This is a genomic window from Paraburkholderia sp. RL18-085-BIA-A, from assembly GCF_046027075.1.
Lineage (GTDB): Bacteria > Pseudomonadota > Gammaproteobacteria > Burkholderiales > Burkholderiaceae > Paraburkholderia.
On the sequence record NZ_JARESU010000033.1, the window covers coordinates 1 to 87,188 of the forward strand.

Consider the following 87,188-nt stretch of genomic DNA (forward strand, 5'->3'; position numbering starts at 1 on the left):
GAGCGCGACCATCGCGCCGACCATCAACACATCGCCGTGAGCGAAGTTGATGATGCCCAGAATGCCGTAAACCATCGTATAGCCCAGTGCGATGATGGCGTAAACGCTGCCAAGCACCAGTCCGTTTAGGATCTGCTGGATGAAGATATCCATTTAATGCTCCTTAGCCCGTGCGACTGGATTCGCGTTCTTCATCAGCCGGTGGGCGGTGATGCGCTACGGAATCTCAACGGCACTGCGGGTACTGATGTAAAAGACCGGTAAGGGTTATCCGCCGCCGGTTCGCCCTGACGACCGGGATGCGGTCGCGGGCTTGCCTTTGGACGGATCCAAAAACGGCACCGTTGGGTGGTTCGGTGCCGTCAGGCTGAACGTCCCGTCATCACATCTTCACGACGTCGAGAACGGCTTTCTTGCCGTCCTTGAAGTCGTAAAGCGTAATGGCGCCCTCTTTCAAATCACCCTTGTCGTCGAACGCGATGTGACCGATTACTCCGATGTAATCGGTCGACGGCATCGCAGCCAGCACCTTGGGCGCCTCGATCGAATTAGCGCGCTTCATTGCATCGACGATCACGTACACAGCGTCATACGTGAACGGCGCGTAAATCTGCACCGGCGTGTGGAAGCGGTCCTCGTACTTCTTTTCGAAGTCCGCTCCGCGGTCCATTTTCGAAAGCGCGAGTCCTGCCTCCGAACAGACCAGGTTTTGCACGGCGGTTCCCGCCAGCTCACCCACCTTGTCGGTACACACACCGTCGCCGCCAAGGATTTTTGCCCTGATACCGAGCGCCGCCGCCTGCTTCGTAAACGGCCCGCCCGTCGCGTCCATGCCGCCGAACATGATCACGTCCGGCTGAACACTCTTGATCTTTGTGAGAATGGCCCGGAAATCCGTGGCCCGGTCGTTCGTCGCCTCCCGCGCGACGACTTTCGCTCCGCTCGCCTCGACGGTCTTCGCGAATTCGTCCGCGAGCCCCTTACCGTAGGCGGTTGCATCGTCCACTATGGCGATGCGCTTGGCGCCCAACGCCTTCGTGGCGTAATTGGCGAGCGCCGGCCCTTGTTGCGCGTCGGTGGCGACGACCCGGTAGGTCGTCTTGAAACCCTGCTGCGTGTATGCCGGATTGGTCGACGACGGCGAGATCTGCACGATGCTCGCATCGCTATAGATCTTCGAAGCCGGAATCGACACCCCCGAATTCAGATGCCCGACCACCGCGACCACGTGATCGTCGACCAGCTTCTGCGCGACCGCGGTACCCGTTTTCGGGTCCGCCGCATCGTCTTGCGCGTCGAGCTGCAACTGGATCTTGTGACCGTCGATCGTCAAACCTTGCGCATTGATTTCCTCGACCGCCAGACGTGCGCCGTTTTCGTTGTCCTTTCCGAGATGCGCAATGCCGCCCGTCAAAGGGGCCGCATGACCGATCTTTACGATAGTCGCTTCACTCGCGGGGGCCGCCGCAACCGCAACCGCAGCCGCCGACGCACCCGCTTCCGCCTCGCCTTCCTGTTTCTTGCCGCACGCGGTCAACATCGCAACCGCTGTCGCGATGGACACGGCGTAAGCAAATTTGACTCGCATTAAGTAGGTCTCCTGCGCCTTGCAAAATCCATTGTTCGGGACCTTAAGGCCTTGAGAACGCGCGCATTGTAACTCCAATTTTGGGGCTAACAATATTGTTGAACCGGCAGGGTTTTCCTGCATTGCAACCTTATTTTGGACGCAAGATCCATTAAAAGGCGCAACCTGGTTGCGCCTTTTTTTCGCGCATCAGTTGCACCATGGCCGGAGCCAATGGCATCAAGTGTTGTGGCGCATCGCCGCGATTGCTTGTTACACCGCGCTTCGCGTTAAGTATTACCTTTCGCGCGATATCGAGGATGACGCACTATTTTAGTGCGTCAAAATTCAGCACAACGGATTGACGGTCCAAAAACGGGGACGTATCATCGAAAAAACAATAAAAGGCCGAATCACAATTCAAAAGAAATTGTGCGCAAGGCCACTTAAAGCCGCTTGATCTAGTGATCTGGCACTTTATTGAAGGGAAACTGAGGAGAGGCTACGGACGTAAAAAAAGCGCGCCCTTGAGCGCGCTTTCCTTTCGACACGGCCGGCTAATTGTCAGGCCGGCAGACCCAGTCCTCGCGGCAGCGGAAACGCGATGTTTTCCTCGATGCCGTCAAGCGCGCGCACGTTGCGCACGCCGAGATCGCGCAACCGGGCGATCACCGCTTGGGCCAGCACCTCCGGCGCCGACGCGCCGGCCGTCACGCCGATGCGGCGCTTGCCCTCGACCCAGACCGGATCGATCTGATCGGGAGAATCCACCATATAGGCAGGCACACCGAGCTTTTCGGCCAGCTCGCGCAGCCGGTTGGAGTTTGAACTATTCGGACTTCCGACCACGATCACGACGTCGCATTGTGGCGCCATGAACTTCACCGCGTCCTGGCGGTTCTGCGTGGCGTAGCAGATGTCCTGCTTCTTCGGCTCACGGATAGACGGATACTTCGCCTTCAGCGCGCCGATGATTTCGGCCGCGTCGTCGACCGACAGCGTGGTTTGCGTGACGAACGCGATCCGCTCCGGATCGGCCAGCTGCAAGGCCTGCACGTCTTCGATGTCCTCGACGAGATGCATGCCCTCGCCCGCCTGCCCCATCGTTCCTTCCACTTCCGGGTGGCCCTTGTGGCCGATCATCACGATGTCGAAGCCGTCCTGGCGCATCTTCGCGACTTCGATATGCACCTTGGTCACGAGCGGACAGGTGGCGTCGTACACCCGCAGGCCGCGCGACTCGGCTTCCGAGCGCACGGCTTTTGACACGCCATGCGCGCTGAAGATGACCGTGTTGCCGGCCGGCACCTCTTCCAGCCGTTCGATAAAGATCGCACCCTTCTTGCGCAGATCTTCGACCACATAGGCGTTATGGACGATTTCGTGGCGCACGTAGATCGGCGAACCATGCAGCTTGATGGCCCGCTCGACGATCTCGATCGCCCGATCGACGCCGGCGCAAAATCCGCGCGGCTGCGCCAGCAGAATCTCGGTTTCGGCAAGAGTCGTATCCGTGATGCTCATGTTTACAGAATCCCGATGATTTTCACTTCAAACGCCAGCGCCTGGCCGGCAAGCGGATGGTTGAAATCGAACAGGGCCGACGTCTCGCCGACTTCCTTAAGCACACCGGCGTAGCGACCGCCGCCCGGCGCGTTGAATTCGATCAGATCACCCGGCGAAAAATCCTCGCCGATCATGCTGTTTTCGCGCAGTGTGGCCAGCGACACGCGCTGGATCAGCTCCGGATTGCGGGGACCGAACGCCTGACCCGACGCTAGCTGAAAGGTCGAATGGTGGCCCACCTTCAAACCCAGCAAAATGTCTTCCAGCGGCGGCGCCAGTTGACCCGCGCCGAGCAGCAGCGTGGCCGGCTTGTCGTTGAAAGTGTTGATGACTTCGGCGCCATCGGCAAGGGAAAGCCGGTAATGAAGCGTCACGTGTGAACCGGGCTTCACTTCGGAAATGTCGATGATGCTCATGCAATGCTCGCTCAGTCGAAGCGCGCTCCACGCATGCGCCGCAGACGCAGTTGACGCCGCAGTTCACGCGTGCGGCAGTCCATCGGGGTGCCGTGCGCAAAGCGTCTATTGTAAGCCACATAGCGGGCGGCGGCTTGGGTCAGTCGCGCGCATGGCGGCATGGCCGCGGCGCCGTCCCGCGCCACCAACCCGAAGCGGAGGATTCTATCTATATGACCGATTATGTCTGCACAATTGACGATGCGCCCACGCAGGCGCCGCCGCCTGGTCCGCGGGTGCGCGTCGTCGACCCAGCCGGCGAAAGTGCGCAGCGCGGGCCTTCAGCGCTCGTGCGCGGCAAATGGCACAAAAACGACATGCCACGTGAGCGCTTGATCGAACGCGGGCCCAGCGTGCTTTCGGACACCGAGATGATCGTGCTGGTGCTGGGCTCGGGCCTGCCCGGTCACGACGTGTTCAGCGTCGCGCGGGCATTGCTCGACCGTTTCGGCTCGCTGCGCGCGATGCTCGACGCGACTTACGCGGACTTCGACGGCATCCGCGGCCTCGGGCCGGCGAAAAAGGCGCAACTGCTTGCGATCATGGAAATGGCGCGCCGCTCGCTGGACGATAAAATGCGCAAGCGCTCGCTGATGAACTCGCCCGAAGCCGTGGAAAGCTACCTGCGCCTGCTGATCGGCGGCCGTCCACAGGAAGTTTTCGTGTCGCTCTTTCTCGACGCCCGGCATCGGCTGATCCGCTGCGAGGAAAGCGCGCAAGGTTCGCTCACGCGCATGGCGGTGTATCCGCGCGAAATCGTGCGGCGCGCGCTGAGCGTGAACGCCGCGAGCCTGATCGTCGCGCACAATCACCCCTCGGGCGCCGTCCAGCCGAGCGCGAGCGACTGCCGTCTGACGCACACGCTGCGGGAGGCGCTGGCTTTGATCGACGTGCAACTGATCGACCATCTGGTGATCGGCGCCGACAGCGTCTACTCGTTCGCGCGCGCCGGCTGGCCATGATTGCGCACGAACCAGGGCCGTACGCGCGATATGCCGTGTCCGGCATCGCAAATAAGGTTTGATTTTGCGGCTTTTTTTCCGCTATAATTCCGGTTTGCCTATTTCCAACCCCCTGTTCCGAAGCCATCAAGGCGTTCCGGGAAGGACCAAGCGACTCTAGTTCCAGGAACTTAAGCGCGGCTCTTTTCGGGAAACTTTCACGGCGTTCGAACTCAGAATTAGCGTATTAGGAGTGCTCTCATGGCACGCGTATGCCAAGTAACTGGGAAAGCGCCGATGAGCGGCAACAACGTTTCCCACGCGAACAACAAAACCAAGCGCCGGTTCCTGCCGAACCTGCAAAACCGCCGCATTTGGGTGGAAAGCGAAAACCGTTGGGTGCGTCTGCGCGTCTCGAACGCCGGCCTGCGCCTGATCGACAAGAACGGTATCGACGCTGTGCTCGCAGATCTGCGCGCACGCGGTGAAGCCTAAGGAGTAAATCATGGCGAAAGGCGCACGCGACAAGATCAAGCTGGAATCGACCGCAGGCACGGGTCACTTCTACACGACGACGAAGAACAAACGCAACATGCCGGAAAAGATGCTGATCAAGAAATTTGATCCGGTCGTCCGTAAGCACGTTGACTACAAAGAAACGAAGATCAAGTAAATCTTGGTTTCTGCCTGACGAAGGCAAAAGACATGCAAAAAAGCCTCGCACCCGCGCGAGGCTTTTTTGTTTTTGCGAGTCCTTACTGCGTCGGCATGCGTCGTTTATCGGGTCTCCTCCCTCTCGATCAGTCTTATCTTGTTCGGCCAGCTTTCCCTCGTCCGCTGCCACGCGTATCCTTTCTCGTTTTAGCGGCGGGCAAATGCGCGCCGTCACGGCAAAACGAAAGACGGAGATGTAGGCAATGGAATTCGATGTGGCGATTGTCGGTAGCGGTCTGGCTGGTTTGAGCGTCGCGCTCAATCTTGCGGAGACCCGGCGGGTTGCGGTGATCGCCAAGCGATCGATGACCGAAGGCGCAAGCGACTGGGCGCAAGGCGGCATCGCCGCGGTGCTGGATTCGGCGGACAGCATCGAAAATCACGTGAGCGACACGCTGGTTGCCGGCGGCGGCCTATGCGACGAGGCGGCCACTCGCTTCATCGTCGAGCATGGGCGGGCCGCGATCGAATGGCTGATCGGGCAAGGCGTTCCGTTCACCAAAGATGACGCCGCCGAACTTGGCTTTCATCTGACGCGCGAAGGTGGCCATAGCCATCGCCGGATCATTCATGCTGCGGATGCGACTGGCCACGCCGTAGTTGCCACCCTCAGCGAACGCGTGCGCCGCCACCCTAACATCACGCTGCTCGAAGATCATTACGCGATCGATCTGATTACGTCCGACCGCCTCGGTCTGCCCGGCCGCCGTTGTCATGGGCTGTACGCGCTCGATCTGCAAAGCGGCCGGACTGTAACGATCGAAGCGCCGCATACGGTGCTCGCCACCGGCGGCGCCGGCAAGGTTTATCTCTACACCACCAACCCCGACACGGCGACGGGCGACGGCATCGCGATGGCATGGCGGGCCGGCTGCCGCGTGTCGAACATGGAATTCATTCAATTCCACCCGACCTGCCTGTTCCACCCGTACGCCAAGTCGTTTCTCATCTCGGAAGCGGTGCGCGGTGAAGGCGGTGTGCTGAAGCTGCCGGACGGCACGCGTTTCATGCCGCATCACGACGAGCGCGCCGAACTCGCGCCGCGCGACATCGTCGCGCGTGCGATCGATTTCGAAATCAAGAAGCGCGGCATCGACTGCGTGTACCTCGACATTAGCCACCAGCCGCCTGAATTTCTGCGCGAGCACTTCCCAACGATTCTGGCTCGCTGCCAGGAGTTCGGCATCGACATCACGAAGCAGCCGATCCCGGTCGTGCCGGCCGCGCACTACACGTGCGGCGGCGTCGTCACCGATCTGGCGGGCCGCACCGACCTAGCCGGACTGTATGCCGTCGGTGAGACGTCCTGCACCGGCCTGCACGGCGCGAACCGGCTGGCCAGCAACTCGCTGCTCGAATGTCTCGTGATCGGCCGCTCCGCTGCGCAAGCGATCGAGGAAGAAGGCTTCAGCGCGGCCGTCCATGCGCCGTTGCCGGACTGGGATGAAAGCCGCGTCTCCGATCCCGACGAGGAAGTCGTGGTCGCGCACAATTGGGACGAACTGCGCCGGCTGATGTGGAATTACGTCGGCATCGTGCGTACCGACAAGCGGCTCGCGCGCGCGAAGCATCGGCTCACGCTACTGCGCGACGAGATCCATGAGTATTACGCGAACTTTAAGGTCAGCCGCGATCTGCTCGAACTGCGCAATCTGGTCGACGTCGCGTCGCTGATTGTCGAGGGCGCGCGCGCACGGCGTGAGAGCCGCGGCCTGCATTTCAGCCGCGACTGGCCGGCCACCTTACCCAAAGCACTGCCGACGGTTCTATCGCCGGAATACGTGCGCAATCGCACCGTGTGATGACTCTGAGTTGAAACAAAAAAGCCATCGCCGGATGAATCCGGCGATGGCTTTTCTCCAAGGTCTGCTTGCGCTAACGCGCAAGCGTCACACGATCCGCATCGAGTAATCCGTTGCGCGCACGTCTTTCGTCAGCGCCCCGATCGACACACGATCGACGCCCGTTTCCGCGATCGTCCGCACGGTCTCGAAGTTCACGCCACCGGACACCTCCAGCACCGCCCGCCCCGCCGTGATGCGGACCGCATCGCGCATCGCGTCGAACGAGAAGTTGTCCAGCAGAATGGATTGCGCGCGATGCGCCAGCGCGGTCTCCAATTGCTCGAGCGTCTCGACTTCAATCTGGATCGAGACTCCCGCATTCAACGCGAGCGCCGCGTCCATCGCCGCACCCACACCGCCTGCGGCGGCAATGTGGTTCTCCTTGATCAGAATGCCGTCGTACAACGCGAGCCGCTGATTCGCCCCGCCGCCCACGCGCACCGCGTACTTCTGCGCGAGCCGCAAGCCAGGCAAGGTCTTGCGCGTGTCGAGAATGCGCGTGTGCGTGTGAGCGATCGCGTCGACATAGCGGCGCGTCGCGCTCGCCACGCCCGATAGCAGTTGCAGGAAGTTCAGCGCATTGCGCTCCGCGGTCAGCAACGCGCGAGCGGGGCCGAGCAGTTCGCATACCGGCGTATCCGCGGCCATCCGGTCACCTTCGCGGTAGAGCCACTGCACCTCGATACGCGAATCGACCTCGCGCATCACCGCGTTGAACCACGGCACACCGCACAGCACCGCGTCCTCACGAACGATGATGCGTGCATTGCGCATGTCGTCGGCGGGAACAAGGCGGCCGGTCTGATCGCCCGCGCCGATATCTTCGGCCAGCGCGTCAGCGACATTACGCGTCAGCGCGGCATCGAACGCCGCGCCGTACTGCGCGTGAATCTCAGCGAACAGCGGCGACACCGCGTCGGTCCGATTGCGCCCAAGCGCTTCCTGAACGGCCCCCATTACGCTGCCCCCACGTTCGAATACAGTTGTGCGTCGCGCGCAAGATCGCCGCTTGCCTGTACGCGCTTCTTGTGACGCGCGGCAAAATCCAGCATCCGGTCGATCGGCAAACGCGCCCGCTCGCCGATCGCCCGATCGACGAAAATTTCGTTGTGGCCGCGCTCGAGCACGTCGGCCAGATTCGCGAGGCCGTTCATCGCCATCCACGGGCAATGCGCGCAACTCTTGCAGGTGGCGCTATTGCCGGCCGTCGGCGCGGCGATCAGCGTCTTGCCCGGCGCGGCGAGTTGCATCTTGTGCAGAATGCCGAGGTCGGTCGCGACGATGAAATGCGTCGCGTCGAGTTTTTGCGCGGCGTCGATGAGCTGAGTGGTCGAACCGACCACATCCGCTTGCGCGACCACGTTAGCCGGCGATTCCGGATGTACGAGCACTTTGGCGCCCGGATATTCGGCGCGCAGCAGATCGAGTTCGATACCTTTGAATTCGTCGTGCACGAGGCAAGAGCCCTGCCACAGCAGCATGTCCGCGCCGGTCTTGTTCTGGATGTAGCTGCCGAGATGCCGGTCCGGCGCCCAGATGATCTTTTCGCCGCGTGCGTGCAGATCAGCGATGATCTCCAACCCGATCGACGACGTCACCATCCAGTCCGCGCGCGCCTTGACCGCCGCGTTGGTGTTCGCATACACGACCACCGTGCGATCCGGATGCGCGTCACAGAACGCGGAAAATTCGTCCACCGGGCAGCCAAGGTCGAGCGAACAGGTCGCGTCCAGGTCCGGCATCAGAATGCGCTTGTCCGGACTGAGGATTTTCGCCGTCTCGCCCATGAAGCGCACGCCTGCCACCACGAGCGTTTGCGCCGCGTGATCGCGTCCGAAACGCGCCATCTCGAGCGAGTCGGCTACGCAGCCGCCGGTCTCGTCGGCAAGCTCCTGCAACTCCGCGTCGACATAATAGTGTGCGACAAGCACAGCCTTTTCGCGCTCAAGCAATGCACGGATGCGCGCCTTCAGCGCCACCTTCTCTGCCGCCGACGGCATGTCGGGCACCTTCGCCCACGCCTGCCCGATCCCGCAGGTTGTGCCCTGCGCTTGCGGCCGGTCATATTCGACCGTCCTGATCGCCTGTTGATCCATGATTTCCTCTGCCTTCGCTCTGCCGCCGCCGACCGTCAATCTCGTGTCGTTGCAATTTCCGCGGCCCAAAAAGCAAAACCCCGCCAACGCGGGGTTTTGTGACGTAACGAAATTTTAATGGATTTCGCGATCAAGCATAACGACGCAGTCGCATCGCGAAGTCTTGTAGCGCTTTGATACCGCTCTGCTCAGCGCGATGACACCAGTCCTGCAACTGGATCAGCAATTGGTCGCGCGACGTGTTGGAGCGCTCCCACATTGCCGCGAGTTCATTGCGCATGTCGATGTAGGTCTTGAGCTTCTGGCTGTTCGCGAAGATCTGCGGCAACAGACGCTTCTGCGGCTCGTCGAGCCCCGCTTCTTCCTTATGGAACCAGCTGCGGGCGCCACGCATGACCTGATACTTCTCGCGTGCGCCGACTTCCTTCAGATGCGCCAGCTCTTGACGATACGCGCGCTTGAGCGCCTTACCGTAGCGGGCCATCACTTCATAGCGGTTTGCCAGCACGGCCTGCAGCGTGTCCTGATCGAGCACCAGCTTGCCGGTGGTCAGACGCGGCGTAGGCGCGACCTTCTTCACCTTGGCCAGGCGCAACGCCGACATGATGCGGATGTACATCCAGCCGATGTCGAACTCGTACCACTTGTTCGACAGCTTGGCCGACGTTGCATACGTGTGGTGATTGTTATGCAGCTCTTCACCACCGATGATGATGCCCCACGGGAAAATGTTGGTGCTCGCATCCGACGAATTGAAGTTGCGATAGCCCCAGAAGTGCGCGAGGCCGTTGACCACACCGGCGGCCCAGAACGGAATCCACACCATCTGCACGGCCCAGATCGTCAGTCCGACGACGCCGAACAGCGCGACGTTCAGCACCATCATCAGGCTCACGCCAAGAATCGGGTACTTGGTGTACACGTTGCGCTCCATCCAGTCGTTCGGCGTGCCGTGACTGAATTTGCGCATCGTTTCTTCGTTCTTCGCTTCGGTGCGATACAGTTCCGCGCCTTCGAGCAGCACCTTCCAGATGCCGCGCGTTTGCGGGCTGTGCGGATCTTCTTCGGTTTCGCACTTGGCGTGGTGCTTACGGTGAATCGCGGCCCACTGGCCGGTCAGCATGCCGGTGGTCATCCACAGCCAGAAGCGGAAAAAATGACTGGCGATCGGGTGTAGCTCCAGTGCGCGGTGCGCCTGGCAGCGGTGCAGATAGACCGTCACCCCGATAATGGTAATGTGCGTCGCGACCAGCGTGTACACGACGAGTTGCCACCACGAGAAGTGCAGCAGGCCGTGGGCAAGGAAATCAAGCAAGGAATTCAACAAGGCAATTTACCTGTGGAACAAGAGATACGAGGCACACGCAAAAGGCGCGTGTCAAGAAAGTGAAAGCATACAGCGGGATTGGACGATATTCTACTTGAAGCGTTCCAAGTGTTTGTAACAAATAGGGATTTTTTGTGCGGTATCAAGTGCACCCAAGCCCGCCGACGCTAAATATAGCCTTGCCGGCAGGTTCGTTATGCCCCGTCAGCGGGCGCTCTCCGCCTGACTGGCCGCGGGAGCGGTCATTGTTACCGGCACCAGGCTCGCGTCGGCAGCGTTGCCGACGATTCGCACTTCGCGTTGCGCGAACGGAATCGAGATGCCGTGTTCTAAGAACAGTCGCCAGATGTTACGGTTCACGGTCGAGCGCACACCCGAGGTCCCGGTTGCCGCGTCCTCGATCCAGAAGTCCAATTCGAGATTGATGCCGTCCTGGCCGAAGCTCGCCAGATACGGCGTCGGCGCCGGCTCCCGCAGCACGCGCGGCACGCCCTCGGCGGCGCGGGCGAGCAAGCCCATCGCGTGCTCGACGTCGGACGCGTACGCGACCTGCACGGCCACCTTCGCATAGCCGCGCGTCAAATACGATGACTGGTTCTGCACCACGTCCGTAATCAGCTTTTCGTTCGGAATCAGGGTCTCGATGCCGTCCAGCCCGCGCACCACCGTATAGCGGGTGCGGATCTGCGTGACCATGCCTTGCAGGCCGCTCACGTTGATCGTGTCGCCGATGCGCAGCGACCGGCGCCGAGACGACCTTCTCGACGAGGAACAGCCACGGATGGATCTCGCCGTCCCGGCTAAAGACCGTCGCGCGAAGAAAAACACGATGTAGATCAAGCCGATGCCGAACAGCGGCACGAGCGCCAGATCGAGCAGCGAGGTGTGCATGAACTGGCCGGTGATCGCACGGGCGAGCCACACCAGCGCTGCGCCGATCAGCGGGAAGGCCGCGCGATTCAAGCTTTCCGCGCCAAACTGCAAGGTCTGGTAGCGCGACTGCCGGCGCAGTTCGAGCGTGCGGCGCAATAGACGCGCGAGCAGCCACGCGATGGCGAGCGTCGCGAGCAGGATGCCGGCCTGCCACAGCATCACGGGCTGGCCGAAGTCGCGCGCGAGGTCGCCGAACATGTGAGAGAAAATGCGGTTTTCCATGATGTCGACGGAATCGTCTGCACGCGCGGGTTGAGCTGCGAACCCGCGCGCGCCGGCCAAAGCCCGTTGCGCTTAGCTCTGGCGTTCCAGCACGGCGGCGAAGAAGCCGTCGGTCGCGTGACGGTGTGGCCACAGCGACAGGTAGTCGCCCATTTCCAGCTCGATGCGCTGCTCGGCCAGCACGTCGCGCGCGGGCACCAGTGCGAAGTCCGGATGATTGGCGAGGAACTGCTGCACCACCGCTTCGTTTTCAGCTTCGAGAATCGAACAGGTGGCGTAAACGAGCCGGCCGCCCTTCTTCACCAGACGTGCCGCGCTCGCCAGAATCGACGCCTGCTTCGGCGCCAGCTCGGCGACCGAATCCGGCGACTGGCGCCACTTCAGGTCCGGATTACGGCGCAGCGTGCCCAGCCCGCTGCACGGCGCGTCGACCAGCACGCGGTCGATCTTGCCGGCCAGGCGCTTGATCTTCGCGTCGTGCTCGCTGTCGATCAGCACCGGATTCACGTTCGACAGCCCGCTGCGGGCGAGGCGCGGCTTGAGCTTGGCCAGACGCCGCTCGGAGATGTCGAACGCGTACAGACGACCGGTGGAGCGCATCGCCGCGCCCAGCGCCAGCGTCTTGCCGCCCGCGCCCGCGCAGAAGTCGACGATCATCTCGCCGCGCTTGGGCGCGACCAGCGAGCACAGCAACTGGCTGCCCTCGTCCTGCACTTCGAGCCAGCCGTGCTGGAACGCGTCGAGCTTGGTGAGCGGCGGCTTGCCGACCACGCGCACGCCGAACGGCGCGAACGGCGTCGCGCCGGCCTCGATGCCGGCCTTCGACAGCGCGTTCAGCACGTCGTCGCGGCTCGCCTTGATCGGGTTCGCGCGCAGATCCAGCGGCGCTGGGTAGTTCAGCGCGGCGGCCAGTTGCGCCAGTTCCGCGGCTTCGAAACGCTTGCTCAGCGCCTGATAGATCCAGTCGGGCAGATTCAGGCGAATCCGCAGCGGCAGGCTTTCCGGGTCGATCATCGCGACGTGCTCGAGCCACTTCGACTCCGCGTCCGACACGAACGGCTTGAGCGCCGAGCGCCCCGCCGTCTGCATCAGGCCCAGCAGGGCCATGCGGCGCGCCGGGCTGCCCGCGCCGCTTTCCGCGAGGTGGGCGAATTCCATCCGGCGGCGCAGCACCGCGAACACCGCCTCGGCGATCACGCCGCGCTCGCCGTGGCCGAGTTTCGGATGCGCGCGGAAGAACCTGCTGGTAGTGGCGTCGGCGGGGCCGTTGAGCCTCAGGACTTCAGCCAGCAAAGTCTCGGTTTGTCCAATCAGAAAACCATGCAATCTCATGCGCCCTCTCCGGCGGTGTGACCGGCAAAGAGCCATTGCGGCTCCGGCGGCGTAAGCGTGACACGCAGACCGTCGAGCGCAAGACGCCCCTCGACGAACCAGCGCACCGCGCGTGGATAAATGATGTGTTCGGTTGCCAGCACGCGTTGGGCGAGCGTGGCAGGGGTGTCGCCGGTTTCGACGGGGACGGCCACCTGCGCGACGATCGGCCCGTGATCCAGCCGCGACGTGACAAAATGCACCGACGCGCCGTGCAGCCGCACGCCCGCGTCGAGCGCCTGCTGATGGGTTTTGAGGCCCGGAAAGCTCGGCAACAGCGACGGATGCACGTTCAGCATGCGCCCGGTGTAACGGTCGACGAAGCCGTCCGTGAGCACTCGCATGAAGCCGGCGAGCACCACCAGGTCCGGCGCAAAGCCGTCGATTTCTTTTGCGAGCGCGGCGTCGAAGCTGTCGCGATCGGGAAACTGGCGGTGGTCGACCACCGCCGTGGCAATGCCGTGCGACGCCGCGAACGTAAGGCCCGCGGCGTCAGGACGGTTGGCAATCACGGCAGCGACTTGCGCCGGCCAGCCTTCGTCCGAACAGGCCCGGACAATGGCTTCCATGTTGCTTCCCCGCCCCGAAATCAGGATGACGAGTTTTTTCATGGGCGGATTTTATCATTCGGCAACATCCAAACCGCGACGCGAGAGCCGTCCATTGCGCCGAGCGTTTATAATCGTTTGTTTTGCGGCATCCCGGCCACCCTACTGCCATCCGTTATCGTGAGAGTCTTCCGCGGTCTTCCCAATGCCGAAAGCCGTGCGCCCTGCGCATTGACCATCGGCAACTTCGACGGTGTCCACCGCGGCCATCAGGCTTTGCTCGCCCATGTGCGCGCGGCCGCCGATGCGCGCGGCCTGCCCGTCTGCGTGATGACCTTCGAGCCGCACCCGCGCGAATTCTTCAATCCGGCCGGCGCGCCGCCGCGCATCGCGATGCTGCGCGACAAGCTGGAGGCGCTGCGCACCAACGGCGTCGACCGGGTGGTGGTGGAGCACTTCAATCACACGTTCGCGAGCCAGTCGCCGGACGCCTTCGTCGAGCGGATCATCGTGAACGGCTTGCATGCGCGCTGGGTGATGATCGGCGACGACTTCCGCTACGGCGCGAAACGCGCGGGCGACTTCGCGTCGCTGAAGGCTGAAGGCCAGCAGTACGGCTTCGAAGTCGAGCAGATGGCCACGGTCGCCGATCCGTCAGGTGCGCGCATCTCCAGCTCGGGCGTGCGCACGGCGCTGGTGGCAGGCGACCTCGACGCTGCCCGTGCCGCGCTGGGCCGCGCCTATGTGATCAGCGGCCACGTCGTGCACGGCATGAAGCTCGGCCGCGATCTCGGTTTCCCCACGCTCAATCTGCCGATCGCCCACAAGCGTCCGGCGCTCGCCGGCATCTTCGTCGTGCAGGTGCACGGCGTGGCAGAGGAACCGCTGCCGGGGGTCGCGAGCCTCGGCCTGCGCCCCACCGTCGACGACTCCGGCCGCGTGCTGCTCGAAGTTCACCTGCTCGACTGGCACGGCGACGCGTATGGCAAGCTCGTGCGCGTCGAATTTTTGAAGAAGCTGCGCGACGAGGAGAAGTACGTCGACCTCGAAACGCTGACCGCCGCCATCGCGCGCGACGTCGCCAATGCGCGCGCGTGGTTCGCGGCCATCGGCGCCGGCACGCCGGGCAGCCGTTCCGCCAGTTTCGCCACCTCGGCCACCGACCGAATTAGATAGCCGCCGCGGTACGGGCGGGCGCCTGGCGCCACGCGTACCGTCGCTGCGCGCATCGAAAGGCGGCCGTGGATCACGACATGCCTGCCGGGCGCGCCCAACAATGCCCTCGCGCATCGCGCGCAACCCGCGCCCCGCTGCGCATAGAACGAATTCACCGCGACCACATCATGAGCAACAAGAAAGCCGATTCGAAACCGCAGTCACGCTACCCGGTGAACCTGCTCGACACGCCGTTCCCGATGCGCGGCGACCTGCCCAAGCGCGAGCCGCAATGGGTCAAGGAATGGCAGGAACGCAAGGTCTACGAGACGATCCGCGCCGCCAGCCGTGGCCGCAAGAAGTTCATCCTGCACGACGGGCCGCCGTATGCGAACGGCGACATCCACCTCGGCCACGCGGTCAACAAGATTCTTAAGGACATGATCGTCAAGGCGCGCAATCTGGCGGGCTTCGACGCGGTCTACGTGCCGGGCTGGGACTGCCACGGCATGCCGATCGAAATCCAGATCGAAAAGCAGTTCGGCAAGTCGCTGCCGGCGGCCGAAGTGATGCAGAAGGCGCGTGCCTACGCGACCGAACAGATCGAGAAGCAGAAGGTCGGCTTCCGGCGCCTGGGTGTGCTCGGCGACTGGGACAACCCGTACAAGACGATGAACTTCACGAACGAAGCCGGCGAAATCCGCGCCCTCGCGAAAATCATGGAAAAGGGCTACGTGTTCCGCGGCCTGAAGCCGGTCAACTGGTGTTTCGACTGTGGCTCGGCGCTCGCTGAAGCGGAAGTCGAGTATAAGGACAAGACTGACCCGACCATCGACGTGCTGTTCGGCTTCGCAGAGCCGGAAAAGACCGCCCAAGCGTTCGGGCTGAATGCACTGCCGCGCGACGAAGGCGGCATCGTGATCTGGACCACCACGCCGTGGACCATTCCCGCCAACCAGGCGCTGAACCTGCATTCGGAAATCGTCTACGCGCTGGTCGACACGCCGCGCGGCCTGCTGATCCTCGCGCAGGAGCGCGTCGAAGCGTGCCTGAAGCAATACGGACTGGAAGGCACGATCGTCGCCACCACGCCGGGCGCGAAGCTCGTCAACCTGCGCTTCAATCACCCGCTCGCATCCGCGCACCCGGCTTACAAGCGCACCGCGCCGGTCTATCTCGGCGACTACGTGACGACCGAAACCGGTACGGGCGTCGTGCACTCGTCACCGGCGTACGGCGTGGAAGACTTCGTGTCGTGCAAGGCGCACGGCATGGCCGACTCGGACATCATCAATCCGGTGATGGGCGACGGCCGCTACATCGAATCGCTCGCGCTGTTCGGCGGACTGTCCATCTGGGCGGCCAATCCGCAGATCGTCGAAGCGCTGCAGGGCGCCGGTTCGCTGCTGCGCACCGAGAAGTACACGCACAGCTACATGCACTGCTGGCGCCACAAGACGCCGATCATCTACCGCGCGACGTCGCAATGGTTCGCCGGCATGGACGTGAAGCCGAACGACACCGACAAGACCTTGCGCGAGACCGCGCTCGAAGGCATCGAAAACACCGCGTTCTATCCGGCGTGGGGCAAGCAGCGTCTCTTTAGCATGATCGCCAACCGCCCGGACTGGACGCTATCGCGCCAGCGCCAATGGGGCGTGCCGATGGCGTTCTTCGTGCACAAGGAAACCGGCGAACTGCATCCGCGCACGCTTGAATTGCTCGAACAGGTCGCGCAACGCGTCGAGCAGGCCGGCATCGAAGCGTGGCAAACGCTCGACCCGCGCGAACTGCTCGGCGACGACGCCAACATGTACGAGAAGAACCGCGACACGCTCGACGTGTGGTTCGATTCGGGCACCACGCACTGGCACGTGCTGCGCGGCTCGCATAAGAATGAACTGCAATTCCCGGCCGACCTGTATCTGGAAGGCTCGGACCAGCACCGCGGCTGGTTCCATTCGTCGCTGCTGACCGCGTCGATGCTGGACGGCCGCCCGCCGTACAACGCGCTGCTCACGCACGGCTTCACTGTCGACGGCGAAGGCCGCAAGATGAGCAAGTCGCTCGGCAACGGCATCGATCCGCACGAAGTGGCGAACCGCCTCGGCGCGGAAATCATCCGCCTGTGGATCGCGTCGACCGATTACTCGGGCGAACTGGCGATCTCCGAGGAAATCCTGAAGCGCGTCACCGAAGGCTATCGCCGCATTCGCAACACACTGCGCTTCCTGCTCGCAAACCTGTCGGACTTCGACTTCGCGCAACACGCGCGTCCGGTGGAAGACTGGCTGGAGATCGACCGCTACGCGGTGGCGCTGTCGGCGAATCTGCAAAACGACATCCTGTCGCACTACGAGAAGTACGAGTTCCACCCGGTGGTCGCCAAGCTGCAGACGTTCTGCTCCGAAGACCTCGGCGGCTTCTATCTGGACGTGCTGAAAGACCGCCTGTACACCACCGCGGCGGACTCCGTCGCGCGCCGTTCGGCGCAGACCGCGCTGTACCACATCGCGCACGGCCTGCTGCGCGTGATGGCGCCGTTCCTGTCGTTCACCGCGGAAGAAGCGTGGAAGGTGTTCCAGCCGAACAGCGAGACCATCTTCACCGAGACGTATCACGCGTTCCCGGCCGTGCCGGAGGCCGGCGCGCTGCTCGACAAATGGACGCTGCTGCGCGCCGTGCGCGGCGACGTGACGAAGGCGCTGGAAGAAGCGCGCGTCGCGAATCTGATCGGCTCGTCGTTGCAGGCGGAAGTCGAAATCCGCGCGAGCGGCGCGCGTTATGACGCGCTTGCGAGCCTCGGCGACGACCTGAAGTTCGTGCTGATCACGTCGGCCGCGAACGTCGTGAAGGTCGGCGGCGAAGCGGACGAAGGCGTCGAAGTCATCGCCTCGAAGTACCTGAAGTGCGAACGCTGCTGGCACTATCGCGCGGACGTCGGCGCGAACGCGGAGCACCCCACGCTGTGCGGCCGCTGCTTCAGCAATCTGTTCGGCAACGGTGAAGCGAGGAGCGCGGCATAATGGCGAGAACCATGTCGAAAACCTCGTTGAAAACGTCCACCGGCGGCAGTTCGCTGGCACCTTGGCTGGGCATCGCGCTGATCGTGATCCTGTTCGACCAGTTGACGAAAATTGCGGTGCAGAAGGTGTTCGCCTACGGCGTCGCGCATGAGGTCACGCCGTTTTTCAACCTGGTGCTCGTGTACAACCGTGGCGCGGCGTTCAGCTTCCTCGCGATGGCGGGCGGATGGCAACGCTGGGCGTTCACCGCGCTCGGCGTGGTGGCCGCATTGGTGATCTGCTATCTGCTCAAGCGCCATAGCGGGCAGAAGATGTTCTGCACGGCGCTTTCGCTGATCCTGGGCGGCGCGCTCGGCAATGTGATCGACCGGCTCGCGTATGGGCACGTGATCGACTTCCTCGATTTCCACGTGCGCGCGTGGCACTGGCCGGCGTTCAATCTGGCCGACAGCGCCATCACGATCGGCGCGATCCTGCTCGTGATCGACGAGTTGCGACGCGTGCGCGGCTCGCGCTAACGCAACTCAGGCAAGCGCTGAGGTCCGCGCTTGCGTCCGCTTTGAAAGATGCGGCGACGGGGGGTGCAACGCCCCGCCCTGCTGCCCGCCACCACGCTTAGTCGGAGGCTTTCGTTGGCAACCGCAGAACTCGCAGGAAAACACCTCGTCCTCGGCCTGACGGGCGGGATCGCCTGCTACAAGATCGCCGAACTCACGCGTCTCCTGACCAAGGCCGGTGCGACCGTGCAGGTCGTCATGACCGAAGCGGCCACTCAATTCATCACGCCCGTCACCATGCAGGCGCTCTCGGGCCGTCCGGTCTACACGAGCCAGTGGGACGGGCGCGTGCCGAACAACATGGCGCACATCGATCTGTCGCGCGAAGCGGACGCGATCGTGATCGCGCCCGCGTCCACCGACTTCCTCGCCAAGCTCACGCACGGCATGGCCGACGACCTGCTGTCCACGCTGTGCGTCGCGCGCGATTGTCCCCTGCTTGTGGTCCCGGCGATGAACCGGCAAATGTGGCAAAACCCGGCGACGCAGCGCAACGTCGCGCAACTGCGCGCGGACGGCATCGAAGTGCTGGGCCCCGACTCGGGCCCGCAGGCATGCGGTGAAATCGGCGATGGACGCATGCTCGAAGCCGCGGCCACTTACGAAGCGATCGCGTCGTTCTTCTCGCCGAAGATTCTGTCCGGCCGGCGGGTGCTGCTGACCGCCGGGCCGACTTTCGAACCGCTCGACCCGGTGCGCGGCATCACCAACCGCTCCAGCGGCAAGATGGGTTTCGCACTGGCCCGCGCCGCGCAACAGGCAGGCGCCGAAGTACACCTGGTGGCCGGCCCGGTCTCGCTGGAAACGCCGTGGGGCGTGTTCCGCGAGGACGTGCAAACCGCGCAGCAAATGCATGATGCAGTGATGCGCGCGGTCGCCGACGCCGATATCTTCATCGGCGTCGCCGCGGTGGCCGACTGGCGCGTCGATCACGCGAGCGAGTACAAGATCAAGAAGACCGCCGAACAGGCTTTGCCGAGCTTCACGTTCGTGGAGAATCCGGACATTCTGGCCTCGGTGGCGAACCTGCCGCATCCGCCGTTCGCGGTCGGCTTCGCGGCGGAAAGCGGCAACCTCGAGGTGCATGGCGAACAAAAGCGCGTGCGCAAAAACGTGCCGCTGCTGATCGGCAATCTCGGCCCGCTCACCTTTGGTCTCGACGATAACGAAGTGATCCTGTTCGAAGCCGGCGGCGCAACGAAGCTGCCGCGCGCGGACAAGCTGACGCTCGCACGTGCGCTGATCGCGGAAATCGCGAAGCGTCTGCCCGACACGAGCCTGATTCGCTGACTCGGACCGGCGTATTGACGTAGGCGCCGCGCGTCGCTCTGAAGAATGGAATCATCTGGAGCCGTACTGACATGACGCTACTTTCCGTGCTCGATCAAACGCCCGTGATCGCCGGGTGCTCGGTGGCGGACGCAATTGCCGCCACCGTCGACCTCGCGCAACTCGCCGACGACCTCGGCTACACACGCTACTGGTGCGCCGAGCATCACGGCTTGCGTGGCGTCGCGAATCCGGCCCCCGAGGTGATGCTGGCACGTCTCGGCAGCGTGACGCGGCGCATTCGCCTCGGCTCCGGCGGTGTGATGCTGCCGTACTACAGCCCGTTCAAACTCGCCGAGCAATTCATGATGCTGGAGGCGCTATTCCCCGGTCGAATAGATCTGGGCGTGGGGCGCGCGCCAGGCGGCGACATGCGCACGGCGCAAGCGGTCGCCGCCGGTGAATACAACCGCGGCGACATTTTTCCACAGCAGGTGGCCGATCTGCTCGGCCTGATGCATGGCACGCTGCCTGAGGGCCACATCGCGCAAGGCGTGCTGCTGCAGCCGCAGATCGACACGCGCCCGAAAGTGTGGATGCTCGGTTCGAGCGAGTTCGGCGGGCTGCTCGCGGCGCAACTCGGCATCCCCTTCTCGTTCGCGCATTTCATCAACCCGCATTTCGGCGCGCGAGTTGCGCTCGCTTATCGTGAGCGCTTCCAGCCCAGCCCGGAAGCGACGCAGCCGTACCTCGCCGCCGCCGTCTTCGTGATCTGCGCGGATACCGAGCAGGAAGCCGCCGACCTCGAAAAAGCCGTCGATCTGCGCCGCGTGCAAATGGCGTATGGCCTGAACGAACCCATCCCGAGCATCGAACAAGGCATCGAGCAGGAGTACGGGGAGCGCGACCAGCTCGTAATCGACCGGGAAAAGCAGCGCAGCATCATCGGCACGCCGGAGTTCGTCAGCGAACGGCTGCACGCGCTGCAGGAACAGTTCAAGGCCGACGAGCTGATCGTGCTGAGCGTCGCGGGCAGCTATCGCGCGCGGACGCGCTCCTATGAACTACTCGCCGACGCGTTCCAGCTCGGCTCAAACACCACGCCCTAACCTCACTTCAACCTGCATGAAACTAGACCTGAAGATCCTCGATGCGCGCATGCGCGAACAACTCCCGGCTTACGCCACCACCGGCAGCGCGGGTCTCGACTTGCGCGCCTGTCTCGACGAACCATTGACGCTCAAGCCGGGCGAAACCGCGCTGGTGCCGACCGGTCTCGCGATTCACGTCGGCGACCCCGGCTACGCGGCGCTCATTCTGCCTCGTTCCGGATTGGGCCATAAGCATGGGATCGTGCTCGGCAATCTGGTCGGGCTGATCGACTCCGATTATCAAGGCCAACTGATGATTTCCACATGGAATCGCGGCGAGACGGCGTTCGTGCTCAATCCGATGGAGCGTCTTGCGCAACTGGTGATCGTGCCGGTCGTGCAAGCGAACTTCAACATCGTCGACGACTTCGAGGAAAGCGAACGCGGCGCAGGCGGCTTCGGCAGCACCGGCAAGCATTGATCGCCATTGTCTCGGTTCGCGAGGCGCGGGCCGAGGCGAATCGGAGCGCAAAGGTCAGAAAGCAAAAAGCAGAACGGCGCGGGGTTGAACCCGCGCCGTTCTGCTTTCGGATCAAACGAAACGCGAACTTCGCGTTTCTTCGACGCCTTACTCGACTTCCACTGCTTCCGGATTCGGATTGCGCGGCGCCGGATGCTCGTCGAAGGTCAGCTGCACCTTGTCTTCCGCATCCACGTCGACCGATACCCGGCCGCCGTTCATCAGCTTGCCGAACAGCAGTTCGTCGGCCAGCGCACGACGGATCGTGTCCTGGATCAGACGCTGCATCGGCCGCGCACCCATCAACGGATCGAAACCGTGTTTGGCGAGGTGCTGGCGCAACGCGTCGGTGAAGAGCGCATCGACCTTCTTCTCGTGCAGCTGATCTTCCAACTGCATCAGGAACTTGTCGACCACACGCATGATGATTTCTTCGTCGAGCGAGCGGAAGCTGATCGTCGCGTCCAGACGGTTACGGAACTCAGGCGTGAACATGCGCTTGATGTCGACCATTTCGTCGCCGGCTTCCCGGCGGTTCGTGAAGCCGATCACTGACTTGCCCATCGCTTCGGCGCCCGCATTCGTCGTCATGATGATGATGGCGTTGCGGAAATCCGCCTTGCGGCCATTGTTGTCCGTCAGCGTGCCGTGGTCCATCACCTGCAGCAGCACGTTGTAAATGTCCGGATGCGCCTTCTCGATTTCGTCGAGCAGCAACACGCAATGCGGCTTCTTCGTAACGGCTTCGGTCAGCAGACCGCCCTGGTCGAAACCGACATAGCCCGGCGGCGCGCCGATCAACCGGCTGACCGCATGCCGCTCCATGTATTCCGACATGTCGAAGCGGATCAGCTCGATGCCCAGCGTGAACGCGAGCTGCTTGGCCACTTCCGTCTTGCCGACGCCCGTGGGGCCGGAGAACAGGAACGCGCCGATCGGCTTGTCCAGCTTGCCGAGGCCCGCACGCGCCATCTTGATCGCGGCCGACAGCGCGTCGATGGCCGGGTCTTGCCCGAACACCACGCTCTTCAGATCGCGATCGAGCGTCTGCAACTTGCTGCGATCGTCTTGCGACACGCTCTGCGGCGGGACACGGGCGATCTTCGAGATGATTTCCTCGATCTCGTTCTTGCCGATTGTCTTCTTCTGCTTCGACTTCGGCAGAATGCGTTGCGCAGCGCCCGCTTCGTCGATCACGTCGATCGCCTTGTCCGGCAGATGACGATCCGTGATGAAGCGTGCCGACAACTCAGCCGCCGCCGACAGCGCGCCCGACGAATACTTCACGCCGTGATGCTCTTCGAAACGCGACTTCAGGCCACGCAGGATCGCCACCGTCTGCTCGACGGTCGGCTCGGTCACATCAACCTTCTGGAAACGACGCGACAGCGCCGCGTCCTTTTCGAAGATGCCGCGATATTCGGTGAACGTAGTGGCGCCGATGCATTTGAGCGTGCCCGACGACAACGCCGGTTTCAGCAGGTTCGACGCGTCCAGCGTTCCGCCCGACGCGGCGCCCGCGCCGATCAGCGTATGAATTTCGTCGATGAACAGGATCGCGTGCGGACGTTCCTTCAATTCCTTGAGGACCGTCTTCAGGCGTTGTTCGAAGTCGCCGCGATACTTGGTGCCGGCGAGCAGCGCGCCCATGTCGAGCGAATACACCTGCGCATCCGCGAGGATGTCCGGCACTTCGCCGCGCGTAATGCGCCACGCGAGCCCTTCAGCGATCGCCGTCTTGCCGACGCCGGCCTCGCCGACCAGCAGCGGATTGTTCTTGCGGCGGCGGCACAGCACCTGCACCACGCGCTCGACTTCCGACTCGCGCCCGATCAGCGGATCGATGCGGCCGTCTTTCGCCATCTGGTTCAGGTTCTGCGTGAACTGGGCGAGCGGCGTTTCCTTCTGCGCGGCGGCCTCGTCGGACTCGGCATTCGCGTCGCTCGCTTTGGCGGCGTCCGTGCTGCTCGTCTTGGCGATGCCATGCGAGATGAAATTAACCACGTCCAGACGCGTGACGCCCTGCTGTTGCAGGTAGTACACCGCATGCGAATCCTTCTCGCCGAAGATCGCGACCAGCACGTTCGCGCCGGTCACTTCCTTCTTGCCATTCGAGGTGGACTGCACATGCATGATCGCGCGCTGGATCACACGCTGGAATCCCAGCGTGGGCTGCGTGTCGACGTCATCCGTGCCGGGCACGGTAGGCGTGTTGTCATGAATGAAGTTGCGCAGGTTCTGGCGCAGATCCTCGATATTGGCCGCGCATGCACGCAACACCTCAGCCGCTGTCGGATTGTCCAACAGTGCCAGCAAAAGATGTTCGACCGTTATGAACTCGTGCCGCGCCTGGCGTGCTTCCATGAACGCCATGTGCAGGCTGACTTCCAGTTCCTGGGCAATCATGCTTCCTCCATCACACACTGCAGCGGATGCCCGGCCTGCCGTGCGTGGGTAACGACTTGCTCGACTTTGGTCGACGCGATGTCCCGCGTATAGACCCCACAAACTCCCCTGCCCTCGCGATGCACCTTCAACATCACCTGCGTTGCGGTTTCACGATCTTTATTGAAATATTCCTGCACGATCATCACGACAAATTCCATTGGCGTGAAGTCGTCATTCAGCAGCACCACTTTGTACATGGATGGCGGCTTGAGTTTCTTCTCCTGCCGCTCCAGTACGGTGCCGTCCTGCTTGTCCGGGATAATCGCCATACACCCATTCTAAACAACTAGGACAGGCCCGCAATCCTGTCAAAACCCGGCCAGCCGGCCGATGAGCCCGTTCGCTACCGCCTGAGGGGTATTGACCCGCCATGCATACGCGATTCGACGAGCCGATTGCGGAGCCGGCCCCTATCCTGTGAAGCAGCGCGGCCGTGTTGCACCGCAGTCGGATCGAGTATCGCACAACCTGCCGGAGCTGGCTGATGGCGCTCGCCTTGGCCTTGCTGCGGCGGGCGGCCGTTAGAACAGCATGTGAGTCGATTATGCGACTTTTCAAGACCGCTCGCTTGCGCAACCGCACATAACGGAAGCGGGAAAAACCCCTGGAAAGTGCCTGTTTGCAACGCGACAACGACATCTCAAAATTTTCTTGACACTCGAATAAAGAGCCCCAACAATCAAGCTGGCACTTTTTTCACTGAGCCATAATTTCGAAAAAATGCCGATGGTGAGCTTATGAGGAGGGAGCGGCTGCTCGCGCGGTCGCGGAGCTTTTCGAGGGCTCGTGGTAGTGACATGAGTTACAGGGGAAGTTGGAATGGCAACTGGTACGGTCAAATGGTTCAATGACGCAAAAGGTTTCGGATTCATCACGCCCGACGAAGGGGGTGAGGATCTGTTTGCACACTTCTCGGCCATCCAGATGAATGGGTTCAAGACCCTCAAGGAAGGCCAAAAGGTGACCTTCGAGGTCGTGCAAGGCCCGAAAGGCAAACAGGCATCGAACATTCAGGCACCCGCCTGAGGCTGTTCGTTCCCGTCCTTTGAAACCCGGCCTCGTGCCGGGTTTCTTTTTTGTGGCCGACGAATCCCAAATATCGGACATTTCGGCACTAAAAAAAACCCGGCCACCTCGCGGCGCCGGGGTTTTTTATGCGAACTGGGTCGCCCCGTTCGCATCGCTGCATAGCTTCGTTCTACATATTCTCGATCAGCACCTGTCCGAAGCCCGAGCATGACACCTGCGTCGCGCCTTCCATCAGCCGCGCGAAGTCGTAGGTGACGCGTTTTTGCAGAATGGATTTTTCCATCGACGCGATGATCAGGTCCGCCGCTTCGGTCCAGCCGAGGTGGCGCAGCATCATCTCCGCCGAGAGAATTTCCGAGCCCGGGTTCACGTAGTCTTTGCCCGCGTACTTCGGCGCGGTGCCGTGCGTCGCTTCGAACATAGCGACCGAGTCCGACAGATTCGCGCCCGGTGCGATCCCGATGCCGCCAACCTGCGCGGCCAGCGCATCCGACACATAGTCGCCGTTCAGGTTCAGCGTGGCGATCACGTCGTATTCAGCCGGGCGCAGCAGGATCTGCTGCAGGAACGCGTCCGCGATCACGTCCTTCACCACGACGTCGCCGCCCGTCTTCGGATTCTTGACCTTCATCCACGGACCGCCGTCGATCAGTTCCGCGCTGAATTCCTTCTGCGCCAGCGCATAGCCGTAGTCGCGGAACGCGCCTTCGGTGTACTTCATGATGTTGCCTTTGTGCACCAGCGTGACCGAGCGGCGATCGTTGTCGATCGCATACTGGATCGCCTTGCGCACCAGACGCTCGGTGCCTTCGCGCGACACCGGTTTGATGCCGATTCCCGACGACTCCGGGAAGCGGATCTTCTTCACGCCCATCTCTTCCTGCAGGAACTTGATGACCTTCTTCGCCTGTTCCGATTCGGCGGCCCATTCGATGCCCGCATAAATGTCTTCCGAGTTCTCGCGGAAGATCACCATGTTGGTCTTCTCCGGCTCGCGCACCGGCGAAGGCACACCCTTGAAATACTGCACCGGCCGCAAGCACACATACAGGTCCAGCTCCTGGCGCAGCGCGACATTCAGCGAACGGATGCCGCCGCCGACCGGCGTGGTGAGCGGCCCCTTGATCGACACTACGTATTCCTTGAGCACCTGCAGCGTTTCTTCCGGTAGCCACACGTCCGGGCCGTACACCTTGGTGGATTTCTCGCCCGCGTAGATCTCCATCCAGTGGATCTTTTTCTTGCCTGCGTAGGCCTTCTCCACCGCCGCATCGACGACCTTGATCATGACCGGCGTGATGTCGAGACCCGTGCCGTCACCTTCGATGAACGGAATGATCGGCTGGTCGGAAACATTGAGCGAGAAGTCGGCGTTGACAGTGATCTTGTCACCACCGGTAGGAACCTTGATGTGCTGATACGACATGATCGGACTCCAGTGAAGGCTGTGCAGAAAGCACATGGGAGACTGCGAAAATGGGCGCTCCTCGCTACGCGCAATGCCGGACGCCGTGCAAGCGGCCTGGCCGCTATTCTAGCCCACGCGCTGGCCGCGACGAGGCCGCAACGGCTCGGGGTTTTCCAACATGGACGAAACCTGCCACCGGCCGTGCCCTTGCCTCTCATGTCATTTATAAGACATGGGAATGGCCGTTTCAGTTTATGCATTATCATCGCGCCATTCATCACCAAAGCGGCGGCTTTTCTGCAGCCTTCGCGACGCTTCAGCCGCGGCGGTGTCCGCGCGACCTTGATCCACTTCCTCTATGCGCCTTCTCGCACTGAACAAACCGTTCGGCACCATCTGCCAATTCTCGCCGCACGAGACACGCGCGTCGCTGGCCGACTGGGTCAAGGTGCCTGGCGTCTATCCGGCGGGCCGCCTGGACTCCGACAGCGAAGGCCTGCTGCTCCTCACCGACGACGGCGCACTGCAAGCGCGTATCGCCGAGCCGCGTCATAAGCTCGTCAAACGTTACTGGGCGCAAGTGGAAGGCGCGGTCGATCCGGCCACGTTGAAGGAGCTCGCGCGCGGCGTCGATCTCGGCGATTACGTGACACGCCCCTGCCGCGCGGACTATGTCGAGCCGACCGACACACTATGGACACGCACGCCGCCGATTCGCTATCGCGCCGCGATACCGACCACATGGATCGAGTTATCGATCACCGAAGGCAAGAACCGTCAGGTGCGTCGGATGACAGCCGCAGTCGGTTTTCCCACGCTGCGCCTCGTGCGCGTAGGCATCGGCGCGCTCGATATTTTTTCACTCGGACTTCAACCCGGAGAGAGTGTCGAATTGTCGTCGAAGGCACCTTGGGAAGGTGTCATCTGAACCCGGGCGCTGTCGTCAAAAACTGTCACGTGTAGCAGCTTTTCTTTGCAAAAAGAAACAGCTAAGCCGTTGTATCGGCAAACAAAAACACGCGTGAAACCATCGCGCAAAAAACGTGAAACAAATCCGCATTTGCATCGCGCTGTCGCGATGCAAATTTTCCGGAAAATTCGCGTCAACCGCTGCGCAAGCTCACGCGTTATTCGACCCAGATGCCGCCCGAAGCTATCCGGCATTCAGCCTTAAGGGCCTTTGCACAAGCCGCTCGCGCGGTGAACGCAGGGAGTCTGAGCGCTAAGCAGACGTGTCGAAAAAAAAATTTTTGTTCGATACGGCTGTCAACCGAAAGGTGGATGGCACGTTTACCGACATGACTCTACATATAACCGGGTCATTTGGTTAATTAACTAAAGCTGAGGATTCACAAAATGAACAAACTGATCGCCGCTCTGGTCGCTGGCCTCTTCGCAACGGCAGCATTCGCACAAGCTTCGGCACCGGAAGCAGCTCCGGCAGCTCCGGCAGCAGCTTCGTCGGCAAAGAAGACCACGAAGCACGCTCACAAGAAGTCGCACAAGAAGGCAGCATCCGCTGCTGCAGCTTCGGCAGCATCGGAGTAAGTTTGTCGTAAAAACGCAGTCAAGAACTAGCTTCATTGCCGTTCTTACGGCGTTGTAAGGCAGATCACCGCAAGGCGATCTGCCTTTTTGTTTTTGACGCGCTCGCGTAACATTCGCGAGTTAATTTCCAGCAAGGAGTCATGCCGTGCGATTTTCCATGCGCTCGTTGATTGCGCGTTTCGCCGTTGCCGTTGCACTGCCGCTCGCCGCGTTGTCGTTCGCCGCCACCACTGCCGCCCCTGCTCATGCACAGCAGATGCCGCCGGGCGCGAAACAGCCCAGCGAATTTCCGCGAGTGAAACTGACTGCGGGTATGTTCGTGATCGACGCCGCCGTCGCGGCCAACGACGCGGACCGTGAACAAGGTTTGATGTATCGCACGAAACTCGGCCCGAACGAAGGCATGCTGTTCGTGTTCAACGAAAACGCCGGGCATTGCTTCTGGATGAAGAACACGTTGATCCCGCTGTCGATCGCGTTCATGCGCGCGGACGGCACGATCACCGACATCGACGAGATGCAGGCCGAGACCACCAACAACCACTGCCCGACGAACAACGGCGTGTTTGCGCTGGAGATGCCCAAGGGCTGGTTCACGTCGAAGGGCATCAAGCCGGGAATGCAGATCCAGGGCTTGCCGGCCGTTCAGCAATAAGCCGGGTGGGCGGCGGCGCGCGCCGCCACCGCACCACGTGCCGCTTCGTTTCACCGATTGCGCAAAAGCCGGTGCCTGTGTCAGGCCACCGGCTTTTTCATTGCGGCAGCGCCGCACTGTCGCACCTGGCGCCCCCCGCGCTACCGCGCCGAAGCCCCCGCCAGCCGGCACTCGCGCCGCCTGGCAAGATTCCTGCAAAAGCCGGGCCGACGCGCTATCCTAGTAATCTCAGTAAAGCAGCACCCAGGCTCGCCGGGTAACATAGACTGCCATCCGGCGAGCGTTTCAGGCGCGCTATTCCAAGGAGGTTCACGTGCCCCGCAAGACTCCCATCGAGCGCTACCGGAATATCGGCATCAGCGCTCACATCGATGCCGGCAAAACCACCACCACTGAACGCATCCTGTTCTACACCGGCGTGACCCACAAGATCGGCGAGGTTCACGACGGTGCGGCGACGATGGACTGGATGGAACAGGAGCAGGAGCGCGGCATCACCATCACGTCGGCGGCCACCACCGCCTTCTGGAAAGGCATGGCCGGCAACTATCCCGAGCATCGGATCAACATCATCGACACCCCGGGCCACGTCGACTTCACGATCGAAGTGGAGCGCTCGATGCGCGTGCTCGACGGCGCGTGCATGGTGTACGACTCGGTCGGCGGCGTGCAGCCGCAGTCCGAAACGGTGTGGCGCCAGGCGAACAAGTACAAGGTGCCGCGTATCGCGTTCGTCAACAAGATGGACCGCGTCGGCGCGGACTTCTTCCGCGTGCAGCGGCAGATCGGCGACCGCCTGAAGGGCGTCGCGGTGCCGATCCAGATTCCGGTCGGCGCGGAAGAACACTTTCAGGGCGTGGTCGATCTGGTCAAGATGAAGGCGATCTTCTGGGACGAAGAGAACCAGGGCATCAAGTTCGAGTACCGCGATATTCCGCCGGAACTAGCGGCCACCGCGAAGGAGTGGCACGACAAGATGGTCGAGGCCGCCGCCGAAGCGAATGAGGAGCTGCTGGACAAATACCTGCACGGCGGAACGCTGACCGAAGAGGAAATCAAGCACGGCATCCGCGCGCGCACCATTGCCAATGAAATCGTGCCGATGCTGTGCGGCAGCGCATTCAAGAACAAAGGCGTGCAGGCCATGCTCGACGCGGTGATCGACTACCTGCCGTCGCCGGTCGACGTGCCGGCGATTACCGGTCACGACGAACACGACAAGGAAATCGAGCGTCATCCGAACGACACCGATCCGTTCTCGGCGCTCGCGTTCAAGATCATGACGGACCCGTTCGTCGGCCAGCTGATTTTTTTCCGCGTCTATTCGGGCGTGGTGAATTCGGGCGACACGGTCTACAACGCGATCAAGGAAAAGAAAGAGCGCCTCGGCCGGATCCTGCAGATGCACGCGAACGAGCGCAAGGAAATCAAGGAGGTCTACGCGGGCGACATCGCCGCGGCGGTCGGCCTGAAGGAAGCGACCACCGGCGACACGCTGTGCGATCCGAACCACGTGATCATCCTCGAAAAGATGATCTTCCCGGAGCCGGTGATCTCGCAGGCCGTCGAGCCGAAAACCAAGGTCGACCAGGAAAAGATGGGCATCGCGCTGAACCGTCTCGCGCAGGAAGACCCGTCGTTCCGCGTGCAAACGGATGAGGAATCCGGCCAGACGATCATCTCCGGGATGGGTGAGCTGCACCTGGAGATTCTGGTCGACCGGATGAAGCGCGAGTTCGGCGTCGAGGCGACCGTCGGCAAACCGCAGGTCGCGTATCGCGAGACGGTGCGTAACAAGATCGAGGACGTCGAAGGCAAGTTCGTCAAGCAGTCGGGCGGCCGCGGCCAGTACGGTCACGCGGTGCTCACGCTCGAGCCGGCGCCGCAAGGCAAGGGCTACGAGTTCGTCGACGCGATCAAGGGCGGCGTGATTCCGCGCGAATACATCCCGGCGGTCGACAAGGGCATCCAGGAGACGCTGAAGGCCGGCGTGCTGGCGGGCTATCCGGTGGTCGACGTGAAGGTGACGCTGACCTTTGGTTCCTACCACGACGTCGACTCGAACGAAAACGCGTTCCGCATGGCCGGCTCGATGGCGTTCAAGGAAGCGATGCGCAAGGCCAAGCCCGTGCTGCTCGAACCGATGATGGCCGTCGAGGTGGAAACACCGGAAGACTTCATGGGCAACGTGATGGGCGACCTGTCGAGCCGTCGCGGACTCGTGCAGGGCATGGAAGACATCGCCGGCGGCGGCGGCAAGCTGGTGCGCGCCGAAGTGCCGCTCGCGGAGATGTTCGGCTACTCGACGTCGCTGCGCTCGGCCACCCAGGGCCGCGCGACCTACACGATGGAGTTCAAGCACTACGCCGAAACGCCGAACAACGTCGCCGAGGCCGTGATCAACGCGAAGCACAAGTAAGCGCTGCAATGAACACGTCGCGTGCCGCGCGCGGTCAAGGCTGCTCCACGCTCGCGACTCGAAGCCCGCTCCCTGTGAGCGGGCTTTTTTTTCGTGCGCCCGCGCCGCTAGCGCGGCGTGTCCACCCACCCGTTTTTTGACCGTGCAAAAATGCCGGACGGCGCCGCGCCGATCGACGCAAAAGCCACGCCGAGGAGGAGACATCATGAGCCAGGATCACGAACACCCGCACTACCGGGCCGATCAACCGGCCGCGCCGGTCGATTGGCGCGAGCACGGCGTAAAAGTCATCAGGGGCGACCAGCTCGACAGCAACACCGCGCAAACGCCGGGCATGAATCGCGCCGCCGCGATCAACGCCGCGCGGGTCGGCGCGCAGAAAATCTGGGCCGGTACCGTGACGATCCATCCGAACGCGAAGACCGGCGCGCATCATCACGGCGCGCTCGAAAGTGTGATCTACGTGGTGCGCGGCCAGGCTCGCATGCGCTGGGGCGAACACCTGGAGTTCACGGCGGAAGCCGGCCCGGGTGACTTCATTTTCGTGCCGCCTTATGTGCCGCATCAGGAAATCAATGCGAGCACCGACGACCCGCTCGAATGCGTGCTGGTGCGCAGCGACAACGAAGCGGTGGTGGTCAACCTGAACATCGACGCGGTGGAAGCGCCCGAAACAGTCTACTGGGTCGATCCGATTCACAAGCATCCGCACGATCATTAACTCCTTGCCCCGCGACTCATGACGCCGACCGCTTCGCTGCGCCCTCGCCTGCTTTCGCTGTACGCCGTGTTGATCGCCGCCAATCTCGGCGCCTGGGGCTGGGCGCTGATCGCGTTTCGCCATTACCCGCTGCTGCTCGGCACCGCGCTGCTCGCGTATGGCTTCGGCCTGCGTCACGCGGTCGACGCCGACCACATCGCGGCGATCGACGCGGTCACGCGCAAGCTGATGCAAACCGGCAAGCGGCCGCTCGGCGTGGGCCTCGCGTTTTCGCTCGGACACTCGACGATCGTGATCGCCGCGACGATCGGCATCGCGTGGACCGCGCATTCGCTGCACGGACGGTTCGAGACCTTCAAGGAAGTGGGCGGTACGCTCGGCACACTCGTGTCCGCGACCTTCCTGCTGGTGCTCGCGGCCGTCAACCTCGTGATTCTGCGCGACGTGTGGCGCCGTTATCGCCACGTACAGCGCGACGGCGAACTGGCTGCGCAAACAGTGGGTTCGGTCGCACCGGCCGGGCTGCTGTCGCGCGCATTGCGGCCGCTGTTCCGGCTCGTCACGAAAAGCTGGCACATGTACCCGGTCGGCGTGCTGTTCGGACTCGGCTTCGACACCGCTACCGAGATCGGCTTGCTGGCGATTGCCGCGTCCCAGGCCGGCACCGGTTTGCCGCTGTATTCGATTCTCGTGTTCCCCGCGCTCTTCACCGCGGGCATGACGCTGGTCGATTCGACCGACAACGTGTTGATGGTCCACGCCTACGGCTGGGCAATGGACGATCCGAAGCGCAAGCTCTACTACAACGCCAGCATCACGTTCGTGTCGGCGCTCGTGGCGATCGTGATCGGCGGCGTCGAAGCGCTGGGGCTGATGTCGGACAAGCTCGGTTTGAACGGAGGCCTATGGGACACGGTCGCGCGCGTGAACGAGCGCTTCGGCGCGCTCGGCTATGGAATCGTCGCGGCCTTCATGGCGTGCTGGATCGGCTCGGTGCTGTTTCATCGCTGGCGGCGCCCGGCTGGGGTCGCGCGGTAAATCCGATCCCTCGCGCGCGATGCAACCGGTAAAGATGCCGGCGCGGCATCGGCGATTCGTCCGTGACGGCAGAGGCCGCGTATGAGCCGTAGGCGTCGAACGTTGTGGCGACCGTTGTGGCCACGATACACAGCGGCTCTTTTATCGGCCAATCGGCGAGCCAGCAATGCCCCAGGCGCGCCGGACCAATGAGCAATCGCTTACACTGAAACCGCTTTGCGCAGGCTTTCGCCTGGGTCATCACAGCCGCGTGTCAAAGGCGTACGCCACGCCGCGCGCATCCGGCGCGGCTTGTCAGAACCGGCAACAGAACGGACTGGACTCTCCATCGATGAAAAATCCCGCGGACCGATTTCTTGCACTCGACGCAGCCCGTCACACCGCCGACGCCTACGGCAACCACGCCATCGACGAATTTCTCGCGGGCCGCCTCACGCGACGCGAACTGCTGCGCCATGCGAGCGTGATCGGTTTGGCGCTCGCTGGCGGCGGTGTGCTGAACGCGCCGCGAGCGCGGGCGCAAGGCGCGCCGGCCGCATCCAATCAGACGATCCGCGTCGCGCATCTGACGCCCGCCGGCGCGGTCGATCCTCTCACCGTGACCGACGCCGCCAGTCTCGCGCTCCTGAACCAGACCGGCGAGTTCCTGATCGACGACGACGGCGAGAAGCTGATGCTGAAACCGGCGCTCGCTGTTTCGTGGAAGCCGAACGACAAGGGCGACGTGTGGACCTTCGCGCTGCGCCCGAACGTCAAGTTCCACGACGGCCAGCCGTTCACCGCGAAAGACGTGGTCGCCACCTTCGACCGCCTCGCCGATCCCGCAAGCGGTTCGGCGGCGCTCTCCGTGCTCAAGGGCGTGCTGTCGAAAGGCGGCGCAAAAGTGGTCGACGATCACACGGTCGCGTTTCATCTCGACGCGCCGAACGGCAACTTCCCGTACTACGTCTCGTCGGACAATTACAACGCCGTGATCCTGCCCGCGAACTACGCGGGCGGTTATGAAAAGACCTTTATCGGCACGGGTCCGTTCAGGTTCGAGAAATTTCAGCCCAAGGTCGGCGCATCGTTCGTGCGCAATCCCGACTACTGGGGCGAAAAAGCGTTACCACAACGCGTACAGTTTTCCTTCTATGCCGACGAGCAGGCCCAGTTGCTCGCATTGCAAGGCCATCAGGCGGACGTGATGGGCACCTTCACCGTGCAGGGCGGCGCCGGCATTCTGAACAATCCGGACTACAAGGCGGTCGGGGTGAAGTCGAGCGCGCATCGGCAGATTCACATGCGCAACGACAACCCTCTGTTCAAGGACAAGCGCGTGCGTCAGGCGCTGGCGTTGTCACTCGATCGCGACGTGCTGGTGCGCGGCCGGTTGAAGGGCCGCGCACAACTCGGCAACGACAGTCCGTTCGCGCCGGTGTTTCCGTCATCGGATGCGGGCGTGCCGCAACGCAAGATCGACATCGCGAAGGCGAAGCAACTGCTTGCACAAGCTGGCGTGGCGAACGGCTTCGACGTGACGCTGACCACCGAAAAATACATGGAGATTCCCGATCTCGCGGTGGTCGTGCAGAACGCGGCGAAGGCGATCGGCGTGCGCATCAATCTGAAGGTGGAGAGCCAGTCGCTCTATTACGGCGCGGGTACGCCGGGCAAATCCGACTGGCTCGACTCGCCGCTCGGCATCACCGACTACGGCCATCGCGGCGTGCCGAACGTGTTCCTGAACGCGCCGCTCACCAGCACCGGCACGTGGAATGCCGCGCACTTCAGGAATCCGCAATACGATCAACTGGTCGCGCAGTTCGTCGCGGCAATCGACCTCGCGTCACAGCAGAAAATCTCCGCGCAGATCCAGACGCTGCTGCTCGACGAAACGCCTATCATCATCCCCTTCTTCTACGATCAGCTGATCGCGATGCGCAAAGGCGTGAACGGCGTGCGCTTCACCGCGCTCGCGCAACTCTATTTCGACCGCGCGGTGCTGAGCGCGTAGGCACCGCCGCAGCCTTCGACAGGAGCCCACGATGTCGGCCACGGCCTCCCCTTCCGCCTCCAGCGCTTCGAGCGGCAACGCGGGCCGCGTCGCGCGCTTTCTCGCCGTGCGCGTGGGCTTGTCGTTGATCACGTTGTGGCTGTTGTCGGTGATCGTGTTCGCGGGCGGCCAGCTGTTGCCCGGCGACATCGGCCGCGCGGTGCTCGGGCCGCTCGCCGATGCGCGGGCGGTCGCCGCGCTCAACCATCAGCTCGGCGCGGACCGCCCGCTCGTCACGCAATACGTCGAGTGGATCACGCATTTTGTGCGCGGCGACATGGGGCTCTCGTACGCATATCGCGAGCCGGTCGCGCCATTCATCGTTGACGCGCTCGCACATTCGGCGAAGCTCGGGCTGCTCGCGTTCATCGTCGTCGTGCCGCTCGGCATTGCCGGCGGCGTGTGGTCGGCGATGCATGCGGGGCGTTGGCTCGATCGCACGATCAGCATTGCCGGTTTGTCGGCGACCGTGGTGCCGGAATTCGTTTCGTCGATCGTGCTGATTCTCGTGTTCGGCGTATGGTTGCGCTGGCTGCCCATCGAAGCGTCGTATCCGCCCGAAGCCAGCGCGCTCGAACAATTGCGGCATCTGGTTCTGCCGGTGCTGCCGCTGGTGCTGGTGTTCTTCGGCTACATCGCGAGAATGGCGCGCGCGGGCACTGTCGACGCGCTCGACGCGGACTACACGCGCACCGCGATCCTCAAGGGCTTGCCGCGCCACATCGTGATCTGGCGGCACGTGTTGCGCAACGCACTGCTGCCGACCATCACCGTTGCCGCGACGCAGCTCGGCTATATGATCGGCGGGCTGGTGGTGGTCGAGACGCTGTTTCACTATCAGGGCATCGGCTCGCTGATCTACAACGCCGCCAAGGCGAAGGACTTTCCGATGCTCGAAGCCGGCGTGCTGACGATCGGCGTTGTCTATACGCTCGCGAATCTCGTTGCCGATGCGCTGCATGTGCTGCTCAATCCGCGGCTGCGCGTCAGGAGCGCCGAATGAGCGCCGTCGTTCCGCCGACTCAAGCTTCACCCGCCGAGCCGCGCTTTCAACTACTGCGCGAGCTGTCGCGTTCGCCGACCTTCGTGGTGGGCGCGATCATCGTCGTGTGGTGGGTGGTGTGCGCGCTCGCGGGCCCATGGATCGTGCGCCTCGACCCCTATGCGTCCGATCCGCTCAATTCGCTGCTGCCGCCCGATCGCACGCACTGGTTCGGCACCGACCAGCTCGGCCGCGACGTGTTCTCGCGCGTGATCGTCGGCGCCCGCGACATCCTGACCATCGCGCCGCTCGCGACCCTGCTCGGCACGGTGGCGGGCACGGCGCTCGGTTTGATCGTCGGCTACTTCGAGGGCTGGGTGGATAACGTGGTGGGCCGCGCGATCGACGCCGTGCTCGCGCTGCCGCTCGTGATCGTCGCACTGCTCGCGCTGGCCGCGGTCGGCGCGTCGAACTTCACCGTGATCCTCGTGATCGGCATCACCTTCACGCCGATCACCGCGCGCACCGTGCGTGCCGCCGTGTTCGCGGAACGGCATCTGGACTACGTGGCCGCCGCGCAATTGCGTGGCGAACGCGCGCCCTACATCATGTTCGTCGAGATCCTGCCGAACGTGCTGCCGCCGATCATCGTCGAGGCGACCGTGCGGCTCGGCTATGCGATCTTCGCGGTCGCCACCTTGTCGTTTCTCGGCTTCGGCATTCAGCCACCTTCGGCCGACTGGGGTCTCGCGCTGTCCGAGTCGTACACGCTGATGGCGGGCGGCGCATGGTGGACCGTGGTGTTCGCGGCCGGCGCGATCGCCTCGCTGGTGGTCGGCGTGAACCTGATCGCCGACAGCGTGCAGGGAGTGCTCGATCGATGAGCGTCGCACCGCCTACTCCCGCCACCCCGTTCGCCGCCTTCGACGTGTCGAAGAGCGATCGCACGGACGCGCTGACGGTCGTCGGCCTGACGGTCACGTACCGGATACGCGGACGCGATCGCGAAGTGCTGCAGGACGTGTCGTTTCGCGTGCGGCGCGGCGAAGCATATGGGCTCGTCGGCGAGTCGGGCTGCGGCAAGTCGACGGTCGCAATGGCGGCGCTGCGCTATCTGCCGCGCAACGGCAAGGTGAAGGCGGGCAAGATCTCGATCGCCGGCGCGGACGTGCAGAAGCTCGACGCCGATGCGTTGCGCAACCTGCGCGCGAACACGGTGTCTATGGTCTATCAGGATCCGGCGCGCGCGCTCAATCCCTCGCTGACGATCGCGCGGCAGGTCTCCGAAGCGTTCGAAGCCGCCGGCGCCGCGCATGACGAGGCGCTGCTGCGCACGCGGGAGATGCTCGAACGCGTACGCATCGCGTCGCCCGAACGCGTGATGGGCAGTTATCCTCATCAATTGTCGGGCGGCATGCAGCAGCGCGTCGTGATCGCGATGGCGCTCGCGTCGAACCCCGCGCTGCTGATTCTCGACGAACCGACCACCGGACTCGACGCCACCGTCGAAGCGGAAGTACTCGACCTCGTCGCGGCTTTGCGCGAGGAACTCGGCACTGCGGTGCTCTTCATCAGCCACAACCTCGCGGTGATCGGGCGGATGTGCGAGCGCGTCGGCGTGCTTTACGCGGGCAAGCTGGTCGAGGAAGGCGCGACCGAGGACGTGTTCATGCGTCCGCGTCATCCCTACACGGTCGGACTGTTGCGCTGCCTGCCCACTGCGGGGCGCAACAAGGACAGCGGGCGGCTCGATACGATTGCGGGCGGCCTGCCGCCGCCGGGATCGGTCACGCAAGGCTGCATTTACGCGGAGCGCTGCCGTCTCGCCGACGACCGCTGCCGCCGCGAAGCGCCGCCGCCGTACCGGCTGATCGCCGCGCACGGCGATCAGATGTCGCGCTGCCACTACCATGAGCGCGCGGTCGAATTGCCGCGCGCGACCCCGGAAGCGTTGGCCGACAATCAGCGCGGTTCATTGGACGACCCGCCTTCAACGCCCGTGCTGCGCGCGAAGCAACTCTCGAAGACGTTCCACGTATCCGGCGCGCCGCTGCGCGCGCTCGACGACGTGTCAATCGATCTTGCGAGCGGCGAGACGCTAGGTCTGGTCGGCGAATCGGGCAGCGGCAAGACAACGCTCGCCAAGCTGATGCTCGGCCTGCTCACCCCCGATGCGGGCAGCGTGCTCGAACTCGACGGCGCGCCACTCTCCGCGCGTGTCACTCGGCGCAGCGACGAGCAGTTGCAGTCGTTGCAGATCGTGTTCCAGAACCCCGACTCGGCGCTCAATCGCGCGCATTCGGTAAAGCGGCTGATCGGCCGCGCATTGTCGCGCGTCACCGCATTGCGCGGTCCCGCGCTCGACGAACGGCTCGCCACGCTGACGTCGGCCGTGCGCTTGCCCGAGCGCTATCTCGGGTCGCGCACGCGGCAGTTGTCGGGTGGCTTGAAGCAGCGCGTGGCGATTGCCCGCGCGTTTGCCGGTGCGCCGCGCGTGGTGGTCTGCGACGAGCCGACTTCCGCGCTGGATGTCTCCGTGCAGGCCGCGATCCTCAATCTGCTCGCCGATCTGCAACGCGAGCGCGGCGTGAGCTACGTGTTCATCTCGCACGATCTGCACGTGGTGCGCTATCTCTCGGACCGCATCGCGGTGCTGTATCTCGGCAGGCTGCTGGAAATCGGACCGGCCGAAGCGGTGTTCGGCGGTCCGCAGCATCCTTATACCGAGGCGCTGCTGTCCTCCGTGCCGACTCTCGACGCACACGTCAGACAGGACCGTATCCGTCTGTCCGGCGAGCTGCCGAGCGCGGCGTCGCCGCCATCCGGCTGCGTCTTTCACACGCGCTGTCCGCGCAAGCTCGGCGCGATCTGCGAGCAGCAGGAGCCGCCCTTTCTCGACGCAGGCGAGGAAGGCGGCGCGGCCCAACCGGCTGCGCATCGAATCCGCTGCCACATCCCGGTTGCCACGTTGCGCGCGCTGCAAACCGCCTCACGCGGTACGCCGGACGAAGGCCCAGACAACGTCTCGCCCGAAGGCTCCGCAAACGCTCCGCAGAACGCAGGCCGCAACCAATAAAGCGTTTTAACGTGACTTTCGCGTGACGCGTTTCATCGCCGAAACGTTCTCACGCGTTTTTTCATCGCGTGCATCGCGTCTCCCTATCCGGCGCGTGTCGGGGCATGGCTTCGCGACCAGTGGCATGGACATCGCTAATTGCGGTTCAGACATTCGGAGCCCAACGATCCGTGACGAGACGCGGCAAAACAGATTCGGGGGGCGACAAGGCCCACGTTCAGATCGGTCCGCCGCCACGCATTTGGCGCAACAGATGGCGGCAACGAGGTACCGTCGTTCGTTCGGGGAAAGAAGCGATGAAAACCACGAGATTCAATCAGTACTACTGCGTGGTTATTCGGCAGACGATGATCGTAGCGGGCGTAGTGGTGCTGACGACCGAGGTGGCGTACCCGGCATCGACAGAAGTGATTCCCAGGTGGATGGTGCTTGCCGATGCGTCGGTGCCCGGCAACGCGGGGCACGCAACGATGCAATTCGCACCTGACGACGGGCAGCGCGCCCGCCGACGTGACAGCCGCCGACGATACGGCCGCGGTATTCATGCCGCGCGGCTGCGGTGGCGCGAGCGCCGGCGGATGCGGACGCCACGCTGGCGGCAGCGGAACCAAACGGCGCGGCGAGTGCCGGCAATAGCGGCTCGGGAGCGAGCGGCAATAGCAGCGGCGGCGCCGGGGCGGCTGGCTCAGGCGGCTCAGGCAGAAGTGCCGGAGCGAGCGCCGGCAGCAAGGGAAACAGCAGCGGCGGCGGAAGTAGCAGTGGGGGGAGCAGCAGCGGTGGAAGCAGCGGGAGCGGTGGCTGCGGTTGCGGCCCGGGCGGTGGTTTTGGCGGTGGTTTTGGCGGTGGTTTTGGTGCCGGCTTCGGTGGCGGCTTTGGCGGAGGCTTCGGCGGCGGTCACGGACGCAAGGGTGGCGGCGGCAATGGCGGAGGGAACGGGCACTAGCACTCGCCCGGTCCCAGGCAGGGTGCCCCGCACCCTGCCCCGCTGGCGATCCGCTCCCGGCATGGCGTCGCGATCCGCTAACATCGGCGGTGATGTCTCGATCCCCCGCTCGAGCGTCACCGCCCGAGGCCGGTCGCTATCGACGGTCGCCGCGACCATTGCTTCGGCCATCGCCACGAACGCCCGGTGAAGACGCTGTCGAGCAGCTTTGAAGTGCCGCAAGCCACGCGTAAACCATACGTCAAAACGGGTCCCCGGCGCCGAGCGCGCGAAAGCGCATAAAACAACCGGCCGCGCACCCGTGTTATGGAACCAATCCGAGGCGATCGCCTCATATCCAATTCAACGTTCGATATGAGGGCCCACAACATGCAACGAAACGTTCACCCCTCCGCGGCGCGCGCGGCCACTGGCCTGCTGATGGTCGCCGCGCTGGGCCTCGCATCGCTCGCTCATGCGCAAACGCCGGCGCCCAAACCGGCTCAGCCGATGTCGCCGACGATGTCGCAAGCCGCGCCGCCCGTCGATCCCACCTTCTCGGCCTACTCGCTTGTCCAGACCTGCAAACAGAGAAACGACAACGTCGCGCAAGGCCAGTGCGTCGGCGCGATCCGGGGCATCATCCACGGCTATCAGTACGGCGTGCTGTTCCTCGCCCAGCGCACGACGTTCCCGCCGAACGAGACGCAACGCGTGTCGCTGTGTCTGCGCGACGTACCCGTGTCGACAATCGTCGACGACTTCCTCGCGGACGCCGCCCAGGTCGACGACGAGGCCCTCAAGCACACCCCCGCCGAAGTCGCGGTGCTGGGCTCCGTGCATATGCATCACGCCTGCACCTGATCCCGCCCGCGCGCTGAGCCACCCTGCCGCCGTGCCGCAAGCAATCGCCGCCGCGCCTACAGCATTTCGAGCGGACGCTTGCCGCGCGGCGGTTTGAAGTAAGCGTCGAGCGCGGCGAGTTCGTCGCCGCTCAAACGTAGTTGCGACGCGCGATGGTTGTCGCGCACGTGCTCGATGCGGCCCGCCTTCGGAATCGCGCACACGCCGGGCTTGAGCAACGCCCACGCGAGCGCCACCTGAAACACCGAGACGCCACGCGCGCCGGCAATGTCGTCGAGTGGCGAGCGTTTCGGCAGACGCGCGTGATCGACCGGGCTATAGGCCATCGCCGGCATGTTGCGCGCCGCGAGCCACGGCAACAGGTCGAATTCGGGTCCGCGGCGCGCGACGTTGTAGAGAATCTGATTGGTCGCGCACGTGTCGCCGCCGGGCGTGGCGACGAGTTCTTCCATGTCGTCGGTGTCGAAATTGCTGACGCCCCAATGCCGGATCTTGCCCGCCGCGCGCAACGTCTCGAACGCGTGGACGGTTTCCGCGAGCGGCACTGAACCGCGCCAGTGCAGCAGATACAGATCGAGCCGGTCGGTTTCCAACCGCTTCAGACTTTGTTCGCAGGCTGCGATCACGCCGCGTCGGCTGGCGTTGTGCGGATACACCTTGCTGACCAGAAACACCTCGTCGCGCAAGCCGGCCAGCGCTTCGCCGAGCAGCGTTTCGGTCGCGCCGTCGCCGTACATTTCCGCTGTGTCGATCAACGTCATGCCGAGTTCTATACCGCACCGCAGCGCGGCGATTTCCTCCGCCCGCCGCGCCGGCACTTCGCCCATTTCCCAGGTGCCCTGCCCGAGCGCGGGAATACGCTCGCCGTCGGGCAAGCTCACGCTTGCGATATCACTCGTCATGCTGACTCCTCAATGTGGCTCGATTCAACTGATGCAATGGCGCCCGGCGCCGACTACGAAAATCAATAGCGACGAGTTTAGCGGCTCGACGAGCATTCGACCGTCCCCCAGGCAAAAGCCCGCTATAACGCGACGCGCCAATGTCATAGAATTGCCGCTTGCCTATCTTGCGTGAGCCCCATGACCTCTGCCTCGGAAGACCGCTGGCGCGACCTGCGCCCGGACCCGGAAAACGACACGCCGCTATATCTGCAACTTGCTCGCAAGCTTGGCAGCGCCATCCACGAAAACCGCTGGAACGCCGGCGAAGCGCTGCCCTCGGAGCGCGTGCTGTCCGAGGCGCTCGGTGTGTCGCGGATCACTTCGCGCAAGGCCATTGCGCTGCTGGTCGAACAGGGCTTGATTCGTCGCACTCAGGGCGCGGGCAGTTTCATCACCCCGCGCTATGAAGATCCGCTGTCGCGTCTGTCGAGCTTCAGTGAAATGCTGCGGCGGCGCGGCTTCACGCCAAGCTCGAAGTGGTTGTCGCGCGAGATCTCGCCGGCCAACCGCGACGAGGTGATCCAGCTCGGCTTGTCGCCGGCCGCTGCGGTGACGCGGCTGCGGCGTTTGCGGCTCGCCGACGGCATCGTGATGGCGGTGGAGAATTCCACCTTCCCGGCGGCGGTAATCCCGGACCCGCAGGCGATTGGCGATTCGCTGTACACGTACCTGGAAAATCGCGGACTGACGATCGTGCGGGCGCTGCAGCACTTTCGGGCGGTGAACGCGAGCGAGGAAATCGCGCAGCAGATGAGCATTGCGCCGAACGAGGCGCTGCTGTTGATCACCCGCGTCGGCTATACCGCCGATCAGCGGGCGATCGAATTGACCGACACGTACTGCCGCAACGATTACTACGATTTCGTTGCGGAATTGAGGAAGTAACTGGCCGGGTGCAGCGGGCGACTGGTGTTGTGCGCCGCTCGTTTCGCTCTCGTTTTCGCTCTTGCGCCGTGCTCGCGCCGCGATCGTTCAGCGACGCCGCGCGCGGCCGCAAAGGCTAAAACGATCACGCCCATCCAGCCTCGTGCGCGCCTATTCGAGCCGGTGGCAGCGCGTAAAAAGCGGGCGTCTCTCCCATCTCTTCGGCCGGCCGCACCGCCAGTACGCGTCCGAACTCCGACTTCACGGTTGCCATGCAATCGCGCACGTCGTCGAGCGCGACATCAGCGGTGCGCCAACCATCGGCAAGCATGCCGAAAGACTGCAACCACCGTCCGGTTTGCGCGAGCGAAACCCGCACGTGCCAGCTTCCGCCTTCGGCGGCCCGCCGCCTCAACGCGGTCATCGCACCGAACGCGGCCAGGTAGCCGGTCGCGTGATCCAGCGCCTGACACGGCAGATGCTTTGGCTCCACGCCGCCTGCCGCCTGCCGCTCGGTAAAGGCAATCCCGCTCGCCGACTGCACCAGGCTATCGAACCCGCGCCGCTGCGCCCACGGCCCTTCGTGTCCATACGCGGACACCGACACATACACGATCCCCGGCCGCAGCCGCGCCAGTTCCTCCGGGCCGAAGCCGCGCGCGGCCAGTGCGCCCGGACGATACGCCTGAAGGAACACATCGGCATCGCCAGCCAGGCCGCGCAGGGTCTCGCACCCGGCGGCGGCGCGCAGATCGAGCAGCGCCGAGCGCTTGCCGCGCCCGTTGTCGATCACCAGCGGCGCAATGTTCGGCAGATGCGGTCCGTTGATCATCAACACGTCCGCGCCATGGTGCGCGAGCGCCCGCCCGGCCACCGGCCCGGCGATGATGCGCGACAGGTCGAGCACGCGCACGCCCGCCAGCGGGCGGTCCGCGCCGGCGAGGCGTAGCGGCTCGGCGGGCGCATCGCCGATGCGCTCGATCTCGAACAGCGGCAGCCGCGCAATCGCCTTCGCCTGGTCGAGCGCGGCCCATTCGTCGGGCGTGCGAATCAACGCGGCGCACAGGCCTGCATCGGCGAGCGTCTGGTCGAGCGCCGCACCGTCCCAGCCGCGAATCGCGGCGGCCACCGCAGCGCGCCCGTTGTCGCAGCCGAGCACGTTCAGCACGCCGTGCAGATGGTGCGCGAAATTCGTGTGCAGTTGAATCCAGCGGCCGTCGCGCGTCTCGTAGAAGCCGGTGACGGGGTCGCGCAACGCAGGCGGCGGCCCGTCGTCGATGCGCAAATAGCGTTCGCTGCGGAACGCCGCCAGCGCGCGCCCCATCTCCACCGACACCGATTGCCTGCGCCCCGTGCGCAAGCGTTGACATTCGGCCGCCGCAAGGCCGGTCGCGGCGATGGTCGCCACGGCGAGGCTGCCGACGCGGTAGACCGACGGCAAGCCGGGGTCCGCGCCGGTCAGCGACACGGACCGCAGCGCGGCCGGGTCGCATCCCGCGACGGTCCAGATATGTTGGAGAGCGAGTTCGGGCGTCATGGCTTTCGGGCTAGGAGCAGGTGGAAAGTGAACTGCGAAGTGAACCGAGTCTAGAATTCGGACCCGTCACAATCAATCTTGATTATGATAATCAACATATATTGATTTCTTCGGTTTCTCCACGTTTCCATGCCGACCCCTTCTTTTCTGAGCGCCACCGAAGCCGCCGCCGCGCTCGGCATCAGCTTGCCCACCCTGTACGCGTATGTAAGCCGCGGGATGCTGAATTCGTCGCCGGATGCGCAAGGCAAGCACCACCTCTACGACGCCGCCGAGGTGCGCCGCCTCGCGCGTCGCAAGGCGGACGGCAAGCGCGCCGGCAAGGTCGCGCAGAAGGTGCTGGACTGGGGCGTGCCGGTGCTCGAATCGTCGATCACGCTGGTCGCCGAAGGCCGCCTGCTGTATCGCGGACACGACGCGACGGAACTGGCGCGCGCCGCGTCGCTCGAGGACATCGCCGCGTTGCTGTGGAAATGCAGCGCGCGACGCATTGCCGACGCGCCGGCCGTGCCGCTCGCCGCTGCTCAGTGGGCCGCGTGGCTCAAACTGTGGAGCGACAGTACGCCGCTCGATCGCGCACTCGTACTGCTACCGGCCGCCGCGGCGCAAATGCCGCGCGTGTGGGCGCTCGGCCGCGATGCGCAACTCGACACCGCATGCGCCGTGATGCGGCTGCTGGCCGCCGCGATGATCTCGGCGGCGCCGTCGAACGAGCCGCTGCATCGGCAACTGGCTTCTGCGTGGCATGTGCGCAACCGGCAGCAGGCCGGGCTGCTCCGCGCGGCGCTGGTGGCCTGCGCGGATCACGAATTGAACGCATCGACGTTCACGGTCCGTTGCATCACGTCGACGGGGACGCACCTGTTCGGCGCGGTGGCCGGCGGGCTTGCCGCGTTGGCGGGCCCGCGTCATGGCGGCGAGACGGTGCGCATCGCCGCGTTGCTCGAAGAGGCGTCGCGCGCGCCCGATCTCGACCGCTATCTGGCAAACCGCCTTGCGCGCCATGAACATGGCACACAGGGGCCGGTGCTGTCGGGTTTCGGTCATCCGTTGTATCCGGACGGCGATCCGCGTGCGCGGCTGTTGCTGAAGATGCTTGCCGACTGCGCGCCCGCTCGTTCGCCGCTCGGCGAAGTGCTGCGGCTTGCGCGCACGGTGCGTGATACGACCGGTGCGGAACCGACTGTCGATTTCGCGCTTGCCGCGATAGAACGGGTGCTGGGCTTGCCGGCTGGTGCCGCGTTCACGCTCTTCGCGGTGGGCCGAGTGGTCGGCTGGATCGCCCATGCGATGGAACAGACGAGCGATGGGCGGTTGATTCGCCCGCGGGCGCGGTATATCGGGGAGTATGAGGCGGTCGGATTGGGTTGAGCTGCTGGCGGCGTGGGGGTGGTGGGACGGCGATTGGACACCCGTTGAACGCGCGTCGCACGGCGGTTGAAAGCGGTGAGAGCAACCGTCAGGCGTTGCCCTTTTGGCGCTCGTCCACCGCTTCTCCGTCACCTACCCGCCGCTGATCGCTCAATTGCGGGCCGCGGATCGAAACTTCGTCAGGCCACACCCAACCAGCGCGGCAAACGGCTCAGCACCGGCAACCCAGACACCGGCTTCGGCGCGACGCGCTCGGAGCCGCTCGCCAGCGAGAACCGCGCCCCTGCCTGGCCCGCGCTGATCCACGCCACCGTGCGACGCGGCAACTCGACCGACTCGCCGGTGGCCAGCCAGTGATCTTCGCCGTGGCCTTCGATCGTCAGCCAGATCTCGCCCGAAATCACCTTGAAGGTGGACGGACGCGCGACACGCCAGGCCGCGACAGGCTCGCCATGTTCCAATTCGAAAATCCGGACTTCACGCATCGCCGCTCTCCTTCAAAAGGCTTTTCTGGTGTAGCGATTATTGACGTGCGATGATCGAAGTCCCATGCACAGTTCCGAACACTTTCATCGGAACTGTTCAGTCGAAAAGCCGGACAGTTGGGATAGCTCTGGGCGTGACTACGCTTGGCGGCATGTCATCCGGCAAAGGAAGCACGCGCATGAAACTCGAAATCCAACTCGATCGCGACAACGGCGTGCCGCTCACCGACCAGATCGTCACGGGCGTCACCGCATGGATACGCTCGCGCGCCGCGCATCCCGGCTCGAAGCTGCCGTCGATCCGCCAGTTCGCCGCCGACTTCGGCGTAAGCCGCTTTCCCGTGATCGAGGCCTACGACCGGCTGGTGTCGCTCGGCTATGTCGATTCGCGCCACGGCTCGGGCTTTTATATCTCCGACCGTCAGCCAGCGGGCACCCATTGCCAGGGCACGTCGGACCCACGCCGCGCCGAGGACGAATCGGGGCATCTGCTCCAGCAATTCAACCACCCCGGCGAAACGCTCAAGCTCGGTAGCGGCTTCATTCCGGAAAGCTGGCGCGACATGGACAGCATCGCGCAAGCGATCCGCCACGTGTCACGCACCGACCCGGCGAGCATGGTCGAGTACGCGACGCCCCTCGGCAATCTGACTTTGCGCGAGCATCTGCAAAGCCGGATAGCGCAGTTGGGGATCCAGGCGGACCCGTCGCAGATCCTGATCACGAACGGCGCGAGCCAGGCGTTGGATCTGCTGATGCGCTACATGCTCAAAGCCGGCGACACGATCTTTGTCGAGGACCCTGGCTACTACAACCTGTATGGCCTGCTGAAGCTGCACGGCGTGCGGTTGATCGGCATTCCGCGCACCCGCAACGGCCCCGACCTCGACGTGATGCAGGCGCAGCTCAAGTTGCACCGACCCAAGCTGCTGTTCATCAACACGGTGTTCCACAATCCGACCGGCACCACGGTCGCGCCTCAAGTGGCCTTCCGGCTGCTGCAACTGGCGCGCGAGCACGGCTTCTCGATCATCGAAGACGACATCTACGCCGACTTCCAGACCGATCTCACCGACCGCCTCGCCACCCTCGACCAACTCGAACACGTGATCTACGTGGGTGGACTGTCGAAGACACTGTCGTCGTCGCTGCGGATTGGCTGCGTGGTGGCGAGCCACGCGATCATCAAAGATCTGGTGGACATCAAAATGCTGACGAGCATCGGCGGCTCGCGCTTTGCCGAAGCGGTCGCCGTGTCGCTGCTGGAGCGCGGCGCGTACCGCAAATATCTGGAGCGCCTGCGCCGCCGGATGCGCGACGCGCTCGGCTCGACGATCCAGACGCTCGAAGACGCTGGCTGGGAGATATTCGAAAAGCCCGTTGGCGGCAAATTCGTGTGGGCGCGGGTGCCGCATGTTGCCGGCGCCGAACGGCTGGTGGCGTGCGGCGCAACGCTGGGCGTGACGGTGGTGCCCGGCAACTACTTCCGGCCGAACATGGAAGCGAGTCCGTGGATCAGGATTCACGTGGCCTTCGGCAACGAGCCGCGAGCGCAGGCATTTTTTCATACGGCCGCAGCGCTGCCGGGCGATGCTTGAGCCAAGCGGCTGCACTGCCGGGCAATGCGTAAGCCAGGCGGCTGCGCGGCGCCGCGCTTTTCCCTAGAATAGCGAGTCCCAGCCCGTCCCTGCGCGCCCAGCCGCCCTTCATGTCCACGCCGACTCCGCCCGCCTCCGCTGTCAACGCAACCTCGGCCCCTTCGCCCCGCTCGCTTACCGTCATGCTGTGGCTGGTCGCCACCGGCTTCTTCATGCAGACGCTCGACTCGACCATCGTCAACACCGCGCTCCCCGCGATGGCGACTAGCCTCGGCGAATTGCCGCTGCGCATGCAATCGGTGGTGATCGCCTATTCGCTGACGATGGCGGTCATGATCCCCGTGTCCGGCTGGCTGGCCGACAAGCTCGGCACGCGGCGCGTGTTCTTCAGCGCGATCCTCGTATTCGCGGTCGGCTCGTTGCTGTGCGCGAACTCGCATACGCTGAACCAGCTGGTGGCCTTCCGCATCGTGCAGGGCGTGGGCGGCGCGATGCTGCTGCCGGTGGGGCGGCTCGCGGTGCTGCGCACCTTTCCGGCGGAGCGCTATTTGCCGGCGCTGTCGTTCGTGGCGATTCCGGGGCTGATTGGCCCGCTGATCGGCCCGACGCTCGGTGGCTGGCTCGTGAAGATCGCGTCGTGGCACTGGATTTTTCTGATCAACGTGCCGGTGGGTATCGTGGGCTGCATCGCGACGTTCATCTTCATGCCGGACAGCCGCAACGAACATACCGGCAAGTTCGATCTTAAAGGCTACTTGCTGCTGGTCGTCGGCATGGTGGCGATTTCGTTCGCGCTGGACGGCCGCACGGAGTTCGGCATTCAACACGCCACCGTCCTGGTGCTGCTGATTCTGAGCCTTGCCTGCTTCGTCGCCTACGCGTTGCACGCGACGCGCGAACCCGCGCCGATCTTCCCGCTCGACCTCTTCAAGATTCACACCTTTAGCGTCGGCCTGCTCGGCAATCTGTTCGCGCGGATTGGCAGCGGGGCGATGCCGTATCTGATCCCTCTGCTGTTGCAGGTGAGTCTCGGCTATAGCGCATTCGAAGCCGGCCTGATGATGCTGCCGGTGGCGGCCGCGGGCATGGCGTCCAAACGCCTCGTGACGAAGCTGATCATGAAGTACAGCTACCGAAGCGTATTGATCGTCAATACGGTAATGGTCGGGCTGACCATGGCGAGCTTCGCGCTGACCAGCGTGAATCAGCCGCTCTGGCTGCGGCTTGTGCAACTGGCGTTCTTCGGCAGCGTCAATTCGATGCAGTTCACCGCAATGAACACGCTGACGCTCAAGGACTTGGGCACCGGTGGCGCAAGCAGCGGCAACAGCCTGTTTTCGCTGGTCCAGATGCTCTCGATGAGTCTCGGCGTGACCGTGGCGGGCGCATTGCTTGCGACCTTCACCGGCCTGCTGCAACGCGTGACCGCCATCAATTCGCTGCCGGCGTTTCATGCGACGTTTCTGTGTGTCGGCATCATCACCGCGTGCTCGTCGTGGATCTTCGCGCAACTCTCGCCGGACATCCGCACGCCGGCGAAAAAGACGGATCCGTCGGAGGGAACCTGACGCGGCCCATTCCTGCCCGCCGTACCGCAACGGGGCGCGAACCGCACCAGCAAAGTGCGAATCATCGTGTTCGCACCCGCGCTGGCGCACAATCGCCGTATCAGAGCGCGGCTGCTGCCCGCCGCTGCTGTGTTTCCACATGCGCACAGTTCTTGCTCGCCTATCCTATAAACTTTCGTTTTGCGCGTGTGCATTCGTCTCGAACATGCAGGCGCGATGCCACTATCACACGACCGACATGATGAGCATGATCGAACTCGATCCTCCCGGCTTTCAGCCGCCGCGCCCGATGGCCGGCGACGAAGGCTCCCGGCGCACCGTTCTGTATGGCGGCTACACCGTTTTCAGCGTGTTTCAACCGGTTTTCTCGGTGTCGCACCGGCGCGCGATCGGTTACCACGCGTCGCTGCGCGCTCACGACGAACGTGCCGAGCAAGTGCCGTCGCACGAGGTTTTCACGCAAGCTGCACGGCGCGGCGATCTCCTGGAACTCGGCCGATTGGCCGAGTCGCTGCATCTCGGCAATTTCAACGCGTTCGACAGCCACGACGAATGGCTCTTCCTGAGCCTGCACCCGGCCGCGCTGATGGACACCAGCTATGGCGATGCGCTGCTTGCCGGTCTTAAGGCGCTCGGCCTGCCGCCTCAACGCGTAGTGCTCGAAGTGTCCGAGCAGGCGGGCGGCGAAACCACGCGCTTTGCCGAAATCATCGACGCGCTGCGCAAATCCGGCTTCCTGATCGCGCTCGACGGCTTCGGCGCGAAGCATTCGAACATTGACCGCGTGTGGAATCTGCGTCCGGACATCGTCACGCTCGACCGCTGCATTCTGGCTCAGGCCAGCGAACACTCGCACATTGAACGCGTGCTGCCGGGAATCGTCTCTTTGCTGCACGAATCCGGGCAACTGGTGCTGATGGGCGGCCTGAGCACCGAGCGCGACGCGCTGATCGCGCTCGAATGCAACGTGGACTTCGTGCAGGGCGCGTTCTTCGCGGGCCCGAGCGTCGAGCCGGTCAAACCGCAAGTTGCTGCCGGCCTGATGGACTCGCTCTGCGCCGCGCTGCGCGAGCGGGTCGCCGTACGTGAACGCGCACAATCCGCACGGCTCGCACCCTACGTCCGAGCGCTGGAGACGGCGGCCGCGCAACTGGTTGCCGGCGAGTCCATTGCCCACGCCACCGCGCCGCTGCTCACGCTCGGCGAAACGGCGCGCAGCTTCGTGCTCGACGGTTCGGGCCGGCAGATCGGCGACAACGTGCTGCCGCCGGGACGCACGTCCCAACGCGCGAAACGCTTCCGGCCGCTGCTGCATTCGGAAGGCGCGAGTTGGGAACGCCGGCCGTACTTTATTCAGGCGATGCGCGCGCCCGGTCGGGTGCATCTCACGCCGCCTTACCTGTCGATCAACGAAGCTCACCTGTGTGTGACCGCCTCGATCGCCGCACATACGCCGCACGGTACGCAGGTACTATGCGTAGACATCAACTGGGAAGTCGCGGCTCATCGCAATTGAGGGCGAGACTGAGGGCGTTGGCGGGTTCTGCTGGATCCGCGTGAGCAGTTGGGTGACCGCCGCGCGGCCCAGCACGCGGTTCGCGGCATGCAAACGCGCCGCGCTGGTCACAATGTGCAACGCGACGATCTTCGCCGAGCCATCCGTAACGCCGTTTGTCCGCACGTCGAGCACCCCGACGATCTCGCCGTCCAGGAACAGGGCGATGCCCATCGCGCCCTCCACCGACACCACTTCCGCGCTGCTCGCCTGTTGCGCGAGCGTCGTCACCGTCTCCACCCATCCAGCCGCTGCCGGCCGACGTGCGCTTATAGGTGCACTGACTGGCGCGTCGCTGACGACTTCAGGCGCGTGACTAAAGAGCTGCAACAGGCCAGTTCGATCCTGCTCCTCCAATGCAGTGCGCAAGCGTTCGACGATGTGCGCATGCGCGACAGGATCTGGGCGTTCCAACGGCGCCCCGGCGCGCTGCAAACGCGTCCTGGCGCGATGGACGATCTGCCGGCAAGCAGACGGCGTGCGTTCGAGAATTTTTGCGATCTCCGCGTAGTCGCAATCGAAGGCTTCATGCAGCACAAAAGCCGCGCGCTCGTCGGGTTTCAAGCGTTCAAGCAGCAGCATTACGCCGTAGGACATTTCCGATGCCCGCAGCGCCACTTCTTCCGCCGACGGCGCCGCCTCGTCGAGCCACGGTTCCGGCAGCCAGCCGATGGCCTGCGACGCGCGTTCGCGCTGCACGTGCCGCAAACGGTCGATCGCCGTGCGCGTGGCGAGCGTGGTGAGCCAGGCCGCCGGCGTTTGCACGGCCTGCGTGTCGGCCAGGTGCCATTTGAGCCAGACGTCCTGCACCACGTCTTCCGCCTCGGCACGGCTGCCAAGCATCCGGTAGGCCAGCGCGAGCAGGCGTGCGCGCACGGCCTCGAAACTGGATGCCTTGTCGATTCCTTGTTCCGTCATATGTAGACCTCCAGTTCGTGCGGGGTGAAAAAAGCGCGCCTTGCCTGCCTGCGGAATGCCGAGGCGCTCGCCGTAGTCTGCATCCTTTTCAGCTTGACGCCTGAGCACCCGACGATGTGACAGCGAAACGAAAAAATATTCCTGTCACGCGGCCGCGCGCTGCTTCGTCAAAGGAACAACAACCGGCGCATGGGGCGTACGGTTTTTGAACCGGTCGCGGCTTCCGGGTATTCGGTGCTGCGCTGTCAATGGCGAGAAATCTATGCACTCCAAATATTCATCCGTCACCGGTCTCAGCCTCGTGCCCACTGTGATCGAACAATCAGGGCGCGGCGAACGTGCTTACGACATCTACTCCCGCCTGCTGCGCGAGCGCATCGTGTTTCTGGTCGGGCCGGTGAACGAACAGTCAGCCAGTCTGATTGTCGCGCAGTTGTTGTTTCTCGAATCGGAGAACCCCGACAAGGATATTTCCTTTTATATCAATTCGCCGGGCGGCTCGGTGTACGACGGCCTCGCGATTTACGACACCATGCAGTTCATCAAGCCGGAAGTGTCGACGTTGTGCACAGGCTTTGCCGCAAGCATGGGGACGTTTCTGCTCACCGCGGGTCAGCGCGGCAAACGGTATGCATTGCCCAACGCGCGCATCATGATTCACCAGCCGTCCGGCGGCAGCCAGGGCACGGCGGCAGACGTCGAGATTCAGGCGAAGGAAGTGCTGTATCTGCGAGCACGTTTGAATGCAATGATGGCCGAGCGCACCGGGCGCAGCGTCGAGGAAATCGTGCGCGACACCGACCGCGACAACTTCATGTCGGGACAGGAGGCAAAGGGGTATGGATTGATCGACGAAGTCCTGGAAACGCGCGCGGCGCTCGGCGACGTGATTCGCCGCCATGACATGTAGCGGCGCTGACCGGTCGCTCTTCAGTCTGGAACACATCAAGCCTCCGGACCTGTGGTGCAACTCGCTCTCGCAACCCGCAGCGCTCGCAGGTGCCCCCTGGTGTTTCGTCCGAAAGCCCGCCCGGACACTTGAGCGCGACTCTTCAATCTTTTGAAAGCGACCTCAATGACCCAGTCAAGCCCGCTCCGCTCAGCGCCCTCAAGCACGGCGCCCGGTACCCGCAAACAAAACGGAATTTGGCGCCCAACTTGAGCCTTCATGCCATCGGCGGCTTTTCGCCGTCCCCGTCGGTGCGCGCGAAACACAAAAAGTGATCACCTTCGCTGGAATCGCTATCATGGTCGCGATTCGTCGAATCCGACGATCGCTTCAATGGAGATTCACATGGCGTCATCCAACGAAACCGTCAGCATGGCGCTATTCTGCGACTTTGAAAATGTCGCGCTCGGCGTGCGCGACGCGAAGTACGACAAGTTCGATATCAAGCTGGTGCTCGAACGCCTGCTGCTCAAGGGCAGCATTGTCGTGAAGAAAGCGTATTGCGACTGGGATCGCTACAAAAGTTTCAAAGGCGCGATGCACGAGGCCAATTTCGAATTGATCGAAATTCCGCACGTGCGCCAATCGGGCAAGAATTCCGCCGACATCCGGCTCGTGGTCGACGCGCTCGACCTCTGCTATACGAAATCGCACGTCAATACATTCGTCATCATCAGCGGCGATTCGGACTTTTCACCGCTGGTGTCGAAGCTGCGCGAAAACGCCAAGCAGGTGATCGGCGTGGGCGTGCAGCAATCCACGTCGGACTTGCTGATCGCGAATTGCGACGAGTTCTTCTTTTACGACGACCTCGTGCGCGAGAGTCAGCGGACGGTCGCCAAGCGGGAGTCGGCACGCCCGCAACAGAACGCCCAGCAGGCCGCCAAGCGCGCGCCCGACGAAGACAAGACCCGTCACAAGGAGGATCTGGAGAAACGCCGCACCAAGGCGGTCGAGATCGCCGTGCAAACGTTCGACGCGCTCGCATCCGAACGCGGCGACAGCGGCAAGATCTGGGCATCGGTGCTGAAGAACGCGATCAAGCGCCGGAAACCGGATTTCAACGAGACGTACTACGGATTTCGCGCCTTCGGCAACCTGCTGGAAGAGGCGCATGCGCGCGGGCTGCTCGAATTCGGCCGCGACGAAAAGTCCGGTGCGTACGTGTACCGCAGCACGGCGGCGAACGTGGCTGGAGAAAATGTCAATGAGCCTGCCGAGTCCGAATCGGCTGAACAGTTGTATGAGACGCAGGTTGCCGAAACGGTAGTAGCCGAGCCGGGCGGCAAGCAAGAGTCGCGTCGCAGAGGCCGTGGCAATCGCAAGGCGGGCCGCGCTCAGCAGGAGGCCGTTCAGGAAGAGCGAACCGCGGTCGCGCAGGCTGGCAACGTGCGGCCCTGGGAGGACGACGCGCATGCGCAGACCTCATCCGCCGGCGAATTGGTTGTCGAGCAACCGGAAGCCACTTGGTCAGTACCGGAGGATGCTGGCGCCGATCCGATGCATGAACCGGTCGCTGCCGTCAGCGAAGACATCAAGAAAGCGGACAGCGAACAGGACGAGCGCCGAAAGACACGCGCACCGCGTAAAACGGCCGCCAAGAAAGCGAAGAAGAGCACGCCTCGAACGATCGACGACATACCGGAGATCGCCGCGCCGGCGGAAACACCAGCGCCGGTGGCCAACCCGGAAGAAGCTCCTGTGGCGACCAGAAAGCCAGCGCGTAAAGCCGCGCCGCGCAGCCGTCGTCCGCGTAAGACCGCGGCGACAAACGACGCGGAGTGAGCGGCTCACATGGCGTGCTTCGTCGTGACTGGTGGTGACTCATACAGCGCCAAGCATGACGATGTAAGTGTCCCGGACACCCTGCGCGTTAAACACAAAGCCCCTGCTCATCAGGAGCAGAGGCTTTTTTGTCGCCGCTTCACTGCGTAACCGATCGCGCTGCAGAATCGAATACGCCTCATCAGAGCCACGAAGCTCGAAACCTGTCGCCGAGCGCGAACAGTCACGAACGCGCCTCTCATGGCGACCCTGACTGACTCTCACGTCTACCGCTCACTCCGGCTTGCCTGGAAGCAATGTGCGCTGGCGTTAGCGATGCTCTCGCCGCAGCCCAAACCCCGCCACGCCCATTCATCCCGCTCACTTAGACCTTGCCGCGCGACAGTACCGACATCGCTTCCGCATTCTTAAGCTGAAAACACGAAATCTTCAAACCGACCGGCCCTTACGGCCAGGGTCATCAATACATTAACGATCAGTACGGATAAGGCGCGTACATAACCGGCGGCGGTGCTGCATATCCCGGCGGCGGCGCGTAATAAGGTTGCGGCGCAACATAAACCGGTTGCGGCGCGGCGTAGTAACCACGCGGTTGCGCGATCGTATCGCCCTTCGAGGTCATGCACTGAGCGTAGGCGGCGTCGTAGTGCGCCTGCAAGCCGGCGGCCGAATACTGGGCACCGTTCGCGCCATTCGCGCCGCCGATCAGCAACCCGCTGCCTGCCCCAATCGCCGCGCCCGCGCCGGCATTGCCGGCCGCTGCGCCGAACAGCGCGCCTATCGCCGCGCCGCCAAGCGTGCCCAACGCCGCGCTGTTCACGCTATTCGTGGTGGCCGCCTGCGCAGCCCCGGACGAGTTAGTGGAGCGGTATGCGTAGTCACGGCATGCATAGTCGTTGTGCTGGAACTGGTCGAGCGATTCGCCGCTGCGCGGCAGCGCGACCACGCTCGGGGCGCTTGGCGGGGCGACTGCGCAGCCGCCGAGCGCGAGCGCAACAAGGGCAGCCGGTATTGCGATACGTATCGATTTAGTGCTGGAGATCATGCTGGTGCGCTTCAGAACATTGGAATTCAAACGTTAGGCCAATTGGTGCGAGCTATGGTTACCGGTTCGTTACAGAAAGTTTTTCGCCTCGTCGCGCGCGTTGGTCTGCTGGTCGCAAGCGCGTTTGGTTCGGCGCGGCGATTGCGGGCGTCATATCAGGTAACGCATGTAAGTGCGTCGGCAATCAAATTCCACGGCGGCCCGTCTAAACTGGCTTTGAACATTATCGCGCAAGCTGCTCACCGAAAGCGCGCTGCAGTCAATGTATGGCTGCGCGACTATACGCGCACTACCACAATGCCAGTGTCGAGATCGACTCATGTCCATGATGAAATGAAGGAGGACTCAATGAACCGGCTCGTATGCGCCGCGAGCGTAGCCTGCGCCGTCTGTGTCTCGCCCGCTTTCGCGCAGTCGAATTCGACCCTGCCGAACGACGCGATCCAACAACCGGCGACGACCTTTCCAAGCGCCGCCATCGCGCAAAATTTCCAATACATGAACCATCCTCCACCTCCGGCACCCGCCAGTTCGGCAGCGTCCATGGGCGGCGGCCGTGGCCATCGGCGTCGACAGACGCCGGCCAATTCCGATAGCAACACATCGGCGCAACCTTGATCCGCACACATGCAAGATCTGGGCAAGCGGAAACGGTCCAACCGACGCAGATTCAGTCACTGCGCCGCAGTTACCAACTGTGACAACTTTGTGTCGCAATGGCTTGCTATCTCGCAAAAGAGGCGCATCGTCACGTCGTCAAGGGACGAGTGCTAACAACCCGAATCCGCTCGTTACCCAAGCCCCAAAAAGAAAAAGCCCTCACATAGGAGGGCTTTCATTCTTCACTGACCTTGCGGAACGCCATGACAGCGGGTAGTTCGGAATTGGCCAACTTATCAGGCTATGCCAACTACCCGATCACGCGGCAGCCAGCAATCTCACGCGAAGTTCTTCGCAGCGAATTGCCAGTTGACGATGTTCCAGTACGCTTCAACGAACTTCGGACGCGCATTGCGGTAGTCGATGTAGTACGCGTGTTCCCACACGTCGATCGTCAGCAGTGCTTTTGCATCCGTGGTCAGCGGCGTAGCGGCGTTGCTCGTCGACACCAGGTCGAGCGATCCGTCGGCCTTCTTCACCAGCCATGCCCAGCCCGAGCCGAACGTGCCGACTGCCGTCTTCGCGAATTCTTCCTTGAACTTGTCGAACGAACCCCACTTGGCGTTGATCGCATCAGCCAGCGCGCCGGTCGGTGCGCCGCCACCTTGCGGCGACAGGCTGTTCCAGAAGAACGTGTGGTTCCACACTTGAGCCGCGTTGTTGAACATGCCACCCGACGACTTCTTGACGATCTCTTCCAGCGACAGGTTCTCGAACTCCGTGCCCTTGATCAGATTATTGAGGTTGGTCACATAAGTCTGGTGATGCTTGCCGTAGTGAAACTCGAGCGTCTCTTCCGACATATGCGGAGCGAGTGCGTTTTTCGCGAACGGCAGCGGCGGGAGCGTATGTTCCATGGTGCTTTCCTTCTGTCTGTATCTGTTGTGGGGGAGTCTGCGGATAACGCTTTAGAGCACTCGATTGTAGGCGACTTGGAATAACCCCGCAAACCAACGGACTTTATGCCCGGCGTCGGCAAACAGGCCGAGCACAAAGCGTAATTAGTGCATTCGCATCGCGTGTGCCTGGCTCATCGAGCAGTCAAAAATACAGCGCGCACAGCCGTCGGCGAAGTGTCACAAACCGTCGGCGAGACGCTCCTGCACATCGGCCAGTGCGATGTCGGCCGAACCTTCGGCGAGGTGCACCGTCAGGCGCCGCCCCGGTTTCAACGATGACGGCGCGCGCACCGCGCGGCCGCTGCGCGCATCGATCATGGCCGCATAGCCCCGCTCCAGGGTGCGTTGCGGACTCAGCACCTCGAGCCGAGCGGCAAGCGTATCGATGCGCGCGACCTGTCGTTCATGCTGGCGCAACAGAGCCGCGTCCAGACGTTGCGCGAGATTGCCGAGCCTCGCTTGATAAGCAGCCAGATCCGGACGCCAGCGCTGCCAGCGCATCTGCAACAACGAAAAGCGCGCCCGCGCGTCACGCACTGGACCCGCACCCGCCGACGCAAGCCGCACGCTCAATTGCTGCAGATGCGTGCGTTGCCGCGTCAGACGCTCGGCCGGCGACACGAGCCGGCGCGCGAGCCAGTCGAGTTGCTGCGCGCGCCGCTCCATCATGCGGCCAAAGCCGCGTGCGAGCGTCGCGTGCCGATGATCGAGTTCGCGTAGCAGCAACACGCGCTGCGGGCTAACCAGTTCCGCGGCGCCGGTCGGCGTCGGTGCACGCACGTCGGCGGCGAAATCAGCGATCGTGAAATCGGTTTCGTGACCGACGCCGCTCACCACCGGGATCGCGCTTTCCGCAATCGCGCGCGCCAACACCTCTTCGTTGAAGGCCCACAGGTCTTCGATCGAACCGCCGCCGCGGCACACGATCAGCACGTCGACTTCGCGCCTCGCGCTGGCCGCCTCGACCATCGCCGCAAGCTTGTTGCTGACGCCCACGCCCTGCACCGGCGCCGGATACACGATCACCGGAATGTGCGGCGCGCGGCGCGACAGCGTGGTCAGCACGTCACGCAGCGCCGCGGCCTGCAACGACGTCACGATGCCGATCGCACGCGGATGAATCGGCAGGGCGCGCTTGCGCTCGGCGGCGAAAAGACCCTCGGCTTCGAGTTGCGCCTTCAGTCTCAGAAACGCTTCGTACAAGCGTCCCTGACCGGTGCGGCGCACGGCTTCCACGTTCAGTTGCAACTCACCTCGCGGCTCGTACATCGTGACAAGCGCGCGCACTTCGATGCGATCGCCTTCGCGCGGCGTGAACTCGGCGTACTGCGCGCGGCCACGGAACATCACGCAACGCATCTGCGCCTGCGCGTCCTTGATCGAGAAATACCAGTGGCCGCTCGCCGCGCGCGTGAAGTTCGACACTTCGCCAGCCACCCAGACGAGCGGAAACGAGCGTTCGAGCATCGCGCCGATCGCGCGATTGAGGGCGGAAACGGGAACGACGACCTCACCGCCGGGCGCCGCCGACGAAGAAAAGGGACTTTCGGGATTCATGCGAGCGAATATCTGTGACTGGCCGGACAGACGATAGACCGAGTGGCCATCGGCGTCTAGCGTAGTCGCTGAATTGTTAAAAGTGTCCACATGGCGGGACCGGCCAGACGAATTCCGCCAAACCGCCCGCCAAGCCCTACAAATGGCAATCATGTCCTTGATTTATATGGTGTTTATATCTCTTCAATGGGAACGATTGCCGATACAGAAGGCGCGCCACGGCCCTCCCGGCCCGTTGAGCGGGAGGTTCTCCACAAAGTTATCCACAGGTAGTGGGCAGCGTCGCAAGTCACGGCTCGTCGGTTTGCGTGCGCCGCACGACTTGCCGGGCGGCACGCCCGCGCGCTAGAGTGGCGGGTTCGATGGCATGTCGCGCGGCTGCCGGGCGTGCTGTTGCGACAACGGCACGACAACTGCATGGCAGTTGCGCACGCGCCCTCTTGCACTCCCCGCGCGCCACATTTTCACGAGCGCACCAAACGCCGCGCTGCCCGATTTTTCGCCTCATTTTCGATTGTCCGGAGGACCGCGTTGATGCTGACCCCGCGTATTGCGCATGGCCCCTCCACGCCGCCGCGCCGCCCCTTTCCGGCGAACGGCGTGCCGCTCATCCGAGCGACTTACCCATGAGCGCACTCAACGACCGTCTCGAAGCCCGCCTCGCCCGCGAGTGGCAACAACGCGGCCCGTTCGCGTGGGCGCTCACGCCTTTGGCCTGCGTCTTCGGTGCAATTGCCGCCGCGCGCCGCGCCGCGTTCTCGCTCGGCTGGTTGAAGTCCGTGCGAGTCGGCGTGCCGGTGGTGGTGGTCGGCAACGTGACCGTCGGCGGGACCGGCAAGACGCCAACCGTGATCGCGCTGGTTGAAGCGCTGCGCGCCGCCGGGTTCACACCCGGCGTGGTGTCGCGCGGCTACGGCGCGCGCGTGAGGACGCCGACGCCGGTTACGCCCGTGTCGGCGGCGCGGGTCGGCGGCGACGAACCATTGCTGATCGCGCGCCGCACCGGTGCGCCGGTGTGGGTTTGCCCGGACCGCGTGGCCGCCGCGCAGGCGTTGTGCGCTGCGCATCGCGAAGTCGACGTGATCGTCAGCGACGACGGCTTGCAGCATTACCGCCTCGCGCGCGACGCTGAACTGGTCGTGTTCGATCATCGGCTCGGCGGCAACGGCTTCCTGCTGCCGGCCGGTCCGTTGCGCGAGCCGCTGTCGCGCCGCCGCGATGCAACGCTGATCAACGATCCCTACGCGCGCACCCTGCCCGCGTGGCCGAACACGTTCAAGCTGCAGCTCGCCCCCGCCGACGCGTGGCATCTCGACAACCCCGCTCTGCGCCGCCCGCTTGCGCAATTCAGTGGCGAGCGCGTGCTGGCCGCGGCCGGCATCGGCGCGCCGGAGCGCTTTTTCGCGACGCTGCGTGCCGCCGGCCTCACGCCCGCCACCCGCGCGCTGCCCGATCACTATGCGTTCGAGCGCAATCCATTCACCGACGTGGACGCCGATGCGATCCTGATAACGGAAAAGGATGCGGTAAAATTGGGGTCCTGGCACGACGCGCGCATCTGGGTTGTCCCGGTCGAAGCCGCGCTCGATCATCGCCTCATTGCATTAGTTGTGGAGAAAGTCCGTGGACGCTCGCCTGCTTGAAATTCTCGTCTGCCCGATCTGCAAGGGCCCGCTCAGCTACGACCGTGCCGCGCAGGAGTTGATCTGCAATGCGGACAAGCTCGCCTATCCGATCCGCGACGGCATCCCTGTGATGCTGGTCGACGAAGCGCGGCAGACCGTGGAAGGCACGCCGGTCGATCTGAATCCGGGCTCGGTCGCCTGAGTCGGCTTTGCCCACGCGTCATCCGCCACGGCCCGCGCCGCTGGTTCGCATCAATCGCTGTCGTTCCCGTTTGCGCCGCGCTCGGTGCTTGCTGAGCGCTCCTTCCGGTTGTACCGCCGCCCGTCCTTTCGATGACCCACGCCAATCTCCCCGCAGCTCCCGCTGCCCCCGCGGCTCCATTCGTCGCCGTCGTGCCCGCGCGGCTCGCTTCGACGCGTCTGCCCAACAAGCCGCTCGCCGACATCGGCGGCAAACCGATGGTGGTGCGGGTCGCCGAGCGGGCGCGCGAATCGGGCGCGCAGCAGGTGTTGGTCGCATCGGACGCGCAAGCGGTATTAGACGTTGCGCGCGAGCACGGCTTCGAAGCCGTGTTGACGCGCGCCGATCATCCGTCGGGCACGGACCGTCTCGCGGAAGTGGCGACCCAGTTCGGCTGGAGCGACGACACGATCGTCGTCAACGTGCAAGGCGACGAGCCGCTGATCGATCCGGCGCTGGTGTGCGGCGTTGCGTCGCACCTCGCGGCGAACAACGGCTGCGCGATCGCGACGGCCGCGCACCCGATAACCGACCCGGCCGAGATTTTCAATCCGAACGTCGTCAAGGTTGTGCTCGACGCGCGCGGCGTGGCGCTGTATTTTTCCCGCGCGCCAATTCCATGGGCTCGCGACGCCTATCTGCCGCACTGGCCCGATGTCGCGTCGATGCCCGCGCCGCCCGCACCTGCGGTGGTCCACAGGCATATTGGGCTGTACGCGTATCGCGCGCAATTCCTGCGCACGTACCCCAGCCTCGCGATCTCGCCGATCGAACAGGTCGAAGCGCTCGAACAGTTGCGCGCGATGTGGCATGGCGAGCGCATCGCGGTGCTCGTCACGCAGGACGCACCGCTGCCCGGCGTTGACACGCCCGCCGATCTCGCGCGCGTACAGGCGTTATTCGGGTCTTGAGCACAAAATCCCGTGGCATAATCGGACGGTTCTGCGCACCTCCCGTAACAATCGAAACCTAGGGTTTGCCCGGTCGCACCGTTGCCGACTTGCAGCGCCGTCGTTATCACATTGATGTCGACGTGCAGCGCGAGTACCGCAACGGCAACCGATGCGGGTTCCTCGGCGAATCGTGGGAGGTCGCCGCGTCATCAAAGAATTCACATAGATCTGGAGATATCACATGCGTTTGATCCTATTGGGTGCACCCGGCGCGGGTAAGGGCACTCAGGCAAACTTCATCAAGGAAAAGTTCGGCATTCCGCAAATTTCCACGGGTGACATGTTGCGCGCGGCCGTCAAGGCCGGCACTCCGCTCGGTCTCGAAGCCAAGCGCTTCATGGACGCGGGCGAGCTGGTCACGGACGAGCTGATCATCAACCTGGTGAAAGAACGTCTGCAGCAGCCGGACTGCGCGAATGGCTATCTGTTCGACGGTTTCCCCCGCACCATTCCGCAAGCGGAAGCGATGAAGCAGGCTGGCGTCGCGATCGACTACGTGCTGGAAATCGACGTGCCGTTCGACGAGATCATCGTGCGTATGAGCGGCCGCCGTTCGCACGCCGCTTCGGGCCGTACGTATCACGTCAAGTTCAACCCGCCGAAGGTCGAAGGCGTGGACGACGTGACCGGGGAGCCGCTGATCCAGCGCGATGACGACAAGGAAGAAACCGTCCGCAAGCGTCTGGAAGTGTACGAAGCGCAAACCAAGCCGCTGATCGAGTACTACAACAGCTGGGCCACGAACGGCGATTCGTCGACCACGCTGAAGGCGCCGCAGTACCGCCGCATTTCGGGCCTCGGCAGTGTCGATGAAATTCGGGCTCGCGCGTTCGACGCGTTGAAGTAAGCTCGCTGCCGACTGCTTCTGTCGTACGAAAACCCGCCCATGCCGGCGGGTTTTTTGTTGCAGCACGAGATGCGCTATATGAACAATCTGCTGCGCGCCTCGGGACTAATTAGTTAGACATCCATATCGGTTTGCTTCCCCCTCACACCACACAGCGCGCGGATCGCGCCCTCAACTATCGTCGCTTTCCGCGTTGCAACATAGCCGCTACAATCGACCATCGAAAAGATATTCGATCGAGACATGGCTGAACAACCGTAGCAAAGGAGAAGACATGGAGATTCGTGACAATGCGTTCCTGATCACCGGCGGTGCATCGGGCCTGGGCGCCGCTACCGCGCGCCTTCTTGTCGAAAACGGCGGGAAGGTGGTGCTCGCCGATCTGAATCAGGCTGCCGGCGAGGCGCTCGCGAAGGAACTCGGCGGCGTGTTCGTCAAATGCGACGTGAGCCGCGAAGACGACGCCACTCAAGCCGTCGAAGCCGCGACGAAACTCGGCACGCTGCGCGGCCTCGTCAATTGCGCGGGCGTTGCGCCGGCTGTGAAAACCGTCGGCAAGGACGGCCCGCATCCGCTCGACTCGTTCGCGCGCACCATCTCGATCAATCTGATCGGCACGTTCAACATGATCCGGCTCGCCGCCGCGGCAATGTCGAAGAACGAGCCGAATGCGCTCGGCGAGCGCGGCGTGATCATCAATACGGCGTCCGTCGCCGCATATGACGGCCAGATCGGCCAGGCGGCCTATGCGGCATCGAAGGGCGGCGTGGTCGGCATGACGCTGCCGATCGCGCGCGACCTGTCGCGCAACGCGATCCGCGTGATGACGATTGCGCCGGGCATCTTCGAAACGCCGATGCTGCTCGGCATGCCGCAGGAAGTGCAGGACGCGTTGGGCGCAATGGTGCCGTTCCCGCCGCGCCTGGGCAAACCGGCCGAATACGCGATGCTGGCCAAGCAGATTCTCGACAATCCGATGCTTAACGGCGAAGTGATTCGTCTGGACGGCGCGATTCGCATGCAGCCGAAGTAACGGCGCCCCCCTGCGCGTTGCCTGATTGCGGCGCGCACGAAAAAAACGCCTGCGCATGAATCATGTGCAGGCGTTTCCTTTTCGTGGCGTTTGCCGCGCAAGTCGGCTAGTCGTGGTCGTCGTGCTGCGTGCGTTGGCGCAACTCGTGCAATTGCGACTCTACGACCGTCGCGTCCTCGGCATCGGGCCGGTCGCCTAGATAACTTTCGAGGTCTTCGAGCGCTGGACGCAGGTAATCGAGCCGCGCGTATGCGAAGCCGCGATCGCGCACCTCTTCGATATTTCCCGGCAGCAGGATCACGAGCCGCTGCTGCACCGCCAGCAAGCGCTGCCACCGCTCCGTCTGTAGATAAATGGACTTCAGATTGCGCAACATCCGCGCGATGATCTCGCGCCGCGTGGCCGGTTGCAGCAGCATGCGCAGCGCCTGCCTCACCGACTCTCCCGCCGACGCCACATACGGCTCCAGCATCTCCACCATCTGCGCTTCGGTCAGCGACTGGCCGGTGGTCGGATCGAGCATCACTTCGCCGTCGGGCGTCGTCACGCGCAGCAGGAAGTGCCCGGGGAACGACACGCCGCGCACCGGGATACCGATCTGCTCGGCCATCTCCAGATACAGCACCGCGAGCGAAATCGGAATGCCGCGGCGGCGTTTCAGCACCGCGTTCAGATGACTGTTGTCGGGGTCGTAATAGTCGTTGAGGTTGCTGGCAAAACCCAGCTCGCGGAAGAAGAACCGGTTCAGCATGCCGACCTTCTGCCTGAGGTCGGCGTCGTCCGGCATGCGGCGCTGCAGACGCACCACCAGCTCGTCGATCTCGGCCAGCGCGGCTTGCAGGTCGAGATCCGGGTAAGCGTCCTGCGCGAGCGAGAGCGCCGTCTCGGTCAACGGCAGGCTATCGTCTTCGGCCACGAGCGTGCTGAAATAGTCGAGAACTCGCGTCATCGTGATCACTTCACTCGCCTTTTGAAATACGCGTACTTGAAGCCCATCAGCCACAGCATACCGAAATATAGCGCGGCGAACAGCACGAGGCACGCGCCCAGCAACACCATCCGTTCGACCGGCCGCTCGTGCATGGCGATCCAGTCGAAGCTGATCGCGAGCCAACGCATCACGCCCGCCAGCACGAGGCAGGCGCCAAGCAATTGCACGAAGAATTTGAGCCATCCGCTCGCCGGCATGTAGATGCCGCGCTTGCGCAGGCCGAGAAACAGCAGCAGCGCATTCACGCAAGCGCCGAGCCCGACGCTCAGCGTCAGCCCCGCATGCGCGAAAATCGGCACGAACACGTAGTTGCTCAACTGCGTGATGATCAGCACGCCGATGCCGATTTTCACTGGCGTCTTGATGTCCTGCTTCGCGTAGAAGCCGGGTGCGAGGATCTTGATCAGAATCAGGCCGATCAACCCGACGCCGTACGCCGCCAGCGCGCGGCTGACCATCACGACCGAGTTGCCGTCGAATTTGCCGTAGTTGAACAGCACCGCGGTCAGCGGCTGCGCGAAGAAGAACAGCGCGACCGCGCTCGGCGCGGCCAGCAGGAACGTGACCCGCAAGCCCCAGTCGAGCAGCGACGAATACTCGTGCGCATCGGCGTCGACGTGAGCCTTCGAGAGGCTCGGCAGCAGGATCGTGCCCAGCGCGACGCCGAGCAGCGCGGTCGGAAACTCCATCAGCCGGTCGGCGTAGTTGATCCACGATACCGCGCCCGGGCCGATACGCGACGCGATATTCGTGTTGATGATCAGGCTGATTTGCGCGACCGACACGGCGAACATCGCCGGGACCATCTTCGACAGCACCCGCTTCACGCCGCGATGCGCGAGCGCGCGCATCGGGTTCAGGCCGATGCGCGGCACCATGTCGATCTTCTTCAGCCCCGGCAGCTGCACGATGAACTGCAGGATGCCGCCGGCGATCACCGCCCACGCGAGCGCATAAACCGGCGTTTGCAGACGCGGCGCGACGAACACCGCGGCGACGATGAACGCCACGTTCAGCAGGACCGGCGCGAACGCGGGCAGCGAGAAGTTCTTGTACGTATTCAGCACGCTCGACGCCAGCGACGTCAGGGAGATGAAAATGATGTACGGGAACATGATGCGCGTCATCGTGACCGCGAGCGCGTACGCCTGGCCTTCATGGGCGAGCCCCGACGCAACCACGAACACCACGCCCGACGCGCCCGCCACGCCGATCAACGAGAGGATCGCCAGCGCCCACGCGAGCACGGTCGAGGTCGCGTCGACCAATGCCTTGGTGGCGTCGTGGCCTTGCTGGTTCTTGAACTCGGCGAGGATCGGCACGAAGGCCTGCGAGAACGCGCCTTCGGCGGAGATACGGCGCAGCAGGTTCGGAATACGGAAGGCGACGTAGAACGCGTCAGTGTATTGACTGGCGCCGAACGCGCGAGCGATCAGCGTTTCGCGGGCCAGTCCGGTCACGCGCGACAGCAGCGTGAAGCCGCTGACCGTCAGCAGGGCTCGGATTAGATTCATGGGGCGCTTATTATACGGGTGCCGCAGGTGCGGACGAGGAGCCGGAACGCGAATCGGACCGATTTGCTGCGCAGACGTTCGATCCGGCTGGCAAATCGACGCACTTTTTGCGGTTTGCCGGCTCGCGGCGCCTGCCATGAGACGCGGCCGGAAGCACGGGGCCCGGCATCGCCCCGGCGCACTCGCGCGACGTCGCCGGCGCACTCGCGCGACGTTGTACGCCGAGCGCCCGCAGACCGGCGCCGGACTTCAGCGCACGGGCCGGTGCGGTCCGGCTACGCATTCCCGTTGCCACGTGACTGATTTTGTTGCTATAATCGCCGGTTTCGAAGCTCGCTCAGTTTTCGGACGCGCTCAAGGACAAGATCAGGGTTGGCGCCACGCCGGCCGGCCACGTCCTCGAATAGCTGAAAACACCGGCACGCCTTCGCGTAGTTCGATCGAATTTTTCGACACTTTTTGCGCTCTTGGGCAATCGCTTCCAAGAGTTCGGATCTAAAAGCAGCACCTCACCACTTGAAGGTCAGGTACTGGAAACAGGAACAGGATAAGGAACCGTCATGGCTAACTCCGCACAAGCACGCAAGCGCGCCCGCCAGGCCGCCAAGGCAAACTCGCACAACTCGGCACTGCGCTCGAAGTTCCGCACGGCTATCAAGGCTGTCCGCAAGGCGATCGACGCCGGCGACAAGGCCAAGGCCGCTGAAATCTTCCTGGCGTCGTCGAAGACCATCGACATCATCGCCGACAAGAAGATCGTTCACAAGAACAAGGCTGCTCGCAATAAGAGCCGCCTCGCCGCAGCCATCAAGGGTCTGCAGGCGTCCGCAGCGCAGTAATTCCGGTCAGCCCGCTTCGGTGGGCTACCTCCTGTTTCCGCTGCACAGAAAGGCCCGCCTCGGCGGGCTTTTTTGCTTTGCAGTCAATGGAGACACCGGACCGCGTGAATCGCTGCGCCATGCCATTGCGTTGGGCGCCTCCACTGAGGCCTTCGCTTCAGGCATAAAAAAACCCGCTGCTTGCGGGTTTTTGCTTTCGCAGATCCGGCCAGCTTGCGCTAGATCACGTGCCTTTTGGCCTGCGGGGCCGCGTGCTCGAGTTGCAACTCGCACGCTTCCGTCACGACGAGGTCGTTGTCTTTCGCAAAGTTGAGGACGAAATCGAATGCCATCGGTTCGATGTCGCGCAAGCGCGAATCGAGAATCACGCATTTGAGGTCGCCGATCATGGTCGGCCGGACATACAGCGAATACTGCATATAGGCGTTTGGCCCCTTTCTCGCACCGGGACCAAAACACGCCATCACGCCTGCCAGCCGCTCCGACCAGTCGCTCGGCCGAAACTTTTTTCCCGTCGACGTGATGCCCTGAATGAAATATTCGGTTGGAGCTGCTTCGGCCATGTAGGAATACCTGTGTGACTGCCCAGCGAGATGACGGCAAAGCCGACGGCACGCGGCACGCCGGCCTTATATGAGCGGAGTCGCCGCTAGCCGCTATATACGCCACCACGGCGAGCTGCGCCATCACAAGCCGAGGGCCGGCTGGGCCGCCCCGGCGCTAGTCATGACGGCGCACTGCGAGCGGGCCTGGCCCACCGCGCGGGCCGTGTCCCGCAAGCGAAATACCGCCCTGCTGGGCTTTGGGATAACCGGCAGATTATAGCGCAGCGGACCTTTTTCCGCAGCGCACACAAGCTTCGCCCAACCGCCTCGCGAGCCTTTCAGACGCCTTGCCCGGCCTTTTAGCCGACTCGTCAAACGCAGCGAAATCCTTTATGCTGCATTGAGTTACCACAAACGACGGCGGCGCCGTCCGGCAATCCTGCCGGGTGAGACCGCCGTATTTGTTTCATGACCGCCAAGAAAATTCGCCACTACCTGCAGTTCAAGGATTTCTCGCTGGACGACTACGAGTATCTGCTGGAACGCACGCGCATTCTGAAGCGCAAGTTCAAGAACTACGAGACCTACCATCCGCTGCACGATCGCACGCTGGCGATGATCTTCGAAAAGAATTCGACGCGCACGCGTCTGTCGTTCGAAGCCGGCATCTTCCAACTGGGCGGCCACGCGGTCTTCATGAACACGCGCGACACGCAGCTCGGCCGCGGCGAACCGATCGAAGACGCTGCGCAGGTAATCTCGCGCATGGTCGACATCATCATGATCCGCACGTTCGGCCAGGACATCATCGAGCGCTTCGCCGAGAATTCGCGCGTGCCGGTGATCAACGGGCTGACCAACGAGTACCACCCCTGCCAGGTGCTGGCCGACGTCTTCACGTACTTCGAGCATCGCGGTCCGATTCGCGGCAAGACGGTAGCGTGGGTCGGCGACGCGAACAACATGCTGTACACGTGGATCGAAGCCGCGCAGATTCTCGGCTTCAAGCTGCGCCTGTCCACGCCGCCGGGCTACAAGCTCGACCGCGCGATGGTCGCCGCCGAAAGCGCGCCGTTCTACGAGGAATTCGACGACCCGAACGAGGCCTGCGCGGGCGCCGACCTCGTCACCACCGACGTGTGGACCAGCATGGGCTTCGAGGCCGAAAACGAAGCGCGCAAGAAAGCCTTTGCCGACTGGTGCGTCGACGCCGAAATGATGGCGCGCGCCAATCCGGATGCGCTCTTCATGCACTGCCTGCCCGCCCACCGGGGCGAGGAAGTCAGCGCGGAAGTGATCGACGGGCCGCAAAGCGTCGTGTGGGACGAAGCGGAAAACCGTCTGCACGTGCAAAAGGCGCTGCTGGAATACCTGCTGCTGGGCAAGCTGAATCACTGAGCGAGCCCAACTCCAGCATCTGCGTGAAGCGCGACGGGGCCTTGAACACGAGGCAAGGCACCCACGTCCGCGCCGCGCACCGAGCCGGAGTCCATGTTGCGAGGCGGACCCGGCTGCATCGCCGAACTGTCCCAAAAACGCGGGCACCCGGCGGTTTAGTGTCAAAATAGTGCCTTTCCGCGCCCCGGAACCGCCGGTGCGCGTTGTTTTCCCGCTTTTTCCAGCTACGAGTTCACCATGAGCGATATCAAGAAAGTCGTGCTCGCCTATTCGGGCGGCCTCGACACCTCCGTCATCCTGAAGTGGTTGCAGGACAATTACGACGCCGAAGTCGTCACGTTCACGGCCGACATCGGCCAGGGCGAGGAGCTGGAGCCGGCGCGCAAGAAAGCCCTGCAACTCGGCATCAAGCAGGAAAACATTTTCATCGAAGACCTGCGCGAAGAATTCGTGCGCGACTTCGTGTTCCCGATGTTCCGCGCCAACACGATCTATGAAGGCGAGTACCTGCTGGGCACGTCGATCGCGCGTCCGCTGATCGCCAAGCGTCAGATCGAGATCGCCCGCGCCACTGGCGCGCAAGCGGTGTCGCACGGCGCCACCGGCAAGGGCAACGACCAGGTTCGCTTCGAACTCGGTTATTACGCGCTGGAGCCGGGCATCAAGGTGATCGCACCGTGGCGTGAGTGGGATCTGCTGTCGCGCGAAAAGCTGCTCACGTACGCGGAAAAGGCCGGTATTCCGATCGAAATGAAGCACAAGCAAGGCGGCGCACCATATTCGATGGACGCGAACCTGCTGCATATCTCGTTCGAAGGCCGTCACCTGGAAGACCCGAAGGCGGAAGCCGAAGCCGATATGTGGCGCTGGACCGTGTCGCCGGAACAGGCGCCGGATCAGGCTGAATACCTCGACATCGAGTACGAGCACGGCGATCCGGTCGCGATCAACGGCAAGCGCCTGTCGGCGGCGGAAATGCTGACCGAGCTGAACCGCCTGGGCGGCAAGCACGGCATCGGCCGTCTGGATCTGGTGGAAAACCGTTACGTCGGCATGAAGTCGCGCGGCTGCTATGAAACGCCGGGCGGCACGATCATGCTCAAGGCACACCGCGGCATCGAGTCGATCACGCTCGACCGTGAAGTGGCGCACCTGAAAGACGACCTGATGGCCCGTTACGCGGCGCTGATTTACAACGGCTACTGGTGGAGTCCGGAGCGCCGCGCAATCCAGGTGCTGATCGACCACACGCAGGAGAAGGTCAACGGCTGGGTGCGTGTGAAGCTGTACAAGGGCAGCGTGTCGGTGGTCGCGCGCGATTCGAAGGAAACGTTGTTCGACAAGACCATCGCCACGTTCGACGACGACGGCGGCGCATACAACCAGGCGGACGCCGGCGGATTCATCAAGCTGAACGCGCTGCGGATGCGGATTGCGGAGAACGCTCGCCGTCAGCGCGGCTGATAGTGGGCGTTTCAGTGAGGACTGACTTCGTGTAATCGAAGTCAGTCGCCACGAGGCGCGGCCTGAGCGAAAACGTAGCAAAACCACAGTCCACACGCAGACAAAAAAGGGCGCCGGGAGAAAACTCCCGGCGCCCTTTTTTCACTTTCAGCGTCTCACTTCCTTACGCCAGTCGTTCAGCTCGGCCGACCGCGCTCACAAACAAACCGGCTCCACCTCCAACTCCACGCCGAATCGCGCCGACACGTCGCGCCGGATTGCCCCGGCGAGCGCCAACACCTCCGCGCCGCTCGCTCCACCGCGATTCACCAGCACCAGCGCCTGCCTCTCATGCACGCCCGCCGCGCCCATCGCACGGCCTTTCCAGCCGCACCGATCGATCAGCCAGCCCGCGGCGAGCTTCACCCTGCCGTCCGGCTGAAGGTAGGACACGACATCCGGCTCCTTGCGCCTTAACGCATCGAATTGCGCCGCATCGACCACCGGATTCTTGAAGAAGCTCCCGGCGTTGCCGAGTTGCAGCGGGTCGGGCAGCTTCGCGCGCCGCACCGCCACCACCGCCTCTAAGATGGCCTGCGCGGTCGGCGGCTTGGCGGCCTGACTGGCATAGCCGGCAGCGGCCAGCTCACGCGCCAGATCCGCATAACCGGCGCGCGGCTGCCAAACCTTTGGCAAACGGAACGTCACCGACGTGATTACGAACCGGTCACGCCCTTCCCGCTTGAAGAAACTGTCGCGGTAACCGAAGCCGCAAGCCTGCGCGTCGAGTTCGACCACCTCGCCCGTGGCCAGCTCCACCGCGCGCAGTGATGCGAACCGCTCGCACATTTCCAACCCATACGCGCCGATGTTCTGGATCGGCGCGGCGCCCACCGTGCCTGGAATCAGCGCAAGGTTCTCCAGGCCGGGCAGCCCTTGCGACAACGTCCACGCGACGAACTCGTGCCACGGTTCGCCGCCGGCCGCTTCGACGTACCATGCGTCGTCGTCCTCGCGCACCAAGCGGCGCCCCCGCAACGCCACCAGCAGCACCAGCCCGGCGAAATCGCCGGTCAGCACGACATTGCTGCCGCCGCCCAGCACTAGACGCGGCAGCCCGGCCGCGCGCGAATCGCGCACCGCGGCCATCAATTGCTCTTCACGCTCGATCCGGCACGCAAACTGCGCACGCACGTCGAAGCCGAAAGTGTTGTGCGCCTTCAGCGGATAGCCGGTAATGAACGCGGCGGAATCGGATTGGGACATCGGAATCAGAGCAATGAAACGGCGAATGAAGGAATAAGAGCAGATCGAGCCCGGGCCGCGCGACAATGCGCGGCGGCCTTGGGCAAAAGGGAGCGGCGTCGGTAAAATGACGTCCGGTCCGTGATTATAGCGAGTGCCCCGTGCGCAGCCGACCGGCAGCGTCACGCACCGCAGCACTATTGGGAGAATGCAATGCCATCGTTTGACGTCGTCTGCGAAGCGAACATGATCGAAGTCAAGAACGCGATCGAGCAGTCCAACAAGGAAATTTCCACGCGCTTCGACTTCAAAGGGTCGGACGCGCGCGTCGAACATAAGGAAAACGAAATCACCGCTTACGCCGACGACGACTTCAAGCTCGGCCAGGTGAAAGACGTGCTGCTGTCGAAAATGGCCAAGCGCAACGTGGACGTGCGCTTTCTCGACTACGGCAAGATCGAGAAGATTGGCGGCGACAAGGTCAAGCAGGTCATCAAGATCAAGAAGGGCGTGTCCGGCGACCTGTCGAAGAAAATCGTGCGCCTCGTGAAGGACAGCAAGATCAAGGTCCAGGCGAGCATTCAGGGCGACGCTGTGCGCATCACCGGCGGCAAACGCGACGATCTGCAAAGCGTGATCGCGATGCTACGCAAGGACGTGACCGATACGCCGCTCGACTTCAACAACTTCCGCGACTGAGGCCGGGGGCGCGGCCCAGGCGCGCGCCCGACGAAACGGGTAGCGGCTCAACCGTAAAAACACGCCGAGGCCCGCGCGAGGTTCGGTAGGAACCCGCGCCGGTCTCACGTTGCCAGCGCGCCGCCGAGGAAGCACCCGCTGCTTGCGGCGAGCCCCCGATGGTGTCTCACCCTTGCGGATCTGACTCTCGTATTCCGGCGCGCCGCCCGCGCAGCATTTGCTACTGATGCGAGCAAACCGCATTCGCATGGAGCCCGGCTCGTCCATACGCGGCGCGCCGCGCCTAAAAATCCCAAGGCCTCAAGTTTCAAAAACGCGAAGCCTCAAAGCCCCGAAACCTCAAAGATCATTCCCCGCCGTCGGACTGGCCGCCTTCTTCTTCTCCCCGATCCGGCTCTCCTGTCCGCGCATCAGCTTCGCGATGTTGCCGCGATGACGCCACACCAGCAACGAACTCATCACGACGATTGCCAGCGCGATGACACGCGGCCCGAACAGGAACGCATAGAAGAGCGGCGCGAACACCGCCGCAGCCAGCGCCGCCAGCGACGAATAACGCGTGAAGAACGCGACGATCAGCCAGGTCAGCAGGGTCGCGACGCCGAGCGTCGGATTGATCGCGAGCAGCACGCCCGCCGCGGTCGCGACGCCTTTGCCGCCCTTGAAACGGAAGAAAACCGGATACAGGTGGCCGAGAAACACGGCAACCGACACGAGCGCCACCGACGTATCGTCGAGCCCGTAACGCGCGCCGAACTGCACGACGAACCACACCGGCAGCCAGCCCTTGAAGGCGTCGCCGATCAGCGTGAGAATCGCCGCCTTCTTGCTGCCGCTGCGCAGCACGTTGGTGGCACCCGGGTTGCCCGAACCGTACGAGCGCGGGTCGTCGAGGCCCATCGCGGCGCTCACGATCACGGCGAACGACACCGAACCGATCAGATAGGCAACGACAGCAGCGATCAGGTTTTGCATCTGGGACTCTTATAAGGAACCGCGGTCTGAAACTCGACACCCCAACCGCAACAGGGAACACAACGGGGAATGCAACTCGAAACGAAGCGGCGCACATTCTACCGAACGCGCCCGCCCGGAGAACATTGGCGCAAACGTCAATCGACGCTCGCGCACTGCACCGCCTGCGCCGCCAGCATTTCGGTCAGCACCTTCGGCTCGATGCTGACCAGAAAACCACGCCGACCGCCGTTCAGCCAGATCCGGTCCATCTCGAGAATGGTCGACTCGACGTAGACCGGCATCGGCTTGCGCGTGCCGAACGGCGACGTGCCGCCGATCAGATAGCCGGAATGCCGGTTCGCCACCTCGGGCTTGCACGGCTCGACGCGCTTCGCGCCGATCTGCCGCGCGAGGTTCTTGGTGCTGACGGTACGATCGCCGTGCATCAGCACGATCAGCGGCTTCGCGTGCTCGTCTTCCATCACGAGGGTCTTCACGACATGATGTTCGTCCACGCCGAGCTGGCGCGCCGATTCGCCGGTGCCGCCGTGCTCGACGTAATCGTAAGGGTGCTCGCCGAACGTGACGCCATGACGGCGCAGAAACTGCGTGGCGGGCGTTTCGGAGACGTGTCTGGATTTGCTCATCGGCGCATTGTAATGGCGAGTTTGCACAACGGCTATTTGCCGAACGGCCGATTGTGCGGGTCCCGCGGGTGTGGCACGATCGTTCGAAAATATTGCAGCGCGACATGCCGCGCACCGAATCGTTTTCAGGAGACAGCGTTGAATCCCGTTTCATCCATCCGTTCCACGATCGACATTCCCGCGCTGCTGGCCGCGCTACCCGCGCGCATTGCCGAGATTCCAGCGCTCGCCGCCGCGCGCGATCCACAGCACATCGCGTTGATCGAGGATGCGCGCCGCCTGACCAGCGCGCAACTGCTGCAAGCCGTCGACGCCGTCACCGCCCTGTTGCGCCAGTGGGGCGTGCGCGGTGGCGATCGCGTGATGATCGTCGCGGAGAACAGCATCGCGCAGATCGTGCTGCTGTTCGCGACCGCGCGGCTCGACGCGTGGGCGCTGGTGTCGAACGCGCGGCTGTCCGCGGCCGAACTCGACTCGATTCGCGCCCACGCGCAGCCTCGCGTGGTCGCCTATGCGGTGGAAAGCTCCATCGATGCGCGGCAGCATGCCGAGCGCCATCAAGCGATGGGCGCGCCGTCCATCACGCCGGACATCGGCGCATGGTCGTACACGGTGGACAGTGCGGCGCAAGCCGAACCGGTCGAAGTCGCGAACGACCGCCAATGCGCCGCGCTGATTTACACCACCGGCACCACCGGCGCACCGAAAGGCGTGATGCTGTCGCATCGCAATCTGCTGTACATCGCGGCGGTCTCCAGCCGCCTGCGCAAGGTCGGACCCGACGACGTGGTGTATGCGGTGCTGCCGATCTCGCACGTGTACGGCTTCGCTTCGGTCTGTCTGGGCAGCCTGCACGCAGGCGCGACCTTGCGCCTGGCGCCGCGCTTCGCGCCGCAAGCCGTGCGCCGCGCACTCGCCGACGAACGCGTGTCGATCTTCCAGGGCGTACCGGCCATGCACGCCAAACTGCTCGAACATCTGCAGACGCAGGGGCTTTCGTGGTCCGCGCCGCATCTTCGCTTCGCTTATTCGGGCGGCTCGCCGCTCGACGCCGCGCTGAAAGCGCAGGTCGAAGCCGTCTACGGTCTACCGCTGCACAACGGCTATGGGATGACCGAGAGCAGCCCGACCATCTCGCACACGATGCTCGACGCGCCGCGCAGCGACTGCTCGGTCGGCGAGGTCATTCCGGGTGTCGAAGTGAGGTTCGTTGGACTCGACGGCGTGGATGCCGCGCCGGGCGAAATCGGCGAGCTATGGGTGCGCGGGCCGAACGTGATGCTTGGCTACTACCGCAGCCCGGAGCAGACTCGCGCGGCCGTGACCGAAGACGGCTGGCTCAAGACCGGCGATCTCGCGCGGCAGGACGCGGACGGTGCGTTGCATATCGTCGGGCGCAGCAAGGAGTTGATCATCCGCTCGGGGTTCAATGTCTATCCGGCCGAGGTCGAACATGTGCTGAACGCGCATCCGCAGGTCGTGCAGTCGGCGGTGATTGGACGTGCGGTCGAGGGCAACGAGGAAGTGATCGCCTTCGTCGAATTGATCGCGGGAGCGAACGTGACGCCCGCTGAATTGATCGCGTGGTGCGGCGAGCGTCTCGCGCCGTACAAGCGGCCCGCTGAATTGAAGGTGCTCGCCGCGCTGCCGGCTGCGTCGACCGGCAAGATTCTCAAGCATCGGTTGCGCGAGTTCATCTGACTTCGATACAACGGGCGGCGCGCACGAGCCAAAGGCAAGCGGGCATCAGCCGCGCGGATGGTGCACCGCATGCAGCGACTTCAAGCGTTCGCGGGCCACGTGCGTGTAGATCTGCGTGGTCGAAATATCGGTGTGGCCGAGCAGCAGTTGCACCACGCGCAAGTCGGCGCCGTGATTGAGCAGATGCGTGGCGAACGCGTGCCGCAACGTATGCGGCGACAACGGCGCATGCACGCCGGCCGCCGCCGCGTGCCGCTTGATGATGTTCCAGAACTGCTGGCGCGTCATGCCTTCAGCGCGGCTCGTCACGAATAGCGCATCCGCCGCGCGTGCGCCGAGCAGCGCGGGCCGCGCGTCGCGCAGATAGCGTTCGATCCACCCGTGCGCCTCTTCGCCGAACGGAATCAGGCGCTCTTTCGAGCCCTTCCCCATCACGCGTACCACACCTTCGTTCAGCCCCACTTCCACCGTCTTCAGCGTGACGAGTTCAGTGACGCGCAAGCCGCTCGCGTACATCAACTCCACCATCGTGCGATCGCGCAGACCCCGCGGCGTATCGATGTCGGGCGCGCCGAGCAGTGCTTCGACCTGCGCTTCGCTGAGCGTCGACGGAAAGCGCGGTGGTTGCCTGGCCGAACGGATGCGCAGTGTCGGATCGACTGTCGCGCGATGCTCGCGCACCGCCCACGCGTAATAGCGGCGAAACACCGAGAGCCGCCGGTTCGCCGAGGTCGACTTGTCTTTGTGCCGCGCGGCGCTATAGGCGTTGAGATCGGCCTCGCTGACGTTGTCGAGCGACGCGTTGCGCCTCGCCGCGAGCCATTCGCAGAACAGCCGCAGATCGCGGCGATACGCATCGAGCGTGTTGCGCGACAGGCCGTGTTCGAGCCACAGCGCGTCGCAGAACGCGTCGATCGACGCCTGGCTCGTCACAAACTCGGGTGATGATGACGACGCGACGCTCGCGCCGTCAGCAGTGATATCGCTCATGTGTATGGAATGCCTTCATGCGCCAGCAGCCAGCGCTTGACGTTGCGGAAAAAGCCCTCTTCGGCGTGATGCGCGAACCCGCCGATGCCGCTCGAACTCACCACGCGGTGACACGGAATCACAATCGGAAAGTCATTCGCGCCGCACGCCTGGCCGACCGCGCGCGGCACGCTGCCCAACTGCTTCGCCAACTGCCCGTAGGTCAGTACGACGCCGGGCGGAATCTCGCGGAGCGCCTGCCAGACGCGTCGCTGAAACGCGGTGCCAACCAGCGCCAGCGGCAGCTCGAACTTCGCCGATGCGCACTCGAAATAACGCTCGATCTGCTCGACGGCCTGATACGCCAACGGCGTGTCGGGCGCGACGTTTTGCACTGAGTCCGGCAGATAGACGATCTCGCGCACGGTCGCCCCGGCGACACGAATGCCGACCTTGCCGAACGGCGCATCAATCACTGCGTTGAACATGATTGCCTGCCCCTCACTGATGCGGCGTGCCGGATTGCAACCTCGCGTACTTGCATGCGGGCGCCGAGGCTGCACGCAAACTGCGCCGCACAAACCGCTTTCAACAATCACAGCGCGCCGGATTGCCGCTACTCTACGCCGCTTCCAACGCCCATTCCACATGCTCGCGAACCACGGCGGACGGGTCGTCGGCGCGCTGCCGCAACGCGCGCACGATCGCCTCACGAGCATCGGCGCTCAAGCTTCCCGACGCAGCGCGCAGCGCGTTGCCCATTCCCACCGCGAGATTGCGCAGCCAGCTCTCATAGCCGATGCGGCGAATCGCACTGCCCTGCATACGCGTGTCGAACTCGTCCGCGCTCCAGGCAAACAACTCGACCAGCGACGCACGGTCGAGCCCATGCCGCACATCGAAATCGGCGACCGGCGCGGCCTGTGCGAACTTGTTCCATGGACACGCGAGCTGGCAATCGTCGCAGCCATACACACGATTGCCGATCAGCGGCCGCATTTCCAGGGGAATACTGCCTTTCAGTTCGATCGTGAGATACGAGATGCACAGCCGCGCATCCACCTTGTAAGGCGCGACGATCGCCCCGGTCGGACACGCACCGATGCAGCGCGTGCAACTGCCGCAATGCGAGCCCGGCGTTTCGGGCGCCACTTCGGGCAAGGTTTCAGCGTCGGTCGGCAACGGCACGTCGACATAGATTTCGCCGAGGAAAAACAGCGAGCCCGCATCGCGTTGCAGCAGCAGCGTGTGCTTGCCGCGCCAGCCGATGCCGGCCTTCTGCGCAAGTTCTACTTCCAGCACCGGCGCCGAATCGGTAAATACACGATGGCCGAACACACCGATCTCGGCTTCGATTTTCTCGGCCAAATGTTGCAAACGGTTACGCATCACCTTGTGATAGTCGCGGCCTCGCGCATAGATCGACACCACCGCCGCCGATGGGTCCGCGAGCCGCGCATGCTCGGCTGCGCGCCACTCGCGCGCGAGCGGGCCGTCCTGCGTGGTGCGTTGATCGGCGGCACCGCTCAGCGTTTCGAAAGGCAAATAGGCGATGCGCGCGGTAATCACGCGTAGCGTGCCGGCCACAAGCTCGGCCGGCCGCGCGCGTTTCATCCCGTGTTTCGCCATATAATCCATCTCGCCGTGGCACCCCGCTTCCAGCCACGCTGCAAGCGGCGCTTCGGCCGCGGAGAGATCGGTGTCGCTAATGCCGATCGCTCCGAAACCCAGTTCACGGCCCCAGGTTTTGATGTTCAGCGCGAGCGCATTCAGCGCCGCTTCATCGAAATGACGCTCGGCACGCGCGGCGTCGACAGATGCAGGCGTGCTGGAAACAGGGGACTCCGGACTTCGGTTCATCACGCCATTTTACGAGAATGCCTGCCAATTCCGATCACGCGATTCAACCGCCCGCCGCAGCGCTGCTCGAACGCTCTTTCGCGCTCGCGGACGAAGCCGCCACGCTCGCGTTCGGCGAGCGTTTCGCCCAGGCGATCGAAAGCGTGCGTGCGGCAATCGCCGCCACCGGCAACGCGTTTCACGGATTGCAGGTACAACTCGTCGGCGACCTCGGCGCGGGCAAGACCACGCTCGTGCGCGCCACCTTGCGCGGCCTCGGCCATACCGGCCGCGTGCGCAGTCCCACTTACACACTCGTCGAACCGTATGTGCTCGAGCGGCCCGCAGGGGAACTCGCGCTCTATCACTTCGATCTGTACAGATTCACCGATCCGGCCGAATGGGCCGACGCGGGCTTTCGCGAATACTTCGATAGCGGCGCGATCTGCCTCGTCGAATGGCCGCAGCGCGCGGGGCGTCTGCTCGGCGTGCCGGATCTCGTCTTCTCGCTCGACCTGGACAGCGAGGGCAACGGCCGCGTACTCGTCGCACGGGCATACAGCGAATCAGGAAAGGCATGTCTCGAAAGATGTTGATCAAACCGTTCCGCTCGATCGAATCGGCGGCCACCGCAACGCATAACTGGCGGCGCCGGCAGATTCTGCGGGCAGGCGCATCGACGCTCGTGCTCGGTCTCGTCGCGCCGCGTCTCGCGATGGCCAGCTCGGTGCTCGGCGTGCGGGTGTGGCCCGCGCGCGACTACACGCGCGTGACGATCGAATCCGATCAGCCGTTGCAGAACGCACAGCAGCTGTTGCAGGGACCGGACCGGCTGGTGGTCGACCTGAGCGGCCTCGATCTGGATCAGGCGCTGAAGGATCTGGTGTCGAAGATCACGCCGAACGATCCGCAGATTTCCTCGGTGCGGGTCGGTCAATATCAGCCGCACGTGGTGCGCATGGTGTTCGACCTGAAGGGTTCGGTGAAGCCGCAGGTGTTCACGCTGCCGCCGGTCGGCGCATACAAGTACCGGCTGGTGTTCGACCTGTATCCGGCGGTCGCGCCCGATCCGCTGATGGACCTGCTCGCGCAAACGGAGCACAAGCAGCAAACGCTGAACGAAGAAAACGGCGTGCCGCCCGCTACGCTGAGCGGCCCGGGCACGACGCCGCCGATCGCCGACAATAGCGAAGCATTCTTCGACCGCTATGCGCAGAATGGCGGCGGCAGCAGCAACACCGCGCCGCGTGCGCCGGTGCATGTCGCACCCGCGCCCAGCGCGCCCATCATCGCCGGCAAGCCGGCTGCGCCGCTCGCGCCGCCCACCGCGCTCGCGCGCAACAAAGGTGGCAACAGTAGCAATAGCACCGCGCGCAATCAGGACAGCGACGACGCAGGCGGCGACGACACCTACGCGTTCAGCACGCCCAAATCCAGCAAGAGCAACACGGTGCGTCTGCTGACCGTCGCCATCGATCCGGGCCACGGCGGCGAAGACCCAGGCGCGATCGGGGGCTCTGGCACCTACGAGAAGCACGTCGCGCTCGACATCGCGAAGAAGCTGCGCGCGAAGATCGACGCGCAGCCGAACATGCGCGCGATGATGACGCGCGACGCCGACTTCTTCGTGCCGCTGAACGTGCGCGTGCAGAAGGCGCGCCGCGTCGGCGCGGACCTGTTCGTGTCGATCCACGCGGACGCGTTCACCACGCCGGAGGCGAAAGGTTCGTCGGTGTTCGCGTTGTCGGAGCATGGCGCGTCGAGCGCGGCGGCACGCTGGATGGCGAACAAGGAAAACTCGTCGGATCAGATCGGCGGGATCAACATCAAGTCCGCCGACGCCACCGTGAACCGCACGCTGTTCGATATGTCGACTACCGCGCAGATTCGCGATTCCATGCGTTACGGCAACTTCGTGCTGAACGAAATCGGCGGGATCAACAAGCTGCATAAGGGCTCGGTCGAACAGGCGGGTTTCGCGGTGCTGAAGGCGCCGGACATTCCGTCGATCCTCGTGGAGACCGCGTTCATCAGCAACCCGGATGAGGAGCGCCGTCTGAACGACGACGCGTATCGCGACAAGATGGCCGACGCGATCATGAGCGGCATCAAACGTTACTTCGCCGCGAATCCGCCGCTGGCGAAAAACCGCATGACGTGATGCATTCGCGTGCAACGGTGAGGTGATGCAATGAAGAAGCGGCCGCTCGATGCGGCCGTTTCTTCATGATGCGCGGGTCCGCGTGAGCGGCGTTCAGCGCGCCGGTATGATCCGCTGCACGACCCAGCCGCCAAAAACGTTCACCGCGAGCCCAGCCATCACCAGCAACGCACCGGCGATCTGCACCATGGTCAACTGCTCATCGAGAAAGAGCGACGCCGACGCGAGCCCGACGATCGGCACCAGCAACGAAAACGGCGCGACCTGGCTCGCCGGATAGCGCGACAGCAGGCGACTCCACAAGCCGTAACCGATCAACGTCGCGATGAACGCGAGATACACGATCGCGAAGATCGACATCGCGCTGATGCCCGACAGCGCGGCGACAATCCGCTGCGGCCCTTCGAACAGATACGACGCTGCGAAAAACGGCAGCGGCGGGATCAAACTGCCCCACACCACCAGCCCGACAAGATCGACCTTGCCGACTTTCTTCGTGACGATATTGCCGAGCGCCCACATGCATGCGGCGCACAGCGTGAGCGCAAAGCCGGCGACGGTCATCGAGTGGCCGCCTTGCAGGCCGATCACCGCGAGGCCGCCCGCCGCGATCAGCAAACCCGCGACGTTCGGCAAGCTAAACCGCTCATGCAGAAAGAGCGCCGCGAACATCAGCGTGAAAAACGCCTGCGCCTGCAGCACCAGCGAAGCAAGCCCCGCCGGCATGCCGACATACATCGCCGAGAAGAGAAACGCGAACTGGCCGAACGAGATCGTCGCGCCGTACGCGAACAGCCAGCGCCACGGCAGGTTCGGGCGCTTGACGAAAAACACCGCCGGCACCGCGGCGAGCGTGAAGCGCAATGCGCCGAGCAGCATCGGCGGCACGCCATGCAGACCCACCTTGATCACGACGAAATTGACGCCCCACGCGACGACCACCACCAGCGCGAGCAGCAAATCCCTGGGCGACATCCCAGTCTCCAATTGATTATCCGATCCGGCAGTTTAGCGGAGCCGGCCGCGCCGCATGATCGTGCGCGGCGGACTCCCGCAGCGTCGTTGTGCAGCGAGCCGTCGATATCACACGCTGCGCAGTAGAATCGTCTATTGGCCACATTCTCCCCTCACCATTCCAGCCGAGCCGCCTATGACTTCCTCGATCAAAGCAGTCCTCAAACCGCATCTGCGCGACGTCGGCAGTCTGACCGTGCGGCGCGTGCTGCCCGCTATGGCGGCGCGCCTGATCGGCCCGTTCATCTTCTTCGATCACATGGGCCCCGCCACGCTCGAGCCCGGCGTCGGCCTCGACGTGCGGCCGCATCCGCACATCGGCCTCGCCACCGTCACCTATCTGTTCGAAGGCGCGATCATGCATCGCGACAGCCTCGGCTCGGAGCAGAAAATCGTCCCCGGCGACGTCAACTGGATGACGGCCGGGCGCGGCATCGTCCACTCCGAGCGCACGCCGGCCGAAGACCGCGCGAGCGGCCAGACCATGCACGGCATCCAGACCTGGGTCGCGCTGCCGCTCGCGGACGAAGAGATCGAACCGTCGTTCGCGCATCACGCGGCCGACACGCTGCCGGTCGTCGAGCGCAACGGCGTCACGCTACGCGTGATCGCGGGCACGGCCTTCGGCGCGGTGTCGCCGGTCACGACCTTCTCCGGCACGCTGTACGTTGCCGCCGAATTCGCGCCGGGTAGCGCCTTCGCGCTCGAACCGGAACACGAGGAACGCGGTGTCTATCTGGTTGACGGCGATCTGGAGATCGACGGCGCGCCGCTCGAAGCCGGCCAGATGGCGGTGCTCGCGCTCGACGAAACGGTCACGCTCGCCAGCACGCACGGCGCGCGCGTGATGTTGCTTGGCGGCGAAAAGTTGGACGGCGAGCGTTTTATCGAGTGGAATTTCGTCGCCAGTTCGCGCGAAAAGATCGAGGCCGCGAAACTCGCGTGGACCAATCAGGAGATGGGCAAGGTGCCGGGTGAAACCGAGTGGATTCCGCTCCCGGAACGAAAATAAGCGCAAATAGGCGCTAATGATCGCAAATGGCGCAAGGGAGCAACCGCGTGCCCGCCGCATTGAATGTGCGCGGTTCGGCCCCACCTAATGACAAACCGTTTTATCGACGAGGACGCAATGGACACCACTCTGGCCACTTTTGAACAGGACGTCATCACGGCGTCGACACTGGCCCCCGTGCTGGTCGATTTCTGGGCGCCGTGGTGCGGCCCCTGCAAGAGCCTCGGCCCGATGCTGGAAAAGCTCGAAGCCGAAGCGGCCGGCAAATGGAAGCTGGTGAAGGTGAACGTGGACGAGAATCAGGAACTGGCCGCGCACTTCCAGGTGCGCAGCATTCCGCACGTCGTGGCGTTCGCCGACGGCCAGCCGGTCGATCAGTTCATCGGCGTGTTGCCTGAGGGGCAGTTGCGCGAGTTCATCGAGCGGCTCGTGCCGGAAGGCGCTGACGCCGCGCGGCTCGACGCGCAGAGCGCGTTGGCCGAAGGCCGCCGCGACGACGCGTACGAAGCGCTGCAGGCCGCGCTCGCTTACGACCCGGGCTTCGACGAAGCGCGCATGGACCGCATCGAACTGCTGCTCGAAGACCACCGCATCGAGGAAGCGCGCAATGAAGTCGACCTGCTGTCGCCGAAAACGACGCAAGGCATCGATGCGCGCTTCAACGCTATCAAGACGCGCCTGGACGCGGTGGATGCCGCCGCGGACCTGCCGCCCACGGATGCGCTCGAAGCCAAAGTCGCCGCCGCGCCGGACGATCTCGAAGCGCGCTTCGATCTGGCCAGCGCGTTGATTGCACGCCGCAAATATGCGCAAGCGCTCGAACATCTGCTGGCGATCGTGCAGCGCGACCGCTCGTTCCGTGATGACATCGGCCGCAAGACAATGTTGTCGGTGTTCGATCTGGCCGCGCATCAGCCGGAGCTGGTATCACAGTGGCGGCGCAAGCTGAGCGCGTCGTTGTTCTGATCCAAAGTAGATTCAGGCGCGGTTGCGGCCAATACGGCCGCCGCGCCTGAATGTGCGGCAGTGTGCAAATCTTTGCCTGGCTGCGCCGCGCAATCTTCACGCTCAGCCGTAGAAGCGCCGCGCGTTTTCGGCGGCGCTCAGCGCTTTAACCCACCGCCTGTTTCGCCAACGCCCGCAACACATGCGCGGCCGCGGCAAAGCCAAAGCTCGCGGTCACACACACGCTCGAACCAAATCCCGCGCAGTTCAAACCGACCGGTCCCGTGTAACCCGGCGACGTGTTCACGTGCTCGGCTTCGTCGTCGATATCGCAAACGGCGGCTTCCGGGTAGATCAGCGGCTCGTCCGAGTACACCGCGCTCACCTTGAACTTCGCCTTCGGCCCGCGCGGGAAACCATGCTGCTTGCGCAACTGGCCGCGCACTTTCGACAGCAGCGGGTCCTGGATCGTCAACGCGAGATCGTCGATGCGAATGCGCGTCGGGTCGAGCTGTCCGCCCGCGCCGCCCACCGTGATCAACGGCTGGTTGCGCTCGACGCACCAGGCGATCAGCGCGGTCTTGGTGCGCACGCTGTCGATCGCGTCGATCACGTAATCGAAACCGCCGCCTAGTGTCGCCGCGAAGTTGTCCGGCTCGACGAAGTCTTCGATCAGCCGCACGTCGCAGTACGGATTGATCGCCGCGATGCGCTCGGCCATCGCTTCGACTTTCGGTTTCCCGTAGTTGCCGTCGAGCGCATGGATCTGCCGGTTAGTGTTGCTCTCGGCAACGTTGTCGAGATCGATCAGCGTCAGTGTGCCGAGCGCGCTGCGCGCGAGCGCCTCGGCCACCCACGACCCCACCCCGCCGATGCCGATCACCGCGACGTGCGCGCCTTCGAACGCGGCGAGCGCCGGTGCGCCGTACAGGCGCGCGATGCCGCCGAAGCGCCGCGCGCGGTCGGCGGTTTCACTCCCGTCGATGCTGGTAGTAAGATCAGATTGCGCGGTAGTGCTGGACATGGTGGCAGGGCTCGTTGAATACAGGCAAGACAGAAAGTGGCGCCGCCCAGCTCGGACGGGTGCGGGCGGTTCAGACATACTCAACCCGTATTTTGCCTGAACGCGTCGCGGCTCATGCCGCTGCATCACGGAACACGTACGGTGCGCGGCCTTGCGCTGGTCGCGCGCAAAAAACTGGCTCCTTAGCTATACTTGCCTGACTGTAGCGTTCGCATAAGAACATGACTTCACTCGCCGAACTTCGCAAAAACTATTCGCTGGGTTCTTTGGACGTTGCCGATGTCGACCGCGATCCGATTCGCCAATTCGACACGTGGTTTCATCAGGCTGTCGACGCCAAATTGCCCGAACCGAATACGATGACGCTGGCCACCGTCGATGCGCGCGGCCGGCCGTCTGCGCGCATCGTGCTGATCAAGGGCGTCGACGAGCGCGGCTTTGTGTTCTTCACCAACTACGAGAGCCGCAAGGGCCGCGAACTGGCCGCCAATCCTTATGCGAGCCTGTTGTTCTACTGGATCGAACTGGAACGCCAGGTGCGCGTGGAAGGCCGCATCGTCAAAACCAGCGCGGCGGAAAGCGATACGTATTTCGCGTCGCGTCCGCTCGGTTCGCGCATCGGCGCGTGGGCATCGAATCAGAGTCAGCTGATTGAAAGCCGTTCGCAGCTCGAAACGCGCGAACGCGAAATCAGCCTGCAATACGGCGACCAACCGCCGCGACCGCCGCATTGGGGCGGTTATCGTTTGGTGCCCGAAGCAATCGAATTCTGGCAGGGCCGGCCGTCGCGACTGCACGACCGTCTGCTCTACACTCGCGCAAGCGAAACTGGCGACTGGCACATCTCCCGCCTATCGCCTTGAATCGGAATTTAACGCCGGCAGCGCGCCGCCAACGCAGCAGCGCGCGCCGGCCAGATCACGTCTCGCGGCATGGGAGTTGGGCCGCGCCGAGCCACGATCGACACAAGCTTTGCTTTAATTCAACGGACACGGAGAGATCACATGTTCTGGGAGAAGAAGCTGGCGCAATGGGTAGAAGATGTCAAAGCCAGGGCTAACCTGCCGGCACGCCTCGTGCTGTGGGATGGCCAGCAACATGACTTCGGGCAGTTCGCCGCGCCGCAGGTCACGCTGCATGTGAAAAGCGCCACGGCGCTGCCCTACCTGCTCGAACCGAGCCTCGACAATCTCGGCGAGGCCTACGTGAAGGGCAAGATCGACATCGAAGGCAAGCTGTCGGACATCATCAATGTCAGCTATCAGCTGGCGCGCAACACCGTGACCAGCGCGAGCAAGCTGGCGCGCGTGCGACGCTACTTCCATCACTCGAAGGCGTCGGACAGGAAGGCGATCCAGTATCACTACGACGTCTCGAACGAGTTCTACAAGCTGTGGCTCGACGAGAACATGGTGTACTCGTGCGCGTACTTCGAGAACGGCAACGAAGATCTCGCCACCGCGCAAATCAAGAAGATCGACCACATCCTCACCAAAATCCAGTTGCAGCCGGGGCAGCGTCTGCTCGACATCGGCTGCGGATGGGGCGCGCTCGTGCTGCGCGCGGCGCAGAAATTCGGTGCGAAATGCGTCGGCGTGACGCTCTCGCAAAACCAGTTCGATCTCGCCACTTCACGTGTGAAAGCGGCGGGTCTGGAAGGCCAAATCGAGATTCGCCTGCAGGATTATCGCGACGTCGCAGGGCAGTTCGATCGCATCACCAGCGTCGGCATGTTCGAGCACGTCGGACGCAAGAATCTGCCGGGCTACTTCCAGAAGATCCGCGAGTTGCTGGCCGACGACGGCGTCGCGATGAATCACGGCATCACGTCGAGCGACTCGGACAGCGGCGAGACCGCGCTCGGCGGCGGCGAATTCATCGACCGCTACGTGTTCCCCGACGGCGAATTGCCGCACATCAGCCTCGCGCTCGAAGCGATGCAGCGCGGCGGGCTCGAAGCGGTTGACGTCGAAAGCCTGCGCCGTCACTATGCGCACACGCTGAATCTGTGGGCGGAAAATTTCGAAGCGCATGCGGACGAAGCCCGCAAGCTGGTCGACGACGAAAAATTCCGCATCTGGCGCGTGTACCTCGCCGGCTGCGCGTATGCGTTCGAAACCGACGACGTGTCGATCTACCAGGTGGTGTGCCGCAAAGCCGGCCGAAGCGCGAAAACCTTGCCGTGGTCGCGCCGCTACATGTACGAAAAGCCGCTGTAAGAGGGTTGCGTCGCGGCGCCGTGCATGAGCGGGCGGGCGCGGCGCAATCTCGAACAGCAGGCTGGACATTGATGGACCAGAGCAGGACAAGCGAAGTTGAGCAGTCGGCAAGCGGCACGAACGACGGAAATGACGACGGTGGCGAAGCCGTGCAGTTCGATCTGTTCGGGATGCCGGTGGAGCAGGCGCCTTCACCGGCGAACGCGTCGGCGCAGGCGGATGCTCATGGCGAAAAATCGCGGCGCGCGTCGTCTGCGGATGCTTCTCGGTCTGCTGCAGAAGCGCCTGCCGCAACCGCACCAACTGGAGCCGCGCCGCTACCCGAGCGCAGGCGTCGGTCGCGCATCGAGTCCCATGAGACCAGCGCCGCCGCCTCGCTCTGGCTGGACGAAGAGACGCCCGACAGCGCCGCGCCGGAGTCTGCTCCGAGCGCCGCCGCCGTTCCCGCAGATAAGCCGAAAAAGCGCCGCGCCCGCGAAATCCTCGCCGCCCCGCCGTCGCCCGCACTGCTCGCGCTTGCGGCCGAACTGCCGCCGCAAATCCACCTCGGCACGTCGACCTGGTCTTTTCCGGGCTGGAACGGCATCGTCTACGGCGACGAATACAGCAACAGCAAACTCTCGCGCGACGGCCTCACGGCCTACGGCGCGCATCCGCTGCTCAAGACGGTCAGCATCGACCGGTCGTTCTATCAGGCGCTGCCAGTCACCGATTACCTGCGCTACGCGCAGCAGGTCCCCGAGCATTTCCGCTTTATCGTCAAGGCGCCGATGACTGTCACCGACGCCACCGTGCGCGCCGGACACGGCGAACCGGTATCGCTGAACCCGTGTTTCCTGAACGCGCAAATGGCGATCGACGAATTCGTCACACCTTGTGTCGAAGGGCTCGGCGCGAAAGCCGGCGCGCTGGTGTTCCAGCTTTCGCCGCTGCCAGATCAGATGCTCGCGCAACCGGCGGCGTTCATCGAACGCCTGGCCGAATTCCTGATGGCATTGCCGAAGCTGCCGCACGGTACCTGCTACGCAATCGAAATACGCGATGCGAGTCTGCTCACGCCGCGCTTCATCCGTACGTTGAAAGCGGCGGGCGTGCGCTATTGCGTGGGGATTCACGCGCGGATGCCGGACCCGCTGCGCCAGGCCGCCGCGCTGGCGTTGCTGGACGGCGAGCCGGCCGGACCGCTGATCGTGCGCTGGAGCCTGCATGGCGGCTTCAAATACGAACAGGCGAAGGCCAAGTACG

Annotated in this window: 77 protein-coding genes and 1 pseudogene; 46 read left to right on the forward strand and 32 right to left on the reverse strand. The window is 63.7% G+C overall.

Translation table 11 applies throughout. The features are described from left to right. From P0D89_RS22495 to P0D89_RS22510, 4 genes are all read right to left on the reverse strand, one after another. Nucleotides 1-153: ABC transporter permease subunit (locus P0D89_RS22495; protein ID WP_408360981.1), on the reverse strand; the 153-nt coding region annotated here is incomplete at its 3' end. Nucleotides 154-382: 229 nt separating this feature from the next. Further along, entirely contained in the window at nucleotides 383-1,588 is a 1,206-nt protein-coding gene (locus P0D89_RS22500; RefSeq protein ID WP_408360977.1) for a branched-chain amino acid ABC transporter substrate-binding protein, read from the reverse strand. Nucleotides 1,589-2,131: 543 nt separating this feature from the next. Next, a complete protein-coding gene (gene ispH / locus P0D89_RS22505) occupies nucleotides 2,132-3,091 on the reverse strand; it encodes a 4-hydroxy-3-methylbut-2-enyl diphosphate reductase (RefSeq protein ID WP_408360975.1) in 960 nt (319 codons plus the stop codon). A 2-nt stretch (nucleotides 3,092-3,093) separates the two neighbouring features. Then, on the reverse strand, nucleotides 3,094-3,549 hold the full coding sequence (locus P0D89_RS22510; RefSeq protein WP_408360973.1) for an FKBP-type peptidyl-prolyl cis-trans isomerase: 456 nt from the start codon (nucleotides 3,547-3,549) through the stop codon (nucleotides 3,094-3,096). A 212-nt stretch (nucleotides 3,550-3,761) separates the two neighbouring features. On the opposite strand from P0D89_RS22510, the gene radC reads away from it, so the two are divergent. The 4 genes from radC (at nucleotide 3,762) to nadB (ending at nucleotide 7,045) form a co-directional block, all read left to right on the forward strand. After that, complete coding sequence (radC, locus tag P0D89_RS22515; RefSeq protein WP_408360970.1) at nucleotides 3,762-4,550, forward strand: RadC family protein; 789 nt, start codon at nucleotides 3,762-3,764, stop codon at nucleotides 4,548-4,550. Nucleotides 4,551-4,790: 240 nt separating this feature from the next. Next, complete coding sequence (rpmB, locus tag P0D89_RS22520) at nucleotides 4,791-5,024, forward strand: 50S ribosomal protein L28 (protein WP_007180631.1); 234 nt, start codon at nucleotides 4,791-4,793, stop codon at nucleotides 5,022-5,024. A 10-nt stretch (nucleotides 5,025-5,034) separates the two neighbouring features. After that, complete coding sequence (gene rpmG / locus P0D89_RS22525) at nucleotides 5,035-5,202, forward strand: 50S ribosomal protein L33 (protein ID WP_006050116.1); 168 nt, start codon at nucleotides 5,035-5,037, stop codon at nucleotides 5,200-5,202. A gap of 244 nt (nucleotides 5,203-5,446) precedes the next feature. Then, nucleotides 5,447-7,045 (forward strand): L-aspartate oxidase, encoded by a 1,599-nt coding sequence (gene nadB, locus P0D89_RS22530; RefSeq protein WP_408377208.1) that lies wholly within the window; start codon nucleotides 5,447-5,449, stop codon nucleotides 7,043-7,045. Between the two features lie 87 nt (nucleotides 7,046-7,132). On the opposite strand, the gene nadC is transcribed toward nadB, so the two are convergent. The 6 genes and pseudogenes from nadC to purN all read right to left on the reverse strand — a co-directional run bounded on the left by nadC (nucleotide 7,133) and on the right by purN (nucleotide 13,647). Further along, complete coding sequence (nadC, locus tag P0D89_RS22535; RefSeq protein ID WP_408360968.1) at nucleotides 7,133-8,044, reverse strand: carboxylating nicotinate-nucleotide diphosphorylase; 912 nt, start codon at nucleotides 8,042-8,044, stop codon at nucleotides 7,133-7,135. Continuing rightward, entirely contained in the window at nucleotides 8,044-9,183 is a 1,140-nt protein-coding gene (gene nadA / locus P0D89_RS22540) for a quinolinate synthase NadA (RefSeq protein ID WP_408360966.1), read from the reverse strand. The genes nadC and nadA overlap by 1 nt, the downstream gene beginning before the upstream one ends. A gap of 130 nt (nucleotides 9,184-9,313) precedes the next feature. After that, nucleotides 9,314-10,510 (reverse strand): DesA family fatty acid desaturase, encoded by a 1,197-nt coding sequence (locus P0D89_RS22545; protein WP_408360964.1) that lies wholly within the window; start codon nucleotides 10,508-10,510, stop codon nucleotides 9,314-9,316. 204 nt (nucleotides 10,511-10,714) lie between these two features. After that, a pseudogene (locus tag P0D89_RS22550) lies at nucleotides 10,715-11,665 on the reverse strand (mechanosensitive ion channel family protein). A 72-nt stretch (nucleotides 11,666-11,737) separates the two neighbouring features. Further along, entirely contained in the window at nucleotides 11,738-12,997 is a 1,260-nt protein-coding gene (locus tag P0D89_RS22555; RefSeq protein ID WP_408360962.1) for an RsmB/NOP family class I SAM-dependent RNA methyltransferase, read from the reverse strand. After that, nucleotides 12,994-13,647: a phosphoribosylglycinamide formyltransferase gene (purN, locus tag P0D89_RS22560; RefSeq protein ID WP_408360960.1), complete on the reverse strand. Its 654-nt coding sequence runs from the start codon at nucleotides 13,645-13,647 to the stop codon at nucleotides 12,994-12,996. The genes P0D89_RS22555 and purN overlap by 4 nt, the downstream gene beginning before the upstream one ends. Nucleotides 13,648-13,764: 117 nt before the next feature. Between purN and P0D89_RS22565 the strand changes: the two genes are divergently transcribed. The 6 genes from P0D89_RS22565 to dut all read left to right on the forward strand — a co-directional run bounded on the left by P0D89_RS22565 (nucleotide 13,765) and on the right by dut (nucleotide 21,163). Continuing rightward, the gene (locus P0D89_RS22565) at nucleotides 13,765-14,760 is read left to right on the forward strand and encodes a bifunctional riboflavin kinase/FAD synthetase (RefSeq protein WP_408360958.1); all 996 of its coding nucleotides are present in this window, start codon (nucleotides 13,765-13,767) and stop codon (nucleotides 14,758-14,760) included. A 167-nt stretch (nucleotides 14,761-14,927) separates the two neighbouring features. Then, the gene (gene ileS / locus P0D89_RS22570; protein ID WP_408360956.1) at nucleotides 14,928-17,765 is read left to right on the forward strand and encodes an isoleucine--tRNA ligase; all 2,838 of its coding nucleotides are present in this window, start codon (nucleotides 14,928-14,930) and stop codon (nucleotides 17,763-17,765) included. Continuing rightward, nucleotides 17,765-18,283, forward strand: coding sequence for a signal peptidase II (gene lspA, locus P0D89_RS22575; protein ID WP_408360954.1), 519 nt, complete (start codon nucleotides 17,765-17,767; stop codon nucleotides 18,281-18,283). The genes ileS and lspA overlap by 1 nt, the downstream gene beginning before the upstream one ends. A gap of 114 nt (nucleotides 18,284-18,397) precedes the next feature. After that, entirely contained in the window at nucleotides 18,398-19,612 is a 1,215-nt protein-coding gene (gene coaBC / locus P0D89_RS22580) for a bifunctional phosphopantothenoylcysteine decarboxylase/phosphopantothenate--cysteine ligase CoaBC (protein ID WP_408360952.1), read from the forward strand. A 71-nt stretch (nucleotides 19,613-19,683) separates the two neighbouring features. Continuing rightward, nucleotides 19,684-20,700, forward strand: a complete 1,017-nt coding sequence (locus P0D89_RS22585) for an LLM class flavin-dependent oxidoreductase (RefSeq protein ID WP_408360950.1) — start codon at nucleotides 19,684-19,686, stop codon at nucleotides 20,698-20,700. Between the two features lie 16 nt (nucleotides 20,701-20,716). Further along, nucleotides 20,717-21,163, forward strand: coding sequence for a dUTP diphosphatase (gene dut, locus P0D89_RS22590; RefSeq protein ID WP_408360948.1), 447 nt, complete (start codon nucleotides 20,717-20,719; stop codon nucleotides 21,161-21,163). Between the two features lie 147 nt (nucleotides 21,164-21,310). On the opposite strand, the gene clpA is transcribed toward dut, so the two are convergent. Together clpA and clpS are read right to left on the reverse strand one after the other, a co-directional pair. Beyond that, nucleotides 21,311-23,608, reverse strand: a complete 2,298-nt coding sequence (gene clpA / locus P0D89_RS22595; RefSeq protein ID WP_408360946.1) for an ATP-dependent Clp protease ATP-binding subunit ClpA — start codon at nucleotides 23,606-23,608, stop codon at nucleotides 21,311-21,313. Further along, complete coding sequence (clpS, locus tag P0D89_RS22600) at nucleotides 23,605-23,919, reverse strand: ATP-dependent Clp protease adapter ClpS (RefSeq protein ID WP_006050100.1); 315 nt, start codon at nucleotides 23,917-23,919, stop codon at nucleotides 23,605-23,607. The genes clpA and clpS overlap by 4 nt, the downstream gene beginning before the upstream one ends. Nucleotides 23,920-24,469: 550 nt before the next feature. Between clpS and P0D89_RS22605 the strand changes: the two genes are divergently transcribed. After that, on the forward strand, nucleotides 24,470-24,676 hold the full coding sequence (locus tag P0D89_RS22605; protein ID WP_007180614.1) for a cold-shock protein: 207 nt from the start codon (nucleotides 24,470-24,472) through the stop codon (nucleotides 24,674-24,676). A gap of 172 nt (nucleotides 24,677-24,848) precedes the next feature. Here the strand turns inward: P0D89_RS22605 and icd are convergent, their stop codons facing one another. Further along, nucleotides 24,849-26,105, reverse strand: a complete 1,257-nt coding sequence (gene icd, locus P0D89_RS22610; RefSeq protein ID WP_408360944.1) for an NADP-dependent isocitrate dehydrogenase — start codon at nucleotides 26,103-26,105, stop codon at nucleotides 24,849-24,851. Between the two features lie 340 nt (nucleotides 26,106-26,445). On the opposite strand from icd, the gene P0D89_RS22615 reads away from it, so the two are divergent. The 11 genes from P0D89_RS22615 (at nucleotide 26,446) to P0D89_RS22665 (ending at nucleotide 40,347) form a co-directional block, all read left to right on the forward strand. Further along, entirely contained in the window at nucleotides 26,446-27,015 is a 570-nt protein-coding gene (locus P0D89_RS22615; protein WP_408360942.1) for a pseudouridine synthase, read from the forward strand. A gap of 428 nt (nucleotides 27,016-27,443) precedes the next feature. Beyond that, nucleotides 27,444-27,635, forward strand: coding sequence for a hypothetical protein (locus tag P0D89_RS22620; protein WP_408360940.1), 192 nt, complete (start codon nucleotides 27,444-27,446; stop codon nucleotides 27,633-27,635). A 145-nt stretch (nucleotides 27,636-27,780) separates the two neighbouring features. Continuing rightward, nucleotides 27,781-28,290, forward strand: coding sequence for a DUF192 domain-containing protein (locus tag P0D89_RS22625; protein ID WP_408360938.1), 510 nt, complete (start codon nucleotides 27,781-27,783; stop codon nucleotides 28,288-28,290). Between the two features lie 313 nt (nucleotides 28,291-28,603). Next, nucleotides 28,604-30,709: an elongation factor G gene (gene fusA, locus P0D89_RS22630; RefSeq protein ID WP_408360936.1), complete on the forward strand. Its 2,106-nt coding sequence runs from the start codon at nucleotides 28,604-28,606 to the stop codon at nucleotides 30,707-30,709. A 205-nt stretch (nucleotides 30,710-30,914) separates the two neighbouring features. Further along, nucleotides 30,915-31,430, forward strand: coding sequence for a cupin domain-containing protein (locus P0D89_RS22635; RefSeq protein ID WP_408234261.1), 516 nt, complete (start codon nucleotides 30,915-30,917; stop codon nucleotides 31,428-31,430). Between the two features lie 18 nt (nucleotides 31,431-31,448). Further along, entirely contained in the window at nucleotides 31,449-32,468 is a 1,020-nt protein-coding gene (locus P0D89_RS22640; protein ID WP_408360934.1) for a HoxN/HupN/NixA family nickel/cobalt transporter, read from the forward strand. Between the two features lie 331 nt (nucleotides 32,469-32,799). Continuing rightward, nucleotides 32,800-34,464, forward strand: coding sequence for an ABC transporter substrate-binding protein (locus tag P0D89_RS22645; RefSeq protein WP_408377209.1), 1,665 nt, complete (start codon nucleotides 32,800-32,802; stop codon nucleotides 34,462-34,464). 31 nt (nucleotides 34,465-34,495) lie between these two features. Continuing rightward, on the forward strand, nucleotides 34,496-35,506 hold the full coding sequence (locus tag P0D89_RS22650) for an ABC transporter permease (protein WP_408360930.1): 1,011 nt from the start codon (nucleotides 34,496-34,498) through the stop codon (nucleotides 35,504-35,506). Further along, nucleotides 35,503-36,369 carry an ABC transporter permease gene (locus P0D89_RS22655; protein ID WP_408360928.1) on the forward strand — a complete coding sequence of 289 codons (867 nt, stop codon included), beginning with the start codon at nucleotides 35,503-35,505 and terminating at the stop codon, nucleotides 36,367-36,369. The genes P0D89_RS22650 and P0D89_RS22655 overlap by 4 nt, the downstream gene beginning before the upstream one ends. After that, on the forward strand, nucleotides 36,366-38,561 hold the full coding sequence (locus P0D89_RS22660; RefSeq protein WP_408360925.1) for an ABC transporter ATP-binding protein: 2,196 nt from the start codon (nucleotides 36,366-36,368) through the stop codon (nucleotides 38,559-38,561). Before P0D89_RS22655 ends, P0D89_RS22660 begins: the two co-directional genes overlap by 4 nt. Before the next feature lie 1,312 nt (nucleotides 38,562-39,873). Next, complete coding sequence (locus tag P0D89_RS22665) at nucleotides 39,874-40,347, forward strand: hypothetical protein (protein WP_408360918.1); 474 nt, start codon at nucleotides 39,874-39,876, stop codon at nucleotides 40,345-40,347. Nucleotides 40,348-40,403: 56 nt separating this feature from the next. On the opposite strand, the gene P0D89_RS22670 is transcribed toward P0D89_RS22665, so the two are convergent. Continuing rightward, a complete protein-coding gene (locus tag P0D89_RS22670; protein ID WP_408360916.1) occupies nucleotides 40,404-41,249 on the reverse strand; it encodes an aldo/keto reductase in 846 nt (281 codons plus the stop codon). Between the two features lie 180 nt (nucleotides 41,250-41,429). Between P0D89_RS22670 and P0D89_RS22675 the strand changes: the two genes are divergently transcribed. Then, entirely contained in the window at nucleotides 41,430-42,176 is a 747-nt protein-coding gene (locus tag P0D89_RS22675) for a GntR family transcriptional regulator (RefSeq protein WP_042321463.1), read from the forward strand. 124 nt (nucleotides 42,177-42,300) lie between these two features. Here P0D89_RS22675 and P0D89_RS22680 read toward each other — a convergent pair whose 3' ends face one another. Further along, the gene (locus P0D89_RS22680; RefSeq protein ID WP_408360914.1) at nucleotides 42,301-43,692 is read right to left on the reverse strand and encodes a CoA transferase; all 1,392 of its coding nucleotides are present in this window, start codon (nucleotides 43,690-43,692) and stop codon (nucleotides 42,301-42,303) included. Between the two features lie 129 nt (nucleotides 43,693-43,821). On the opposite strand from P0D89_RS22680, the gene P0D89_RS22685 reads away from it, so the two are divergent. After that, nucleotides 43,822-45,063 (forward strand): citrate synthase family protein, encoded by a 1,242-nt coding sequence (locus P0D89_RS22685; protein WP_408360912.1) that lies wholly within the window; start codon nucleotides 43,822-43,824, stop codon nucleotides 45,061-45,063. Nucleotides 45,064-45,242: 179 nt separating this feature from the next. Here the strand turns inward: P0D89_RS22685 and P0D89_RS22690 are convergent, their stop codons facing one another. Then, complete coding sequence (locus tag P0D89_RS22690; protein ID WP_408360910.1) at nucleotides 45,243-45,548, reverse strand: DUF2917 domain-containing protein; 306 nt, start codon at nucleotides 45,546-45,548, stop codon at nucleotides 45,243-45,245. Nucleotides 45,549-45,727: 179 nt separating this feature from the next. Between P0D89_RS22690 and P0D89_RS22695 the strand changes: the two genes are divergently transcribed. The 3 genes from P0D89_RS22695 (at nucleotide 45,728) to P0D89_RS22705 (ending at nucleotide 50,230) form a co-directional block, all read left to right on the forward strand. After that, on the forward strand, nucleotides 45,728-47,146 hold the full coding sequence (locus P0D89_RS22695; protein ID WP_408377210.1) for an aminotransferase-like domain-containing protein: 1,419 nt from the start codon (nucleotides 45,728-45,730) through the stop codon (nucleotides 47,144-47,146). Between the two features lie 110 nt (nucleotides 47,147-47,256). After that, complete coding sequence (gene mdtD / locus P0D89_RS22700; protein ID WP_408360906.1) at nucleotides 47,257-48,714, forward strand: multidrug transporter subunit MdtD; 1,458 nt, start codon at nucleotides 47,257-47,259, stop codon at nucleotides 48,712-48,714. A 241-nt stretch (nucleotides 48,715-48,955) separates the two neighbouring features. Beyond that, complete coding sequence (locus tag P0D89_RS22705; protein ID WP_408360904.1) at nucleotides 48,956-50,230, forward strand: EAL domain-containing protein; 1,275 nt, start codon at nucleotides 48,956-48,958, stop codon at nucleotides 50,228-50,230. On the opposite strand, the gene P0D89_RS22710 is transcribed toward P0D89_RS22705, so the two are convergent. Then, entirely contained in the window at nucleotides 50,186-51,187 is a 1,002-nt protein-coding gene (locus P0D89_RS22710; RefSeq protein ID WP_408360902.1) for a sigma-70 family RNA polymerase sigma factor, read from the reverse strand. The genes P0D89_RS22705 and P0D89_RS22710 overlap by 45 nt on opposite strands. Before the next feature lie 262 nt (nucleotides 51,188-51,449). On the opposite strand from P0D89_RS22710, the gene clpP reads away from it, so the two are divergent. Then, nucleotides 51,450-52,097 carry an ATP-dependent Clp endopeptidase proteolytic subunit ClpP gene (clpP, locus tag P0D89_RS22715; RefSeq protein WP_408360900.1) on the forward strand — a complete coding sequence of 216 codons (648 nt, stop codon included), beginning with the start codon at nucleotides 51,450-51,452 and terminating at the stop codon, nucleotides 52,095-52,097. A 384-nt stretch (nucleotides 52,098-52,481) separates the two neighbouring features. Continuing rightward, nucleotides 52,482-53,921: an NYN domain-containing protein gene (locus tag P0D89_RS22720; protein ID WP_408360898.1), complete on the forward strand. Its 1,440-nt coding sequence runs from the start codon at nucleotides 52,482-52,484 to the stop codon at nucleotides 53,919-53,921. Between the two features lie 475 nt (nucleotides 53,922-54,396). Here the strand turns inward: P0D89_RS22720 and P0D89_RS22725 are convergent, their stop codons facing one another. The 4 genes from P0D89_RS22725 to xseA form a co-directional block, all read right to left on the reverse strand. After that, the gene (locus P0D89_RS22725; RefSeq protein WP_408360896.1) at nucleotides 54,397-54,966 is read right to left on the reverse strand and encodes a glycine zipper family protein; all 570 of its coding nucleotides are present in this window, start codon (nucleotides 54,964-54,966) and stop codon (nucleotides 54,397-54,399) included. A gap of 317 nt (nucleotides 54,967-55,283) precedes the next feature. Next, on the reverse strand, nucleotides 55,284-55,511 hold the full coding sequence (locus P0D89_RS22730; RefSeq protein WP_408360894.1) for a hypothetical protein: 228 nt from the start codon (nucleotides 55,509-55,511) through the stop codon (nucleotides 55,284-55,286). Nucleotides 55,512-55,904: 393 nt separating this feature from the next. After that, nucleotides 55,905-56,483, reverse strand: a complete 579-nt coding sequence (sodB, locus tag P0D89_RS22735) for a superoxide dismutase [Fe] (RefSeq protein ID WP_408360892.1) — start codon at nucleotides 56,481-56,483, stop codon at nucleotides 55,905-55,907. A gap of 219 nt (nucleotides 56,484-56,702) precedes the next feature. Further along, nucleotides 56,703-58,082 carry an exodeoxyribonuclease VII large subunit gene (gene xseA / locus P0D89_RS22740; RefSeq protein WP_408360890.1) on the reverse strand — a complete coding sequence of 460 codons (1,380 nt, stop codon included), beginning with the start codon at nucleotides 58,080-58,082 and terminating at the stop codon, nucleotides 56,703-56,705. Between the two features lie 626 nt (nucleotides 58,083-58,708). Between xseA and lpxK the strand changes: the two genes are divergently transcribed. From lpxK to P0D89_RS22765, 5 genes are all read left to right on the forward strand, one after another. Next, a complete protein-coding gene (gene lpxK / locus P0D89_RS22745; protein ID WP_408360888.1) occupies nucleotides 58,709-59,725 on the forward strand; it encodes a tetraacyldisaccharide 4'-kinase in 1,017 nt (338 codons plus the stop codon). Further along, entirely contained in the window at nucleotides 59,706-59,909 is a 204-nt protein-coding gene (locus P0D89_RS22750; RefSeq protein WP_007180583.1) for a Trm112 family protein, read from the forward strand. The genes lpxK and P0D89_RS22750 overlap by 20 nt, the downstream gene beginning before the upstream one ends. Before the next feature lie 131 nt (nucleotides 59,910-60,040). Next, nucleotides 60,041-60,859, forward strand: a complete 819-nt coding sequence (gene kdsB, locus P0D89_RS22755) for a 3-deoxy-manno-octulosonate cytidylyltransferase (RefSeq protein WP_408360886.1) — start codon at nucleotides 60,041-60,043, stop codon at nucleotides 60,857-60,859. Between the two features lie 223 nt (nucleotides 60,860-61,082). After that, nucleotides 61,083-61,748, forward strand: coding sequence for an adenylate kinase (gene adk, locus P0D89_RS22760; protein ID WP_408360884.1), 666 nt, complete (start codon nucleotides 61,083-61,085; stop codon nucleotides 61,746-61,748). Nucleotides 61,749-62,022: 274 nt separating this feature from the next. After that, nucleotides 62,023-62,781 carry a 3-hydroxyacyl-CoA dehydrogenase gene (locus tag P0D89_RS22765; protein WP_408360882.1) on the forward strand — a complete coding sequence of 253 codons (759 nt, stop codon included), beginning with the start codon at nucleotides 62,023-62,025 and terminating at the stop codon, nucleotides 62,779-62,781. Between the two features lie 106 nt (nucleotides 62,782-62,887). Here P0D89_RS22765 and P0D89_RS22770 read toward each other — a convergent pair whose 3' ends face one another. Further along, nucleotides 62,888-63,730, reverse strand: coding sequence for a SirB1 family protein (locus P0D89_RS22770; RefSeq protein WP_408360979.1), 843 nt, complete (start codon nucleotides 63,728-63,730; stop codon nucleotides 62,888-62,890). Between the two features lie 5 nt (nucleotides 63,731-63,735). Further along, nucleotides 63,736-65,286: a murein biosynthesis integral membrane protein MurJ gene (murJ, locus tag P0D89_RS22775; protein WP_408360880.1), complete on the reverse strand. Its 1,551-nt coding sequence runs from the start codon at nucleotides 65,284-65,286 to the stop codon at nucleotides 63,736-63,738. A gap of 560 nt (nucleotides 65,287-65,846) precedes the next feature. On the opposite strand from murJ, the gene rpsT reads away from it, so the two are divergent. Next, the gene (gene rpsT / locus P0D89_RS22780; protein ID WP_408360878.1) at nucleotides 65,847-66,125 is read left to right on the forward strand and encodes a 30S ribosomal protein S20; all 279 of its coding nucleotides are present in this window, start codon (nucleotides 65,847-65,849) and stop codon (nucleotides 66,123-66,125) included. A 218-nt stretch (nucleotides 66,126-66,343) separates the two neighbouring features. Here rpsT and P0D89_RS22785 read toward each other — a convergent pair whose 3' ends face one another. After that, nucleotides 66,344-66,688: a DUF3579 domain-containing protein gene (locus P0D89_RS22785; protein WP_408360876.1), complete on the reverse strand. Its 345-nt coding sequence runs from the start codon at nucleotides 66,686-66,688 to the stop codon at nucleotides 66,344-66,346. 450 nt (nucleotides 66,689-67,138) lie between these two features. Here P0D89_RS22785 and argF point away from each other — a divergent pair, with 450 nt between their 5' ends. Further along, on the forward strand, nucleotides 67,139-68,068 hold the full coding sequence (gene argF / locus P0D89_RS22790; protein ID WP_408360874.1) for an ornithine carbamoyltransferase: 930 nt from the start codon (nucleotides 67,139-67,141) through the stop codon (nucleotides 68,066-68,068). A 237-nt stretch (nucleotides 68,069-68,305) separates the two neighbouring features. Beyond that, entirely contained in the window at nucleotides 68,306-69,532 is a 1,227-nt protein-coding gene (locus P0D89_RS22795) for an argininosuccinate synthase (RefSeq protein ID WP_408360872.1), read from the forward strand. Nucleotides 69,533-69,727: 195 nt separating this feature from the next. Here the strand turns inward: P0D89_RS22795 and murB are convergent, their stop codons facing one another. Then, on the reverse strand, nucleotides 69,728-70,777 hold the full coding sequence (murB, locus tag P0D89_RS22800) for a UDP-N-acetylmuramate dehydrogenase (protein WP_408360870.1): 1,050 nt from the start codon (nucleotides 70,775-70,777) through the stop codon (nucleotides 69,728-69,730). 192 nt (nucleotides 70,778-70,969) lie between these two features. Here murB and P0D89_RS22805 point away from each other — a divergent pair, with 192 nt between their 5' ends. Next, on the forward strand, nucleotides 70,970-71,455 hold the full coding sequence (locus tag P0D89_RS22805; RefSeq protein WP_007180572.1) for a YajQ family cyclic di-GMP-binding protein: 486 nt from the start codon (nucleotides 70,970-70,972) through the stop codon (nucleotides 71,453-71,455). Nucleotides 71,456-71,794: 339 nt separating this feature from the next. Here the strand turns inward: P0D89_RS22805 and plsY are convergent, their stop codons facing one another. Further along, a complete protein-coding gene (gene plsY / locus P0D89_RS22810) occupies nucleotides 71,795-72,430 on the reverse strand; it encodes a glycerol-3-phosphate 1-O-acyltransferase PlsY (RefSeq protein WP_408360868.1) in 636 nt (211 codons plus the stop codon). Between the two features lie 137 nt (nucleotides 72,431-72,567). Then, nucleotides 72,568-73,059: a Cys-tRNA(Pro) deacylase gene (gene ybaK, locus P0D89_RS22815; protein WP_408360866.1), complete on the reverse strand. Its 492-nt coding sequence runs from the start codon at nucleotides 73,057-73,059 to the stop codon at nucleotides 72,568-72,570. Between the two features lie 138 nt (nucleotides 73,060-73,197). On the opposite strand from ybaK, the gene P0D89_RS22820 reads away from it, so the two are divergent. Next, nucleotides 73,198-74,760, forward strand: a complete 1,563-nt coding sequence (locus tag P0D89_RS22820) for a class I adenylate-forming enzyme family protein (RefSeq protein ID WP_408360864.1) — start codon at nucleotides 73,198-73,200, stop codon at nucleotides 74,758-74,760. Between the two features lie 45 nt (nucleotides 74,761-74,805). Here the strand turns inward: P0D89_RS22820 and xerD are convergent, their stop codons facing one another. The 3 genes from xerD to queG all read right to left on the reverse strand — a co-directional run bounded on the left by xerD (nucleotide 74,806) and on the right by queG (nucleotide 77,589). Continuing rightward, nucleotides 74,806-75,750 (reverse strand): site-specific tyrosine recombinase XerD, encoded by a 945-nt coding sequence (gene xerD, locus P0D89_RS22825; RefSeq protein WP_408360862.1) that lies wholly within the window; start codon nucleotides 75,748-75,750, stop codon nucleotides 74,806-74,808. Further along, on the reverse strand, nucleotides 75,747-76,217 hold the full coding sequence (locus P0D89_RS22830; protein WP_408360859.1) for a methylated-DNA--[protein]-cysteine S-methyltransferase: 471 nt from the start codon (nucleotides 76,215-76,217) through the stop codon (nucleotides 75,747-75,749). The genes xerD and P0D89_RS22830 overlap by 4 nt, the downstream gene beginning before the upstream one ends. 133 nt (nucleotides 76,218-76,350) lie before the next feature. After that, a complete protein-coding gene (queG, locus tag P0D89_RS22835) occupies nucleotides 76,351-77,589 on the reverse strand; it encodes a tRNA epoxyqueuosine(34) reductase QueG (RefSeq protein WP_408360857.1) in 1,239 nt (412 codons plus the stop codon). Between the two features lie 17 nt (nucleotides 77,590-77,606). Here queG and tsaE point away from each other — a divergent pair, with 17 nt between their 5' ends. Continuing rightward, nucleotides 77,607-78,164 carry a tRNA (adenosine(37)-N6)-threonylcarbamoyltransferase complex ATPase subunit type 1 TsaE gene (gene tsaE, locus P0D89_RS22840; protein ID WP_408360855.1) on the forward strand — a complete coding sequence of 186 codons (558 nt, stop codon included), beginning with the start codon at nucleotides 77,607-77,609 and terminating at the stop codon, nucleotides 78,162-78,164. Next, a complete protein-coding gene (locus P0D89_RS22845) occupies nucleotides 78,146-79,729 on the forward strand; it encodes an N-acetylmuramoyl-L-alanine amidase (protein WP_408360853.1) in 1,584 nt (527 codons plus the stop codon). The genes tsaE and P0D89_RS22845 overlap by 19 nt, the downstream gene beginning before the upstream one ends. A gap of 93 nt (nucleotides 79,730-79,822) precedes the next feature. Here the strand turns inward: P0D89_RS22845 and P0D89_RS22850 are convergent, their stop codons facing one another. Then, nucleotides 79,823-80,704, reverse strand: a complete 882-nt coding sequence (locus P0D89_RS22850) for an EamA family transporter (RefSeq protein ID WP_408360851.1) — start codon at nucleotides 80,702-80,704, stop codon at nucleotides 79,823-79,825. A gap of 175 nt (nucleotides 80,705-80,879) precedes the next feature. On the opposite strand from P0D89_RS22850, the gene P0D89_RS22855 reads away from it, so the two are divergent. Both P0D89_RS22855 and trxA read left to right on the forward strand, forming a co-directional pair. Next, on the forward strand, nucleotides 80,880-81,755 hold the full coding sequence (locus tag P0D89_RS22855) for a pirin family protein (RefSeq protein WP_408360849.1): 876 nt from the start codon (nucleotides 80,880-80,882) through the stop codon (nucleotides 81,753-81,755). Nucleotides 81,756-81,872: 117 nt separating this feature from the next. Next, complete coding sequence (gene trxA, locus P0D89_RS22860; RefSeq protein WP_408360847.1) at nucleotides 81,873-82,721, forward strand: thioredoxin; 849 nt, start codon at nucleotides 81,873-81,875, stop codon at nucleotides 82,719-82,721. 145 nt (nucleotides 82,722-82,866) lie between these two features. On the opposite strand, the gene tcdA is transcribed toward trxA, so the two are convergent. After that, the gene (tcdA, locus tag P0D89_RS22865) at nucleotides 82,867-83,724 is read right to left on the reverse strand and encodes a tRNA cyclic N6-threonylcarbamoyladenosine(37) synthase TcdA (protein WP_408360845.1); all 858 of its coding nucleotides are present in this window, start codon (nucleotides 83,722-83,724) and stop codon (nucleotides 82,867-82,869) included. A gap of 221 nt (nucleotides 83,725-83,945) precedes the next feature. Between tcdA and pdxH the strand changes: the two genes are divergently transcribed. From pdxH to P0D89_RS22880, 3 genes are all read left to right on the forward strand, one after another. Beyond that, entirely contained in the window at nucleotides 83,946-84,587 is a 642-nt protein-coding gene (pdxH, locus tag P0D89_RS22870; RefSeq protein WP_408360843.1) for a pyridoxamine 5'-phosphate oxidase, read from the forward strand. A 141-nt stretch (nucleotides 84,588-84,728) separates the two neighbouring features. Further along, nucleotides 84,729-85,943, forward strand: coding sequence for a class I SAM-dependent methyltransferase (locus P0D89_RS22875; protein WP_408377213.1), 1,215 nt, complete (start codon nucleotides 84,729-84,731; stop codon nucleotides 85,941-85,943). 71 nt (nucleotides 85,944-86,014) lie between these two features. Beyond that, a partial coding sequence (locus P0D89_RS22880) for a DUF72 domain-containing protein (protein WP_408360839.1) occupies nucleotides 86,015-87,188 on the forward strand: 1,174 nt, incomplete at its 3' end.

Excerpts from the sequence above, each read along its gene's own strand:
- P0D89_RS22500 (WP_408360977.1), bottom strand. The coding sequence starts at position 1,588 with ATGCGAGTCAAATTTGCTTACGCCGTGTCCATCGCGACAGCGGTTGCG.
- ispH (WP_408360975.1), bottom strand. The coding sequence starts at position 3,091 with ATGAGCATCACGGATACGACTCTTGCCGAAACCGAGATTCTGCTGGCG.
- P0D89_RS22510 (WP_408360973.1), bottom strand. The coding sequence starts at position 3,549 with ATGAGCATCATCGACATTTCCGAAGTGAAGCCCGGTTCACACGTGACG.
- radC (WP_408360970.1), top strand. The coding sequence starts at position 3,762 with ATGACCGATTATGTCTGCACAATTGACGATGCGCCCACGCAGGCGCCG.
- rpmB (WP_007180631.1), top strand. The coding sequence starts at position 4,791 with ATGGCACGCGTATGCCAAGTAACTGGGAAAGCGCCGATGAGCGGCAAC.
- rpmG (WP_006050116.1), top strand. The coding sequence starts at position 5,035 with ATGGCGAAAGGCGCACGCGACAAGATCAAGCTGGAATCGACCGCAGGC.
- nadB (WP_408377208.1), top strand. The coding sequence starts at position 5,447 with ATGGAATTCGATGTGGCGATTGTCGGTAGCGGTCTGGCTGGTTTGAGC.
- nadC (WP_408360968.1), bottom strand. The coding sequence starts at position 8,044 with ATGGGGGCCGTTCAGGAAGCGCTTGGGCGCAATCGGACCGACGCGGTG.
- nadA (WP_408360966.1), bottom strand. The coding sequence starts at position 9,183 with ATGGATCAACAGGCGATCAGGACGGTCGAATATGACCGGCCGCAAGCG.
- P0D89_RS22555 (WP_408360962.1), bottom strand. The coding sequence starts at position 12,997 with ATGAGATTGCATGGTTTTCTGATTGGACAAACCGAGACTTTGCTGGCT.
- purN (WP_408360960.1), bottom strand. The coding sequence starts at position 13,647 with ATGAAAAAACTCGTCATCCTGATTTCGGGGCGGGGAAGCAACATGGAA.
- ileS (WP_408360956.1), top strand. The coding sequence starts at position 14,928 with ATGAGCAACAAGAAAGCCGATTCGAAACCGCAGTCACGCTACCCGGTG.
- lspA (WP_408360954.1), top strand. The coding sequence starts at position 17,765 with ATGGCGAGAACCATGTCGAAAACCTCGTTGAAAACGTCCACCGGCGGC.
- P0D89_RS22585 (WP_408360950.1), top strand. The coding sequence starts at position 19,684 with ATGACGCTACTTTCCGTGCTCGATCAAACGCCCGTGATCGCCGGGTGC.
- dut (WP_408360948.1), top strand. The coding sequence starts at position 20,717 with ATGAAACTAGACCTGAAGATCCTCGATGCGCGCATGCGCGAACAACTC.
- clpA (WP_408360946.1), bottom strand. The coding sequence starts at position 23,608 with ATGATTGCCCAGGAACTGGAAGTCAGCCTGCACATGGCGTTCATGGAA.
- clpS (WP_006050100.1), bottom strand. The coding sequence starts at position 23,919 with ATGGCGATTATCCCGGACAAGCAGGACGGCACCGTACTGGAGCGGCAG.
- P0D89_RS22605 (WP_007180614.1), top strand. The coding sequence starts at position 24,470 with ATGGCAACTGGTACGGTCAAATGGTTCAATGACGCAAAAGGTTTCGGA.
- icd (WP_408360944.1), bottom strand. The coding sequence starts at position 26,105 with ATGTCGTATCAGCACATCAAGGTTCCTACCGGTGGTGACAAGATCACT.
- P0D89_RS22615 (WP_408360942.1), top strand. The coding sequence starts at position 26,446 with ATGCGCCTTCTCGCACTGAACAAACCGTTCGGCACCATCTGCCAATTC.
- P0D89_RS22620 (WP_408360940.1), top strand. The coding sequence starts at position 27,444 with ATGAACAAACTGATCGCCGCTCTGGTCGCTGGCCTCTTCGCAACGGCA.
- P0D89_RS22635 (WP_408234261.1), top strand. The coding sequence starts at position 30,915 with ATGAGCCAGGATCACGAACACCCGCACTACCGGGCCGATCAACCGGCC.
- P0D89_RS22640 (WP_408360934.1), top strand. The coding sequence starts at position 31,449 with ATGACGCCGACCGCTTCGCTGCGCCCTCGCCTGCTTTCGCTGTACGCC.
- P0D89_RS22645 (WP_408377209.1), top strand. The coding sequence starts at position 32,800 with ATGAAAAATCCCGCGGACCGATTTCTTGCACTCGACGCAGCCCGTCAC.
- P0D89_RS22650 (WP_408360930.1), top strand. The coding sequence starts at position 34,496 with ATGTCGGCCACGGCCTCCCCTTCCGCCTCCAGCGCTTCGAGCGGCAAC.
- P0D89_RS22655 (WP_408360928.1), top strand. The coding sequence starts at position 35,503 with ATGAGCGCCGTCGTTCCGCCGACTCAAGCTTCACCCGCCGAGCCGCGC.
- P0D89_RS22660 (WP_408360925.1), top strand. The coding sequence starts at position 36,366 with ATGAGCGTCGCACCGCCTACTCCCGCCACCCCGTTCGCCGCCTTCGAC.
- P0D89_RS22665 (WP_408360918.1), top strand. The coding sequence starts at position 39,874 with ATGCAACGAAACGTTCACCCCTCCGCGGCGCGCGCGGCCACTGGCCTG.
- P0D89_RS22670 (WP_408360916.1), bottom strand. The coding sequence starts at position 41,249 with ATGACGAGTGATATCGCAAGCGTGAGCTTGCCCGACGGCGAGCGTATT.
- P0D89_RS22675 (WP_042321463.1), top strand. The coding sequence starts at position 41,430 with ATGACCTCTGCCTCGGAAGACCGCTGGCGCGACCTGCGCCCGGACCCG.
- P0D89_RS22680 (WP_408360914.1), bottom strand. The coding sequence starts at position 43,692 with ATGACGCCCGAACTCGCTCTCCAACATATCTGGACCGTCGCGGGATGC.
- P0D89_RS22685 (WP_408360912.1), top strand. The coding sequence starts at position 43,822 with ATGCCGACCCCTTCTTTTCTGAGCGCCACCGAAGCCGCCGCCGCGCTC.
- P0D89_RS22690 (WP_408360910.1), bottom strand. The coding sequence starts at position 45,548 with ATGCGTGAAGTCCGGATTTTCGAATTGGAACATGGCGAGCCTGTCGCG.
- P0D89_RS22695 (WP_408377210.1), top strand. The coding sequence starts at position 45,728 with ATGAAACTCGAAATCCAACTCGATCGCGACAACGGCGTGCCGCTCACC.
- mdtD (WP_408360906.1), top strand. The coding sequence starts at position 47,257 with ATGTCCACGCCGACTCCGCCCGCCTCCGCTGTCAACGCAACCTCGGCC.
- P0D89_RS22705 (WP_408360904.1), top strand. The coding sequence starts at position 48,956 with ATGAGCATGATCGAACTCGATCCTCCCGGCTTTCAGCCGCCGCGCCCG.
- P0D89_RS22710 (WP_408360902.1), bottom strand. The coding sequence starts at position 51,187 with ATGACGGAACAAGGAATCGACAAGGCATCCAGTTTCGAGGCCGTGCGC.
- clpP (WP_408360900.1), top strand. The coding sequence starts at position 51,450 with ATGCACTCCAAATATTCATCCGTCACCGGTCTCAGCCTCGTGCCCACT.
- P0D89_RS22720 (WP_408360898.1), top strand. The coding sequence starts at position 52,482 with ATGGCGTCATCCAACGAAACCGTCAGCATGGCGCTATTCTGCGACTTT.
- P0D89_RS22725 (WP_408360896.1), bottom strand. The coding sequence starts at position 54,966 with ATGATCTCCAGCACTAAATCGATACGTATCGCAATACCGGCTGCCCTT.
- P0D89_RS22730 (WP_408360894.1), bottom strand. The coding sequence starts at position 55,511 with ATGGACGCTGCCGAACTGGCGGGTGCCGGAGGTGGAGGATGGTTCATG.
- sodB (WP_408360892.1), bottom strand. The coding sequence starts at position 56,483 with ATGGAACATACGCTCCCGCCGCTGCCGTTCGCGAAAAACGCACTCGCT.
- xseA (WP_408360890.1), bottom strand. The coding sequence starts at position 58,082 with ATGAATCCCGAAAGTCCCTTTTCTTCGTCGGCGGCGCCCGGCGGTGAG.
- lpxK (WP_408360888.1), top strand. The coding sequence starts at position 58,709 with ATGAGCGCACTCAACGACCGTCTCGAAGCCCGCCTCGCCCGCGAGTGG.
- kdsB (WP_408360886.1), top strand. The coding sequence starts at position 60,041 with ATGACCCACGCCAATCTCCCCGCAGCTCCCGCTGCCCCCGCGGCTCCA.
- adk (WP_408360884.1), top strand. The coding sequence starts at position 61,083 with ATGCGTTTGATCCTATTGGGTGCACCCGGCGCGGGTAAGGGCACTCAG.
- P0D89_RS22765 (WP_408360882.1), top strand. The coding sequence starts at position 62,023 with ATGGAGATTCGTGACAATGCGTTCCTGATCACCGGCGGTGCATCGGGC.
- P0D89_RS22770 (WP_408360979.1), bottom strand. The coding sequence starts at position 63,730 with ATGACGCGAGTTCTCGACTATTTCAGCACGCTCGTGGCCGAAGACGAT.
- murJ (WP_408360880.1), bottom strand. The coding sequence starts at position 65,286 with ATGAATCTAATCCGAGCCCTGCTGACGGTCAGCGGCTTCACGCTGCTG.
- rpsT (WP_408360878.1), top strand. The coding sequence starts at position 65,847 with ATGGCTAACTCCGCACAAGCACGCAAGCGCGCCCGCCAGGCCGCCAAG.
- P0D89_RS22785 (WP_408360876.1), bottom strand. The coding sequence starts at position 66,688 with ATGGCCGAAGCAGCTCCAACCGAATATTTCATTCAGGGCATCACGTCG.
- argF (WP_408360874.1), top strand. The coding sequence starts at position 67,139 with ATGACCGCCAAGAAAATTCGCCACTACCTGCAGTTCAAGGATTTCTCG.
- P0D89_RS22795 (WP_408360872.1), top strand. The coding sequence starts at position 68,306 with ATGAGCGATATCAAGAAAGTCGTGCTCGCCTATTCGGGCGGCCTCGAC.
- murB (WP_408360870.1), bottom strand. The coding sequence starts at position 70,777 with ATGTCCCAATCCGATTCCGCCGCGTTCATTACCGGCTATCCGCTGAAG.
- P0D89_RS22805 (WP_007180572.1), top strand. The coding sequence starts at position 70,970 with ATGCCATCGTTTGACGTCGTCTGCGAAGCGAACATGATCGAAGTCAAG.
- plsY (WP_408360868.1), bottom strand. The coding sequence starts at position 72,430 with ATGCAAAACCTGATCGCTGCTGTCGTTGCCTATCTGATCGGTTCGGTG.
- ybaK (WP_408360866.1), bottom strand. The coding sequence starts at position 73,059 with ATGAGCAAATCCAGACACGTCTCCGAAACGCCCGCCACGCAGTTTCTG.
- xerD (WP_408360862.1), bottom strand. The coding sequence starts at position 75,750 with ATGAGCGATATCACTGCTGACGGCGCGAGCGTCGCGTCGTCATCATCA.
- P0D89_RS22830 (WP_408360859.1), bottom strand. The coding sequence starts at position 76,217 with ATGTTCAACGCAGTGATTGATGCGCCGTTCGGCAAGGTCGGCATTCGT.
- queG (WP_408360857.1), bottom strand. The coding sequence starts at position 77,589 with ATGAACCGAAGTCCGGAGTCCCCTGTTTCCAGCACGCCTGCATCTGTC.
- tsaE (WP_408360855.1), top strand. The coding sequence starts at position 77,607 with ATGCCTGCCAATTCCGATCACGCGATTCAACCGCCCGCCGCAGCGCTG.
- P0D89_RS22845 (WP_408360853.1), top strand. The coding sequence starts at position 78,146 with ATGTCTCGAAAGATGTTGATCAAACCGTTCCGCTCGATCGAATCGGCG.
- P0D89_RS22850 (WP_408360851.1), bottom strand. The coding sequence starts at position 80,704 with ATGTCGCCCAGGGATTTGCTGCTCGCGCTGGTGGTGGTCGTCGCGTGG.
- P0D89_RS22855 (WP_408360849.1), top strand. The coding sequence starts at position 80,880 with ATGACTTCCTCGATCAAAGCAGTCCTCAAACCGCATCTGCGCGACGTC.
- trxA (WP_408360847.1), top strand. The coding sequence starts at position 81,873 with ATGGACACCACTCTGGCCACTTTTGAACAGGACGTCATCACGGCGTCG.
- tcdA (WP_408360845.1), bottom strand. The coding sequence starts at position 83,724 with ATGTCCAGCACTACCGCGCAATCTGATCTTACTACCAGCATCGACGGG.
- pdxH (WP_408360843.1), top strand. The coding sequence starts at position 83,946 with ATGACTTCACTCGCCGAACTTCGCAAAAACTATTCGCTGGGTTCTTTG.
- P0D89_RS22875 (WP_408377213.1), top strand. The coding sequence starts at position 84,729 with ATGTTCTGGGAGAAGAAGCTGGCGCAATGGGTAGAAGATGTCAAAGCC.